This is a genomic window from Flagellimonas aequoris (assembly GCF_003584165.1).
In the GTDB taxonomy this organism is placed as follows: Bacteria; Bacteroidota; Bacteroidia; order Flavobacteriales; family Flavobacteriaceae; genus Flagellimonas; species Flagellimonas aequoris.
In genome coordinates this window covers 1-96,998 of sequence record NZ_QXFJ01000018.1, presented here as the reverse complement: position 1 = coordinate 96,998, position 96,998 = coordinate 1, and the positions used below count along the sequence as shown (strand labels likewise).

Here is a 96,998-nt window from a genome sequence, read left to right as displayed (position 1 = left end):
AGCATCGGCATGATATCATCCAACCATTTGGTCTTGCCGTGCAACAAATAATTGAACAGCAATCCGGCACCGATGGGCAAAATGATCATCTTGGTGATGCTCCACATCATGGTCAACACATCGATCTCCACGAACTGACCGGCCAACAGCTTCATCAACAAGGGGGTGACAAAAGGCGCCAACAGCGTGGCAATGGAGGTGATGGTAATGGAAAGGGCCAGGTTGGCCTTGGCCAGGTAGGCCATCACATTGGAGGCGACCCCGCTTGGCGAGCAACCGATCAAAACGATTCCCGCGGCAATCTCCGGGGTAAAACCACTGATATTGGCCAGAACATAACCGATGATCGGCATGATGGCCAACTGCGCGGTCACGCCCACCAATACCCCTTTTGGGGATTTGATGATCCCAGCGAAATCCTTGATGCTCATGGAGGTCCCCATCCCGAACATGATGATCTGGATCAAAGGGATGATCAACCCCGTCAGCTTAAAGTCCCCAATCTGAACGAAATATTGGGGCCAGTACAAGGACAGGGCCACCCCTGCGAAAATGAGTACAGCAAAAACAAAACCCTTCAACATCTTATAACCATTGAAACCAATGGCCAAAAGCACAAAAAATGCAATGATAAACGGGCCAGCTCCTGAAATGTTTCCTTGAAAAGCCTGATAAACAAAAATCAACAAGGCCACTACTGCCAAGCCCAAGGATATATTATGTAAAGTATTCTTTTTCAAAATCAAAAGTTTTAAATGTTAGTTTCGTTATTGTTCCTTTAGGGCAAAGGCGATATAATCCCCACCTGGTTTTTGCCCCCGACCTCCACCGGCAGCAATCACCACATATTGTTTTCCATCCACTTCATAGGTGATGGGTGTGGCAAATCCCCCTGCTGGAAGTTGATGTTCCCAAACCACTGCTCCGGTCTTTTTGTCAAACGCCCTTATTTTCTCGTCCTTTGTTCCTGCAATGAACACCAATCCACCTGACGTCACTATGGGACCACCATAACTTTCAGTACCAGTTATGGGAACTCCCTTTTCCGTAAGTTCCGGATATTCACCGAGAGGAACACGCCATAAATATTCCCCAGTGCTCAAATCAATCGCATTCAGGGTCCCCCAAGGTGGTTTTATGGCCGGATATCCATTCTGGTCCGTTAGTTTTTTCCATGTTTTGATGACATATTTGGCCTCGTAACCAAAACTTTTTTCTTTTTCCTCATTTTCTTGGATTGCCGTTTTTTCAGGATTGGCTGTTTGGTGCATTCCTGTGGGCAAATCCAAAATATAGGTGGCAATGGCCCTTTTCCCCTCTTCGGGAATATGTTGAAACGAAGGCATCCTACCTGTTCCAGATTTGAGCAGTTCCAAAATCTGTGTTTCCGTAAATCGTTCCCCAATACCCACAAGGCTTGGAAACTCAGTGGTGCCCGTTCTATCAACACCATGACACATGGCGCAGTTCCTTTGGTAACGCTCTTCTCCCGTCAAGACCTTTTCACGCTCCTTTCTTCTGGTTTCGGCGTCTTCCATCACTAAAAGCCAAGGATCATCATTAGAGTTTTGGTAGAGCACGCCGTCCAAATCAGTGGCATTGCCTCCCCACTCGGCTCCACCACTATATCCGAACATGATGGTCCCCTTTTCATTGGGCAGGGCAAATTTTTCATCTGTCCGATATTGGTCGTAGAGCTCCTTGACATAGGCATGCGATTCAGGAGACAAATCTGTAATGATATCCTCTGTAAAAACTTGATGTGACAACGGTTCGGGTTTCAAAGGAAACTTTTGTACCGGATAGGGATGTTCGCCTGGTAATCCTCCTTCTGTAGGAACCTGACGTTCCTCCATCGGAAAAATCGAAGTTCCGGAATCCCTGTCCAGAACATAAATGAGTCCGTCCTTGCTCACCTGCACCACCACATCCAACTTTTTACCATTGTGGGTTATGGTCGCTAAATTGGGTGGACAAGGCAAATCCCTGTCCCAAAGGTCATGTTGTACCGTTTGAAAATACCATTTTAGTTTTCCCGTTGATGCATCCAGCGCTACCACACTGTTCCCAAAAAGATTCTTTCCTTCCCTATTGCCCCCATAAAAATCCGAGGATGCGGAACCTGTACCAAAGTAGACCACTCCGCGATCTACATCCAAGGACATACCTCCCCAGCTATTGGCCCCTCCCTGTTCTTTATAGGCTTCTTTTGGCCAAGTATCATATCCTTCTTCGCCAGGTCGAGGTATGGTATGGAATGTCCACTCCAACCCTCCTGTGATGATGTTGAAGGCACGGACATCACCGGGAGCGGCATTGCCTCCTTCGGAAACACTGGAACCCGTGATGTACAAATCCTTGTAAACAATTCCCGGACTGGTGGCATTGACGGCCGCAGCACTGATGTCCACATCCAAACCTTCAGCCAAGCCCGTATGAAGGTCTACTTTTCCTTTAGTTCCAAATGTTTCAATTGCTTTGCCTGTTCTTGCGTTCACGGCATAGAGGAACGAACCCGAGGTATAAAGAATCCGTTTATCCTCGCCTTTTTCCCAATAGGTGATTCCCCTACTGGCACTGATGTTGTACCTTCGACCATCTGCCATAGGTTCAAACTTCCAAAGTTCTTCCCCTGTGGCCGCGTTCAAAGCAAAAAGGTTAAGTTCTGGCGTTGTGCCATATAGTATACCGTCCTTTACAATGGGTTGGCATTGGATGGCCTTTTGCCTTTTAGGTATTGCTCCATCTACATAGTCACGGGCATCATAAACCCATGCCACTTCCAAATTCTGGACATTTTCTTTATTGATTTGATCTAAAGGGGAATATCTTTTGTTGTTCCGATTGCCTCCATACACAGGCCAATCCTTTCCTGTTTCCAAATCGATGTATTCATCCTTTTCCGTTTCCACGGCACATCCGAATACTATAAAGCCGACCAAAACCGACAACATCATTCTTTGCATTTTAATTCATCCAGTATTTGAAATTCAAACTATACATTCCAAAACTTTCAAATTATCAGCTGGGTAGCCTATAGGCCTGACGTGCCAGAAGCACCATCTTATCATTTTCATCCAACTGGAACACCATGATGATCCCGATATGCACCTTGGCCGGTTGACCTGCATTTGTGGCATCGGCAGAAAGTATGTGCCTAACGATGGCGACATTTTCCGATATGTTCACACTTTGATTATCATTGGTAATGGACACAAACTGGAAGGATCCATTGACCACGTCATCAACAAATTCTGCCTTGTCCTGTATTTTTCCACTGGAGTGGCCATAGCTCAAATTGGTGGCCGTTATGGCTTTGAGTGTGACTTCGTCCCTTGCGATTACGGCATCATCAAACTTTTTAAGAGTCTGCAGTACCATTTCCTTATCCAATTGTTTCTGGTCCGTGGAAGAAGCACAAGATGTGATAGCTATCACCCCAATGAACAATATGATCTGTTTACTTATTCTTATCTTTCCCATAATCAGATCAATAATTGTTCTTTTTAAGATGGTCGTTCAATTCGGCGCGGGTCATCGGTAATTTGGTGTCAGGATACTTCTTAAGCCAATCCGTAAAATCGGCTTTGATCTCATCCGTCCATCGTGTATCGATTTGTCCAGCGGTATAGGTTTTCTCACGGAGTCTTTGGAAGCCGAACTCGTCACGAAGTGCCACCACTTCAGAGGAAATCACCAATTCTGCAACCAAGTGTGAGGGTATAAAAATAGTACCGTGTCTGTTCGCCAAGACCACATCGCCGGGCAGAACCGTGGCGCGACCTATGCGGATAGGTGCATTGATCGTGGTAAGCATTTGCTCTTGAAGGTAGGAAGGATCCTCATCACGGTACCAGCCATTGAACCCTTCAATTTCTAGGAGTCCGCCCAGATCGCGAACACCACCATCGAACACCACCCCGTTCTTGGAATTGGCATAAATGGCATTCCCCAAGTTGGAACCAATAAGGGTTCCGTCAATAATTCTTCCGTAGCCATCGGCCACATATACATCTCCGTTGACCAAAATTTCTATGGGCCAGGAATTGCTACCTCCAATGGTGTCCCTTTTTTCCTTGGCTCCTTGTAGTTTTACATATTCCTTTAGATCTGGGCGCAGGGGCACATATTGTGCGGTCACCACACGTCCGGTCATGACCCCTTCCGGATGGATGATCTTCCAGCCCCCTTCGTATTGGTTGTTGAATCCTTTTCGGCGGAGGTAGCCCCAAGCTTCCTCTATCCGTATTTTTTTCAGTCTACCCAACAGGGCGTCCGATACTTTTGGCCTGCCATCGGAAAAACGCTCTCCTTCCCATTGACTGGTCAAAGCCTTAACATACTCTGGGGACGAACCCACTTTTTGTGCGCTCATACCAAGTGTTACTACAAAACAGGCCAATAGCAACATGTTTTTCATTTGATCTTTTTTCATTTTAGATTTAGTTTGGTTCATCAAAAAATTTAATCAAAGCCCATGATCTTTGAAAAATTGACCATGGGCCTATCTTTAATTAACTAAACAACTTATAAACAACTTAGCTTCACTACTAGCTATAAGTTCTATCATGTGACCTCAACTCGTCCCATTCCTTGGTCGACTTGAAGAAGCTCTTATCGGTTGGGTGCAAGTGTTCCTTGACCACATCTTCGTTCAATTCAATTCCAAGTCCAGGAGCAGTCAACGGTACCGTGGCAAATCCTTTGTCTATCATTTTGAATCCACCCACGGTTGTTACGAGGTCTTCCCACCAGGGCAAATCCACGGAATGGTGTTCCAAGGCAAGAAAATTTTGGGTAGCTGCCGCACAATGTACGTTGGACATGAAAGAAACCGGGGTGCCTGCTTGGTGCATGGCCATAGCAATCCCGTATTCCTCGGCATAGTCGCCAATACGTTTGGTCTCCAGCAAACCTCCAGAAGATGCCAAATCAGGGTGGATAATGTCCACCGACCTGTTCTCGATCAAAGGTTTAAAATCTTTCAACAAATAAATGTCTTCACCTGTGGTGGTAGGGGTCTCAATTGCCTCTGTGATGGTCTTCCATTGCTCATGGTACTGCCATGGCACCATATCCTCAAACCAAGCCAATCGATATTTATCCAATTTCTTGGCCAATCGGATTCCATTGTTAAGGTCGAAGTGGCCATAGTGATCGGTTGAAATAGGAATATCATAGCCTACCATATTTCGGACATTTTCCACAATCTGGGCCAATTCATCCAACCCTTTCTCCGTAATCTGAATTTGGGTAAAAGGGTGCATGGTATTCCCATAGGACATCATGTTCCTACGATCTCCCCACTGTGCCAATACTCCCCTATCGTTTTCCCAAAACTTGCTGTTTACCACAGTTCCTGGTTTTCCCCTTAATTCACCGATGGAAACATCCATTTTTAGCCATGTGTAGCCCTGCTCCTTGGTCCTGTACTCGATCAACTTCTTTTGCTCTTCCGGGGAACTGGCTTCCGGGGTATCGGCATACATGCGCACTTTGTCCCTGTACCTTCCGCCGAGCAATTGCCAAGCGGGAACGTTATAGGCCTTGCCACAAATATCCCAAAGGGCCATTTCCACACCACAGACACCACCAGCTTGACGTGACGGACCTCCAAATTGCTTAATGCTCTTGAAGATTTTTTCCACGTTGCAAGGGTTCTCTCCCAAAATGCGGCTCTTGAGGAACAGGGCATAACGCACATCGGCAGCATCCCTGACCTCACCAAGGCCATAAATGCCTTGGTTGGTCTCTATTTTGATGATGGCCGTACCTCCCATAACACTGGTCAGTGCATAGCGCATATCCGTAATCTTAAGATCTGAGGGGGCAGACATTCTACTCACTTTGGATGTGGTCTGGGCAATGGTATCTTCAATGCCCAAGCCCATCATACTGGTCATGGCAATACCACCCAAAGCTGTCTTTTTCAGGAAATTACGTCTGTCATCCGTGGTCTTTGGGTTGTCGATTTCTACCTGTCTGGCCAGTTTATAATCGTTCTCTTCTTTTTTGTTCTTTGCGATAATGTGTTTCAATACCGATTTCATGCTTTTTTATATTTAATTTGATTTTTACTATTGGTCCCACCATACCCGGGTATCGAGATTATCCGGTCCCATTCGGGACACGGCCTCATTCAGATTGGCCCCATTTACTGCAATCTCCGCATTGGGGTACGTCAACCTATTGATGAAATCTCCTGTAATATCCTGACCTGGATAGGTATTCGGGGACAAATCGGGGAATCCCGATCTTCTGAAATTCGCGTAGGCTTCCGGACCATTGAGAAAGGAGGAAACCCAGTACTGCGTATTGATCAGTTCCAAATTGTTGGTCCCGTCCAAGGTATTGGCGGCCAAGTAGGTATCTATATCCGCAGCATCGATAGCTGTATCGGTACCGTAATCAGCCATTTGCTCCATGTTAGCTCGGATTCCAGCTTCAAAATAATCCTGTGGATCCCCTGTAACCCATCCTCTTTCAGCAGCCTCTGCCAACAGCAGTTGGGTCTGGGAATAGGTCAAAAGAAACTGGGGAGAACTAATGGTAACCATTCTGCTCCTGTCCACTTGGCTAAAGGCATAGAAACTTTCCAAGCCTAGGTCCGCGACCACGGGGTCAATAGACACATTATCGTACCCAACAGGCATCCCTATCTGATCTGCAGGATCCGTAGAGGCATTGTCCTCGGTCTGTTCGGCTCCAGATGCCGCTCCTACATATCGCACTGCGATAGATGCCAAGCGGGGATCCGAATTTGAGGAAAGATAATCCACAAAATACCCTGTCAAATAAAAGTTATTTGCTTCGGAACCATTAAGATAGCTCCCAATTGGGTTATTGAAATTGTTGTCATGCCTCACCACAAAATTATCGTCGTTGGATTCCAATACTCCTCCGTTGAACGCATATTGAACAGTTTCTTGGGCCAGTTGCGCGTCTACCTTCACCAATCGCATTCCTATCCTGAGCAAAAGGGAATATCCCAGTTTTCTCCATTGATCTAGATTTCCGGCATACATGACTTCCCCATCTTCATCTTCGGCGGCGTCTGAAAAACCCTCCACCGCTGCTTTCAGTTGGGCAATCATATCGGTATAGATGAATTCTTGGGAATCGTATTTAGGCAGTACAATTTGATCGGAGAAACCTTTACCTGCTTCCGAATACGGTACATCACCATAGGTGTCGGTCAATACCATAAAAGCATAGGACTGTACAATCGTGGCCATGTGCAAAAGATTGCTCCTTTCCGGTTTATCGGCCAATTGGGCAATCAAATCACCAGTATGTTTGATCACGTTCTCATAGTAATCGGTCCATTGCAGTTCGGTTGCACTACGGTTATCCTGGTTGTAGTTGGCACCTGTCAAAATCCCAGAGTTCGGGGTTACCATCTGTTGTACGATACCCATATCATAGATGACCTGTCCGTTGGAAAAGGACAAACCTATGATGGCATTGTTCAACAAAAAGGTCGGGTCGACGCTTTCACTGGTAGGGTCTACTGAATTGGTGTTTATTTCATCGAAATCCTTCTCACAACCAATAAAGAGGAACACAACCATGAGCATTGTTGCTATGATCTTTTTATTGTCTTTCATAATTCTTCTCTTAAAATTTTAGATTTAGATTAAAGCCCATGCTACGCGTTGTTGGAACACCGGTAGACTCCAATCCCGATACATTGTCCGAGCTGTAACTGAAAGAATCCGGATCAATATTATCCACCCATTTTTTGAGCAATAGCACGTTATTGGCCACAAAACTCAGTGTAGCCCCCCTCACGAAGGAATCCTCAGGAATAAACTTTCTGAAATCGTATCCGAGGGTCACCTGTCTCAATTTCCAATAACCACCGTTATACACAATGGGCTCTATGATCTGTGAAGACCTAACGACTTCCCAATACCTTTGGGATTCCGTGGCCACGGTATTGGTCTCTCCTGCTTGGTTTACCCCATCACCGATTACACCTGTATCCCTTCCTGGAAGGGTCATTTTGTGCAATCCATGGCGAACTGCGTTGAAGTTGGTTCCAGAGATCATCTTGTTGCCCAACTTGAAATCTATCAAGAAGGAAAAGTTGAAATCCTTGTACTTAAACGTGTTGGTAATACCTCCAACCCATTTGGGAAGGGCACTACCAAAGTATTGGATCTCGTCCGTTCTAAGGGCACGTCCATCGTCCCCAAAAATCTGTCTTCCTTGGTCATCGCGTTTATAACCAAAGCCCGCCAATTGTCCGATTTCCTCGCCAACCACTTGGTACAAAAATCCATTGAAAACGTGGTTACCCACTAAAATAGATTCCCCTGGAGTATCGGTCAAAAGACTGATCACCTTGGTCTTGTTGTACGAAGTGTTCACGTTCACATCCCACCGGAAATCATTGGTTCTGATCGGGTTGAGACTGAGCATGGCTTCTATACCATCACTTCTACTCTCCCCACTATTGATCAAGGTGCTCACAAATCCAGAAGCATTGGAGATTTGTGCTGGAATGATCTGATCGATCGTGGTCTTGCGATACACGGCAACATCCAATCCAACCCTATTATCGAACATTCTTAGATCAAGCCCGATTTCTGTTTCCTTGGTACGCATGGGCCTCAAATCAGGATTGGGCAACGTACTGGTATTGGCTCCTGCCACTGGTTGTGCATCCCCATCGATGTTTGGAAAAAAGTTGGAATTGATATCGTAGAACAAGGCGTCGGAATACGGAGGCACATCGGTATCACTACCCACCTCTGCATATGCTACGCGAAGTTTTGCGAACGTGAGCCAATCCGGTTGTTCCGCAAAGGCATTGGATACGATATAACTCGCAGAAACCGAAGGATACAAGATGCTCCTATTCTCTGGTGACAAAGTTGAAAACCAGTCGTTCCTCAACGTGGCACTCAAAAAGTAAGTGTCCTGAAAAGAAACATCGGCAGCACCATATAAAGAATTTACCGCACGCTCCGACAAACTATAGGAAGGGTCTTTTACACGGCCATTCTGTACGGTGTACAATCCCCTAATCACAAAATCGGTAACGTCCACCCTATTCACATCAAGGGTACGTTTCATTCTATTGCCACCAACATTCAGGCCAACGGAAAAGTCTTCGGAAAGATCCTTGTTGGCCGAGATAAGGAAATCCACATTGGTTTCCCTGAACCTCCTAGCTTCTTGGGTGTAAGTACCATTTACAAAACCCTCAGGTGCCGCGGCCCTTGATGCCTGACCTGTTGGGAATCCATTGTAGTCCTGGGCCCTTGACCAATAATCCTGTCCTCCACGAAGTTGGGCGTTCAACCAGGGAAGAATCTCATATTTAATGGCAATATTACCAAAAATACGGTCCCGCTTGATATTGTTGAACTGTTCTGATAGTGTAAAGTAAGGGTTTGTCCTGTTCCTGAATCGGGAATACACATATTCATTTCCGTTTTCATCAAACTTGTTCGCTTCCAACACATCCAAAGGCATGGAATTCGCCAAGTTGAACAAGGAAACCGGAATGGTGTTATCCTGTTGCCCAACGTTTGGAGGGTTGGTGTTTTTCTCGTTCGAGTAATTGATATGTGCTTCAAAACTCAATTTATCCGAAAGGTCATATGTGGTTCCTAAACTGATGGTGCTCCTAGCAAATTCATTGTTCGGGGTAATGCCCTCACTTTTCAAATTTGAAAGGGAAACATTGAACCCTCCTTTTTCATTTCCCCCGGCAAAGGAGATGGAATTGGTCACGTCCAAACCGTTCCTATAGAATTTTTTGATCCTATCGTAAACCGGCTCATAGGGAACTTCAAGTCCATTGAAAAGAATTTGGGTCATGCCCGGTTGAAAACGTTCCCCGAAGGACCATTGTCCAGAGGTAGGGTTCGCAGAAGTGGGTCGGACCCCATTTTCACCTTGTCCGTATTCGTACTGGTAATCCGTAAAATCCAATGGGGTATGGTTGGTCACGTTCAAATTATAGGTGATTCCCAATCCATCACCTGATCCACGGCTTTTGGTGGTGATCATGATGACCCCATCCTTGGCCCTAGACCCGTATAGTGCGGCTCCCGTGGCGCCTTTTAAGATGGTCATGCTTTCAATGTCATCCGGGTTGATACTGGAAAAACCATCACCACCATCCGAAAATACACCTCCACTGTTGGTTCCCACTTCGGTGCTTGTACTACCGGGACTGGTTCCAAAGGTTGTATTGTCTATAGGAACGCCGTTAACCACAATCAGAGGATTGTTGGTCCCCGAAATGGAAGACTGTCCACGAATCCTGACTTTGGAAGATCCACCAGGACCGGTACTCAGAGAAGAAATGTTGACCCCCGCCACTTTACCCTGAAGGGTGTTCATAAAGTTGGAAGACCGGTTCACATTGACCTCATCCGCATCCACTTGGGCCACAGAATAGCCCAGTTTTTTGGTTTCTTGCTTGATACCCAATGCTGTAACCACAACTTCGTTCAGGTTTTGGGTATCCTCCTGCAGTACCACATTCAAGACAGTGGATCCGCCTACGGGCACTTCCTTTTTGGCAAATCCAATGGAACTCACCACCAAAATTGCATTGGGGTTTTGAACCGTAATCTGATAAAGTCCATCAAAATCGGCCGCCACACCATTGGTGGTGCCTTTTTCAACTACGGAAGCTCCGGGAATGGGGGCTCCATTGGCGTCGGTCACTTTACCTGATATTGTGTTTTGAAGAGCCTTTGCATCGGAATATCCCGCTTTTGTCGGGTCATCCATAAGGTTGGGTCTAAGCTTCAACACAATCTGTTGTTTGTTGAAGACATAGAGGACGTTGGTGCCCTTAAATAACTGATCTAAGATTTCCGTGATCAGTTTTTGGTCTGCCGATACCGAAACCTTTCGGTGTGTATCGATTTTTTTGTTGTCGTAAAAGAACTTGAACTCCGACACAGATTCGATTTGCTCGAACACTTGCGCAATCTCCACATTATCCATGGCCAATGAAAGTCTGGTTTTCTGGGAATAGGAATTGGCATGTGTCGAGAAAAATGAAACTATAAAAAGAAAAACGGTCAGTTTCACGGTTAACGACAGGTTGTTAGTTAAACAAGGCAGAGTGCGCTTGATGTAATTTTTCATACCTTTGTAATGTTTTTAGTTAACTTATTTTTTTAAGTTGATAATCTCAATCGGGAACATGTTGCAGCATTTCCCGATTTTTTTATGTGCATTTATTTCATAGGCAAATCAGGGTTTTGGTTATTTAATATGGTTATTTGCTTTCCTTCTATTTTATAATCGAATTTGGTTTCCGATACAAAGGTGTTGAGCACCTCCTCCATAGATTCCACATCAAAGGTTGCCGTGAAGATTCGATTGTTCAATGCTTCGTTCCTGTTTTCTATGGAAACTCCGTAATGTCTTTCCAGTTTTTTGATGATGTCCTTGAACTTCATCCCCCTCAATACAAGTTTACCCTGCATCCAACTGGTATACAGGTCGGTATCCACCGCTTCGGTTTTAGCGGACTTGGCTGCTTTGTCCCATTGGGCCATGTGACCAGGCTCAAGAATTACTGAGGAAATATCTTCACTGACATTGTCCGGAGTAGCGTTGACCCTAACCGAACCTTCCACCAATACTGTGTTGATGTTTTCTTCTTCGGGGTATGCCGAAACGTTGAACTTTGTTCCCAATACCTGGACATCCATGTTATCACTGGTCACCACAAAGGGATGTTCCTTGTCCTTGGTCACTTCAAAAAATGCCTCTCCTTGCAAATAGACCTGTCTCTTTTTGCCCGGTAAAAAGGTTACCGGATATCTTAAAGAGGATCCTGCATTCAAAAATACATGGGTATTATCGGAAAGAATGATGTCGAAACGCTGGCCATTGGGTATGGTCAAGGTATTATAAACCAGTTCATCCATATTTTCATTGTTCGCGTAGTTCAGTTGGTGACCACTCCTTTGCCCAAGTTTGTTTCCTTGTTTGTCCACCAATTCTTGTTGGCCAGAGGATGAAAGCTCAATTTTTTCACCATTGTCGAAAACAATCACAATACCCTCCTGTTGCTGAACGGTATCATCTACAATCGTTTCATTATTGAAGTTTTGGTTCCAATAGAAATACCCGGCAGAAAGGGCAACGACCAATATGGCCGCATACTTGTAGGTAGCCCTCAGCATTTTTCTGGTCTTGGTCCGTTTGGTTGATGAATATTGCATCATCACCTTTTTCCAAGCCTCATTCGGGTTCAATTGAGCCAATCGAGAAATATCACCACCATTTTTATAGTAGTTTTCTATACTTTGATATAGAAATTGGTTCTCATCGGACTCCGATAACCAATTATCCAACTCGGACTTTTCCGATTCACTAAGTGTTGAAGTAAGCTTTTTGTATACCAACAAGGCAATTTCCATAGGAACTCTACTTAACGGTGATGGCACCTTTTACCTATAGAATTATCAAAACAGAAAAACGGGTAGCGGAAATTTGTTAAAAAATCAATTTTTAACACTTAAAAAAGTAACAATGACAATAATCAAGCTAAAAAAATATGACCCACTTAGTGTGTGGCGAAGTATTTTGAAGGCTTTTTTTAAATGGTATTTTACTGTGTTCGTGGATATTCCCATGATATCCGCCGTGCTCTTGTACTGTAGGCCTTCAATGATACAAAGTTCAAAAACCCGTTTACTTTGTTCGGGTAATATGTTGAGCGCCTTTTGAACTTTTGCCCTTTCTTCCCTATCAATGAGTTCTTGTTCATAAGAGGTATCGAACAGAGAAATAGCATCGTCCAGTTTTCGAACCTTTTGTTCCGATTTTATTTTTTGCAGACTTGTGTTTTTTACCGCCACTTTAACGTAGGACGCCAAATTCTCAATCTTGTTCAAATCGTTACGGGTAAGCATTTTGACCATGACATCCTGTACTACATCCTCTGCTGCCTGCATGTCATGAAGAAATGCAAAGGAGAGCATGCACCATTCTTGGTAGTGCTCCAAAAAAATCTTCTTAATGGTATCTTCGGTCGGTCTTTTCATTGATCAAAAAACGCACCCTTAAGATTGAGGTTGCTTTCTATTGAGAAATAGATAAAATAAGCGCTAAAATTTTGAAAAATCCATCTAATATATTCAAATAATTCTGAATATGTAAAAATCGACCTAAAAAGAATTAAGATAAACTTCTGCTAACCTTTTATTTATTCTTTATTATATTATGCCTTTTCTTAAACTTTAAGATGCAAAAACCATGAATCTGAATTGTTGAAAACTACCTGCATGGTTTCAAAAACTGTCAAGCGGATAATTTGGGCTCCAACCACAACCAGCCCATGCACAATAGAAACAATACAAAAAACCAAGTCGGCGGAATAGGTTCCAGCGTTTGGGTTGAAGTTATTTTGCTTTCCTCTACGCTTTTCCCCATTCCAAATTCTCGCAGATTGGCTTCCAAAGTCCGGTTTTGAGAAACCGTTTTTCGTTGAAAATCATCATACACATAATAATGGAAATCAGCAGCGGAGTCCTTTTGCATTTGCAGTTGATTCCAGCCTGGGTTCCTAGGATATGTGGTCCCCTGCCATACTGTTGGAATTTCCAGATTTTGAATAAGGGGAATTACAGCCTCATCGGATTTAACATATGGTGTGGGCAAGCCTGTTCTCAACTTAAAATGAGAAGGTTCGTCCGGTCTAGAGATTTCGGTGACAGACTCCCATTCGGCAAGCTTTTCGCTTTTACGGGCAATTCCGTTCAAAATTTTGGACCATAATTGGGCATACAATCCTTGGTCCCCTTCTAAAATGAGTTGGTAACTATTTTTCAATACCGTTGTGGCTATCCTACCTTTTCCCTTTACCAAATAGGAAGCTATGGGTACTGAATCCATCAAAATGGATTGGGCTGGAAAACTCCCTTGAAATGCATAAGGGTATTTTTCCAAGGTATGGGAAGGCCCATCAAAAGTAACCTTCTCGGAATAATCCGGTACAAACTCCAAAAAAGCGCTTTTTGAACGCTTAAAAAAAGAAGCGTTGGGTTGTACAAAAAGCCCCAACCCATCATCCTTAATACTTTTTTCGAGAGCCGAACGTGAGGAATTATTCAAATTGTAATAGGAATCCGCATCAATGATGAGCAGGTCCAACTCTTCCAAAGCCTTTTGGGTAAACTGGTAAATAGGATTGGCCGCCCCATTAAAATACTCAAATTTATACTTGTTCTTGGTCAACTGGGAACGTACCGAAACTTGATGGCCCATTTCTGCCAAATAGTTTTTCAAGTATTTGGTTTCAAATGTAGGGAAATCGTTAACTATCAATACTTTTAAAGGTTCTCTTTCCTCAATTTCTACTGGCAAAGGTTCTATCGACACCATCGCCCCACTTGAGTCTTTTTCCACTAAGGCATATTCAAATCTGCCGCCGGCCTTGGGCCTTGTATTCAATGTCACTTTCGTATATGTACTATCTTCAAAAAGTACGGAATCCAAAGGATTGCCCCCATTGTCCAACAGCACGGCCCAATGATTTTTTTCAGGTTGAACATATTTGGCCATCACCTGAAAGCCATCACCCAAATTGATAGGGCTATCATGCTGGATCTCCGACCAACCTTTTGTTTCATCTGCTCCTAAAAACGTTATGGACTCACCCTGTAATTGCCAAAAATCGAAGGGTTTCAATCCATTTCCCAAGAGGAACAGCGAATCGGCTTCATCCGTGACCGTCATCATTTTTCCGGGTACATATTGTTCTACTGGAATGCGCTTGTATTTCGATTTTAAGCTATCCAGTTGAGTTGATCGGAATCCTTCTGTCAATACAACACCCCTACCTTTGGCTTGCTCTTTTGGAAGGGCTGGTTTCAAAATGATCAAGGCCAAGCAAGATAGCCCGATAAAGGCCAATATGATTTTAATCCAAAATCTTCTTTCTCTTCTTTGTGACCATTCTTTCCAAATAAAAATGGTCCATAAGACAGCCAAGCCCAAAACTATGGGCCACAGAAATTTTGGGTTCAATAGGGTCAGTCCATCAATCATTCTTACCCAATTCGTTTATGAATAACCTATTGATTTCATCCTCATACTGGTTTCCCTTCCCTGGGTTGTTTTCAACCTGAGGCAACACAGAAAGCAAGCTTTTTTGAACGGTAGCATAATGCTCCTTTGTTCGGTTGGTGGACTTGTCCAAATCTCGCAGCCCTTGAAGCACTTTTAAATATTTCACTGGTTCTTCAACGGCTTTTTTGGCCAATTCGTTACCTGCATTTTGAAAGAGGTCCCTATCCGATTCCGTAAACTCAGTGCCTTTGATCAGCTGCTCCAATCTTGCTATAGCCTTTCGGGAAGAAGCAAAGGACATCTGGTACTCAAACTCTTGTTTTTTGTCATAGTTGGAAATGGCTTCAATATCTCCCGTAAGTCTTTTTTCTTCCTTGATAGGCGGTGGGTCAAAGCCTATTCGGTGCACATAGATACGGGCACTGTTCTTGATTTCTTGAATGATCTTTAAGGCCTTGTACTGATACGGTAACGATTTCTCCGGCTGGTACAATCTGAGGTACAGTTCCGCATCCCACATAATGCTCAGGGCATCCCTGAGCTTTGCTTTCAATGATTTTTCGAACAAGGTGGATTCCTCTGGGTCATCATGGTTATGGAGGTAATCGTGCAAAGGGTCTTCCTCTCCTCCTTCTTCATTATGCCCTTCATGTTCTTCGACCAGATTGTGTTCGTTGTCGCTATCGTGTTTATGGCTATAGGCATCCAAAAGATCTTTTTCTTCGCCTTCCTCTTCCTCGTGTTCGCTTTCAACGGAACTCACCTGACCCGGGGCGGCCTGTAATTCCGTTTCATCACCCATGAACTGACCGTATTTTAAACGAAGAGATTTTTGGTCAAAGCCCAGTTCATTGCTCTTGAACTTAAAATCCTTTTCAGAAAGGCTGGGCCGGTCCTTGATCAATTTTTCGGTATCGATAATCAACTGCCGCTGACTTCTAAAATAATCGGGCATTTGATCTACACCCAAAGTGCTTTCCACAGCAAAATCATCGGTAATGGTGTCGCGAATAACAGCAAAGTATGTCTCACTTCTCGAAATATTGGGAGTCGGAATTTTATTGTCCTTAGCCTCCACATAAAAGTAAAGCTCATCCCCTGGATCCATTTTCAGTTTGTCCAGATCTAAAAGCTTTTTCAGTTGCAATTGTTTTTCTCCTTTGGAAAGTGTACCGTCAAAACGAATGGTCTCCTCACGAAACTTGACCGATTCCCCTGAACCTTTGCTCACCGTGGCCACAATGTAAGCATCATTGATTCCAAAATCGTCCGAAACCTTGGTATTCAAGGGTAATTGCTTGGCATCATCAAATTCAAAATAACTGTATTGGTCCAACCCATCGATTTCAACCAAGGGAGTTTGATCTTCAATCGCTTCCAAGGAATACAGATCGGTCACAAATTTGTTTCCGTTTGCGTCCTCAAAAGAAAAACTATAAAACCCTGATGTTTCCAATGTTTGGGAAAGATTAAAACCTCCATTCTTTTGGCTCAGGGTAAATATTTCTCCCATCCTGTCCATGCGAACGTTGGAAACTTCCCCGTCAAATTCCAATTGCCACGAAATCACAGCACCAGTTACGGCGCTAATATTCGGGTTCTCCGTACTTACATTGGCGATTCCCGTATAATCAGGTTGATGAATGGTAATCTTTGTCGAACTCAGTTTGGGGATTGCTGCATTGGTTTCCACGGAATCCAAAGGAGCAAATTGTATGCTTTGAGGAGTTGAAGGTGTTTGATCTTTTGGTTGAAATTCCTTCAGCATAAACTGGGTGGCCAGTCCGATCATGATCAACCCGAACATCACCATGGCCGCCATGGGTAACTGATGCGGAGGTTTCAATTTGGCAATGACGGCATCCAATTGTGTTGCCACTCGATAGCGTTGCAACTTGGATAGATTGGAAAGTTCGGATGGTGACATCAGCAACAGGGCACTACTATAACCAGCTTCCGGCACATGGGCATCCACATAGGCAACCGTTTGTTCCGAAGACAATTTCCAAGGCTTGAAAAGCAATAAAGCTACTGCCATGCCCACTACAAAACCTAAAATCCCAAGATAGAAACTTTGGCTCGCCAAATAGGAAAGACCGGCAACACCTACAGCATACAACACACATTCCGTGTACTGCACCAGTTGCCATCGCCTTTTAAAGTCGTTCAATCGCTTATCCCCCATCATTGCCTTTTTACATATGCGGTTACACGTTCCACGACCATAAAAATCACCAGTATCCAAAACACCCATTGGGATACATCCAGTAGTGTAGTCCTTTCCTTTTTCTTGGGTTCTCCAACATAGTTGGGCTTTAGTTCGGCAACGTCCATTTGGCGCTGATCATATTGGGTTACCAATGGTGTTACGGCCGCATCCAAATCCAAAAGGCGTAGCAATTGCTCCGTAAAATGTTTTTGGGTGGTGTTCTCCGTATTCAATGTTGAAGTGAGCCAATACACATTGGATTGGCCGCTTTCCTTAATCAATGTATTGGACAATATATCTTCTTTGAATACTAACCATTTTCCCGGTTTGGGCTCCCACTTTTTCTTACGAAGCCAAATGTTCAATCCGACTTCATTTTCAACATCAGCATCAACGCTTTGGACCTGAATTTTTCGATCCAAAAACTTCGAAAGCGCACGAAAGGAAGCTTCCAGATATTGCCGATCCGTCTCGAATTCCGTATCCGCCATGATGTTGACATGAACCGTATCCAAATCTACTAAGGGTACAGTTTGCATATTCCCATCAACCTCTAATTTCAAACTATCACCTGCATGGGAAAATCCATCGGATAGTGTTTGCTTTTTGAAATAGGTGGTTTGTCCGTTTCCTTGCAATGAAACCAATTCCATATCCTTTTCTCTTTGATAGGCCAAGAGTGGCTTTTCAAAAAGGGTATCGGACTCCATTACTACCCAATGGATTTTTTTGCGCGTTTTGGGCCTCATGGATTTTACACCTTCCACATATGCCCTGGTGAAAACCACGATACTGTCCGAAGCCAAAGAATCCATTCTTTGTACCAACTGCCAATATTGCGGAACCATAGGTTCCGATGGTAACTCAAAATCCTGTTCCCATTCCGGAAACCCTTGTTTTAGGAGCAAAACTTGGGATGATTCGCTTAAACTATCCAGTAAACCCATCAACGAGGAATAATTGGCCAAAGAAGGCTCCACCAAATAGGTAATCTGCTTTTTATTGTGTTGGATGCGCCATTGCGGGCCAGCCATCAACAGTAAGACCAATGCCAAAATCAGCATCCGAAGCAACAGCAACAACCATTCGTTCAGTTGAATGCTGCTGGATTGTCTGGAATTGGATTCGTCCAACAATTGAACACTCCCAATTTTAATGGTCTTTGCCTCCTTTTTACTCCACAAATGAATGGCCAGGGGAACCAAAAGTCCCAATAAAGCCCACAAATATGTCGGATGCGTCAAAACCATTAATTGAGTCGTATACGTTCTTTTAAAAACAATTGCAGGGCATCTCCCAAATGGGCATCCATGCGAAATACATAATGGCTAATGCCTTGGGAAAGCAATCTTTCCTTGGTGCGGGCAATTTTATCCTCCAAAGCCTTCAAATAAGCTGCTTTGGCTTTGTTGATATCCACCTTGACCTTGGCCCCGGTTTCCAAATCTTCAAAAGTGACGGACTTTTTAAAATCAAAATCCATTTCGTTTCCCGCCATGATCTGGATGACCACCACCTCGTTGTTAGCCGTTTTCAAGCTCTTGACAAAATCCGATAGTTCCGTAGTTTCCTCATACATATCGGTCAAGAAGAAAACCAATTCCTTGGTGCCCCTGTTGTGTATTCGTTTTGCCGCCACGGAAAGTTCCGGCCATTTTCCTTTGGAAGAAATTTGAAGAAGTTCCAACAACATTCGGTTGTAATGTTTTTGGTCAGCCTTCGGATAGATGCTCACAAAGTCATCTTGGTTCAAGGCAAACAATCCAACGGCATCCCCTTGTTTTTGGGCCAAATGCGACAAACAGGCCACCAAAATCCTAGCAAATTCTAGCTTAGAGACCCCATTTTCAGTATGTTCCATGGAGGCACTGGCATCCACAATGAATTTGACCACAACCTGACTTTCCACTTCGGATTGTTTGATGTAATACCTTCCCGAGCGTGCCAACATTTTCCAGTCCAGCAATCTTAGGTCGTCACCGGGTTCATAACCGCGGTATTGACTAAACTCCATACCAGGACCCACGCTCTTGCTCCGGTGCAGCCCGGACAAATAGCCTTCCACCACAATACGGGATATCAGGGAAAGTCCCGACACCGTATTGATGATCTCTGGTTTTAATAGATCGTGGTAGTCCCTCGTGGCCATTTAATATTGCTTTTTAATCTCTCTAAGTTTTTTAACCGTTTCTTTTAAATCTTGATTTGTCCAGCCTTTGGTTGAATATTGCTTTACTTTGGTTTTCCCACGCTGTTCAATTTTAATACAGTGACCAATAAGTGAAGAAATTCCAATACCATTTCCGTAATAGTCTACGGTTAATTCATTTAGGGGCACTTGAATTGAAATTTCCTTATTGTCAAAGTTTAAATAGGAAATTTCAAAATTGTTGTTGACCAATTTAATATTAGTTAAATATTGACTCATGGCATTGTAATTCATGAGAACAAATGTCAAATAAAGAAGAATTGTAAATAACCATAGATAAGGAAGGTTGATTGACAAAACAATCAAACAACCTATGATAACATATACCCGCGGAGAATTCAACGACTTTAAAAACCTTGATTTAAAGTCAATAGGCTCTCTGATTAATATTACTTCAAGCTTATTCCTCAATTTTTTTTTGTTAAATCAACTTCAATTTGGTTATCACCTTCTATTTGAAAAATCCCTATTTTCCATCCTTTAGTTTGATGGCATCCAAAATGTGCTGGGTCACTGCATCGGATGTGATATTTTCGGCCTCGGCCCTAAAATTGACCAAAACTCGATGTCGTAACACGGGCAATGCCACCGTTTTAAGGTCCTCCAAAAAGACCGCCAAGCGTCCTTCCAAAAGGGCATTGGCCTTGGCCGTCAAGATCATGGCCTGTCCTGCACGGGGACCTGCCCCCCAATCCACCCATTGTTTTACGTAATCCACAGCAGTGGTATCGGGTCTCGTGGCGCGAATCACATCACTCACATATTGAATAAGTCCGTCGCTTATGGAAACCTCTCGTACCAATTGCTGCAATCGCACAATATCGTCACCAGTAATCACTTTGTTCAATTGCGCCTTTTTGGTTCCTGTGGTCGCCTTCAAAATGGCTGTTTCATCTTTGTCTGTGGGGTACCCAATTTTGATGTACAGCAAGAATCGATCCTGTTGCGCTTCGGGCAATACAAAAGTTCCGGATTGTTCAATCGGGTTTTGGGTCGCCAAAATGAAAAAGGGTCTATCCAAAGGATAGGTCTTGTCCCCATAGGTCACTTCAAATTCCTGCATGGCTTCCAAGAGGGCCGCCTGTGTCTTAGGTGGGGTCCTGTTGATCTCATCCGCCAAAATGATATTGGAGAAAATGGGACCCTTGTTAAACTTGAAGAATTTTTTACCCGTGGTATGGTCTTCCTCCAATATTTCGGTTCCGATAATATCAGAAGGCATCAAATCGGGCGTAAACTGTATCCGTTTGAATTTTAAATCGATGGCATTGGCGAGGGTACGTATCATCAAGGTCTTGGCAAGTCCGGGTACGCCTTCCAAAAGGGCATGACCGCCGGCCAAAAAGGTAATAAGCAATTGGGACACGGTTTCTTCCTGCCCGATGATCACCTTGCCTATTTCTTTTTTGAGCGCCTTGAGCTTATCGGAGAGCCCCTCCACCTCGCTCGCAATTTGTTGTAGTTCTTTGTCCAAGTTAGTATCGTTAAGAGGTTAGGGCATAAAGGACAATATTCACCGCAAAACGGGTATTGTCAATTTTATACCATCGTTTGTTCCTAAAATCGTAATCCCATTCGCAACCATAATCCTTGTTGCTGTAGAGCACCCCAATGCGCCCATTGATGATGATGGCCTTGAGGTAATCGTGCACCAGGTCATCCCCCCAACCATTCAGTTCTTGGGAAGTGGTGGGCGGACCGTCCTCGAACTCAAAAAAAATGGAATAGATCTCATGATCGTTCGGGATTTTTTGCAGCTGACCCGGTCCAAAGATCTCTTCCATCTGCCGTTCAAAGGATTTGGCAAAAAGCCCATCGATGTCGTGGTTGCAATCATCAGCAAAAACAAATCCGCCATTGCGGACGTATTTCTCAAAATTCTCCCTTTCCTTTTTGGTGAACTGGACCAACTTATGCCCCGAGATATAGCAAAAGGGACTTTTGAAAATATCGTCGCTCGCCAAAGTGATGATCTTTTCTTGGGTATCCACTTTCAAGGTCGTATACTCGACCAACGAATTCAACAAATTGGAGGGCATGCGCTGGTCCACGTCCCAATCGCCGGATTCGTATTGCAAACGGGTGAAAAAGAATTCGTTGTCCAATGCCATAAAGGTAGTAGGCTAAAATAAAAACTGGCGGTTTCGGAGCACCTCAACCACCAGTTTGTCTTTGTTCGAATTTTTACACGGCGTCCGAGAGACTGGTGAACGTAAAGTCTCGAATCTTCATATAAGGAATCAGGTTACCGTCTACACGGACTTGTTTCCCCAATGACTCGAGGTTGTTGAGCATGATGATCGGACTTTCGTTGAACCTGAAGTTTTTGATCGGATGTTTGATCTTTCCGTTTTCAATATAAAAAGTTCCGTCACGGGTCAATCCTGTGTAGAGCAAGGTTTGGGGATCTACACTACGGATGTACCAAAAACGGGTCACCAAGATTCCTTTTTTGGTTCCTGCAATCATATCTTCCAAACTTTCATCGCCTCCTTCCATGATACCATTGCTGGGGAACGGAACAGGATCAACACCTTTTTGTTCCGCCCAATAGCGATCATAGGCCAGGTTCTTGACCACACCATTTTCAATCCAATTCGTCTTCTTCAAGGGCATTCCCTCACCGTTCCAAGTGGAGGTGGGCACATCAGGATTCAAGGGATCGGACCAAAGGTTCACCCGTTCATCCACAATTTTTTGACCTAATTTATTCCCACCATCGGGAGCCGACATAAAACTTCTACCTTCATCCGCAGACCTTGCATTAAAGGAAAATATCATATTCCTCAACAAATCCGATGCCGCTGCGGGTTCCAGAATCACCGTATATTTTCCGGGCTCAATCGCTTTGGCTTCCCTGGACAATACTGCTTTATCGATTGCTACTTTGGATGCCTCGTCCGCATCAAATTTGGTAATATCGTTATAATCCCTGGTCACCCATCCTGATCCGGTGCCATCGTTGGTACGCATGGTCACTGTAAAATCCACATTGGTGGATTTGTTATAGGCAAACAATCCGTTGGAATTGATCATAGCGGAGAAACGTGCCCCATCATTCAAAAATCCTGCTGCGGTCACATCTTTTGCAGCTGCGGGAACAATGCTCTTGCTGGCCACATCTGCCCTATATTCTGGGGTGATGTTGGCCGTAGCCTCAACGAAAGTAATGGATTCATCGTACTTCTGAGGGCCCAAAGGCGGCATGAACTCAGGGTTTTCGGGTGATAAATTTGCCAATTCCTCGGCTCTACGCACCACTTTTTCCAAAGAGGCATCATCGAACTCGTCTATGGTAGCGGTGCCTACCTTTTTACCAAAACTGGACTGTACCACCAAACTCTGACTGGACTGATGTCCGGCCGTGGATACCGTATTTCTGGCATATCTGATATTACCACTGTTTGTGCCACTAAGGTTTATTTCACAGGCATCGGCCTTGGAAAAGCTCAATGCTTTCTCCAAAATCTTTTTTGCTTCTTCTTCTGTATATATAGCCATTATCTTACTATTTAAATGGAAAACCTTAAATGGTCCTACCTGTATTGATCACATTAACTCCATTGAACCTTGCCGTGGAGCTTCCGTGGGAAACCGCACTGACTTGGGAAGGTTGCCCCTTACCATCGAAGAAGGAACCGAACAACCTGTAATCATCCTTATCGCAAATCTTCACACAAGAATTCCAGAACTCCTGGGTGTTGGATTGGTAGGCCACATCTTCCAGCATACCTATAACTTCCCCATTTTTAATCTCGTAGAACATGGTTCCACCAAACTGGAAATTATATCGCTGTTGGTCAATGGAATAGGATCCCCTTCCAAGAATGTAGATTCCTTTTTCCACATCCTTGATCATGTCCTGCAAAGAATATTTTTCCTTACCAGGCTCCAAGGAAACATTGGGCATACGTTGGAACTGTACATCTTCCCAGCTTTGCGCATAGCAACAACCGTGGGATTCGTTTTGGCCTATCACATGGACTTGGTCCCTGATGGCTTCGTAATTCACCAAAACACCATTTCGGATCAGATCCCATTTCTTGGTTTTCACACCTTCATCATCATAACCCACAGCTCCCAAAGAACCTACTTGGGTCTTATCGGCCACGATGTTGACCACATCACTTCCGTATTTGAAATTTTTGGATTCCCATTTGTCCAATGTGGCAAAACTGGTTCCTGCATAGTTCGCCTCATAGCCCAAAACCCTATCCAACTCCAAGGGGTGACCTACGGATTCGTGAATGGTAAGACCGAGGTGGTTGGGTTCCAACACCAAATCATATTTACCCGCTTCCACAGACTTGGCTGTGAGTTTATCTTTAGCTTGTTTAGCGGCCATAGTGGCGTCTTCCACGATGTCGTAGCTATTGCGATACAGTTTAATGCCCATGGGGCCGTTCAATTTTTCGGACTCCAATCCATCCATATACTCATAACCCATACCCATTGGGGCGCTCATGGCCTGACGGGTCCTGAATTTCCCTGCGGCACGATCAATGGCGGTTACGTTGAACGTGGGCCAAATACGGTGTACATCTTGATCAATGTAGGAACCGTCGGTAGAGGCAAAATATTTTTGTTCGTTTACCATGAAAAGGGCAGAGTTCACAAAGTTGGCACCATTCTCAATGGCGGCCGCGTTGGCACTCAGCAACAGGTCTACCTTATCGGAAATCGGCACTTCCTTGAAATCTTTTTGAACGGGTGTCTTCCAAGAAACCTCTCCGTAAGCTTCAACAGGAGCCAAAACTACTGGTTCCTTTTGAATCTTGGAGTTGGCCTTGGCTATGGCCACAGCTTGTTCGGTAGCCTTTTTAATGCCATCTTCGGTAACCGCGTTGGTGGAGGCAAATCCCCAGGTGCCGTTGGCAATCACACGGATTCCAATCCCGAAGGATTCCGTGTTCACCACATTTTGGACCTTGTCCTCACGGGTGAATACGTACTGGTTCAAGTACCTTCCAATCCTTGCATCGGCATAGGTGGCGCCCAAGGATTTGGCTGTGTTCAAGGCCACATCGGCCATTTTCTTTTTGAGCACGACATCCATACCGGGTTCAAGAAGGGCCTCTGCGGGAATATTGTTCCCCAAAAGCAATGAAGGCATCATCAGTGCCCCCGTTCCCAAACCGGCATACTGTACAAAACTTCTTCTTTTCATATGTTTCGGTTATCTGATTTTACTGTTTTTTGATCAATGAAACGGAAAGTAGTATGGCCACATTCCGAACCTTTTTTCAAGGGTCTCTAAAAATAAGTAGAGCCGTTCTTGTTTTATGTTAATTTTAACCTAAAATCCCCCAACGACAGCCTAATATCCCTGAACGACTACCTTGATTTATTGACCAAACAAAATCAGGCACCTTATTTTTAACATTTCCCATTGTTAAAAAACCACCTATATCATGCAATCCTCATCACGCAATGAGTTTGATCATTTTATTTGTTGTGATTTTATGTAATTTGTTACGGAATCGATGTATTTTTTTGAACATATCCTTAAAACATGAAAACATTGGGAATGATAGGGGGTACTTCCTGGCACTCCACCATTGAATATTATAAATTGATCAACCAAATGGCGGCCAAAATTATTGGCGAGCAGGCCAACCCTCCTTTGATCATCCATAGTATCAATATTGAACTGATGCGGGAACAGAACAAGGAAAAGATCAACGCAAAATATTTGGAAACATCCCTAAAACTTCAAAATGCAGGGGCGCAGGCCATAGTCATCTGCGCCAACACTCCCCATATGGTCTATGACTTTGTACAACCGAAAATCGAAATCCCCATTTTGCACATAGCTAAAGCCACGGGAACGGAAGCACAACGCTTGGGGCTGAAGAAATTGGGTCTATTGGGAAACAAACCCACCATGACCGGGGATTTCATTCCAAAAGTGCTGAAGAAAAATTATGGGATTGAAACGATCATACCTGAAGAAGAAGCCATTCCCCAAGCACACCATTATGTTTCCAAAGAATTGACCCAAGGTGTTTTTTCAGAAGAAGCCAAAGCCTTTTTTTTGGAGCAGATCCATCTCTTACAAAAGAAAGGTGCAGAGGGCATCATATTAGGGTGTACCGAACTGCCCTTATTGATTAAATCCAACGATATTGATATTTCCACTCTAGCCACTACCGACCTTCATGCACAAATGGCGGTGGATTTCATATTCAGTGATGGATGATCACATCATCGTTAAACCCATGTTAAAAGAGAGCTGTGTAACCTTGGTTACTGGTAGGTCTATTTTTATAAGGTAATTTTATCAAAAATTAAAAAACAATAAATTTATCTTATACTATTATGGAAAACGCTTATCTAGAAACCGAAAAAGCTTATCAGATGCCACGAATCGGGGATACCGCCCCAGACTTTGAAGCTGTAACCACAAAAGGAAAGATCAAGTTCTCAGAATTTGCCAAGGATAAATGGGTAGTCATGTTCTCCCACCCTGCCGACTTTACTCCGGTATGTACCACGGAGATGAGTGGTTTTGCCACCCGCAAAGAGGAATTCGATGCATTGAACACCGAACTGTTGGGCCTTAGTATCGACAGTATCCATGCCCACTTGGGATGGGTGCAGAACGTAAGGCAAAACACCGGGGTGTATTTTGATTTCCCCATTATTGCCGATTTGGATATGAAGGTGGCCAAGCTTTATGGAATGCTTCAGCCGAATGAAAGCATGACTGCTGCGGTAAGGGCCGTGTTCTTCATCGACCCAGCAAAAAAGGTACGCTTGGTGATGTACTATCCCTTGAACGTGGGACGTAACATGGACGAAATCCTAAGGTCATTGGAAGCACTTCAAACTTCGGACAAATACAAAGTTGCCATGCCATTGGATTGGAAAAAAGGAGACAAGGTCATCGTTGGGCCTCCCAAAACTTTGGATGAGTTGAATGCCCGTATTGCAGATGATTCCCTTGAAAAAGTGGATTGGTACCTGGCCAAAAAAGAACTTTAAGATTTGTTGAATAGGGGCTCCTTGCATGCAAGGAGCCCTTTAAACCAAAAAGCTTATGGAAATAAAACAATTTGAATACAAACCTCTGGCCCATTATTCCTATGCCATTGTCAGCAACGGTGAAATGGCGGTCATCGACCCTGAAAGAAACCCGATGCAGTACTATGCCTTTGCACAAGAGCATGAGGCGAAAATTGTGGCAGTCATCGAGACACATCCCCATGCGGATTTCGTAAGCTCCCATTTGCAAATCCATCAAGAAACGGGAGCTGTTATCTATCATAGTAAAATGCTGGGTGCCGATTATGAATACCATCCTTTTGATGAAGGGGACAGTATAAAGCTTGGCGACATTACCATTTCTGCTCTGAACACACCAGGTCACTCCCCTGACAGCATCACTGTTGTTGCCGAACAAGCTGGCAAGATGGCATTGTTTACAGGCGATACGCTCTTTATTGGTGATGTGGGACGGCCCGATTTGAGGGAAAAAGCAGGGAACATGACTGCAAAGCGTCAAGAATTGGCCGAAATGATGTACGATACCATCCAAAACAAGTTCAAGGATTTGCCTGATGGCGCCCTGGTTTACCCTGCCCACGGAGCTGGATCTCTCTGCGGAAAAAATCTGAGCTCGGACAACAGCAGCACCCTGGGAAATGAAAGAATGGGAAACTGGGCCTTTAAACCACAATCCAAGGAAGCATTTGTGGGAACCCTTTTGGACAGTCAGCCTTTTATTCCATCCTATTTTGGATTTGATGTGGACACCAATCGCAGAGGTCCGGAAAACCTAAGGACGTCTGTTGCGAAGGTTCCCTTCAAACTTAATACCACTGCGGAAGGATTGATCATTGACGTACGTGATGAAGTAGTATTCAAAAAAGGACACTTGCCCGGAAGTATCAATGTAATGGCTGTTTCTGAAAACTCGAAGTTCGAAACCTGGTTGGGATCCATTGTGGAACCCAGTGAACCCTTCAGTATAGTAATCGATAAGCCCGAGGATTTGGATATGATCTTGGAACGCGTGGCCAAAATTGGATACGAAAAACAGGTGAAACTGGTTTTGACCATGGATGAATCCCAGATGGTTCAAAGCAATAAATTGGATTTAAGCGATTTCAAGAAAAATAAAGATGGCTATACCATTGTGGATATTCGCAACCAAAGCGAGGTGGAAGAAGGGAAGTTTTTTGAACAAGCCATCAACATTCCATTGAATGATCTCCGAAAATCCGTGGACCAAATACCTATGGACAAACCTTTGATAGTTCATTGTGCCGGTGGTTACCGAAGTACTGCAGGAAGTAGTATCTTGGAGAAATTGGTGGACAAAGTACCGGTTTATGACCTTGGTGAGAATGTCAACGATTTCAAATAATAACTAAAGCCCTTCTAAAGAAGGGTTTTTCATTTTAATGATTCTCTAGAATTTAAAAGGAATCCACTACCAAAACGCCCTTGCTCGTAAACTTGTCCATATTAGGCAATTCCACAATAATATTCTCCAAGGAAATGGTGCGTTCCACCAACTTTTCGGGTTGGAGCTTGCCCTCTTTGATCATTTCGAGCATGGCCGAATAACGAAAGGCCTGCATACCATGACTGCCTAGAATTTCCAGTTCATTGGCCAAAACTTTGTCCATGGGTACTTTTGGGTGCTGATGGTCTCCCGTCATCAAACCTACCTGAATATGTTTTCCTCTTTTTCTGAGGTTGGCAACGGAATTGAAACAGGTCGCTTGGCTTCCCAAGGCATCCAAGGACACATGTGCTCCTCCATGGGTCAGCTCCCTCACTTCTTCCACCACATTGCTAGATTTGGATGCATTCACCGTTTTGGTCGCTCCCAATGCGGTAGCCAACTTCAAGGTTTCATCATTGATGTCAACGGCGATGACCTGTGCTCCCAAGGCATTGGCGATCATAATAGCGGAAAGACCTACACCCCCACAACCATGAATGGCCACAAACTGCCCTCCTTGCACTTTCCCTTGATCTACCACAGCCCTGAAAGAAGTGACAAACCTACAACCCAAAATGGCAGCTGTAATATCAGCGATCTCCTCTGGAAGTTTAACCAAATTGATGTCCGCATGATCAAGAGTAACATACTCTGCAAAAGATCCCCAGTGGGTGAATCCTGGTTGGGTTTGATTATCACATACCTGATGGTTCCCTGAATGGCATTCGGGGCAGGTACCACATCCACAGACAAAGGGAACGGTCACCCTATCCCCCACTTTGAAGTTTTTGACATCTTTTCCGACTTCGACAACAATGCCCGCCAACTCATGACCCGGCACATGGGGCAATTCAATATCGGCATCGTGACCCATCCAACCATGCCAATCGCTTCGGCATAGCCCCGTTGCGGTTACTTTTACCACCACACCATGACTTTTTGGAGTGGGATCAACCACATTTTGTAAGGTAATGGGACCTTGAAACTTTTCATAAACAATAGCTCTCATCTGTTTTCAATTGGTATGGCAAACAAATGTAAAATGAAAACCTGGGGTTTGGGCAAATCTCCCTGCTAGAAAATAATCAGTTGGTCTTTTTGTAATTCAACATGGCCCAACCATTGAGTCCGATGGCAAAAAGGGCAATGGTCAGCAAATGGGGAACGATATCAGAAAAAGTACTTCCCTTCAAAACGATCATCCGCAACACCCTGATCAAATAACTCAATGGATTTATTTTGATGGTCTCCTGGGCCCACTCGGGCATACTTTCAATGGGAGTAAAAAGCCCGCCCATCAGAATAAATACCATCATAAAAAAGTACATGACGAACATAGCCTGTTGCTGGGTTTCGCTATAGGTAGAAATCAATAATCCGAAGCCCAAAACGGCCAACAAATACACCGCGATGAAACCATACAGCAACAACAGACTTCCCACGGGAACAATACCGTAAATGACCCAAGAGACAATCAAGCCCAAAGTAAAGACCACATTCCCCAAAACCCAAAAGGGTATCATTTTTCCCAGAATAAAATGGTGTTTCTTGATCGGGGTCACGTTCACCTGTTCTATGGTACCCACTTCTTTTTCCTTCACAATGTTCAATGCGGATAGAAATCCACCTACCATGGTCACCAAAATCGCCAAGATTCCGGGAACCATGAATACCTTATAACTCAAATGGGGATTGTACCAGTTGGAAAAAGTCACCTCGGCCCTGTGGGGTGTCGAGTTCCTTCCAACGGAATGAATTTCCGTTTGTAACTTTCCATTGTATTCTTTGATGACCTCTTGCATATAGGCCGCTCCCAAATTGGCTTTGGTACCATTGATAGCATTAACGGCCAAAAACAGTTTCTGTGTTTTATTCTTCACCAAATCCCTTTTAAAATTGGGCGGAATCAGAAGGACCAAATCCGCGGCATCGGATTCAATGGAACGATAGGCCTCATCGTACGACGCGGCGGTGGATACAATATTGAAATAATTGGAACCGGATATTTTAGAAATCAATTCTTGTGTATAGGTGGAATGGTCTTGGTCCACCAAAGCCACATTGATGTTCTTCACTTCATAATCTGCGGCCCAGGGCAAAATGAGCAATTGCATAACGGGCATGAACAGGATCAGGGCTACGATCGATCGGTTCCTAAAAATCTGTTTGAATTCTTTGTAGAGCAAAAACCTGATAGTTCTCATGCCAGCCTAATTTTAAAGTTCTTGATACTGATTCCGAGGAAAAACACCGTGATACCCATCAAAATCAAACTCTCTTTCCATACCGCGGCAAAGCCCAGACCCTTGATCATGACATCCTTCACAATGATATAAAACCATTTGGCGGGAACAATGTTCGATATCATACGAAGCGGAAAAGGCATATTTTCAATGGGGAACATAAATCCGCTGAATAAAACAGTGGGCAACAGCATCCCCATCAACGAAATCAGCATGGCCACCTGTTGGGTCTGCGTTTTGATGGAAATAAAAATTCCCAAGGAAAGACAGGTCGATATAAACAGGGCACTCTCAGCAAACAGCAACAATACATTTCCCTTGATGGGTACTCCCAGAACATAAACGCTCAACAATAAGATGGAGACGATGTTCAGCATGGAAAGGATAAAATAGGGCACTACTTTGGAAACAATCACCATAATGGGTTTGAAGGGTGATACCAACAACACTTCCATGGTGCCCATCTCCTTTTCTCGGACAATGGAAATGGCCGTCATCATCACACAGACCAGCATCAAGATCAAGGCCATGACCCCGGGCACAAAATTGGGTGCGCCTTTAAGTTGCGGGTTGTACAACATACGAACCTCTGGAGTAATAGTGTAGGGCATGGAGGCATTCAGGGAATTGGTATAATCCCGAATGATGGCCGTGAGGTAATTTTCAATGGTGGTGGCATGGTTGGGATCGGAGGCATCGGCCAAAATCTGCACTTGAGCCACATGTTTGGTCATCAGGTTTTTCTCAAAATCCTTGGGTAGGATCAAAGCGGCCTTGCTCTTTCCCTTTTTAAAGGAAGCTTCCACATCCTGCACATCAAAAGTGACCGATGCAATATCGAAATACTCACTCGCCTGCACTTTGGAGATGATTTCTTTGGATGCACTGTCCTGGGCCTGATCGATCACCAAAAGATCGGTGTTCTTCACCTCATTGGAAAGTACAAATCCAAAAATGAGCACTTGTACAATGGGCATACCGAACAATATCAGGAGTGTTTTTTTATCCCTGAGCACGTGGGTAAATTCCTTTTTTATGAAAACCAACAGTCTTTTCATCTTGTTCTATTCTGCTCTAGTGGCCTGCCGGGCCAATTTGTAAAACACTTCGTCCATGGATTCCGCTTCAAACTGCATCTTTAGATTTTTTGGTGTGTCCAAAGCCTTGATCTTTCCATCCACCATGATGGACAATCGATCGCAATATTCAGCTTCATCCATATAGTGTGTGGTCACAAAAACGGTGATGCCATTGTGGGCCGCCTCATAGATCAATTCCCAAAATTGGCGACGGGTCAAGGGATCCACACCCCCGGTCGGTTCATCCAAAAAAACGATTTTAGGCTGATGGATGATCGCAATGGAAAATGAAAGCTTTTGCTTCCATCCCAAGGGAAGGTCTACTACCAATTCCTTTCGGACGGAAGTAAGTCCCAAACGCTCGATCAGTTCCTCGGTTTTGTTTTTGATCTGCTCATTGCTCAACCCATAAATACCCCCAAAAAATCGAATGTTTTCCACCACGGTCAAATCCTCGTACAGGGAAAATTTCTGGCTCATATAGCCAATATTTTTCTTGATGGATTCCGTCTCTTTGTAAATATCGAACCCTGCCACTTTTGCGTCTCCTGATGTTGGAACCGACAATCCACACAACATTCTCATGGCCGTGGTCTTTCCTGCTCCATTGGCACCCAGGAAACCAAAGATCTCACCTTTCCTTACCTGAAAGGTAATAGCATCCGTGGCAGTGAAATCACCAAACTTTTTGGTGAGCTTATCAGCCTGTATCACTACTTCTTCCATCCTAAAATCAATGTAACAGGTTAATAAAACAATCCTCGATGGTCACCTCGGCCTCTCCGACCTCTACTCCCCTCAAACCATTTTGCTGTAGATGTTGGGCGATTTCCGAAGCATCCATTTGATGGCCTTTCTCTACGGAAATATGGGCATACTCCCCAAAGGCGTAGCTTTTGGTAGAGGGTACAGTTTTCAACACTTCCAAAAGCCTGTAACGGTCATTAGCTTTCACCTTAAAAAGTTGATTGCCATAATTTTTCACCAAATCTTGTGGTGTATCGATGGACAAAATACGTCCCGATTGGATCAAGGCGATGCGATCACACATCGAAGCCTCATCCATATAAGGTGTGGAGACCACAATGCTGATATTCTGTTGCTTCAGTTTTTTGAGCATTTCCCAAAATTCCCTTCGGGAAACGGGGTCGACACCCGTGGTAGGTTCATCCAGGAACAACACTTTCGGCTTGTGGATCAAGGCACAGCACAGTGCCAGTTTCTGCTTCATCCCGCCTGAAAGCTTCCCTGCCCTTCGGTTCTTGAAGGGTTCCAATTGCACATAAATGTCCTCTATTAAATGGTAGTTTTCCTGAATAGTGGTGTTGAACACAGTAGCAAAAAAATGTAGGTTTTCTTCCACAGTAAGATCTTGGTACAAACTGAATTTACCGGGCATGTAACCCACGGCGTTCCGGATGGCCCTCCAATCCTTGACCACATCCCAATGATGCACTTGGGCCGAGCCACCATCAGGCAACAATAAGGTCGTCAATATTCGAAAAATGCTGGTCTTTCCAGCCCCATCAGGACCGATGAGACCAAAGATTTCCCCTTCGTTGACCTCAAAAGAGACCTTTTCCACGGCGGGTTTACCGTCATAATGTTTACTGATATTTTCGGCGATTACGGCTTTCATTTTAGAACTTCACTTCTCCGTACATACCAATTTTTAAGTAACCATCGTTGGGCACCTTAATTTTTACCGCATAAACCAAATTGGCTCGCTCCTCCTTGGTCTGGATGGTCTTGGGCGTAAACTCCGCCTTGTCACTTACCCATTCCACAGTGCCCTCATAGGTTTTATAATTTTCTGAAGCGCTATCGATCAAAACCTTTACCAGCTGACCAATCTTTACTTCCGGAAGCAATTCTCCCGTAATGTAAGCCCGTAGAGTAAGGGTTTCTAAATTGGCAATACTATACAAGGGAGCTCCTTGAACGGTGGTTTCATTTTCCTCGGCAAACTTGGTCAAAACGGTACCCTTGACCTTATTGATGATCTTGCATTTTTCCAGCTTGTCGTTCAACTGGCGTATCTGTGCCTGCAAGGGTTCGGTTTCGTTTACCAGGCTTGAAGTGCTTATGGAAAGCGTTGATTTTTGGGCCTTTATCTGGTTTTCAATAATCTCCACTTGCGAATTGGCATCGTCGAGGGCCTTTTGCGGAGCCGCTTTTCCGTTAACCAGATTCTGGACACGCTGTTGCTCCCGTTTGGCCTGTCTTAATTGTTCTTCCAAGGAAGAGAGTTGTACCGCAATGTCCGGTCTCCTGTTCAACAATACCTTGATCTGGGCCTCCAATTGTTGTTTTTGCAGATACACTTGGGTACTATCCACATAACCTAAATACTCCCCAATTTCCAAGGTTTGACCTTCCTCAAGATCTAGTTGCTTGATCACACCGTTGGCTTCTGAAGCAATGTTCACCTCGGTGGCCTCAAAAGTGCCCGAAGCATCATACAATCCATTCGTATCGGAACAGGAAATGGCCAACAATAGTAGCGCGGCAGTTGATATTTGAATTCGTCTCATCATGGTATCGGTAATTAAATTCCTTGGGTTATTTTCAATTCTTCTAGCTTCATCAGCAACTGAATCTCGTGCAACAGTTTGTTCTGTATGGCCCGGCTTTCCTGATTCACATCTCGGATGTAATCGTTCACATCGATAGTGCCATTATCCAATTTGAACAGGGAGGCATCCTTCACCTTGGCATAGCTCTCAATGATGGAATCGTCCATTTCCAAAAGCTTTCGAAACTTGTCTATTTCGGTATGCTGCTGGGTCAATTCCATTTTGGTGTTGAAGAGAAAGGTCTCCTTTTGGGTCTGGAGTTTTTCCTTTTCAATTTTGTTGATTTCCTTCTCCTTTTTGTTGGTGTACAGATTAAACAATGGCCATTGCAAACGTGCCCCTCCCAAAAAATAGGAATCGAATTCGTTGCTGAGCATATTCAAGCCAGGTTTTCCGTATCCAGCCCTACCGAAAAGGGAAAGGCTTGGGGTAATCTTGGTGTTCAAAAGACTGGATTGCAAATCGAGCAGGGACATTTGTTTGTCAAAAAGGCCCACTTCCAGCCGGTTGATACCACCTATATCCATGGTCTCTTGCGGTCTGGTCAACAAAGTTTCTTCATCCACTTCCTTACCAACAAAGATGGATAGCATTTGATAGTAAGCCTTTTTAAGGGAAATCAGTTCCGTTGTCCTTTGATGGATGGACAATTGACTGGCCATTAGCGTAAAAAGATCGCTCTCAATGGCAGCTCCATTTTGGATTCGGGTCTGTACCCTGTCCATGGCCAACTGAATGTCTTTTTCTTGCAGGTCGTTTTGCAATATTTGTTCCTTGGCCAATAAAATGCCAAAATACAATTGGCTTACCCGTTTATAAATGTCATACAATTGAACTTCCAATTGTCCCTCTTCAATATCTTGGAGTGCTTCTTGAACCTTGACTTTCTTTTCGGTTTTGCCCCCATCGAACAATTTTTGATTGATCTCCGCATACACTTGGTATTGGTCCTTATCCAAAACCGGCACATCCATTCCGGGAACCTCTATGGGCAACCGGGTGACCTCGGTCTGGTAACTGGCTTGTGCATTAAGGTTTACCTGTGGTAGGTTTCCCTTAAGAATGTTTTCCACGTTAAAGTCGGATGCCGATTGTATCAGGCCTTGCTGCCGAATCAAGGGATAATTGGACCGCGCCATGTTGTAGCTCTCTCTCAAGGTGAGGCTTTCCAGGGATTGTGCTTGCACCACAATGCCGAACAAAAGCAGTAAAACGGTCAGTGAGCTTGTACGTTTCATGATTGATATTTTGATTTAATCATTTGACCAATTTTTAGACAAAAAAATTTATTTACTTCCCAATATGGCATTCATCCAAATGGGTATCAGTTTCCTACGTTCATCCATAAGTGCTTTGAAGCTCTTTTCATCAATAACTTGAGAAGCCATAAAAACAGGCTTGGACAAAAAGGGAAATACAGACATCCCCATAAGGTTCATGATGAAATGTACTGGGTTGATTTCTGGATTTTTTGCCCTGATCTGGTTCATCAATGATGAACTCATCAAAATCTTATTTGCCCCAATTTCCTCCACAAAATGTTTGGGATTATTGCGGATTTCGTTCAACACAAAAATGGGCAGGTCGGGGTTTTGGGTCAGGGTTTCGATATATTTCTCCACAAAGAGCTCAATCTTCAATTCAAGATCTAAACTGGCATCCGTGATGACGGGGACCACAATTCCAAAAAACTGACGGATCTTTTCACCCATGATCAGGTTGAACAGTTTTTCCTTGCTTCGGAAGTAATAGTTCAATAAAGAAAGATTGATGCCTGCCTCCTCGGCAATATCCCTAGTTTTGGTCGCGGCATATCCTTTTTGTGTGAACAACTTTGCGGCAGCCGCCTTGATTTTTTCCTCCGTATCCAGTTTGTTCTCTGTCATAATTCCTGTATTCCATCACAAAAGTACAAAACAAAATCAAACATTGAACAAATGATTAAAACAATTGTTCAAATATTTTAAGTATCTGATTTCCATCATGACCCCAAAATAGGAAGTAGTGTATCTTTGTTGATATATGAACCCATCCAAATAGATGCTCATACCCATTCTCATAGGAATATACATCCTGATTGCCTTGATCATGGTGGTCAGCTTATTGTTGAACGGGGTGAGGCCCAGTAAGACACTGGCATGGCTGTTGGCCATTTTTACCATTCCAGTCGGTGGTGTTCTGCTCTATCTTTTGTTCGGTAGAAACAGGAGAAAGAGCAAAATGTTTTCCTTAAAGAATACATTCAACCACAGGGACGAAATACCATACAAAGACTGCATACCAGATATATCCTCCAATAAGCAAAAAATAACCAAACTCATTCAAAAAACAGTCAAATGCCCGGTTACCTGCAGCAATGAACTCAGCCTGTTACAAGATGGAAAAATCACTTTCGAAAGTATTTTTGAAGCCCTGGAAGGTGCCAAGGAACATATTCATCTGCAGTATTACATTTATGAAGATGGATTGCTTGCGGACAAGCTGCTGGATATCTTTAAGAGAAAAATCAAAGAAAATGTCACCATTCGACTTTTATATGATGGCATTGGAAGTTATTCCCTTAGCAAAAAGTACCTGAAAAAACTAAAGGAAATCGGCGTGGAAACGGCACAGTTCCTCCCTTTCCGGTTTGGCCGGTTTCTGACCGCCCTCAACTACCGGAACCACCGTAAGATCATTGTGGTGGACAACAAGGTTGGGTTTACGGGGGGTATCAACATTTCCGACAAGTACCTTAAAGGCGACCCCTCTTTGGGGAAATGGCATGATACCCATTTAAAAATTGAGGGGGAAGCCGTTGATTTCCTGAATAGTATCTTCATCACCGATTGGTATTTGGCCAGTGGTGAAAAAGTGGATAACTCTAGTTTTAAAGTCGCAAAAGTTTCCAATTCCCAAACTCCCCTTCAAATTGTGCCCAGTGGCCCTGACGACGATTTTGACGTTATGGAACAAGTTTATTTTTCCATCATCAACAGTGCCGAAAAATACCTCTATATCGTAAACCCCTACATTATCCCCAACCATGCCATTTTGCAGGGTTTGATGACCGCTGCATTGAGTGGTGTTGATGTGAGGCTTTTGATGTCTTCCACAACGGATATTAAATTGGTGGACTGGTGCGTTCGTGCTTATTACGAATCTTACCTAAAAGCGGGTATAAAAGTCTACTTGCATGCGGACGGTTTTCTTCACAGCAAAGTGATGCTCTGTGATGACGAGATTGCCAGCATAGGAACGGCCAACTTGGACAACCGTAGCCTTCAACAGAATTACGAGGCGCAGGCCTTTGTTTATGACTCGGCACTTTGTCAAAGGATGAAACAGAAATTTTTGGAAGACTGCGACAAATCCAAAGTACTGAATGACTATCGTAAATTCAGTCAACGACCATGGATCAATAAATTGATTGAGGGGTTTGCCAAATTGTTGAGCCCTCTTTTATGAGACATAGGTTTCGTAGCCCAGTTCATTTTTACAGCTCCTGCCCTCTTCCCAACAATCCAGATTATAAATCGTGGTTTCCGCAATCCTCTCCAAGGCTTCTTTGGTGGCAAAAGCCTGGTGTGGCGTTAGGAGCACATTGGGCATGGCGATGAGATCCTTGAGTTTTTGATCATCGATTCCCCTTTTACTGTTGTCCTTAAAGAATATGCCTCGTTCCCCTTCATATACATCGGTAGCATAACCTCCAAGGATTCCCTTTTGAAGTGCCTCGATCAGATCATCGGTCTTGACAATTCCACCTCGGGCCGTGTTCACCAGATAAGTTCCTTTTCTCATCGCATTGAACACAGAAGCATTGATAGCATGATGGGTCTCATAGGTGAGTGGAACATTGATGCTTATAATATCTGCCCTTCTGCACATTTCTTCCAAAGGAAGGTATTCCAGGTCATAATGGTTTTCCAAATAGAGGTTCCTTCTCAGGTCCGTGGCCAAAACCTTGCATCCAAAGGCATGGAAGACCCCTACCAATATGGAACCTATTTTTCCGGTCCCATAAATGCCCACGGTTTTTCCATTTAAATCGAACCCTACCAAATTGTCCAATGAAAAATTATACTGGTTTACCTGCTCGTGGGCCAATACCAATTTACGGTTCAGGGCCAATAAAAGCCCTACAGCATGTTCCGCAATCGCGTGGGGCGAATATTCCGGGGCATAGGCCACCTTGAGCCCAATACGCTTGGCGGATTTTACACTTACATTATTGTAACCGGTAGCCCTCAAGGTAATGTATTTGACCCCAAGTTCCTTCAAGATTTCGAGTACGACCAAAGAGGCATCATCGTTTGAAAAAATGGAAATGGCATCGTAGCCCGCAGCCATGACCGCCGTTGTGGCATCCAAAGCCTCGGGCACGAATTTGATTTTATGCTTTTCTCCATTTGCCTTTTTGAGGTTATCCATCTCAAAATCCTTGGCACTGTAAACCAGTACTTTCATAATTTTCTTGCTAGACAGGCTATTAATTCAATAACCTTTTTTGTTTTTTCCTTTTGATCACTTGCGATACGATATCGAATATTTTGTTCTTGGCCTCACGATATTTGATGAAATAGCGTTCCATTTCCTTTTCAAGGTCGGCATGGGTATCCAGATAAGCATTTTCCATCCTATTCTGGTTCACATCATCTACCATAATCTGAAGTTGGTTCTCATGCAACTGTACTTTTTTGAATAGGTCGACCAACTCTTTTTCGGATTTGTTCATGGCTTCCACTACTGGTTGTACGGTGTTGAACATGTCCGAATCGATAATGTCCAATGTATAGTCCTTGACCATACTGTTCAGGAATTTTTGCTCGTCCTTGGCGAATTTTAATTCAGAAGACCATTTTTTGGATTCTTCGTGCAGTTCTTCTGCCGTAAGCCATTCTCTAAAGGTCCCTTTTTGGATTTTTGTCTTCATAGCTTTTGGTTTATGCGGCAAATGGAAAACCCACTTGCCGCGTGTTCGTCTTTACACCACTTCAATTACTTTTTTGGGTTTTTCCTTGGCTTCTTCCATTTTAAGAAGATTGAGCTTCAAGATTCCATTTTTGTAAGTGGCCTTTACTTCTTTTTTTTGATCTACCGAATGGGGCAACTGCATAGTTCGTGTGAACGAATTGTAATTGAACTCCCTTCGGGTGTAGTCTTCGTCTTTTTCGGTTTCTTCCTTGCTTTTTTGTGCAGAAACTTCCAAAACGTCATCTTTCATGGTGATGTTGAAATCTTTCTTGTCAAACCCAGGGGCGGCAATCTCAATTTCAAAATCATCGTCGTGCTCCTTCACGTTCATTGATGGGAGGGATTTTTCCAGATTGAAAAAATCATCGTCAATAAAAGTGTCTCGATTAAAAAAATCGATCAAGCTCTCATTCCATGGAAATCGCTTTCCGTTTAATTTAACCAGTGACATAATTAAAATTTTAGATTAATGAATCTGTGTTATACATCATGTGCCAATGCTTTTTAACATTGCGCTGCATGTCAATCCTGTGGTTTTTTTCGCTTAAGTACCGATCCCGCATAACTGTACACCTTGTGCTTGAGTTTGAGGTAACTCTCTATATAAGCACTCATCGCGTCCTTAAATTCGAGATGTTTCTCAAAATAATGGGAATCACAATCATCAGAAGTGCATTCTACCAGGCCTCCAAGATGTTTCTCGTGTTCCAGTATGGCCTTTTTCAATTGGTTCTTTTCTATCTTGGAATCGTGGAATTCCTGCTTGAAATCCTCCAACCTCTCGAAAAGATTCGGGGTTCTAGGTTCAAAAATGTAGGAGTTCAACAGCCTTTGGATGAAGACCATTTCATCATCAATGAACTGCAGGTAAGATTTCCAATTTTGCAGTTCTTTGTGCAATTCCCCTATTTTACCCAACTTGACCATAACCATAGTTTTAAATTCTAAGGTTCCCATGAATGTATGGTTTGGTCGGTTCTTATGAAATGATTTTAATCATTTAGGTGGTTCTAAATGGATTTTTCCGGATATCGATCATCCATGCCAAAGGTTTGTTTTACCATGGCCTTGAACTGGTTCTTGGTGATACTGTCCGTTTTTTCGGAGACGGTTACCTTTTGGGCCAGTTCGGGATAGTTATCTTCCAGTTCGGCCATGAACTTTTCCGGAGCCTCAGCAGGTCCGAAAATGGCCAATTGATCGGCATCCTCTACTTTTTCGGCAATGGTATCGAAATAGTTTTTCAATTGGTGTTTTTCCCTTTCCAAATATTTACTGTCCTGGACCACGTCCTGGGGTCCCCATTTTGTTTTGGAGCGCGACCCTCCTTTCGGGTTAAAAAAATCCAATTCGGAATCGATATTGAAAAACTTTTCCTTTCCATCTTCCAATACCACTCCCATGGCTTCCTTCTTGTCCAGCCAAATTCCAACTTTTTTCATCTTCTTAATTTTCAATTATCATTCAGTTCCAATATGGGCACCTTGGGATCATAACCTATTTCCTTGACCAACGGATTGGATAGGATGCTTCCGAAGAACAAATGTTTCCTGTTCATGAAAACAATCATGTCACAGTCCTTGCTTTCCACAAACAGGTTGATACCCTTGCTCACTTTTACCGAGGACAAAAAATGTGTTTCGTAATCGGTTCCTTCCAAAATGTCCAGCAACAGTTTTTTGTTTTCTTCTTCCTCCCTGTTCAGTTTACCGTCCTTGTCCCTATCTATATGCAACACATTGATTTTGGCACCGTGTAGTTTTGCAATTTCGATCATGTAATCGAGCTCACGTTTTTTAAAATGGGTCTTATAATCGGTCGGGAAGACCATTTCCTTTGGTGGTTCCAAGGAATAGTCCGTTGGTACGGCGATTACCGGACATTTTTTTATCCGCTCCATTACAGAGACGGCATTGGTACCAAATACCCTTGCCTTGGCATCCGTTACACCTTTGGTGCCCATCACAATAATGTTGATGTCCTTTTTTTCTATCACATTGCGAATAGCCTCGGACAGACTGTTAAACGTGATGATAGTGTGCAAGGTGTGCTTCTCGTTCTTAGGATGGATTTCCAGTTGTTCCATCAAATGGGCCATGCCATCCTCTGCTTCTTGTTTGGCGGCCTCATATAAAGGCTCCCCAACTTCGGGCACCCGCATGCTATCCAGATTGTACCCAGAAACATGGAATGCATTCAATAGATAAAAATCGCATCGAACGTCTTTATAAAGTTCAAAGGCATACCTGATGGCGTTCAGTGCATTTTTTGAATAATCTGTGGGCAACAACACTCGCTTGTCCATGGCTTTTAGGTTTTTGATTAAAGCTACTCAGAACTCCCAAAATGCACCATGATATAGGTCACTTTGGTCTGTCAGGAAGGATCAGGAAGGGAACGGAAAGCTTGGTATTCAAATCCTTAATGATTCCTTTTCCAATAAATTCCAAGAAAAAATGATGGGGATAATACACCATACAAAGCATATCGATGTTCCACAGTTCCACAAATTCCAAAATGGTCCTGACCTTGTCTTCGAACACCGGTAACACCACCTCTTTTGAAAGATTCTTGGACACCGCCTTTAAAAACTTCGCCTTGTTCTTGGCCATGGCATCGGTACCCTTGCCTTCCTCAATGCTCATGGGCACCAAGGAACTATCCACAAGATTGGAAAAAAACAAAAGGGCCTTCACGTTTTCCTCCGCAATAGGATTGGCATAATTGGATATGAATGCCATCTTATCCACATTTTTAAAATCAATTTCCAAGGGAACAATGAGTACGGGGCATTGTTTGACCTCCCGTACCAATTGCATGGCATTGTTACCGAACATGATGTTTGCCCCCTCTTCTTTGGCCTTGTTCCCAATGACCATCAAATCTATAGGATGCTCTTTGGCATAGTCCGCAACTCCCTTGGTCATATTACGACACAAGGACACTTTTTCAAAATGATGCTTGGTATTGTTCCCAACATCACGAACCAATCTATGGGTCATGGCATCCAACCCTTGGGTCGATTCCACTTGTGCCGTTTCGATGTCAACATTACCCAGTACCCCACACACATTTATCAAATGAAAAATGCATTCCTTGGTTTTGAACAATTTTGCCACATAGTACAGGGCGTTGTATGAATTGTTGGAAAAATCCGTAGGGACCAAAACTTGTAACATGGCTCAGGTTTTTAGGTTATAGGGAAGTACCAAAAAAGGAATTGTACTGTGCAGTCCGACATTTTTGATGACGGGCTCCATAAAAAGACGTTCCAAGAACGTATGCTTATTTTTGACCATGACCAGGATTTCGGCAGTAATTTCTTCTTGAAAAGAATTTATGGCCATGATCAATTCTTGATCAGGCAGATTGTGAAACGCATGATTGTGCTCCAACAACAATCCTTCCAGTTTAGCTCTATTGTTCTCCTGTTCTTCCGTAAGACCTTCCGGCAAGGCAACGTGCATGATATGGATTTTAGAGTGCCATAGTTTGGCAAACTCCAACAGAAACGCTATATCCACCTTGTCAAAATCCACTTCGAGGTCAGTCGGAAACAAAATCTCTTCTGGCGCTTCGAATTCATAATCTGCAGGAATGGCAAGCACAGGGATTTGTGTTCGTTTCAGTACATGGACCGTATTGGATCCAAAAAGAATTTCTGTTGCCCCGGTTGCTCCTTGGGTGCCCATGATGATCAAATCTACATTCTCCTTCATGGAAAAAAGCCGGATCTCATCTTCCAACGTATTGAAAGCGGCATGGGTGATAAAGGTGTGTTTGGGATTATCAAACTGTTCTTTGATTCGCTCCCTGGTCTTGTCCAACTGTGCTTCGGCTGCATATCTAAAATCGTCTGGAAGACCCATTTGACCGGGACTACCCAATGCATAGTCTACCCGGTATACGGGCGGGGTATAGGTATGCATCAAATAAAATACAGTGGTGGTGTTCTCCAACAACCTCGCAGCATAGCTGATGGCATGGAACGCGTTTTCGGAAAAATCGGTGGGCAAAACTATCTTCATCATGGCTCAAATCCTTGTCAAATCTTAATATGTGATAAAACTATAAACCTGAGCTGTTACATACTATGATTTCCATCACTTGTCATAAAAAGTTAGGGGCCAACCTTCCCTACTTATTGATGGATTACATAAAAGGGAACCTTGGTATGGAAACTGATCTGCTCCACAAGAGAATCAAAAAGGATGAGTTGGATGAAATTCAGGTTTTTGGCCACCATGAACATCATATCGATATCACGACTCTCCACAAAACACTGAATGGCCGACTTGACGCTCTTGTTGGTGATGGTATGGGCACTGTAACGTCCAGGGAATGATTCCTCCATAAAATCCAGAAGATATTCCTTGTTAGCTTCTTGCTCATCGTTGAGTTTATCTCCTCCTTTTATTGTGTTCATAATCCTGAATTTTCCATCGCCCAACTGTAACATCTCTGCCATGGAACGTAAAATCTCATGGGAATAGAAAATATTATAATCTGTGGGAAAAGCTATTTCAATAGGCTTGGAAAACTCAACATTGTTTGGCACCACCAAAGTGTTGCACTGTACCTTGGTCACCACATCCCCAGCATTGCTGCCGACCACTTTTTCTTGAATGCCCGAAACCCCTTTGGTCCCCATAACTATGAGGTCTATATGTTGGCCTTCAACATGTTTTTTAATAGTCGGGATAAAGAAACCATACTCATGAAGGGAATAAAAGGAATGATTTGGTCGAGTGCTGGATTTTCTGGTCAGTTCCACCAAGTCGGCCAACTTTTGTTTGGTGTTTTCAGTAGGACCGATTTCAACACCCATGGTGGCCTCACCTTCAATCTTAGTATCTAGGAGAGAGCCTACGTAGAGCAAATAAAAACTACACTCCACGGAACCGAATAGCATCTGGGCATATTTTAGAGCATTGGTGGAGTTTTCAGAAAAATCCGTGGGAATCAATATATTCTTCATCAGGTATCTGAATGTGGGCACAAGTTTATCATTCCATAAAACAAACGGAATGATAAATATCATGACCTTTTACCTGATGGTGACAGATTTAATGCACGCGTTCAAGGGCTTCCCTATCCAGAACCACAATATTCCTATTTTCTATGGCGATCAACCCTTCGTTCTTAAAATCGGACAAGGTTCTGATCAAACTTTCCGTGGCAATCCCCGCCACACCTGCCAAATCGCTACGCGCTATTTTAAGGGGGTTGTCCTTTCCCCTGTTCATGGCCTTGGAATACATCAATAGGGTCTGCGCCGTTTTCTTGCGAACCGAGCTATAGGCCATTTGCAAAAGCTGCTTTTTGATGTGTACCAAATCCTCCGCAATGACATCCATCAGTTCCAAGGAAACACTTTTGTTCTCTTCCAGAATGGATTTCACCTTTTCCTTGTGGATCCCTGCCAGTTGCACATCTTCAATGGCCACGGCATATTCTTGGTAGGGAAGGTTTTCCGTAAGGGAGGTAAACCCAAGAAAATCGTCTTCGGAATAAATGGAGGTAATAAGTTCTTTACCCTCCTCATCCAGACCACAGCTTTTTACCACCCCTTTTAAGATTAGATAAACCATGTTGGAATGGTCACCTATGGTATAAATGGTCTCGTCCTTACGAAAAGTGAACAATTGTCCATGATCATCAAAAAAATTCTTCAATTCATTGAGCGATCTGATGTCACTTCCTTCATTATGGGGTTTTGCCCGTTCCAAAAAGGTATTCTCCAATTGTTCCGCTTTTTCCAAACGCGAATAGATGGCCCCCAAGAGCTCGTCTTCCTCAAAGGGTTTGGTCAGATAATCGTCTGCCCCAAGGTCCATTCCTTTTCGGACCTCTGAGCGTTCGGTCTTGGCAGACACAAAAATGAAGGGAATATGCCTGGTTTGATTACATAAGGACATTTGTTCAAGTACTTCATAGCCATCCATTTCGGGCATCATGATATCGCATAGTACAATATCGGGTCGCTCCTTTTTGGCCAGTTCCAATGCCATTTTACCATTGGAGGCCGTAAAAACACGAAAGCCCGAAAGTTCCAGAAGTTCCTCTACATTCTCCCGCAAAGAGGTATCATCCTCCACCAGTAGCACTTTTTTCATTTTCCTTGTTTTTTATTGGTATGTGCAGTGTAAATGTGGAGCCCTGGCCCAACTCACTTTTAAAGGTGATGTTGGCTCCAAGATTATGCATGTGTTGTCTTACAATGTTCAGGCCTATCCCAGTGCCTTGGACGGTAAGGACATTACTCGCCCTAAAATACCGATCAAAAATAAAGGGTTGGTCCTCCATCGGTATTCCAAGTCCCTGATCGTTTATGTTGATCTGCAGATTGTTCCCATCCTTGATTACCTGAAGGTCGATTTCGGTATCCTCAGGGCTATATTTTATGGCATTGTGTACCAGGTTGGACAAGGCAAGGGTCATGATCTTTTCATCAAATTCTAGGGACATGCCCTCAATGTTCAATGGGTATCGGATATGTTGGCCTTCCTTTAAAAGTGTATTGGAATCGTAAATGACCTCGTTGACCAACTTGCTCAATGGAAAAATTGTGACATTGTAGTTGACCTTTCCTGTATCCAATCGCTCGATGGAAAGAAAATCCGTGAGAATATTGTCTAAATGCCGCACCTTATATTTGATGGTGTTGATATGTTTGTCCCTTTTGTCCTGTTGTTCAGTTTCGGTATACTTGGACAACAGGGAAGTGGAAGTCAAAATACTGGTCAACGGGGTTTTGAACTCATGCGAGACCAAGGATAAGAACTTTGTCTTGAGTTCATTGAGCTTTTTCTCGGCCATAAGAGCCTCCCTGAGCTGTTGGGTACGCTCTTCCACCGTGTTCTCCAATTGCTGGGTGTAGTATTTTCGTTCGGTAATATCCAATACAATGGCCACACAAACCTCTTTTTTACCGATATGGGACAACTGTAGGTGCACCTCAACCGGGTAAAGCGAACCGTCTTTCCTCTTGTGGATCGTCTCAAAATTTACCTTTTCCTTCTTGCCACTGACCAATGGTGCCACAAGGCGTTTCATCACTTCTTTGGAAAGTTTGGGCTTAATGTCAAAGACGGACAATCGGTTCAATTCTTCCAGATTGTAGCCTAAATTGAGCTGGGCCCCTCGGTTTACATTGATAAAAACAAAGGTCTCAGCATCAAAAACATAGATTTCGTTCAGGGATTCATCAAAAATCTGAAACCAATAATCAATGGTCTGTTCCGCCTTTTTACGCTCTGTAATGTCCACCACAAGTGCCATTACGTATTCTTTTTCTGCCAGTGTAAAAGGGTTCAGGCTTATCTCCAGTGGAAAACGCTCCCCATTCTTGCGAACTCCATAGAGCTCCAGTCCAGGTCCCATGGGCCTAGCTTCCCCTTTTTTTATAAATGCGCGGACCTCATGCCGATGCTTTTCCCTTAACCCTTCCAAAATCAAGATTTCCAGAGGCTCTTCCAAAAGTTCCCCTTCGGAATATCCGAACATTTTATTGGCCGAAGCATTACAGGATACAATCTCTTGGCAATCATTAACAATGACCACCCCTTCGGAGATTACTTCCGAAATCACCTTCAATACATCGCTTTTTTCCAATAGTTCTGCAGCCACATCTAAAAGTACTGATTTTGGTCATGGGGAGGAATTTTTTCCATGCCTATATTTATTAAATAAGTACTAAAAATTACTAAAATGTTGGATTCTGGAAAAAAACTTGGAAATGAATTTTATCAAAACCTAGGGAAGCTTTTTTATGCTGTTGCCATGGCCGATCACAGCATCCATGTAAAAGAAATGGAAAAATTGAACGAAGTGGTGCATGACCATTGGTTGGATGTGGATTCCGTTGAGGATGAGTTTGGTACCGATGCCGCTTTTCAAATTGAAACCGTATTTGATTGGCTCTTGGAATATGGGAAGGACAACAATGAGATGTATGAGGAATTTGAACAGTTCTACACTGAAAACAAAATCCTGTTCACCCCCAACATAAAGCAACTGATCATGTCCACCGCTAGGGCCATCACCTCGGCTTTTGCCGGCAGCAACAAGGCGGAATTGATTCAATTGGGGCGATTGGAACTGTTGTTCAGAACTTGATCATAGTTTAATGGTCATGACCGGCATTTTGGCGTGATTGGATACATTTTCCGCCAAACTGCCTACCACAAAATGGGCCAATCCCTTTCTACCGTGGGTTGGGATCACTAAAAGATCGACATCGTTCCTGAAACAATAATTGAAAAGACCTCCTTCCACAGTGTGGTAATTGTAAAAATTGACCTCAACCGGTTCGCCCAATTCCTTTTTAAAGGATTCCACTCTTTTTTCCACATCATCAAAACCCATAAAATTGGCCCCAGCATGGTTGATGTACACAATTTCAATGGAAGCTGATAACAATCTGGCGAATGCGGATGCTTTCTTAAAAGCAGGGATGCTCTCCTTTTCCAGATCGGATGCAAAGACAATCTTATTGACCTTAAGGTCTTGGTGGCGTTGTTTGATGACCAATACAGGTATATCCGAGGTCCGGACCACCTTTTCGGTATTGGATCCCACAAAAAGATCGGAAAGGCCACTGGTACCATGGGAACCCATCACCACCAAATCACAATTTTGTTCTTGGGCCACTTGGTTCACTTCCTTAAAATCCTTGTAGTTCTGGATAATGGCCTCCACAGGAATTTCTTTTAAATAGTCTTTATTAGTGAATTCTTTGAGCTTGCTCTTGGCCATTTTCAAGTAATATTTGGCCTCTTGTTCCTCTGCGATTTCCGAGTTGTCCAAAACAGAATCGGCCACTCCGATCATGTGAAGTATCAAAATTCCCGCCTCATGTTGCTTGGCAATCTGTGCTGCCACTTCAAGGGCATATTCCGAATGCTGTGAAAAATCGATGGGCACTAGTATTTTTTTCATGATATCCGATGTTAACGCAATGGGACTTTGTTCCTGAATGAAGAATCCAAAATCCAAAACCCCTATTCCTGTGATAGTTTTCATTTGTCTGGATTTTATTTCGAATTTAAAAACAGTACATGCCACATCCTATGACCTGGGTCATATCCCTAAATTAATGGGGCTTAGGTCATCCCAATCGGTCCAGTTTTCTGCGAAGTGCCATAACCTCCTGCTGAAGGTTTTCCACCTGCTCCAATAAATGGTATACGGCCTGGATGCCTTCCGGGTTGATATCGAGATCATGGTGCAACCGCACCATCTTTTCCAAAATAGGCAATTCTTCCATGGGGATGAGGGCCTCATCTTGGTCTTGGGCAACATGTAACAGTTCAAATTCATGCATGGAGAAAACAAAGGATTCCTGCACCCCATGATGTTCGCAAAACGTTTTGATCGATATGTAGTTTTCCTGTTTCATGTCTTTAAACTAGGTTGGTTTTTTCCAAGGCTTCAAAAAGAGAACGTTGCTCCGAAGTCAGGTTTTTGGGAATCTTCACGGTATAGGTAAGGATCAAATCCCCAAATTGACCTTCTTTTTTGTATTTGGGAAACCCTTTCCCTTTAAGTTTTACCTTGGTCCCATTATCAGTACCTGGTGCAACCTTCAACTTTACTTTTCCCGTCAGGGTATCCACCACCATTTCACCTCCCAGTACTGCTTTTACCAAAGGAATCTGTACATTTTTATATAGATCGGCACCATCTCTCTTAAAGTCCGTGTTGTTCACAATGGAAAAGGTGATATAAAGGTCACCGGCCGGACCGCCCTCTATCCCTGGACCACCATGCCCCTTGATTTTGATGGTCTGTCCATCCTCGATGCCAGCTGGAATGCTCAATCGGATATTCTTCCCGTTTACGGTGAGGGTCTGTTTTTGCGTCGTGTACACATCCATAAGGGATAATTGCAACTCGGCATGATAATCCTGGCCACGGTAACGAACTTTTTGTCCACGACCCCCAAAGCCAGCGGCACCCCCGAACATGGATTCAAAAAAATCTGAAAAATCCTGTGCTGATTCCCCTGAATGGGAATAGGTATATCCCGAATAATCCCCCTGTGGTCTTTGCGCCCTGGAACGTTTTGCTTTCTCGAACTCCTCCGCATGTTGCCAATCCTTGCCGTACTGGTCGTACTTTTTGCGCTTGTCCGGGTCCGAAAGCACCTCATTGGCCTCGTTCACTTTTTTAAAGTTCATTTCGGCTTCCTTGTCGTTCGGGTTTAAATCAGGGTGATATTTTCTGGCAAGTTTCCGATATGCTTTTTTAATATCATCGGTACTTGCATTTTTATCAATCCCCAATACCTTGTAATAATCAATAAAATCCATAATTCGATATCGTAATCGCTGTTCTAAAACACCTTGAAGTTTCTAAAATCCGTTCAAGGCAAACTTCACATCAAAATAAGAAAAAGATCGCGAAGGTTTGCAATGATCGTTATCAGGAAAAGGAATATCTACCCATCCGAACTTTCTACTTATTTTTACAAAAACCATTCAACCAGATAACCAAAGTATATTCTGATGATAGTACACCAGTTCGATCAGACCAATTCCATTTTGAACACTTTCATTGCGGAGATGCGGGATGTCAACATCCAAAAAGACGTCATGCGTTTCCGAAGGAACATTGAACGTATTGGGGAGGTGCTTGCCTATGAGGTGAGCAAAACCTTGGATTATGAAGAGGCCGACATCACCACTCCCCTGGGAACCAAAAAGACCTATCTCTGTTCGGACCAACTGGTGCTATGTTCCGTATTAAGGGCAGGACTTCCATTGCACCAAGGACTTTTAAGTTTTTTTGATGCTGCCGAAAACGCCTTTATTTCTGCCTATAGACACCATCCAAACGATGGTGATGATTTTGAAGTGATTGTAAAATACTTCGCAGCGCCGTCGTTGGATGATAAAATTCTGATCTTGACCGATCCCATGTTGGCCACTGGAAAGACTCTGGAAAATGTGCTCAATGCCTTGAAGAAACACGGTACACCCAAGCGAATCCACATTATTTCCGTGATCGGTTCCAAAATTGGCGTGGCCAGGGTAGAGAATGTATTTCCTGAGGATACCCAACTATGGATCGCTGCCGTGGATGATGCCCTCTCCAGCAAGGGGTATATCATTCCCGGGCTTGGCGATGCGGGCGACCTGAGCTATGGGGTAAAATTGTAAGTCAGAGCCAAAGCTCCACTACTTCGTGCAGCCTTGGAATATGGCAGTCCCACCCGAACCTTTCGTGAATTTTTGTTTTGTAGGTTTCCATCGCGGTATTTTCCCCATGGATCAAAAAGACCTTTTCAGGTATATTCTGAATGGAGCCCATCCATGTCAATAGTTCTTCTTGGTCCGCATGGGCGGAAAGACTTTCCAAATGCATAATCTTGGCTTTGATGTCCACATACTTGCCGAACATTTTGAGTTCCGTAGCGCCTTCCAGCAACTTTCGACCCCGGGTCTCCTCTGCTTGATAGCCTACCAAAAGAATGGTTGTCGACTCCAAGTCTGCCAATTGTTTGATATAGGTCAGCACCCTGCCCCCAGTGACCATTCCACTGCCCGCAATCACGATTTTTGGCCTTGGGTCGTCTATGGTTTCCCACGTTTCGCGATAGGAACTCACCAAGTTGATATGGTTGCACATGTTGTGATATTCCTCCAAGGAAAGCTTGTGCCATTGTGAAAAATGTTCGAACACGCCCAACACATTGGTTCCCATGGGACTGTCCACAAAAACAGGGATATTGGGAATCAAATTCTTGTTATATAATTTCCATAATTGGTACATCAGGGACTGCAAACGTTCCACCGCAAAGGAAGGGATGATCAACGTGCCCCGTTCTTGAAGGGTCCTATCAATCAAATCCTGCAGAATTCCCGCTACATCTTCCTTGGGATGCAATCGATCCCCATAGGTACTTTCCACAAAAAGATAGTCGGCCCACTTCGGCTGTTTGGGCGGATTGAGCAAATCATCGTGCATTCTTCCCACATCTCCCGAAAAAACAAAGAGTTTGCCAAAAAGGTGCAGCTCAATATAGGTGGAACCAATGATATGTCCATTGTACTTAAAACAGGCTCGGCAGTTTTCCGACAAGATGATTTCCTCTCCTTCCTCGATGCTTTCAAAAAGCTTTAAAGCTTGGTTCACATCTTCTTCCGTATACAAAGGCAGCGCAGGATCGTGCTTGCTATACCCTTCCCTGTTCGCCCTATCCGCCTCCTCTTCATGGATTTTTGCACTATCCTCCAAAATGATCCTTGCAATCTCAAGAGTAGGCGCTGTTCCCAATATCTTTCCAATAAAACCCTGCCGAACCAGCAAAGGCAAATATCCACAATGGTCCAAATGGCCATGCGTCAATAAGACCACATCAATATTGGGTACATCAACGGGCAAGGGTTCCCAGTTTTGCTCCCGAAGTTCTTTTAGTCCCTGGAACATGCCGCAATCCACGAGAATCTTGATTTCATCTGTATCCAAATGGAATTTAGATCCTGTTACCGTTCCTGCCCCGCCCAAAAATTGAATCTTAAGTTTGTTCATCCTGTTTTCCTTACATTACACACAACGATTTCATTTCTCCCAAGATGCGTTCCTTTCTTCCGTTGGAGACCCCTAGATGGTCCAAGTAAAAACTATCTTTCAACAATTGGCGGCAAAGGACAATATCTCGTTCCAACAGAAAATCCTTTTCCCGATTGCTGAGCAAGGTCGATACGGTAATCGGGTAAAGTCCCAACCGATCGATCCTGTCCTTTAGTCCATCACCTTCGGGATAATCCCAACTCAAAAGGTACAAACCCATACATTTTCCGTATTGGAGGGCATCCGCGGTAAAACGGGTATTGGTTACCACCCATCCCAGGGTGTCCTCAAAATCCTTGTCCTTTTTGGCCTCAAGGGGAATTTTAACATCGTGATATCGGGAATTGATATACAACGGAACCTTTACGTTGCAATTGAGGCCATCCTCGCTATGAAATTTGCACTCGATGATATTCAGGGTGCCATTTTTAATGGCCAACACATCTATTTCGTGGGAAACACAGGTTCCCTGTAACACCTCTCCCACTTTGGTGCGATAACCGGAATAGTGCAGGATTCCGCTCAAGAATCGCTCAAAAGGAAAACCGGTGGGGCCAAGCTCATAGATGGCCTTTTTCAATTTATACTTGGAGGCATAAACCGATTTTCTTTTTTTCAATAGGGCAAAGGCCCGATTGTGGATTTCCCTCGTAGAAATACCCGGATATAGTTCATCCTGTACCGATTTGACAATTTCCTGCACTGTGGTTTCATTGGCTCCACTCAACCGAAGGGATTTCTGCAACTTATCTATGGAAAACCTAACCTTCTCCCCGGAAGATTTGGTGATGTCTATCTTCTGATTTGCCATATCACTAAAATACGCATCCTAATGAGACATTCGGCCATCACTATGAACAAGTTGACCTTTATCAATCTATATGGAAAAACCTCTATATACACTAATGGCAAAAGAAATGGGCAATACTCTAGCTGAAATCTCAACTTGGTATTGCCCATTCTCCATTAACAAAATGAAAGCTAGGTCTCTTTCATTCCAAAACATCAATCAAAAAACAATCAAGATACTTTCAGGATTTTACCGTTTTCATCGGTAAATACCTTCATTTTTTTATCGTCCTTACCAAGAACCAATTTGTAACGTTCCTTGGCTTTTTTACCTTCATAGTGTACCATTTTAAAGGCATCCTTTTCAATGGTCCAGCCTGGGTACATTTCAGCCACGGAGTTTCTGACCCGTGCTGGAGGTGTAACGTTTTTGAGATGCTCCACGGTACTCAACAATTCCCCATCAACCTTGTAGGTGGCATCCAAATACCTATCGTTCCCTTGGGTAAGTACAAGTTGGTAGGTATCATATTCCGATCCAGGTTTCTTTGTGGTATCGACAAAAACTTCTTCGTCAACGACTTCCAAAGGAATGGCCGCGTATTCGGTCACGGAAAAACCCGGAAAATCCTTTTCAACAGCTTCCACAATGGCCGCCGGCACCTCTTCTGCATCCAATTTGGCCTTAAAAAATACATCTTGTGCATAGGTTTGGGCTGATGAACCTATCAATAACAGCACTATAATTAAATTTTTCATGATACTCATTTTTTGTAATTACTTTTGATTAAACCAATTCCTTTTTATCGCTATGCGCGGTAACATCTGAAACGGTTGATTCCATAATGTTTTTGGCTTTTTCGATTTCCGCTTCGGTACCGGTGGCCAATACCAGGTATTTGTCCGCTTTCAGTGCAGACTCAAACTTGAGAATGGAATCTTTGGGGATTCCAATGCTGAAGAGGGCTCCACCAAGGGCGGACAATCCGCCGACCACTAATGCCCCTTCCATGGCACCAACCAACGAGGACACAATGGGACCTGCCATGACCACTGGCCCGACCCCAGGAATCAGGAACAATCCTGCCCCAAAAATGAGTCCCCAAATACCTCCCCAAAAGGCTCCGGCCTTGCCCCAATTGGCTACCCTATCACCTGTGTTGTAGAACCCCACTACTCTATCTTCCTCATGGTAGTCCTTACCGATAATGGAAAGCTTTTTCATGTTGAAACCTGCTTCGTTCAAATCTTTGACCACTTTTTCGGCCTCATTGTGCGTATTGCAAATGGCCACTGTTACGTTTTTCATGATATATTATGTTTTATGTTACTATATTATATGGCGAAAATACCTTTGGGAATGATGTCGAAACCCAGTTTCCCCACCTCTTTTTGAATGTTTTCCACAGAGACCATTTTACTGGTCCGGACCACCAATTCCTTTGGGTACTTTTTGTGGTCGATCGAAACTTCATCAATACCCTTCATTTTCAGTAATTGTCTTTTAATCTCGGCCAAATCGTCCATGGTTTCGGCATTGGTGGTAAAAATTCTACCACGCGTATCCGGCACTACATTTTTTGATAGAAAACTCATCGCTTATCGTTTTATAGTTATTTTCCCTTTTGTATGACATGGTTGAAAACTTCCTGTTTCTCCAGTCGTGTCAATCCTTGGTTAAAATCGAGCAGCCATTTCTCCAGTTTTTGGGCCATTGCCTTATCCTGCCCACGAGGGGACAAATAGGTCCCATCGTCCTTTTTAACATTAATGGAAAGATTGACACCTGTTTCTGCTGGATTAGGGGCCATTTTCATGTTTATGGTCACCGTTTCATCATCCAAGGGAGTAAACCGGACATCTTTGGAAACCATTTGAAAATCTCCTTTTTCGTAACCCAAAATTTCAGATCTGCCGCCATGATCCAAGACATATTGCTGCCAATGATCCAGTATAAAATCCTCTCCCAAACCAATTACCTCTGTGGTAAAATAGGTTTCATTGGGATAGTAGGGCAATTTCTCCTCCATCACAGTATTGCTTGCCTGCGCATTCATTATTCCCATGAAGCCCAAGCAAATTGCATATGTAAACCACGTTTTCATGTCATCAGGATTTGATTGATACCTATTATCTCAAGGGTAGATTCCCTTCAAATATTTCACTCTCCAAAAAATCAGAAGTCTTGGCATTGTGCACTTTTACTTTCTCCAACCATTCTTTATACTCCTTACCAAGTTTCTCGCCCTCTGCGTACAGCTTTTTGGCGGTATCCTTGTTATCTGCCTTCAAATCTTTATTAAAGGCATCCAAGGCTTCCATGTTATTGTTGAACACATCCCTGACCTCGTTTTCTTCCTTGTTCTTTGTTGAGGTGAGTACATAATAATCTTCGGTGACCAGATAGTTGTGTTTAATGACGAGTTCCGCTTCCAATATGGCCTCCCTTAGCTTGTTCATTTCCACTGTTCCCCCATTTTTAAGGGTCTCTGCCATTTGATCTAGGTTGAACACGGCAGAATCCAATTGATCCTTACCTTTTAGGGTCAATATTACCCTACCGCTTTCATTAATCAATCCCTCTTTTCCTTTTTGGATTTCTTCAGCGGCTTTTAGCTTGTCTTTGTTTTGCACTGCCTGCAGGGCCAGCTCAAAGTGTGCATCGGAAATATTGGGTAATTCCACTTCGGTGGTTTCGTCTGCCAAGGCAATTTCCTTGGCCTCATTGTTTTTGCATGAAACTGAAAAAAGTATCAGCAAAATCAAGAGTGAACTGTTGGTGATTTTTGCTTTCATTGTAGTAACTTTTAAAAATTCGTACTTCATTTTGTCAATACAAATTTCCATCAGCATATTCTCAAAGCCTAGTATTTTCAAGGGATTGGGGTTCGGAATTCAGAAATTCGAACTTTTTTGGAGAAACGTGAGGACGTAAAACTCCTTCTGAAGCCAAACATCAAATAAAACGGGTTGCTGTATGGGTTATTCTGGCCTAAGTTTGGCCGGGGTGGTACCCTCAATTTTCTTGAAGGCAGCATAAAAGGTACTCTTGGAATGAAAGCCGGCCTCCATACCAATCCCTTCTATGGACAGGTTTTTGTATTGGTCACTGGAAAAAAGCTCTTTGGCGTATTCCACCCTAAAACTGTTGATGTAGTTATTAAAATTGGTCCCCAACAAACTGTTTATGGATTGTGAAATACGGCGGGGATGTTCGTGTATCGCTTCGGAAACATCTACAATGGTAAGGTCTTCCTTAGTAAAACACCTGCTCTTTACCATGTGGTCTTGAATACGATCCAATACTTGTCTGAATATTTCCTGCTCATCAGGAGTTTTAACGACTTTTTTGTCTGCAGGGTTTTCCTTTATAATCTTATCTTCATTTTTAGCAGATTCATTTTTGGCACCCGAAGGAACATTCAAAACAGAATGATAAACCGGTGAAATATTCTGTTGGGCAAATCCTTGGTAGGAAATCCAGTAAATCAACACCACATTTACTGCCGAATAAACGATATAGACCGAACGGTCATCCGTAAGAAAAGTGAGCAGGAACAACATACTGAATACAATACTAGCATAAATGAAATAGGTGGACCACTTTAAATTTCGGTGCAACAGGAGACTGTATTGGTTCTCCAGTTCCGTGCGATGACGTACGATCCATTTCAAAGCCAAGATCTGGATGAACAGAGAATAGCCCATCCCGAGCAAAAAATAAATCAACATGGCATTTGAATCCTTGATCCATGTTTTGATATGCAAAGGCAAAAAGAAAACCACAACCCCAACAATCAACTCCAGGAACCCTGGTACCATGGTCCAATAGCTGGGCCTTTCATCTTCAAGAATTGAAATTTTTTGCAGGTAGATATAGAACAAAGGATACGCCAAAAAATGAAAACTCACGGGAAGCAAGATCAAATGGGGCCATTTTTGCAAAACACCCAATTCATGGAAAATATTCTCCAAGGGTTCCAAAGAAAATAGGATGATGAACAGACCCAAGTACAACACTGCCTTCCGTTTTCTGGAATGGATCAAAATCAACATAATCCCCAGTAGTACACCCTGTACAAGTCCCAGAGTGTCCAAAAGTGATACTAGGTTGAATGTTTCCTTCATATGGAAAGAGTGCTGGAATAACTCCTCGAAGATATGGATTCCAATGCGTTGTGCCATAGACTGTCCCACATCTTAATAAAACTTTATCAAAGCAGAACGTGACCATGGCGAACTAGCGGATTTAGCATAATCTTAGCATGACTTTCCAAGACAATCCCGCGATCCATCAGTATCTTTATAGTACTACGGATACATTATTTTCAAATCCAATAAATGTCAAAAAAATGAAAAAAGTATTGTTCCTTACCGGAGATTTTGCTGAAGACTATGAAACCATGGTTCCCTTTCAAATGCTCTTGATGGTCGGTTATGACGTCCATGCCGTCTGTCCTGATAAAAAGAAAGGTGACACCATCAAAACGGCCATCCACGATTTTGAAGGCGACCAGACCTATTCCGAAAAACCGGGCCATAATTTTGCCCTTAATTACAGTTTTGCCGATGTAAACCCTTCCGATTATGCCGGATTGGTCATTGCCGGAGGGCGTGCCCCCGAATATCTCAGATTGAATCCAAAAGTTCTGGAGATTACCAAGCATTTTTTTGATGCGGATAAACCAGTGGCCGCAGTCTGCCATGGCATACAGATTCTTACTGCAGCCGGAGTGGTAAAAGGACGGAAACTTACCGCCTACCCCGCAGTAGGCCCTGAAGTAATTGTAGCCGGTGGGGAATTTCAAAACACCCCAGTGGATGGTGCCTATGTGGATGGTAATTTGGTCACATCTCCCGCATGGCCCGCACATCCTGCGTTCATCCGTGAATTCTTGAAATTAATGGGAGCTACGATTACCATTTAATCGGAAAGAAATGGGCGACTTCCCATTGAAACTTACAAAAGGACAAAACCTTTTCATCTGATCAGGTATTGTCCTTTTCCTTTGTCAACTAGGTGTATTGTCCCTCAAAATTTATCGCTAACTTGAGAAGTAATATGTGTTGCTCCCATCTTGTGTGCACTGGAGTTTCACTATTGAAGAAAGACTATGGAATTACACAAAGAACTTCGATTGCGATGTTGGATCGATATTGACGGAGAAAGGTTCTTCGGACCGGGACGGGCCCAATTGTTGACCCATATCGACCAAGAAGGTTCCATCAGCAAGGCTGCCAAAGCCATGGGCATGTCCTATAAAAAAGCATGGTCCATGGTAGACGATATGAACCAAAAGGGTCAAAAACCCTATGTAATCCTACACAAAGGGGGTAATAAAGGAGGTGGTGCCGAATTAACGGAAGCCGGAAAGACGGTCCTCCAGACCTTTAATGAATTGATGGGGAAATTGAACGAAACCCTGCGGGAAGGAGAAGAAAAATTCCTTCAATTGGTTTGAGTCAGACAAATTTGGTCTTAAATTTTGATGCCGAAGCCGTGCAGCAAAATCAATCGTAAGCCTACATACAACACCAAAATACTGGTAAGCACTCCCAAAAATTTCAAATTGAATTTTTTATTGGAAAGATAGGACCCGATACTGCCGCCCAACACCACGGCAACAATAAGCTGTAGCATAAGTTCTTGGTTCAACTTAAAGGTCCCGGCTACATTCAAACCGACCAACCCCGATAGGGAATTGACTAAAATAAATACCGATGCCAAAGAGGCCACAATCCTTGGATTGGCCCATTTTAACAAATTAAGAACAGGGGAAAGGAATATGCCACCTCCTATTCCAGAAATACCGGACAACAGTCCAATACTCCCCCCAAGTAGCAACTTTTTGGTGTTGTTGAATTCCTTGGATTCCAATTTTTGCTTGACGAATCGCAATAGCATAAAAACGCCTGCCAAGATCAAGGCGCTTCCCAAAACTAGGAAGAACGCCTTCTGGGAAAGTCGGACCTGCGCACCCACATAGGCAAAGGGGATACTGAGCACCAAAAACGGCCAAAACATCTTAAAACTGAACACCCGGTTTCTTATAAAAACAAATGTCCCGATGGCTACCACACAGATATTGAGGATGAGTGCCGTGGAACGGATTTCGTAGAAATCGGTAAGGAACAAACTTAGGATAGCCAAATAACTAGATCCGCCACCAAATCCCACTGAACTATAGAACAAGGCTATCAAAAAGAAGACTATGGGCAAGTATTCAACGGGCATATCAGGAAATGAGTTTGCATTTGATCAAGTCTCCTTTTTTGAATTGTTGGCCCAGTTCAACAAAGGCCAAGGCATTGCCTAAAGCCATGGATTGAATCATGGACGAACCTTGGCCATCCAAAATTTCAACACCATCAGGAGTCAATCTAGCCTTTAAAAAGGAGGGTCGGTCAAAACGGTTTTCATAGTCATGCTGAAGGGGAAATTCATACCATGGTAGACCCAAATCTTTATGTCCACTCCATTTTTGAAGCAAGGGCAGTACATAAATGTAAAAACAGGTCAACGATGAGGCAGGGTTCCCCGGCAAGGCAAATACAAACTGATTCCCCCTTTTTCCAAAATACAAGGGCTTGCCAGGTTTTTGGAAGACTTTATAGAACAGTTCCTGCACCCCATTTTTTTCCAAAGCCTGCTTTACAAAATCATAATCGCCCACGGAAATACCCCCCGAGAGAATCAGAACATCACAAGTTTCCATGGATTTTTGGATGCTTTTTTTGGTCTCCTCAAAATCATCCTTCACTTGTTGCTGTTGGGAACATAGGAACCCGAATTGCTCCAACGCCCCAGCAATCGCATAGCTATTGGATTCATAAATCTGTCCTTCTTGTTTCGGATGACCGGGTTTCACCAATTCATTTCCCGTGGTGATCATGTGAATCCTCGGCTTGGAAAACACCCTTACGGTTTCCAATCCTAAACTTCCGATCAGTCCCAAGGAAGAAGGGTTTAACACATGGCCTTTTTGAAGCACCAATTGTCCTTTTTGGAGTTCGGCCCCTTTCTTACGGATGCTTTGGCCAGCCTTGGGCATTTCATCCAAAAAAAGAGTATCTCCTTCTACCTTTGTTTTTTCCTGCATCATCACTGAAGAGGCATTTTTTGGAACTTTGGCACCCGTAAAAATCCGGATGGCCTCCCCATCCTGAAGAGGTACCTCTTTTACATCGCCTGCAGCAATTTCTCCCACAATTTTATATTCCAGATGAAGTCCGCAAAGGGCATACCCATCCATCGCCGAATTGTCAAAAGCAGGCATATCAAAAGGGGCCATGATGTCTTCGGAAAGGGCAAAACCCAAAACTTCTTGAAGTGGTTTGGTTTCCCCTTTTGAAGTTATATCCTGACTTTTAATGCTATTGAGGGCTTCTTCTATGCTTACCATTATCCTCCTATTGATATCATAGATCGGTTTTGTTCGTAGTGCTCTTCCTCCATTTTCACTTCCATGCCGTCCCGCGAATGTTTTTTGGATTTGATGGCGTTGATAATGATATCATCCAATTTTTCACCGTTCCGTAAATGCGAGAGCAAATCGGTCTCCGAAGTGGCAAACAGACAGTTTTTCATTTTTCCATCTGCTGTAAGTCTGATCCTATTGCAATCATCGCAAAAAGGATTGGTGATGGTGCTTACGATACCGAAACTGCCTTGGTGGCCCTTCACCCTAAAATTGGTAGATGTACTGTGCTTTGGATTGTGCAGTTCCTCAATTTTTCCAAAACTGGAACCTATGGTATGTAAAATTTCCTCTCTTCCCACGCCTTTGTTCCAATCCCATTTATTACCCTTAAAAGGCATGAACTCAATGAATTTTACCACGAGATTTTTATTCTTGGTCAATGCGATAAAATCATTAATCTCATTATCATTGACTCCCTTGATCAGAACCACATTGAGTTTGAGGTCCATATCCATCCCCAGGGCACGGTTCAAATTGGCCATGATGCGTTCGTAATAATCCCGTTTGGTGATGAAAATGGACTTGGCCTTATCCAACGTATCCAAACTGAGATTGATTTTCCGAAGACCGATCTTTTTAAACAGGTCCAAGTATTTATCCAAAACAATTCCGTTGGTCGTCAACTTGAGTGTCACACCCAGTTTGGACAGTTCTTCCACCAAAAAATCAAAATTCTTCCGAACCAAAGGTTCGCCTCCTGTCAACCGAATGGTATGTACTCCCAAATCCCTGAACGTACGAGCCATCTCAATGATCTCTTCCAAAGTCATGATATTGGGCTTTTCGATCAATTCAATGCCTTCTTCGGGCATACAGTAAAAACAGCGTAGGTTGCACCGATCCGTCAATGAGATCCTGAGATACGTATGCGGTCTGCCGAAATTGTCAATTATTTTGGGTGTTCTGTCAATCATGTCGTTTTCCTTCTATCACCTTAAATGCATGCAACACATGTGGAAAAATGGCTTCCATGGACTCTAAAGCCCCACGGGCCGAACCTGGGAGCGCCAATATCAATTTTCCGTCTTTTATCCCCGCTATGGAACGAGAAAACATGGCATACGGCATACGGTCCTGACCATAACTTCGCATTTGTTCCTCCACTCCTTTCAACCTAATATCTAATAAAGGTTCCAAGGTTTGAGGGGTTACATCTCGGGGACCAACACCCGTTCCACCGGTGTAAATGATGAAATCCGATGAGGTGGTCTCCAAAATTTTTACAATCTCCGATGGTTCATCCGGGATGATGGTTTTAATGGTTTCCAATCCTAATGACTGAAGTTTTTCTACAATGCCTTCTCCTGCGGTATCCTCTCCTTTTCCTTTGGAAATGGTATCCGAACAGACTACCACATGAGCTTTTAAACCTTCAGTGTTGACCTTGTAGGACGATTTTCCGCCTTTCTTGGATTTCAGCCGAATAGTTCCGATTTCCACATTTTTATCAATGGGTTTCAGCATGTCGTACATGGTGAGTGCCACCACACTTGCCCCGTGCATGGCCTCCACTTCCACCCCGGTTTTATAAATCGTTTTCACCGTCATGGTGATATAAATCTCCAGCCCTTTGATTTCGTATTCAATTCCAGTGTATTCAATAGGCAGTGGATGACAATCAGGTAAAAGATCCGGCGTTTTTTTTACGCCCAAAAGTCCGGCAGCTTTGGCCATCTCGAACACATTTCCCTTGGGAACCTGATTGTTCTTCAGGGCATCGATGGTTTCCTGACTGCTCGTTTTCACGATGGCCTCGGCGGTAGCTTCCCGCAAGGTGTTCACTTTGTGTGTTATATCGACCATTTATTTGTTGACTTTCCATTGATGGGTTTCATCCTCGAAAATTTCCTTTCCGAAGATGGGTACTTTCGCCTTGATTTCCTCCACAAAATAATTAGTTGCTTCAATGGCAATTTTTCTATGGGCGGAAGAGGTAAAAACAAACAAACAAAGTTCCCCTGTCTTTATGGTGCCCAAACTATGGTAAATATGGGCACAAGTAATATCGAATTTGGCAAAAGCTGCTTCCCTTATCTCGTGGAATACCTTCTCTGCCATTTCTTCATACGCCGTGTACTGAATTGCAGCAACCGTTTTGCCATCGATCACATCAGCCCTAATCTGGCCCAGAAAAATGCTGTGTGCCCCAATATTGGTCTTGCTCTGATGGTTTGCCACCGATTGCGCAATTTTCTCTGGGGGTATGGCCCCTTCCACAAAAACCTTTTTTACTTTTTTAGTCTCCATTGATGATGGTTTCAATTCCTCCTTCCACATTGATCAGGTTGTTGAACCCGAATTCCCTTTCCAATATTTCTATGGCATTTTGACTCCGTTTTCCGGATTGACAAAACACCAGAACCTCTTGGTCTTTTGGTATTTCATGATGGCGCACCAGAAGGTCCGCCATCGGTATTTTTAGGATATTGTTCCCGTTGGGTTTGGGCTGTTCAAAGGTTTCCCTCACATCCAAATACCATAGAAATTCACTTTTTAAGGTACATTCCACTTTTACTGGAACAATGCCATTCATTTTAATTTTTTCAATTTCTTCTTGACGTTTTTTTATGTTGATGGTTTGTTCCGCTCCTGAAAAAATGTTGAAGACCTTCAACTTGCTCGATAACACTTCGCCATTACCCAAAATCATTTTCAAAACCTCGGTTGCCTGCATAATACCCAGCATTCCTGGTAAAACCCCAAGGACCCCTGTTTCCTCACAACTGATATTTTGTCGTGTTGTTTTGGGGAAAAGACACCTATAACTTGGTCCATTTTGGTGATTGAACACCGAAAGTTGTCCTTCATTTTTATAAATGGAAGCATACACCCATGGTTTTTTGGACAAGATACAAGCATCGTTTATCAGGTATTTGGTTTCGAAATTGTCGGTGCCATCCAGAACAATATCATATCTATCAATTATGCTTTGCGCATTTTCTTGCGTCAAGGCTTCCTGAATGATTTCAAAAACCACTTCACTACTTCTTTTGGACAACTGTTCTGCAGCGGCAACAGCTTTGGGTTTGCCCAAATCCGATTCTTGGAACAACACTTGACGGTGAAGATTGGTTGCATCCACCTTATCATGGTCCATCAGACCAATAGTACCGACACCTGCTGCGGACAAATACAAGGCAGCGGGACACCCCAAACCACCCACACCAACAATCAACACTTTGGCGCGGCTTAGTCTGTCCTGTCCTTCAGTACCAACTTCCTGTAGCTTTATTTGTCTTTCGTATCTGTTCATCCGCCTGCGAAGGGTGGCAATAAGGCCACCTCATCCCCTTCTTTTAAAATGATGTTCTCATCCAAATTTTGGTTCACGGCCACTTGCACGGAATCTTGGTCCACAATTGCAAGTGGGCTCAAACATTTCTGTTTCAATTCAAAGGCCGTAGTGGGTGCTGTCAAATTCAAGACCTCCTCATTTGTGCCTTTTGCTTCGGCAACCAGACCAAAATATTTTACGGTGACTTTCATTATTCCAATCCTTTCAATTTTTCAATATCCGCTTCCGTATCGATATCAAAACCACCTTGTTCAAATTCTATCGTCCTATAAACGAAATCTGCATTCATGGTCAATTTTTTAGCGCCTTGGTCCCCTTTTAAATTTTCCAAAAACGGAAAAGCCGATTTGGAAAAAATGGCTGGAACACCTAGGTCAGAACCATATTTGGAATACGTTGCCATTGGTTTTTGATACACATGCGCCATGCTCAATCTTTGTATGTATTCCGTAGTCAATAAGGGCTGATCGGAAAGCAATAGAAGGATGTGTTCCATTTCTGTATCTCGAGTCAATTCCTGTAACCCTATTTTTATGCTACCTGCCATGCCCTTTTCCCATTCAGGATTTTGTACCACTTCAAAATTCTTGATATCCACTTCGTCTAAAATCAAATCCTCATTAGATCCCAAAACCAAAATTTTCTTTTTGAAATCCAACTTTTCAACCAAATCAATGGTGTGCTGTAAAAGTGGTTTTCCTTTGAACTTTACTAATTGTTTGGGTCTACCCAATCGGCTTGATCCACCAGCCGCCAAAATGACTACTCCTATTTTTGCTGTTTTACTCAAATATGTATTTTTTGAAACTCGGTCCCTTCCTTGTCATGGATGGGAGTCGATCTATGTTTTAAAGGGCGTGCTTGTTTTCCTTTCAAAACGCTTTGTATTTCCGCCAAAATGGAAAGTCCGATCTCTGCGGGAGTTTCCGCTCCAATTTCCAAGCCCACTGGGGCATGGATCTTGGCCAAATCCTGTTGTGAAATCTGCAGCCCCTTCTGCTCCAGATCATCTAACATTCGGTTGTATTTTTTCAATGGTCCCAAAATGCCAATGTAAAAAAGTTGTGGCTGGTCCAATAAAAGTTCCAATACCGCTAGATCATAATTATAATTATGGCTCATCAGCACAAAACAGGTCCGTGCATCAATATTTATATTTTTGAGCGTCTCTTCCGGCTTGGATACCATCACTTGGCAGGAACCCGCAAAACGTTCCTTATTGGCATGTGTTGGGCGTCCATCGGTAACGAAAACCTTCCATCCCAAAAGTTCGGCCTGTTGGGCCAAGAGCTGCGCATCGTTACCAGCACCAACCAAAATCAGTTTAACAGGTGGTTGCAGTACCTGTACAAAAGCTTGTAACTGGCTTCCGTTCGATTCCAAAGCCACAAAACTCGACTCATTTTCCTCCAAGACCCTTTTACTTTCCTTCAACAGAACCTCCAAAATTCTTTCATTCAAACTTTTGGAAGCCATCACTTCGAATGAAGCGACCATCATTTTGGTACCAGGTTGATTATTTCGGTCGTCCAGATTGAAACCAATGGTGAGCGCCACAGGTTCTTCCATTTTGGAAGCTTTTCTTAAAATTTCACAAGCATTTTCACCAGATGTAAAATCCAATGGCTCGAATAACACCTGAATGATTCCGTTACAGCCCAACTGCGCGCCTACGACAGCATCATCTTCATCACTGGTATCATATGTGACCAGCCTGTTTTCCAGAATTTCCAAAGCATACAGAGCCTTTCTGAGGGCATCACCTTCCAAACAACCACCGCTGATGGCACCGGTTATATTTCCGAATTCATCCACCAGCATTCGTGCGCCTGCCCTTCGATAAGATGATCCTTCGACATGAACCACAGTGGCCAAAACACAACCGATGTTTTGGGCTTTCAACTCTTCATATTTTGCTATGATGGCATCCAACTCTCTCATACAGAAACGGTTTTAAATTGGTTGACCACCTTGTCTATTTCTTCAAAAGCCAAATCCATATCCGCTACCGTGGTATGTTTTCCTGTACTAATTCGTAGACTGGCCAAAGCGGTTTGTTCATCATGCCCCATCGCCATCAGCACATGGGACGGACTGACCAGATTCGCAGTGCAAGCTGAACCTCTGGAAACAGCCAGCCTTTTCAAATGCAATAGCAATTTGGAACCCTCTATCCCTGAAAACGAAACATTGGTGGTGTTGCTCAATCGTGGTACATCTTTACCATTGATTTTGACTCCTTCCACCTGAAGAAGCCTTTGTTCCAAATGATTTCTCAACTGCAACAACCGGTTGCTTTCTTCCTCTATTTTGGAGGTGATAATCTCACAGGCTTCCCCAAACCCCACAATCGCCGGTACATTGAGCGTACCAGGGCGAAGACCTTGTTCTTGACTACCTCCAAACAGATGCTTTTCCAATTTCACCTGATTCTTTTTGTTCAGGTACAAAGCACCTATTCCCTTCGGGCCGTAAACTTTATGTGAGGAGAAAATGGTCAAATCAATGTTCAGATCTTTCAGGTCGACCGGTATTTTCCCAACGGCCTGGGTAATGTCAGACATCACCGCAACACCATGTTCTTGGGCAATTTCAGTAATTAATTTAATGGGATGGATGACACCTGTTTCATTGTTTGCCAACATGAGACACACCAAAATAGTCGATGACAACAAAGCTTTTTGAAACTGATCCAAATCAATACTCCCTTGAGCGTCCACATCCAAATAGGTCACTTGAAAACCTTGGTTTTCCAATGCACCTAGAGTTTCCAAAATAGCTTTGTGCTCCGTTTTACAGGTGATAATATGATTTCCCTTATGCTGATTTGCTTTACAGAATCCCATCAAGCCCAAATTGGCAGCTTCCGTGGCCCCTGAAGTGAACAAGATCTCATTGGCCCGGCAACCCAACGAACTCGAAATTTGCCTACGGGCCTTTTCCAAGGCATCATCGGCATACCATCCATAGGAATGGTCGCTTGTGGCATTTCCAAAGTGTTCTGAAAAATAGGGCAACATGGCATCCAACACTTTCTGGTCTACCGGTGTGGTTGCATTGAAATCCAAATATATTCTATTGTTTGCCGCCATTGTTTTTCGATATGTACACGTGTACATATTGCAATTTAATAAGATTTCAGGACCCTTTCATACATTTTTCAAACCATTTTTGATGAAATCCAAACAAAAAAAGCCACTTTTTCCGTGACGATTAACTTTGTAACTTCCAATCACAAACCATTGTCAATCAAAATTCTAAAATCAAAAGAAAAATGACCGCAGGCTATTCAGGTACTCCATTGGCAAAAAAGCTGGGCATTAAACCTGGCTACAAAATTTCTGTGATCCACGCACCGAACGGATATTTTGAATTATTTTCGGACCTGCCGGATGACTTGGAATGGATTGACGATCCTAACATAAAAAAGGACCTCATCCATTACTTTTCGGACAGTAGGAATCAACTTGAAAAAGATATTGAGCAACTGCGGGATGAAATTGAGCAACAGGGATCCATATGGGTCTCATGGCCAAAAAAATCATCCAAAGTAGAAACCGATCTGGATGGCAATGTGGTCCGTGAAATGGGGTTAAACCATGGATTGGTCGACATCAAAGTCTGTGCGGTGAGCGAGGTTTGGTCAGGGCTCAAGTTCGTTATCCCGGTCAAAGACAGAAAATGAATTTTTAAATTGCAAACTAATTCTTCAAAATGAATTCAAACCTAAAAGTTCGACCAATAGCTTTTATCCTATCCATCTCGTTGATATTAACGATGGGCTGTAAATCTTTTCAGAACACCGCAATGGCACAAACTTCCGGCAACCCTATTTTTGAAGGTTGGTATGCCGATCCAGAGGGCGTGGTTTTTGGGAAAGAATATTGGATCTATCCTACTTTTTCGGCCAAGTATACGGACCAAGTATTTTTGGATGCGTTTTCATCCAAAGATCTGGTTAATTGGGAAAAACATTCCCGCGTTTTGGATACGAGCATTGTTAAATGGGCAAAGCAGGCCATTTGGGCCCCAGCAGCCATAGAAAAAGATGGAAAGTATTTTCTTTTCTTTTCTGCCAACGATGTGCAACGGCCTGGCGGACCTATGTGGGATACCGAAAACGACATCAACCATTATGGGGGTATTGGGATAGCGGTTGCAGAATCACCTAGTGGCCCATTCAGGGATTATTTGGAAAAACCTCTAGTCTCCGATTTTTATAATGATGCCCAACCCATTGACCAATTTGTATTTAAGGATGTGGATGGCACCCATTACTTCTTTTACGGAGGATGGAGCCATTGCAATATGGGTATTTTAAATGATGATTTTACAGGGTTTATCCCTTTTGAAGATGGTGAAATTTTTAAAGAAATCACCCCCGAAGGATATGTGGAAGGTCCTTTGATGTTTTTAAGGAACAATACCTATTATTTGATGTGGTCCGAAGGAGGTTGGACCAACGATACCTACAAGGTGGCCTATGCCATGGGAAATAGTCCGAGGGGCCCATTCAAACGGATTGGCACCATTTTGGAGGCCGATCGTTCCATTGCCACCGGAGCCGGGCACAATTCCGTTATCCAAGTTCCAGGAACCGATGATTGGTACATGATCTATCACCGAAGACCCATCCCTAATTTGGACAGGGACCACCGTGTGGTGTGTATCGACAAAATGGAATTCAATGCGGATGGCACCATCAAAAACATCATCATGACTTTTGATGGGGTAGCACCTCAATTAATTTCAACCTCTAAAAAGTAAAAGTGGTTCAATGCTAAACCTAAAGATTTAGTCCTTTAGGAATTTTTTGATGTCTTTATTGGCACCATAAACAACGATAAGATCGTCTTTATTGAGTACACTGTTGGGATTGGCCACACCTTTGACCTCGGTAACAAATTTCACCTTGCCCACTATGGTCCTTTCCTGCGTGTTGGCAATGGTCGTCAACACCAAAAGATTGTACTGCTCGCGAATATTACTGTCCTTGATGGTCTTTCCGTGAAGTTTTACAGGAACACTTACTTCAACGATACTGAAATCGTCATTCAACTCAAAAGAGTCGACCACGCCTTTTAAACACAGTTTCTTTGCCCAACGTTCGGCAGATTCTTCCTCTGGATGTACTATTTCGTCCACACCAATGGCATGGAGCACTTTTTCATGAAGTTGGTCAATGGATCTACTGATCAATCGTTTTACCTGAAGGTTTTTGAACAGAGCCGTGGCCATGACACTGGCACCTTTGTCCTCCCCAATGGCCACCACCACCATGTCCGTGTCCTTCAAAGGCAATCCTGCAACGGTAAATTCGTCCGTGGCATCCATGCAAATGGTATGGGATATATGCTCCTTGTAGTGATCTACCCGATCCATATTGGTGTCTATACCTATCACCTCATTCCCCGCCTCGGTCAATTTAGCCGCCAATGAGGCGCCAAAACTTCCCAATCCCACAACGATATACTTCATAAGACTTCAATTTTTAATTTATGGTGAGTTCTTCCACCGGATACTTATAATTCTTCTCTTTTACTTTTTTGAACACTGCTATCAATAAGGTCAGCATACTCACCCTGCCCAAAAACATGACCACAATGATCACAAATTTGCTGGCCGCACTAAGATCGGCTGTGATACCCAAACTCAACCCGACGGTACTATAGGCTGAAAAGCACTCAAATGCGATGTCCAACAGTTTTTTATCCCCGTCAAAAACAGAGATCAAAATAATGCCCAGCCCAATGACCAAAAGGGATAGGGATATCACCGCAAAAGCACGTCGAACCGATATTTCGGATATTTCCCTTCTAAAGATCTCTATTTTGGCCTTGCCTTTGGCAAGACTCAGAAAATTGAGCGTAGCGATGGCAAAGGTATTGGTCTTGATACCACCTCCTGTGGATGCAGGAGAAGCACCGATCCACATCAAAAGGAATATCATCATGACCGTGGAAAAATCAAGTGCACCCATATCCACCGAATTGAAACCTGCCGTTCTGGGCGTAGCCGCTCCGAATAGGGCAGTCACCCATTTCCCAAAGCCATTGTGCTCAGCCAACGTGTTGTCATATTCATTAAAATAAAAGAACACGGTGCCCACTATGGTCAACGTGGTTGTGGTCAATAAGGTAATACGGCTGTTGAGTGTCAATACCCATGGCTTATGGGTCTGTTGTTTCCCGCGGATATAGAACAGCTTCCTCAAGAAAAAATATTTTAGGTATTTGATGATGTTGACCACAATGGGAAAACCAAGCCCTCCCAAGACAAAAGCAGCTATGATGATGCATTGGAACGGATAGTTGTACCGGATACCCGATTCGAACAAACTGTTGGGCAACGTGGAAAAGCCCGCGTTACAAAATGCGGATACGGCATGAAACACGGAAAAGAAAGTGCGCTCAAAAAACGTACTGAAAAACTCTTTGTCCAAGCTTATGTAAATCAACATAGCGGCCACCAATTCTATGGAAAAGGTGATGACCAAAATCCGTTTCAATGTTGAAAATACCTCCCCCAACTTACTGGAACCTGTCATATCACTAAGCGTCAACTGGTTCTCATAGGATGCCCCTCCCTTAAAAAAATAGCTGAAAAAACTGGCCACGGTAAGGATACCTATCCCCCCGGCCTGAATAAGAAAGAGAATGATCGATTGGCCAAAGGTGGTAAAATAAGTGCCTGTATCCACCACAATGAGCCCTGTAACGCACACCGCACTGGTGGAAGTGAACAGGGCATCCAGAAAAGTAAGCCCGTTATAGGTAGCATTGGGAAGCATCAAAAGGACCGCACCCAACAATATGATGGCAAAGAAACTGGCTATAAACAATTGTGCCGGATTGAGCAAGGTTCTTTTGTAGCTGATGTTCTGTTCCGAAAACTCCCTGATGAAGGTTAGAATAATGGCAAACTTTACCCAATTGTCATTGTACAGAAAAGAAATATGCCTGTGGGCCTCCTCTCCCAAGAAATGGGCATAAAGAATGACCAAGGTCACAAATATACTGGCCACATCAAAAATAAGGACGGAGCGTTTCATCTCTTTATCATGCTCCAAATAGCGCAATCCCGTTACCAGAATACCCAGTCCAATGACCACAAAATAATAAGTGTTGTACCAAAGTTGGATTTCTTGGGACTTATCAAAGCCGAAGTCAACTATGAACAAAAGCAGTCCAAGGATACTGGCATAGAATGCAATCTGAAAAAGATGTTTGGAATACTTCAGATAATCGGGATGGTCCTTTCCCCAATTGATAAGAGCCATAGAATACTAGGATACGTTTAGCAGTGGCAAAGTTAGTTATTGTGTGTTAAAGATTTAGGAGATAGCACCAAATTGTTATTACATCAACCTAGAAGGAAACAGAATAGAATGACCATCTTATAGCTGTTGTTCTATGCTAACCTTCATTTATTACCTAGATGCCATCCATTTTAACTTCAAATGGCATCATTTTACGCTGTAATGTCGGTCAGGCAGGTTTCTTAAAATATCCGCAGCATATTCCGCCGTGATATCCCGTTGCGGATTGCCAAACATTTCATACCCAACCATAAATTTCTTTACGGTTGCAGAACGTAGCAATGGTGGGTAGAACGACATGTGAAAGTGCCACTCGCGGTGTTCCCTGCCATCCGTGGGCCGTTGGTGTATCCCAGATGAATATGGAAAAGTTGTTTCAAACAGGTTATCGTACCGAACCGTCACTTTTTTGATCATCTCGGCGAATCCCTTCTTTTCCGGATTATCCATTTCCAAGATATCTCTCCGGTGCTTTTTGGGAACGATCATTACCTCATAGGGCCATACGGCCCAATATGGTACCAAGGCTACAAAATGTTCATTTTCCAAAATGATACGCTCACCTGATTCCAATTCCTGTTCCAGATAGTCTGCCAAAAGACTCTTTTGATTTTGTTCCCAATACAACTGTTGCTGTCTCGTCTTTTTTTCCACTTCCTGTGGAATGGAACTTTGGGCCCAAATCTGTCCATGTGGATGTGGATTGCTACATCCCATAATGTCCCCTTTATTTTCAAAGATTTGGACATGGCTGATGTTTTCCTCTTTACCAAGTGTATTGTACTCTTGCTGCCAGACCTCTATAATCTTTTCAATATCCTGCACTTCCATTAAAGGAAGGGTCAATGAATGATCGGGCGAAAAGCACACCACCTTGCAAATTCCTTTTTCAGCTTGGGCCTTTAAAAGTCTGCTTTGATATGTGGAAATTGGAGTGTCTTGGAGCAATGCAGAATAATCATTTACAAAACTGAAAACCTGTTCATATTTTGGGTTAGACTTCCCACTTGCCCTTTGATTACCTGGACACAGGTAGCAATTTGCATCGTAAGAAGGCCTATCCAAGACAGGATGCCCTTCCTGCTTACCTTGCCATGGTCTTTTGGTTCGGTGTGGCGAAACCAAAACCCATTCCCCGGTCAGGATGTTGTACCTGCGATGTGGATTGTTATAGAATTCCCTTTTATCCATTCTTTTCCATGATTGAGGTTCCCTTGCTTGGAACGGTATGGAACGCTGAAAGTTCCAATGAAAATTTCTTTTTGTAGGCTTTTCCGGCTTCTTTGATGAAGTCTTCAGCCACATCTCTATGGACAATGTTCAACGTACATCCTCCAAAGCCACCACCCATCATACGGGCTCCCAAGACCTCTTTCCATTCCTTGGAAAAATCGACCAAAAAATCGAGTTCGGGACAACTGACCTCAAACTGTTCACTGAGTCCCCTGTGGGTCTGGTAAAGCAATTCACCGAACCTGTTCATCTTTCGATCACGGAGCGCTTGGACTGCTTCCAGCACCCTTTCGTTCTCTTGGAGCACATACGAACATCTATTGTATACCACATCTCCCATTTCACTTCTACATGCGTTCAGCATATCCATCGTCACATTTCTGAACGATCTGTTTATTTGAAAATGTTCTCGCACAATATCCAATCCTTCATTACATTGGTCCCGACGGACATTATATGCCCCGAAAGCCAGATTGTGTTTCACATTTGTGTTCAACAACAGGATTCTATAGGGTTCAATTTCAATGGGGATATACTCAAAATCCAAGGTCTTGCAGTCCAATAACATCACATGCTGGTCCTTGCCCATCACCGATGCAAATTGGTCCATGATACCGCACTTGGTGCCCACATAATTATGCTCTGCCCGTTGCGACAATTGAATGATATCCCATTTGTGCAATCCAAGATTAAAGAGCTCATTCAACCCGAAAGCGAGCCCGCACTCCAGCGCTGCGGACGAACTTACTCCCGATCCAATGGGAAGATGGCTCTCAATGGTACAATCAAAACCTCTTAGTTTATCCGTCAACAACATGAGTTCATACAACACCCCAAGGATATAATTTTCCCAATCGTTGTTGCTTTTGGTGATGTTGCCCAAATCAATATGCACAACCTCTCCGAAACCTTGACTGTGAATCCTACAATCGCTCTTGGTTCCGTTTTTTCCCAATTTCAGGATGATGGCCTTGTCTATTGCTGCGGGAAGCACAAAGCCGTCATTATAGTCCGTATGTTCTCCGATTAGGTTGATTCTTCCTGGGGAAGAAATCACCAAATCAGTGTTCAGCTGATGCATTGTATTTTCCTTTACCACGTATTCATGATAATCACTCACCTACTTTTTCCATTTATCTTCCAACAATTTGATAAAGTACCCTCCGACCACACTTCTAGCCTGAAAGCCCCTTACCTCCCCACTGCTCGTAAAATGCCAGTCACTCATGGGAACCCGATCTGGGGATTCCTTGGCAAATCCCATTACCGGGTCGACCAAGGCCTTGAAATCGTTTACATTATCGGTTAAAGTGGCCGTCCACAATATCCAATCCGATTTTGTGTAATCCGACCTATTGTCCAAGGGAAGACCATACTTGTTTTGATGTTTCAGGTAATAGGAAATCTCGGTATCGTACACTTTTTGTGGGAACAGGTCAAAGCCAAATATTTTGTCCCATACCAGATTATACTTTTGGCTCCACGTATTGGGGTCGTCAAAAGTAAGGGCGTAGTGATCACCACCATCGGCCAGTTGCATCCATTTTTGGGCCATGGATTTTGCCATAACAAGATATTTTTCACCCAATGCTTCCATACCTAATTGGTTGGCCAAATAGCCATAACTGCCTAGGGCTACGATGGCCTTTATGGAAAGGTTGGCATTACGGGCAAGGTGTCCTGCAAAGTCGTCGGTACACAGTTGGTTTCCGGGGTCAAATCCCTTATCGGCCAAATATTCCGCCCACCGACTCAAGGTTTCCCAATGCTTTTTTGCATAATCTGCATTTCCTTCTGCCATGGCTATTGCGGCTGTCAAAATAATCATGTTTCCCGATTCTTCCACGGGCATGGGCTCACCGTAGGTTTGTCCATTTGCCATGGGATAGGTACCCAGATCATGTGCGGCGTAGGGTTCCTTGTGCCTTCCACTTTCCGAATAATAAAAGATGCCGGTGAGCATGCCTTTCATCAGTTCCGGATTGTACATAAGATACAGGGGGGATGAAGGATATGTAACATCCACCGTGTTTATGCAACCATTGCTGAAGTTTTCTTTGGAAAGAAACAGGGTTTCACCATCGGGGCCTTGCACCAGTTTATGGGCCGCAATGCTCTGTCTATATCCAATTTCGCATAATTCTGCATAGGATTGTCCACCAACGGCTGTTGCTTTCTCCCTTAATTCCTTGTCAAAAGCATCACATTTTGCCACAATAGTGCTGTACTCCGTATTGGCCTTGTCCAACTCGGCAAGAATGGAATTGTCCCCGTTTCGGTTCCACCACGGTCTCAGATTCTCTCCAAAGTATTGGATGCTAAGAATATCATCATAGCCCACCAATACCTTATATTCTTTTGCTGTGGTTATTTTTTCCTTTGGAAATGTGGTTCCCAATACAAGTTCTTTGCCGTTGGTTTGGAACGGATGCTGGGTTCCTTTCTCAAAATCCGTCCGTGCCTCCCCGGTAGAAGTAACATTTAGCACCGCTTGGGCTTCATTGGGAGTTGCCACGTACAGATATCCCCAATCGATCCTCAAGTTGTCCCCTTTCTTTTCCAAAATCGGTTGTGCCTGTGTACCCGCCTTCAAAAAGGATAATTGGGATGTTGCCGATTTTTCGGCGACCAAAGATTGGCTGGGGTCATTGGTGCCCAAAGCGGTGGAAGCCCCAAAAAACAGTTGTACCTCATGGGACTTGCCATCATTGGGGGTCGTTTTAAATGTAACGTACGATACGGGTCTTGATAGTACATCCAAATCGTCCAACAACAAAGGAGAGGTGAAAGTGAGTTGAAGATCGATTCCCCCGCAGGAAAAACCATAAATGGTTTGGGTAGCCGTCATATCCAGATGGGTCTGTTGGACCATTTTCATCTGCGAGGTGGACTTGACCAAATCTACCAGTCCTACATCAACATACTGATCCCCGCCTGTATTCTTCACATGGACGGCCAATACATTACCCTTTTTTTTGAGCAGTTTCACAAAGGTTTCTTCCATTTCCTCATATCGATACTGACTGGCGCAACAATTTGCCGTGAAGATTTCCTGACCATTCAGATACACCTCAATATTGTCGTCATAATAAAGTTTGAGGAAAAGTTTGTTGAAATTCAATGCACCCAAGTTGAAGTTTCTTCGATACCAAATATCATCCGTGGTCCATTCGGTCTTAGCCTTGTAATCATTGCCAAACGGCCCTGATCGTGCATCCCACTGGGCATCATCATAATCCGTTTTATACCACTCGCCCTCAGGGAATGATGTGGTCATTTTCACGGAATACCCCATTTCTCCCCCAGTAGAAAGGACTTCCTTATAATTAGCGGGCTCCTTTCCCAAAAATCTATAATCGATGCCGTCCACTTTTAGGAACCCGATCAAAGGTTGATCGGTTCCCGTCCAGTGTTTGGTAGGTTCACCGTTCAATTCATCCGAAAAAGACCATATGCTAAAATACGGGTCGTGTGTGATCAAGGGATAGGCAGGTGCCTTTCTGTCCTGTGGATATAGGATCCCTGCCCAAAGAAAAAGGGATGCTAAAACAATATTTTTCTTCATTATGATCTTGGTTGATTTTTAGTTTCTTACACTAAATCTGTATACCGATTTGGTTGTATACTTTTCTCCAGGTTCCAAGGTAATCTGAGGAAAATCAGAATGATTGGGTGCATCTGGAAAATGCTGTGTTTCCAAGGCAAATGCGGTACGGTAAGCATCCGTTGCACCAGATTTAAACGTATTTTTTCCCAACATGAAATTCCCGCTATAAAATTGTACCCCAGGTTCTTCTGTCATGACATCCATAACTATCCCAAATCGGTCCCCAACAATGGTTCCCACATGGTTCATTCCCTCTTTTTGGGTTCCGTTCAAAACAAAATTGTGATCATATCCCCCTCCGTTCTTCAATTGAAGGTTCTCCTCTGAAATTCGCTCCCCAATGGTATGCGGAGTAGTAAAATCAAATGGGGTTCCTTTCACCGGAGCCAATTCCCCAGTGGGAATAAGCCCTGAATCAACCGGCGTATAAGCTTCTGCATACAGGGTCACCTCATGGTTCAAAATGGTTCCATTTCCTTCCCCGTTCAAATTAAAAAAGGCATGATTGGTTAGGTTCACCACGGTTGTTTTGTCCGTTGTGGCTTCATACTCCATTACAATCGCCCGGTCGGCCGTAACCGAATAGGTAACCGTTACCGATAGATTCCCAGGAAAGCCCTCTTCCATATCCGGGGAATTGTAGTGAAAGATCAAGGTTTGCGCATTGGGTTGCTGCACATCCCAAACTACATCCTGAAATCCTTTTTTACCGCCATGTAGGGAGTTTTCCCCATTGTTGATGGGAATGTTGTATTCCACACCATTTAAAGAAAACTTTCCTTTGGCAATGCGGTTGCCTACCCTACCAATGGTAGCCCCAAAATATGGCTCGGTGGAAGTTATAAAACCCTTTGCGCTGTTAAAGCCTACCACCACGTCGGTCATGATTCCATTCTTATTAGGCACCCAAAGACCAACAATGCGTCCACCGTAGTTGGTCATGGCCACCTCAATGTCCTTGTTTTTTATCCAGTACAGCCCCACCTTCTTTCCGTCAACAATAGTATCAAAATCCTCGGATTTTAAAATAGATTCCAATCCCATTTCCTTGCTGTTTGCATCATCGGATTGTTGCAAAGTTTGCTTTTCTTTGTTCTTGCAGGAACCCATTTGGGTGATGAGAAGTACAGCAAGAACGATGTATAAAATGTTGTGTTTATTCATTTTTCGCAGCCATTGGTTACCCTTTTAAACGGACCAATTATTTCTTTCCGTTCAATTTCTTTATCAAATCCACCTCATCCTGACGATATGGGGTTCCATCCTTTCGGAAGATGTCATGAAACCATTCCACTGGTTCTTCCCCACTATCAATAGGCGTATCCCACTGGTATATGGTATTGGTCTTTCCCTTTACCAATCCCCAGTTAATGGCCCCTATGTTTTCCTCTTTCAACATCGGCATGATGTTAGAAAACCGGCTATTGCGGGTTCTGGCCATATATTCAGTGCAAATCATGGGCCTGCCATGGGTCCTCAAAAGCTCTATGATCAGTTTGTGATCTTGTGGATTTCCGTAATGATGGTAAGTAATGATATCGGAATGTAGCGCCTGAAAGGCATTAAGGTCCACCAATCCCCAGGACCAAATCCCTGCTGAAATGGGTTGGGAAGGATTTATCTCCCTTGCCCATGAAAAAACTGCCTCCAACAAAGGCATGGAATCGTTGATCTTACCCGAGTTTCCCGGTTCGTTGTACAAGTCCCAGAGCAAAACCCTTTTATCGTCCTTGAAGGTTGTCAGAATATCTTTTACGTACGTTTCCAGAAAAGGAAAATTCGCTTTATCCTTGGAAGCCGGATCGCCCGGATCCTGCATCCAACCTGAGTTGTGTGTACCTGTTATAGGTTCTGGTTGTTTTCCGGTCTTGGGCTCTTTCCCCCATACATCATCAAAGATGACGAACATGGTCTTGATTCCCTTACTATCTGAAATATCCAAATACTGGTCCATTCTTTTCTTAAAACCTTTTGGATCTTGCTTGTATGCCAAACTATGGAGATATACCCTCATCACATTCATGCCAATACCATGGGCATAGCCCAACTCCCTATTTATGGTCTCAGGATCAAAAGTATCCTCTTGCCACATCTCCAATTGATTGATGGCCGTACTTGGGATAAAATCAGCACCATTGAGCCATTTGTATTGAGCATACCATTTCTCAGCCTTTTCTATGGACCATCTTTGAGATGGACCGGATTGGGCAACAAGGAAGCCTGAAGCCATAAAAAGAGCCGCAATCAATAAGCTTTTGATTTTCATTTTGTGTTTGTTTTTAATCTTATGTGTCATTTATCTTGTGCTAAAGATATACAATATGTGTAATTTTTACATTTAAAATTGCCAAACCTTTTTTTAAGGTTTGGCAATTCTTAAAAAAATATCTCAAACTCACCCTTCTTGGTTTAGTTTATCGGCCAATCAGTCAAGTTGACCGGGACCTTAACTAAACTTAGCACACTAAATACCTCTAATCATAGAATGCAGGTTTCTTAAAAACTTTATTTTAAATAATAGTAGGCCACTACGTCATATTCACAAATGTTCTCATTGTGCTCGCCCCATGTTCTTCCTTTATATCGCTCAATGTAAGCCTCAAAAGATTCTGAGAAGGGAACATTATCGGCCATGTGAAAACGGTTCACAACGGTATGTCCCTTACCGGTAAGCGGTGTTGCAGGTTGGGAAAGGAGGCTCGGCGGACCACGCGTAACCAATATAATCCTCGCTGCCCGTACCAAAGGTTGAGGGGAATTTTTCCCCATCCACGAAAAACTTCTCATCTCCTTCACCCCACCACCGATCAATGGTTTTTTCGCCGCCTATGCCGTACCACCATGAAGACGGTTTCTTTTTGGGCTCTTCCCAAAAATTGGTAATATGCAGGGTTACTCCACAGAATCTTCCCGTTCCCTTTACTGCAATCATAGGCCAATCTATATCCCCTCCCTGATCTTGGGTCAACGACACATCAACTGGTTCATCGACCCCATTTGAATCGTCTCCATTCCATTTGGCATTGAAATACAGAAAGTCTTCCTTTTATTGTTCCAAACCATGACGGGCCACTTTAAAAGTAAACTTGTAGGGTTTGTCCCCCTTGTTTTCCATGGTGAGGTTTCCTTTTCTAAAAAGGGCATATACCAATTGAATACAGGGTATTTCCCATTACACCTACAGGCATTCTCCTATAATGTGCAGGTCCTGGCCCATCCCAAAAAACATCCCAATGGGAGAATGAACGGCGGACAAGTGTTTGTCATCCCAAGAGAAATTATACCATAGGTCCCCATCATCACAAAAAACATGGCTTTTGTCAACTAGGTATGGAAAATTTGGTGAATAATCTGAACAATGGAACAAAATCATGGGTCATTTTTCTGGCTTCAAATTGAAGGATTCATCTTCTTCGTTCAGCTTTTCTATAAAATAAGAAGGTAAAATTCCCAAGCGTTTTTTAAAGGCGGAATAAAATGTATTAAGATTGTTGAATCCGCTTGTGGTGGCTATATAGGAGAGCTTACTATTTCGGTATTCTTTATCTTCCAACAATCTATTCAACAAATAATTTATCCTAAGTTCATTTATATAGTTGTTAAAATTGGATTTTTTTTCATGGTTGATTACCTGTGATAGGTATTTCTGGTTGGTTTGGAGTACTTCGGACAGACTGCGAAGACTACACTTGGGATTAAGAAAAAAGGCTTCCTCTTCCAAGCGATTGAGCTTGGTCAAAATTATTTCCTTAATATCCTCATCCATATAACTCCCCCCTGAACTAGCCTTAACAACCTGGCCACTTGGATTCTTTACCTTTTCCATCGTGACCATCTTCTTTTGGTTAAGCTTTTCAACTGCCAATTCCTTGGTCCTGGAGTACAGCAACCTGTTCTTCTTGCTTACCCTGAAGTATGAGTACGCGGCAATACTGCCCAAAGCCAATGTGAGAACAAATATTATGGTCATGAAACGATAGCGATCTTCCTGTGACTCGGACTTAAGCTCCAATATTTCCTTTTGTTTGGAAATTTCAGAAATCCTCCTTCTTGCCTCCAGTATTCTCAATCTTTGTTCGGATTCAATTGAAAAAAGGGAGTCGCTTACAGACATATATAAATTAGAGAAAAATGCTGCTTCGTTTGTATTGCCCATTGCCCCATTTAAAGCGGACAACGACCTACTCACCTCTTTGATCACATCAAAAGCTTTGATTGCCTTTGCTGCGTTATAGGCTTCATAATAATCTTTTTCGGCTGTCAGACTATCCCCTTGCTTTAAATGTAGGTCGGCGATCAAAACATGTACCCGGGGTTTTCTAAACCTGTAATTGTTGGAATCGATTAGGTCAAGTGCCTTATCCAGAAAATCCTCCGCCTTTTCAAATTCAGATTCCTCTATATAAATACTGGCTATATTCATATATACCACACTTTGAATATAGCTTCCTGGACTCTCAACCGATTTTTCCAGTTCGAGATAGAAATCATAAATTTCAAGTGCTTTTTTGCCCCCCTCCAACTTATGGGTCATTCTGGCTATTTCATCTATTTTCGCAAAAATGAACCTAACCTCCTTTAATTCCAGTATATAATCCAGTCCTTTCAGACAGTTCTCAAGGGCCTTGTCATATTCACCCAATCTGAGATAGAAATGGGAAATTGCCGAATAAGCCCTCATCAAACAATAATGATTCTTTAAGCCCTCTCCCTTCTCCAGCAAGTTTATTGCAGTCTCATAGGCTAAATCATATTCGCCTCTTTCCGTAAAAATGTATGATTTAAGTGTTTCACTATCCGCTTCTATGTTACTAAAAAACTCACACTTATCATTTGTTTCCACAAAATCGATAATATCCAAAGCACGCTCAAACTCACCTTGGACAAAAAAGATAAATGCCTTATTCAATGAGCTTCGTAAATACCCTTTATCATAACCAATATCGGAAGCAAGCTGATATGCCTCATCATTGTACTTTTTGGCAATTTCGGTTGATTTGAAAATATAATGGATGTAGAGGTCCAAGCATGCATCTACCCTCTCTTCCCCGTTCGAGCGTTTTCTTTTCTCGAGAAGACTTTCCAAGCTGGGAAAAGTGTGATCCTCTACGAGCCTTTTTATTTCAGCAAAATAGGGTTCCAGCCTAGTGGGTAAAGTTGGCGGTTTTTTTTGACAATATACCGGCATTATAACAAGGCACAGCAATATTATCAATGTGCGGTTTAATGACATTGTGAGAGTTTGTTAGTTATATTGTACTGTAAGCGATCCCTTTAAAAAGCGTATCACTCTATCTTGTCCCAGGTAATATTACCCAGATAATATTGATGTTCCCTGTAAGCTACAACTTACTTTTGTTTCCTTCCGTATCATTTCAAATAATTTTTATTTTCAGGATAATTATCCAGTTGATTAACCTTCACATCGAATGAGGATAACATGGGTCACAGGAAATTGATATTTCAACAAAGCAACCTCTTGCAGATATCCTAAAAAAAAGCAATGCTGCATAATACAACATTGCTTTTGAACTAAACTTGAATTAAACCTCAACTAACTCAAAATTTTCTGGAATTTATTCCAATTACAAATTTTAGAGACCAGTTAATACAGTATAATAAACTAACTTCAATAAATTTAGCTTATCCAAATCGTTCAAAAACAATTAATTGGAGAAAAAAACTTCAAATTCATGAATTTTCACCCCTATTATTTTGATGCGTTGGAATGTCCTTTTTTGAATGGACGTAAGGGTTTTAAAATGCGTCATTTTCATCTTTCATAGGAGTTGCTCCATCCTTGAAGACCAATAACCTACCCTTGTTCTGTGTCACAAAAAACAAACTGCCTCCGGATGCGCTCCTTACCTGAACGATAGACTTGGCATCCCCTGGAACCAGAAATCCGCTCTTTGCTGTTTTTTCCGTTATAAAATTGCCATGGCCATCCCCTTTTAAAAGTATACCATTAAAGGCATCATATCTTCCAATAAAGGTTTCATTGCCAAAATCGTTGCCTATCCCAAGTATATCATCGTTGCCATCTCCGTCTACATCTGCAATTAACATATCGTTCAATGGTGCCAATTGTGCTTCAATCGGCAACGGATGAAGGCTAAACTTACCATTACCTAGGTTTTCGATGTATACACTTTTATCAAAATTGCCCTTCAACATCAAGGCATCCTTTATTTCATCTTCACTGAACAATGTGTTCAAGGAAGCTTCTGCATAATCCCTGAAATAATCGAATTTCTTTCTAAACAAAGGGCTTTGCAAATTCAAATCGCCCCAAAAATTGACAGGATACGGTTTAAATTCCCCTGTTTTGTCCTTAAAATAAGCAAAAAATATAGGATCTTGGGTACCATTAGAGTCAAAATCTTTGGTTACCAGGTATACGGGCCTTTCCGAGGATGGCTGAAAAAAGTTGTTCCTTCCCAAATTCCCGGCAACAAAATCAATGTCTCCATCACCATCCATGTCCTTGGCCTTTATGGATTCCCACCAACCGATTTGATCATCAACCCCTGTTCCTTCAATCTTGCTGAAAGATGTTGTTTCATTTTTGAAAAAGGTAATAGGCATAAATTCGCCCAATACTATTAGGTCGGGTCTTTCATCCCCATCATAGTCGGCCCATATGGCATCGGTGACCATTCCAACTTTTCTCAGTTCAGGCGCATACTCTTGGGTCACATCTTTTAGGGTTCCCTTGTCATTTTTCAGTAAAAAGCTTCTTTCTGCCATGGGATATTCCCCCGCAGGTGTTCGCCCTCCAACAAACAGATCCATATAACCGTCACCATCAAAATCCATGGCCCTCACTACCGATCCACTGGCACTGATCTCAGGCATCCTGTCCTTATCAACCACAAAATTTCCGTAGCCGTCATTGATCAGGATCCGATCTTTATAGAATTCACTTCCCGCCTCAAACTCATTGCTCCCGGAAACCATATAAAGGTCCAGATCTCCATCATTATCAATATCGAACAATTCCAAACCTACTTCTTCATAGCCTTTATCCTGTTTGTCCGTAAACATGTCATGTTGCTCAAACTTTCCATTTGCATCTTGAAGCAGGATCACAGGGGAATAACCAGCGGAACTTCCCACTACAACATCATCATAGGAATCGCCATTGATGTCGCCCACCGCAAGGCAAGGTCCATTTTGTGTTAATTTATGCGGAAGGGTACGTTGTTGGGAGTTGAAATCCACAAAATCATGCTCGGCATGTTTGTAATCGATTCCCAACTGGCCCGAAACCTCTGATATCAAGGATTTCCCCAATTGACCCGATTTGATTTCCAGTTGGTTCGTATCCTTTTCTTTTTTACTAGTTTTATGGTCTACCACAAGCACTTGGTTGGACTTGACATCGACCAACCTATTGAAATTTCCATCTGGCCATTGTACTTCTACTTCAGAAATCAATTCGTTCGAGCCAATCCCGAAATGAACGATCGGTTCCATGGAGGACATGTAGCCCCTACTGAGGTAATGCTGATAATATTGCTTTTGCCCGTCCCCATAACGGATTGAAATCTTTGTCCCGATGGCCAAAGGGTTTTTATCATCTCCCTTTAGGTTGATCCTTAGAAAATTGTTCTTGCCAAAAGCCTCCAATTCTGATTGGTTCTCAAATACAAAAGCATCTTCATTGATATTGTTGACCACATAATCCAGGTCTCCATCTTGGTCCAAGTCGGCATAAGCAGCACCATTGGAAAAGGAAGGAATATTCAATCCCCACGTTTTGCCTACTTCCTCAAAGGTCCAATCCCCCTTATTCCGGTAAGCATAATTTGGAATTTTGACCACAGGAATAGAGTCCAATATTTGGGCCGGGGTCAAAAAAGAAGCGGCTCCCAACCTGAAGTCCCCAAAATCCCTATCAGTAACATCCCTCGGAAAACCATTTGTGATCAATAGGTCCCTAAACCCATCATTATCCACATCAATAAAAAGTGGGGCCCAACTCCAATCTGTTTTGGAAATTCCGGCCATAAGGCCAATCTCGCTAAAATTTCCCCCGGAACTGGATCCTTTATGCAGCATGTTGCGCATATATTGATATTGATAATCGTATCTCTCGTTCAAGATATACTCCAGATAATTAGTGTGACCAATCGTTGTTTTCATCCGTTGGTTGGTCTCTCCCAACATATCCAAGGTGATAATGTCGAGCAAACCGTCATTGTCATAATCCGCAATGTCGGATCCCATTGAAAACTTGCTCTGGTGTTTTATAAAATCTTCTATTTGATTGGTAAATGTTCCGTCTCCGTTGTTGATGTACAAAAGATCGTTGGTCAGGTAATCATTGCTGACATGGATATCCGGCCAACCATCATAGTTTAAGTCCGAAATTGCCAATCCCAATCCAAAACCTTCATAGACAATCCCAGCTTCCATGGTCACATCACTAAAGGTTCCATCACCGTTATTGTGATACAACCTATCATTGCTTACTGCGGAACCATCATTGATTTTTGGACGATAGTTTGTTGGCAACGTATGGGTTTGTTGGTTGTTGAGCACATATAGGTCCAAAAGGCCATCCTTGTCATAGTCAAAAAAAGTGGCGTTCATGCTATTTCTGGAATCATCAATGCCGTACTCAGCGGCCATTTCACGAAACTGGGGCACTCCGTTTTTGTCAAGCCCTTGGTTAACGAAAAGTAGATTTTTCCTTTTTTCGCTTTCATTGTTCATGGCCGTACAGATGTATGCATCCAGCCAGCCGTCCAAATTGATATCCACAACAGCCACTCCGGTACACCATCTATCCTCTGCTCCAATGCCGGATTCCTTGCCGACCTCCTTGAAGTTAAAATCGCCTTTGTTCAAATACAGCTTGTTCGCCACCTGATTCCCGGTGAACAGTATATCACTTTTGCCATCGTTGTTAAAATCACCAACGGCAACACCTCCACCGTTAAAAATATATTCACTTGTTAGGATATTGAAACTATCCGTTTCCACAATTTTATTATTGAAGCTTATGCCCGTCTTATCAGCATGCATTTGCTTGAACAAAACCTTGGGGGATTTCTGACATGAACTAAATAAAACAACAATAATAAAAAGGGGGATTAATTTTTTCATTTTCAACTATTTATCCATTAAAACTGAACTGGATTTTTTTTTGGAAATTATGCTAACTCCCATAATTCCAAAAGGCCATGATAAAACTATCAAGGCCTTTTGAATTTAGGCATTTAAAAATAATTATTTCAATTTTTAGTATGCAGGATCTTGGGTCAAAGTAGGTGCACCGTCTTTTACGGACCTATCGATGGCCTCGATCGGGATTGGGAAAAATTCATTTTTACCCTGTTGAAAGGATCTACCCTGCAAATAGGTTCTATGTTGGGACTCACTCTGTAAATACTGGTTCAACACATCGGAAGCAATCCCCCAGCGCTGAAGATCGAAAAAGCGGTGTCCTTCCATGGAAAACTCCAATCTGGTTTCGAAGCGCACAGCTTCTCTGGCCACATCCTTATCTGTCCATGGAGTAGTATATTCAGCAATGTCATAATTGGCAGCAGGAGTTCCTTCAACGATGGTAAAGTCGTTTCGTTCCTCACCTTGAGTGGCCATAGGGACGAAACCATCTGGATTTGCCGCTCTGGCCCTGATCTGATTAACCAGGCCTCTGGCCACTTCCAAATCTCCAACTTCTACTTCCACTTCTGCAAGCCAAAGGATGATCATATCCAAACGCATAACCCTGTAGTTGTTGGCAGAAAGGTTACCCCATCCACCTTGTCCAAAAGCCTCTGGTTCGGCCACATGTTTCATGCTGAAAAATGGTCCGGCATAGGTAAGGTCACGAACGAAATCGGTTTGGTAAATCTTAAACCCTTTGTAAAGGATACCTGGTCTACCCACAGAATGGTCGATACGTGGATCTAATGGCCCATCATAAGTGGACAATGTGGTAACTGGATCAACGGTGGAAGGTACATCTTCATCATCAAAAGTATCCAACATGGGCAAACCGCCTTCTGTCTTGAAAGCATTCACCAAATTTTGTGACACTTGATAAAATCCACAACAACCCCAAGGATCGATATATGGATGTGCAAGTCCGACCCCAACGTTAGAAGCATCTCCGGTAGCACTGCTGATAGCATATTGCACCTCAAAAATAGATTCTGAGTTATTTCGGGTGGCTACCAAGAAGTTGTCCTCAAACTTGTCCATCAATGTGAAGGGGCCGTTATTCAAGATATCCTCCAAAATAGGTTTGGCCTCTTGTAATTTAGCTGTATTGGCAGAACCATCCGAGTTCCATCCCTGGTACATTTTGGCCTTGGCCAAAAATGCTTTGGCTGCCCAACTGGTCGGTCTTCCCACTTCACTTTGTGTTTCTGGCAAAACGGCTGCCGCTGCGGCAAAATCAGCTTCAATGAACGGCCAGATCTCGCGATCGTTGGGAACTTTGGTACTTTCAAGGTCGTTGAGATCAAAATTCTCCTCGCTGATATAGGTAGGCATTCTCCACATTTTTCTAGCTTCAAAATGGAACAATCCCCTTAAGAATCGAGCCTCTGCAATAATTTGCTGTCTTTGCTCATCAGAAGCATCCTCCACTTTTTCCAAAGTTTTGATGACATTGTTTGCGGCGGCAACTCCTTTATAAAGTCCTCTCCATTTGTCCCTAATGTGAACATTGAACGATTGGAAGTCATATGCCTCAATGAAGGATTGCTCTGGCTGGTCACCAGCATCCGTTCCTTTCAAAGCATCGTCAGAGGCCAAATTGAACACCCAGTTTTGCATGTCGTTATGCCAAGTTTGACCTTCCAAACCATTACCGTTCACCATTTTATAGGCACCGAGCAGAAGACCGTTGACACCATCCAATGTAGCAACATCCGCTTCACTGAACTGACCCTGTGGTTGTCTGTCCAAAAAATCGTTATTACAACTCAGTACCAAAGCAAGCAAGCCAAGTGTTCCAAGTAAAGTCGATATTATCTTTTTCATTTCTATAAACATTTAGTTTTCGTTATTTAAGTGTAACATTCAACCCCAAACTTATGGTTTTGGCCACTGGCTGGGAACCTCCATCGTAACCTAGGGTAAGGTTCCTTCTTGAGTCGTCCGCGTTGCTCAATTGAACTTCGGGGTTAAGACCTGTGTATTTGGTAAAGGTGGCTATGTTCTGTGCCTGCACATATACTTGGGCCCTGTCCAAACCAATGGTGGATATAATTTTCTCTGGAAAATTATAGGTCAACTGAATGTTCTTCAACCTGAAGAAACTTCCATCCTCAATCAAATAGGAAGAAGGCCTACTACTAATTTGGTCATTGGCATCCATAATAGGCGATGTGGCACCAGGATTGGCCGCTACCCAAGTACTCGGATCGGCCGTTGGATTGGTCGGTTGCCATGCATCGTACAATGCCCTTTTGCTCCTATTCCCTTGGAAAGTGTTGAAGTCAGCAAAATATCTCACGTAGTTGAACACATCGTTACCTTGCGATCCGTTACCAAAGATGTTCAAATCCAAATTTTTATAGCTCAAATTAATGTTGATACCATAAGTGAAATCAGGGTGTGGGCTACCTATAATGGTGCGGTCATCATCGTTGATTTCCCCATCGTTGTTGATATCGGCAATCCTGAACTTACCTGGCGCGTTGTAATCGCCATAAGGGGCCCATGCATCGGCCTCAGCCTGTGATTGGAAAATCCCCAAAGTTTTGAACCCGTAGAAAGAAGACAATGGCGAACCTGCTTCTGTTATTGATAGAGCGGGAATCCTTCTACTTTGGCCAAAAATCCTGGTACTTTCACCTTCAAGGGCATCAACATTGTTCTTATAAGTAGAAATGTTGGCACTTACCTCATAGGAGAAATCTCCTTTTTTATCACCATAGCTAATTCCTAAATCAATACCCTTATTGGTCATTTGTCCAACGTTGAAAGCAGGTTCATCTGCTTGTCCTGCCGTATAGGTAACCGGAACGTTGATCAGCATGTCCGTGGTGACCCTTTTCCAAAGATCCAAGTTAACGGACAACTTATTGTTCAACATCACCAAGTCCATACCGATGTTGTTGGAGGTAGTTGCTTCCCATTTGGCATTTGGGTTTCCGAATGCCCTAGGAGCAAATCCAATCTGTGGGGAACCGGTGGAACCGTCAATGGGGTAACCTCCCGTTAGGATATCTGAACGATAAGTGGTATAGGCATTATAATCACCAATTTGCTGGTTACCTGTTTTACCCCAACCATATCGAAGTTTCAAGTTATCGATCCAAGTTACGCTATCCATGAACTTTTCATCCGACATCCTCCAACCCAAACTGAAGGCAGGGAAAAATGCACTTCTGGAGGCTTGTTGGAATCTGGACGAGGAATCGTTCCTCAGAATAACCTGGGCCAAATATTTTCCGTCATAGTCATAGTTCAACTGACCGAATTGTGACCATAAGGTATAATCCTGAAATACATATCCCCTGTTGGTTGCCGTTGTGGCATCACCCAAATCCAGATAGCTCAAAATATTGGTGGTTCCGAAAGCATATCGTTCACGACGGGCCTCAAAACGTTCTTCAAATTGTTGAATGGATTCCACACCCACATACGCCTTAAAATTATGGACCTCGTTAAAGGTTTTGGCATAGGTCAATGTATTGGTCCATGTCCACTGATATTCATATTGCTCCCTGGCTTCCGAGCTTCGGATAAAGTTCCCCTCCACATATTCAGGCTGTGGACGGTCCAAATTCTTTACTCTTTGTACCCTTGCATCCACACCAAAACTGGTACGTAGATCAAGACCCGGAATCAACTCATAGTTTGCATAAGCATTCCCCAATAGTCGTAGACCGTATCTTCTATCGTCTTGATCCCTATATAGTCGTGCATATGGGTTAAAATTGTTCCCTAGGTTGGCCCCCCTACTACCTGCAAAATTACCGGCAATATCATAAATGGGAAGCAATGGATGGTGTTTGTAAGCACCGGAAACCGGACTTTGCTCATCATCATTGGACACATTTCCTTTTAGATTATCAAAGGATGTGGTGAAATTTTCCCCAATGGTCAATTTCTTGTTCAATGTCCTAAACTCGGTATTGGCCCTCAAGGACACCCTGTCATAACTAGCAAACTTTATTATACTCTCTTGAGAGAAATAACCAAGACTAAAGGCATAACGTGCAGATTCTGTTGCTCCTGAAGCTGAAATGTTATGGCTTTGAATGGGCGCCGACCGTGTTACTGCATCCCACCAATTGGTATCGGCAGAACGGGTAATGGCATAAATATTACCTGGTTCCAAGGCATAAAGACTTGGGTCCGTGCCAGGGTCTCCCTCATTGGCACCACTAGGGAAAACATAGTCAGGTATGGTCACCTCACCATTAGGCCCAAATGTGTACTGTCCATGACTGGGGGTCTTACCTGCATATAAATCGGCCAAATACAAGTATCTTCCGAGTTCTTCAGCGTTCAATGACTCTGCATCTTTAGCAGGGGATTGAATACCATAGTACGTATTATAGGTTATGGTGGGTTTCCCCATTTTTCCCTTTTTGGTGGTGATGATAATAACCCCGTTTGCCGCCCTAGAACCGTAGATAGAAGCAGAAGAAGCATCTTTCAATACTTGCAATGATTCAATATCATTTGGGTTCAGGTTAGATTGGCGTTGGGATGGCACACCATCTATAATGTAGAGAGGGTCATTGTTCCCCAGTGTTCCGAAACCACGGATACGCACTGTTGCCTCACCTCCTGGTCGGGCATCGTTAACGATCGTAACCCCTGCTGCCCTACCTTGCAACTGTTGGGAAAAAGTGGTCGCGGGCACTGATTTAAGTTCATCAGTGTTTACCACGGTGACCGCACCTGTCAGGTCCTTTTTGGCCTGCGATCCATAACCCGTTACTACAATCTCATCCAACCGGTTGGCATCCTCCTCTAGGATTACATTGATCGTGCTTTGGTTATTGATTGGGACTTCTACCGTCCTGTATCCAATATAGCTGATCACCAAAGTTGCATCACCAGGTGCATTGATACTGTAGTTTCCATCAAAGTCTGTCTGGGTTCCATTTGTGGTTCCCTTGACCAGAACGTTGGCGCCCGGTAAGGGTCCCGTTTCATCGGATACCGTACCCGTTACGGTCTGGGCCTGTGCAAAACCCATGCAAAGTACAGCAGCCAAAAAAATAATTCTCTTGAAAAAAGGTTTTTTCATAAGTTCAATTTTAGGTTTGTGTTAGTTAATCAATATAGATTCCATCTACTCTGGCAAATGGAACAAAACATAGTTGTGTATGGTAAACTTATATTTTAAAGCTCACACTTAATAAGATATGCGCTATTTTAAACCTTCAAATTCATGAATTTTATAATAAATCATACCTCTTTTTATGTATTTGAAAATAAAATTCTTAAAATCATACCGTTGGAATGTTTTAAGAATTTCCATGTAAAGTAAAAATCCTAGGTCAACAGGTTCCCGTTTTCATCCCATTCCGCTATTTCATTCCGCTTGCTCTGGTCCACACATTTGGCAATCCATTTGGGATCATAGGACACCCCATGCTGATCGAGTACCTCTTGCGGTACACCATCCCAAATGTTCGGTTGATTTCCCTTATATCCTAAATCAGCTATGCCGACTTTGGAAGTATAATATCCGGTAACGGTCAGATTCCGCATCAGTGCAAAAAATTGTATTTCCAATGGTTGCTCATCCAATGGCTTTTCCACATCCTGAAATGCAATGGTGTCCAAAATTTGTTTTTGCTGATCCGTGGATGCCTTTTTAAACTCCTGATCAAAGAGGACATTACTTTGGTGGTCCAACCACATGAGGCCACCCTTTAAAGTGAGTTCCAATTCTGGAATGTCCTTGGCAATGAATTCGATAAATTCAGGTACCTCCGCCTCAATCGGTCCCCCATGAGGTTCCTTTGGAGGTAGGATAATCGTACTCAACAAGATAATGGTCTCCATTTCATGTTCGTTGAACAACTGGATGGCCTTCAATTTTTCAATGCGTTCCAGTTCTTCCGGGGTTCTTCCGAAATAGGCATTATTGTCCGATGCAACTGGAACATCCATATCCGTATCGGTCTTGCAACCGTGGAACATCAGGGCAGAAGCACCAGCCCCCATGATGATGGTTTGTATACTTTTTCTTCTGTCCATGTACTAAAGATTTTGTTGTTTCAATTGTTCTATGATGTAATCCGATGCCCGCCATGATAGGGCCAAGATGGTCCAGGTACAATTTTTGTCCGCTTGGGACGTAAAAGGGCCTGCGTCCACAATGAACACGTTATCAACATCATGCAATTGATTGAATTTATTGGTCACTGAAGTCTTTGGGTCGTCACCCATTCTAGTGGTCCCTACTTCATGGATGATCCGTCCGGGAGCAAGCAGTCCGTAGTCAATATCAGCAGAAGGTTTATCTCCCAATGGTTCGCCACCCATGTTGTGGATGATTTCCTCAAAAGTGTCCTGCATGTGCTTGGCCTGCTTCACTTCCAAATCAGACCACCGATAATTGAACTTTAGAACAGGAATTCCAAATTTGTCTACTGTAGTGGGGTCTATCTCACAATAGTTTTCCTTTCTAGCGATGCTTTCCCCACGACCCGCCATGTGAACCACGGAGCCGTAATATTTCTTTACATCGTCCCGAAGAACATCACCATAACCCCCAACATTGAGGCCAAAAAACTTGTTGAATTCGTTCGCATTAAAACCGAAGCCGTAGTTGGGTTGACGCATGCCTCCCCCCACTTCGATGTGATAACCACGGGGAAAATCCAATTTGCTGTTATCTCCCCACCAGGGCGAATATACATGCATACCTCCAGTACCATCCTCATTGTACGAAACCTTACGGTTCATGAGAGCTGGAACAAATGCAGCGCGACTAGCACCAGTGGAATCATGCAAATATCTGCCTACATGGTCGCTACTGTTTCCCAACCCATTTGGGTGTTGTTTACTCTTCGAATTCAATAGAATTCTGGCAGAACTACAGGCGGAAGCCGCAAGTATCACTACCCTACCCTTCAATTTGTACTCTTTTAGGTCATCTTTGCTGACATAGGATACCCCGGTAGCTTTTCCTTCGGCATTGGTTGTTACCTCTCGAACTACCGAATTGACATATATTTTGACTTTACCCCCACTTTTTTGCGCTGGGAATATCAAACAACTTCCTGAAGAGAAATCAGCATATACCGAGCAAGATCTTGAACATTGTCCACAGTAAAAGCAAACCCCTCTGTCCTTGTTAATCCGCTTGGTCAACATGGAAAGACGACCTGGGATAACGGGTACTCCCGATTTCTGGGCCCCATTTATATAAAAGAGTTCGTGCAGCCGTGGTTTTGGTGGGGGCAGAAAAAATCCATCAGGATCATTTTCCAATCCTTCATTGGTACCATAGACCCCGATAAGTTTATCCACCTTATCATAGTAGGGTTTTACATCCTCATACCCTATGGGCCAATCATCCCCATGTCCATCACGGGTTTTTCCCTTAAAATCCTTTGGGCCAAAACGAAGTGAAATTCTTCCCCAGTGATTGGTCCTACCTCCCAACATGTGTGAACGAAACCAATCAAACTTTGTCCCAGGTTCATGGGTATAGGGTTCGCCCTCTATTTCCCATCCGCCATAGGCCATATCCCAACCCCCGAAGGCCCTAGTGGTACCAGCGCCTCTATTTGGGGATTCGTAGGGCCACTTTAATTGGGTCATGGTTTTGGGATCAGCGGGATCAAAAAATGGACCCGCTTCCACCACCGCAACATTCAATCCGGCATCTGCCAGCTGCTTCGTTGCCATACCACCTCCCGCTCCAGAACCTACAATGATTACATCATATAATTCCGGCGCTTCCTTTATCTGCATAATAGATTTTCTTTGAATTATTCGTTAGGGAAAATACTATTATGACCTATGGGATTTAGGGAGTTGGGAACAAAATGGGCCCAAATTCAAGAATTTTATAAAATATGAGGTTTTTCTTGGTGGACAGCCTGTGGTGCTTTAACCGGTGTTCAAGTTCTTAAACGTTCAGTTTTTCCGTTTTTGAAGTATCCCATCCACATAGATACCGATCAAATGTGTCCGGATATTGACCGATGTTTCTTGAGTATCATTTCCGAGTTGCACTTTCATGGTTTGGGAAGGAAAGAGGGGCATATGACAACTGATGCAATTGTTAAGATCGGAAGAATTCAAGTTTGAGTTTTGGTGCAGGTCTTTTGGGGAGGCATGGCATTCGATACACTTGGAATTAAAATACTCCGTTTCTCCACGTTGCTTCCTATGTGGATCATGACAGGTGGTACAACTCATAGTACTCGAGTTTCGAAAGCATTCACTGCTTTTGAGAAGACCATACTGGTTGCCATGCACATCAAGCTGTGCATCTGGCCGCCCAAAGTTGTAGTTTTTGGCATACTCGTCCAAGCTCTCCCCTGCGACAAATGAAAAGGGGTTGCCCTTTATTTGAATGGCACGCAATCCTGAATGGCATTGGACACAAATGTCCATTTTTAATTGTCTTGACAATGTGTCTATTTTGATCACCACATCATGATCCATTTGCTGCAGCTTCCCGGTTCTATAATCAACATGCTTCTGAAGCGGACCATGGCACCTTTCACAATCTATCCCATAGATAAAGGACTCTCGTTCATAAATATTGGTGTTTCCCTTAAAATCCCCGTTCTTGGCAAACGTTACATGGCATTTGATGCAATTATCCGTGACTGATCTGGTAAACTTATAGTTAGGATAACCGGGACTGTTGATAAAATCATCGGTAAGTGTAAAATATGAAGCCTGTAACTGTATCAGAAAATCTTCTTTGAACGATAGATAAGATTGCCCCTTAACCCCTGAACCGACAACGATGTCCAAACGGGACTTATCCATCAATTCCCCTGAAGTTTTGGAAGATATGGTCTGATAATATGAATCTCCTTCATGTACCATCCGTATCACACCGTCAATGAGTTCCACCTCATGTGACGAATCATCAAAAGGTCCTTTCAACGTCTCTTCGGCCGCAATTGCGGAGGTGTTGAAATGGGGTGTGTTGATGTGGGTTTTATAAATGTCTTGATGACAGGGGATACAAGATTGTGACCCTGCAAATTGCTCACCATTGTAGTGGACCGGCATCGTTTTGGGAAGAGTTTGATATTCCGCTTTATCCTGAAAAACAAAAACCATGGCCACAATGATGGCTACCGTTACCAAAACTACTATTGAAACCTTTTTTTTAGATTTAAAAGACACGGACGAAAATTCATTAACCTATTAGAGAGGCATCTAAGGAACATAATTTTAATGGGATACCGAAATTGTAATAAAACTCAAGGCCAAAATACTTAAGAGACGTGGAGATATATCCATTCCCTTCCGCATCCCTGATTTATACACCACTATATGCACTAAATCCTCCATCGATTGGTATGATGGCCCCTGTCACAAAGCTGGCGGCATCACTGATGAGCCAATGTACGGCACCATGTAATTCGTCTGCATTTCCAAAACGCTTCATAGGGGTGTTATCAATTATTTTTTTTCCACGGTCGGTATAACTGCCATCTTCATTTAGGAGCAGTTTTCTGTTCTGATTGCTGATAAAAAATCCAGGGGCAATAGCATTTACCCGAAGGCCTTCTCCAAACTTCAAGGCAAGTTCGGTGGCCATCCATTTGGTAAAATTATCAATGGCCGCCTTGGAGGCCGAATACCCCACAACCCGCGTCAATGCCCTTGTGGCCGCCATGGAAGAAACATTGAGGATACATCCATGGCCTTGGTCCGCCATTAGCTTTCCAAAAACCAAGGAAGGGATTACGGAGCCATCCAGATTCAATTCGGAAACCTTCCTAAAATCTTCCATGTTTAAATCGAAGATGGTCTGCCCCTCACCAATTACCGCACCAGGCATATTTCCACCCGCCGCATTGATAAGTGCATCTATCCGGCCCCATTCCTCTACCACCTTGTTCTTTACCGCTTCCAGAAAATCCTTGTCCAATACACTCCCGGAAAATCCAAGAACATGGGTATATTTTTGCTTGAACCCAGCAACCTTGGATTTCACTTTTCCCTCAGTCTGTCCCAATAAAACAATCTTTGCACCTTCCGATAATAGATACTCCGCCATACTACTGCCGAGCACACCCGTTCCTCCTGTAATCAGGATTACCTTGTTTGAAATATCGAATAATGTATTGCCCATACCCGTTTTATCGATTTAATTGCTTGGTGATTCTTTTCAAAAATTGTTATTTCTGTGTACTTTGGACATGGATGCTAAATTATAAGTTTTAAAGCAATAAAAAAATCAAAAGAGGAACAAAAAGGCATTTGAATAATAAAATCTTCAAAGTTTAATGGCAAAGTTGACGTTTTCTACAGTTCCATCGATACCAGTGATGGATGGGATTCCCAAAAACACCAGAACAGTTAAAGCTGGCATCGCAGATGGGCCAATACTCTATGGGTATAGCATGGGCAACAAAGCATAATCCCTTATTTCAAAAAAAAAGAAAATGAGATATATCGATCCAATGCAAAAAAAATTATCTTGATACCAACAAACAACCGTACCATGAAAACCAACCGAACACTTTCCTTTTTTCTACTCCTATTCACCACGCTATCATTTGGTCAAGGTCAAAAAGATTATGAACCCACCAAAGAAAATCTAGAAGCTCGAAAGTGGTTCCAACAGGCCAAGTTCGGGATGTTCATCCACTGGGGTGTCTACAGCATTTTGGGAGATGGTGAGTGGGTGATGAACAACCAAAATATTCCGATACAGGCTTATGAAAAACTACCCACTTTTTTTAATCCGACCGGCTTTGATGCCGAGGCATGGGTGAAAATGGCCAAGGATGCCGGCATGAAATATATCACCATCACCAGTAGGCACCATGACGGGTTTTCCATGTTCGACACGAAAGCCAATAATTATGACATTGTCGACAGTACTCCCTACGGAAAGGATGTCTTGAAACAATTGGCGGATGCGTGCCATAAAGAAGGTATCAAGCTCTTTTTCTATTATTCCCTATTGGATTGGCACAATGATGATTACTATCCGCGTGGGAGAACCGGCAACGACATCGCTGGACGTGGTGCCGGGGAATGGGACAAGTACATCGCCTTTATGAAGGCCCAGTTGACCGAACTCTTGACCAATTATGGTGAAATTGCAGGTATTTGGTTTGATGGGCATTGGGATCAAAAACTCTGGGATGGCAAACGGTTCGGGGCACTACAGGTAGACTGGCATTATGACGAAATCTATACCTTGATCCATGAGCTACAGCCCCAATGTTTGATCGGTAACAACCATCACTTGGCACCCATTGAAGGCGAGGATTTCCAGATGTTCGAAAAAGATCTTCCTGGAAAGAATACCACGGGATTTGGTACCTCGGCATCGGATGTTGGCCAACTGCCCATGGAAGTGTGCGAGACCATCAATGGATCGTGGGGATTCAACCTTCAGGACAGACAGCACAAATCCAAGGAAGAACTCATCCACTATATTGTAAAAGCTGCTGGTTATGGAAGTAACCTACTGCTCAACGTAGGGCCCATGCCCAACGGAAAAATCCAAGAAGAACATCAGCGATCCCTTGAAGAAATGGGCGCATGGATGCGAACAAATGGTCCCACCATCTATGGCACCATGGCCGGGCCTTTTCTTCCCAACGACAAATTTGCCACGACCAGAAAAGGCAATACCATTTTTCTACACATTTTGGATGGAAGCCAGAAAGTTTTCTTGGAAGATTTTGGGAAAAAGATCAAAGATGTGAAACTGTTTCCAGACCAATCCAAATTGGTTTTTCAACAAAACAAGTTTGGTTTGTTCGTAGAAGTACCTAATGACAAAATCGATAGTGTGGATACCATTGTAGAAATTACCTTAAAGTAACTTTTGCCATATCTGATATTCGTTTTTACCTATTAGGATACAGAAATTGAAAATCATATACCAATAAAAAGGGTTGCATTTGTAAATGCAACCCTTTTGCTCTTTTCCCATGCTTCTTCCCGTTACATCCTCAATCTCATGAAAAGCTCGTGGGTGTTGTTGTCCAACCCATTGATCGGGCTCTGCAGGGCGGTCTCATAGGCATACCCTATGTTCAGCCCGTTGCTGATATTGAACAGCACCAGGCCACTGACACTCTCATCGAAACGGTAGGAGGCACCGAATTCAAAACGCTCCCCGAAATCCAAGATCCCCGTAAGTTCCAGGGACATGGGCGAGGCATCCGCGTAACGGAACATCCCCATGGTCTTCAGATCCAGGGTCTTGCCGAGGAGAAAGGTGTACCCCCCGCTCAGATAGGCGTGCATACGGTCCACACCCAGGTAGGCATTGCCATCACGCTCCTGGAGACGGTCAGGGGTCAACAGCTTCGGTGCCGACACCGAAACAAAATACCTGTCGTGCTTCAAGAACACCCCGGCGCCCACATTGGGCGTGAAACGGCTCTCGTAGCCCACAAGTGCCCCGTCCTGCCCCACTCCGTAGGTGATCAATCCATCGGTATTGGCATCGTAGGAATTCGCGCTCCCCTTGATACCAAAGTACAATGTATGGTCCCCATCCAACTGTATGTGATAGGACACATCGATGGCCACCCAGGTCTGGTGCTCTATAAAGGTCTTGTCGTTCAGGATGGAGACCCCGAGGCCAAGGTTCCTGCCCATCGGCATCCCGAAGATCGCACTTTGGCTCTCCGGTGCCCCTTGGATGCCCGCCCATTGGCTCCTGATGCCCAACGAGAGTTCTGCCGACTCCGAACTTCCCGCAAAAGCGGGGTTATAGATGTTCATATTGTACCGGTAAAAGGTATAGTTCGG

Annotated in this window: 87 protein-coding genes; 11 read left to right on the top strand and 76 right to left on the bottom strand. The window is 43.3% G+C overall.

The genetic code is table 11. From position 1 onward, the window contains the following. The 18 genes from D2U88_RS08330 to D2U88_RS08245 all read right to left on the bottom strand — a co-directional run. Nucleotides 1-740 (bottom strand): bile acid:sodium symporter family protein (locus D2U88_RS08330; protein ID WP_147378562.1); only part of this gene is annotated, 740 nt, incomplete at its 3' end. Nucleotides 741-767: 27 nt separating this feature from the next. Further along, a complete protein-coding gene (locus D2U88_RS08325; protein ID WP_220473495.1) occupies nt 768-2,957 on the bottom strand; it encodes a pyrroloquinoline quinone-dependent dehydrogenase in 2,190 nt (729 codons plus the stop codon). A 64-nt stretch (nt 2,958-3,021) separates the two neighbouring features. After that, on the bottom strand, nt 3,022-3,483 hold the full coding sequence (locus D2U88_RS08320) for a nuclear transport factor 2 family protein (protein ID WP_119639895.1): 462 nt from the start codon (nt 3,481-3,483) through the stop codon (nt 3,022-3,024). 7 nt (nt 3,484-3,490) lie between these two features. Beyond that, nucleotides 3,491-4,435, bottom strand: a complete 945-nt coding sequence (locus D2U88_RS08315; protein WP_182859134.1) for an RraA family protein — start codon at nt 4,433-4,435, stop codon at nt 3,491-3,493. Between the two features lie 115 nt (nt 4,436-4,550). Continuing rightward, the gene (locus D2U88_RS08310; protein WP_119639894.1) at nt 4,551-6,050 is read right to left on the bottom strand and encodes a mandelate racemase/muconate lactonizing enzyme family protein; all 1,500 of its coding nucleotides are present in this window, start codon (nt 6,048-6,050) and stop codon (nt 4,551-4,553) included. A 27-nt stretch (nt 6,051-6,077) separates the two neighbouring features. Further along, nucleotides 6,078-7,607 (bottom strand): SusD/RagB family nutrient-binding outer membrane lipoprotein, encoded by a 1,530-nt coding sequence (locus tag D2U88_RS08305; RefSeq protein ID WP_119639893.1) that lies wholly within the window; start codon nt 7,605-7,607, stop codon nt 6,078-6,080. A 10-nt stretch (nt 7,608-7,617) separates the two neighbouring features. Beyond that, on the bottom strand, nt 7,618-11,118 hold the full coding sequence (locus D2U88_RS08300; RefSeq protein WP_119639892.1) for a SusC/RagA family TonB-linked outer membrane protein: 3,501 nt from the start codon (nt 11,116-11,118) through the stop codon (nt 7,618-7,620). A gap of 92 nt (nt 11,119-11,210) precedes the next feature. After that, on the bottom strand, nt 11,211-12,404 hold the full coding sequence (locus D2U88_RS08295; protein ID WP_119639891.1) for a FecR family protein: 1,194 nt from the start codon (nt 12,402-12,404) through the stop codon (nt 11,211-11,213). Between the two features lie 84 nt (nt 12,405-12,488). After that, nucleotides 12,489-13,031: a sigma-70 family RNA polymerase sigma factor gene (locus D2U88_RS08290; protein WP_119639890.1), complete on the bottom strand. Its 543-nt coding sequence runs from the start codon at nt 13,029-13,031 to the stop codon at nt 12,489-12,491. A gap of 256 nt (nt 13,032-13,287) precedes the next feature. After that, nucleotides 13,288-15,036 (bottom strand): hypothetical protein, encoded by a 1,749-nt coding sequence (locus tag D2U88_RS08285; protein WP_119639889.1) that lies wholly within the window; start codon nt 15,034-15,036, stop codon nt 13,288-13,290. After that, the gene (locus tag D2U88_RS08280; protein ID WP_235855755.1) at nt 15,029-17,242 is read right to left on the bottom strand and encodes a tryptophan-rich sensory protein; all 2,214 of its coding nucleotides are present in this window, start codon (nt 17,240-17,242) and stop codon (nt 15,029-15,031) included. Before D2U88_RS08280 ends, D2U88_RS08285 begins: the two co-directional genes overlap by 8 nt. Continuing rightward, nucleotides 17,242-18,510, bottom strand: coding sequence for a BatA domain-containing protein (locus D2U88_RS08275; protein WP_182859133.1), 1,269 nt, complete (start codon nt 18,508-18,510; stop codon nt 17,242-17,244). The genes D2U88_RS08280 and D2U88_RS08275 overlap by 1 nt, the downstream gene beginning before the upstream one ends. 5 nt (nt 18,511-18,515) lie before the next feature. Next, the gene (locus D2U88_RS08270; protein ID WP_119639886.1) at nt 18,516-19,415 is read right to left on the bottom strand and encodes a DUF58 domain-containing protein; all 900 of its coding nucleotides are present in this window, start codon (nt 19,413-19,415) and stop codon (nt 18,516-18,518) included. Next, complete coding sequence (locus D2U88_RS08265; protein ID WP_147378561.1) at nt 19,416-19,694, bottom strand: hypothetical protein; 279 nt, start codon at nt 19,692-19,694, stop codon at nt 19,416-19,418. A 247-nt stretch (nt 19,695-19,941) separates the two neighbouring features. Beyond that, nucleotides 19,942-20,949, bottom strand: coding sequence for an AAA family ATPase (locus tag D2U88_RS08260; protein ID WP_119639884.1), 1,008 nt, complete (start codon nt 20,947-20,949; stop codon nt 19,942-19,944). A gap of 10 nt (nt 20,950-20,959) precedes the next feature. Next, nucleotides 20,960-21,580 (bottom strand): DUF4159 domain-containing protein, encoded by a 621-nt coding sequence (locus tag D2U88_RS08255; protein WP_119639902.1) that lies wholly within the window; start codon nt 21,578-21,580, stop codon nt 20,960-20,962. A 79-nt stretch (nt 21,581-21,659) separates the two neighbouring features. Then, entirely contained in the window at nt 21,660-22,976 is a 1,317-nt protein-coding gene (locus tag D2U88_RS08250) for a TldD/PmbA family protein (RefSeq protein ID WP_119639883.1), read from the bottom strand. Between the two features lie 25 nt (nt 22,977-23,001). Then, complete coding sequence (locus tag D2U88_RS08245) at nt 23,002-24,642, bottom strand: TldD/PmbA family protein (RefSeq protein ID WP_119639882.1); 1,641 nt, start codon at nt 24,640-24,642, stop codon at nt 23,002-23,004. 345 nt (nt 24,643-24,987) lie between these two features. On the opposite strand from D2U88_RS08245, the gene D2U88_RS08240 reads away from it, so the two are divergent. The 3 genes from D2U88_RS08240 to D2U88_RS08230 all read left to right on the top strand — a co-directional run bounded on the left by D2U88_RS08240 (nt 24,988) and on the right by D2U88_RS08230 (nt 27,843). Further along, nucleotides 24,988-25,674 (top strand): aspartate/glutamate racemase family protein, encoded by a 687-nt coding sequence (locus D2U88_RS08240; protein WP_119639881.1) that lies wholly within the window; start codon nt 24,988-24,990, stop codon nt 25,672-25,674. A 119-nt stretch (nt 25,675-25,793) separates the two neighbouring features. Next, nucleotides 25,794-26,459: a peroxiredoxin gene (locus D2U88_RS08235; RefSeq protein WP_119639880.1), complete on the top strand. Its 666-nt coding sequence runs from the start codon at nt 25,794-25,796 to the stop codon at nt 26,457-26,459. Nucleotides 26,460-26,514: 55 nt separating this feature from the next. Beyond that, on the top strand, nt 26,515-27,843 hold the full coding sequence (locus tag D2U88_RS08230; protein WP_119639879.1) for an MBL fold metallo-hydrolase: 1,329 nt from the start codon (nt 26,515-26,517) through the stop codon (nt 27,841-27,843). 52 nt (nt 27,844-27,895) lie between these two features. On the opposite strand, the gene D2U88_RS08225 is transcribed toward D2U88_RS08230, so the two are convergent. The 8 genes from D2U88_RS08225 to D2U88_RS08190 all read right to left on the bottom strand — a co-directional run bounded on the left by D2U88_RS08225 (nt 27,896) and on the right by D2U88_RS08190 (nt 35,711). Then, nucleotides 27,896-28,936, bottom strand: a complete 1,041-nt coding sequence (locus tag D2U88_RS08225; protein WP_119639878.1) for a zinc-dependent alcohol dehydrogenase family protein — start codon at nt 28,934-28,936, stop codon at nt 27,896-27,898. Nucleotides 28,937-29,012: 76 nt separating this feature from the next. Further along, on the bottom strand, nt 29,013-30,131 hold the full coding sequence (locus D2U88_RS08220; RefSeq protein ID WP_119639877.1) for an ABC transporter permease: 1,119 nt from the start codon (nt 30,129-30,131) through the stop codon (nt 29,013-29,015). Then, nucleotides 30,128-31,228: an ABC transporter permease gene (locus D2U88_RS08215; RefSeq protein ID WP_119639876.1), complete on the bottom strand. Its 1,101-nt coding sequence runs from the start codon at nt 31,226-31,228 to the stop codon at nt 30,128-30,130. The genes D2U88_RS08220 and D2U88_RS08215 overlap by 4 nt, the downstream gene beginning before the upstream one ends. Nucleotides 31,229-31,234: 6 nt before the next feature. Beyond that, the gene (locus D2U88_RS08210) at nt 31,235-31,975 is read right to left on the bottom strand and encodes an ABC transporter ATP-binding protein (protein WP_119639875.1); all 741 of its coding nucleotides are present in this window, start codon (nt 31,973-31,975) and stop codon (nt 31,235-31,237) included. 7 nt (nt 31,976-31,982) lie between these two features. Further along, the gene (locus D2U88_RS08205; protein ID WP_119639874.1) at nt 31,983-32,888 is read right to left on the bottom strand and encodes an ABC transporter ATP-binding protein; all 906 of its coding nucleotides are present in this window, start codon (nt 32,886-32,888) and stop codon (nt 31,983-31,985) included. A 1-nt stretch (nt 32,889) separates the two neighbouring features. Then, the gene (locus tag D2U88_RS08200; protein ID WP_220473494.1) at nt 32,890-33,786 is read right to left on the bottom strand and encodes an HlyD family secretion protein; all 897 of its coding nucleotides are present in this window, start codon (nt 33,784-33,786) and stop codon (nt 32,890-32,892) included. A gap of 11 nt (nt 33,787-33,797) precedes the next feature. Continuing rightward, nucleotides 33,798-35,063 (bottom strand): TolC family protein, encoded by a 1,266-nt coding sequence (locus D2U88_RS08195; RefSeq protein ID WP_119639872.1) that lies wholly within the window; start codon nt 35,061-35,063, stop codon nt 33,798-33,800. Between the two features lie 48 nt (nt 35,064-35,111). After that, on the bottom strand, nt 35,112-35,711 hold the full coding sequence (locus D2U88_RS08190) for a TetR/AcrR family transcriptional regulator (protein WP_119639871.1): 600 nt from the start codon (nt 35,709-35,711) through the stop codon (nt 35,112-35,114). 154 nt (nt 35,712-35,865) lie between these two features. Between D2U88_RS08190 and cls the strand changes: the two genes are divergently transcribed. Next, entirely contained in the window at nt 35,866-37,272 is a 1,407-nt protein-coding gene (cls, locus tag D2U88_RS08185; RefSeq protein ID WP_119639870.1) for a cardiolipin synthase, read from the top strand. On the opposite strand, the gene D2U88_RS08180 is transcribed toward cls, so the two are convergent. The 11 genes from D2U88_RS08180 to D2U88_RS08130 form a co-directional block, all read right to left on the bottom strand. Next, entirely contained in the window at nt 37,267-38,274 is a 1,008-nt protein-coding gene (locus D2U88_RS08180; RefSeq protein ID WP_119639869.1) for a 2-hydroxyacid dehydrogenase, read from the bottom strand. The two genes, cls and D2U88_RS08180, sit on opposite strands and share 6 nt — an antisense overlap. A gap of 22 nt (nt 38,275-38,296) precedes the next feature. Beyond that, nucleotides 38,297-38,740, bottom strand: a complete 444-nt coding sequence (locus tag D2U88_RS08175; protein ID WP_119639868.1) for a hypothetical protein — start codon at nt 38,738-38,740, stop codon at nt 38,297-38,299. Between the two features lie 51 nt (nt 38,741-38,791). Then, entirely contained in the window at nt 38,792-39,232 is a 441-nt protein-coding gene (locus D2U88_RS08170) for an Hsp20/alpha crystallin family protein (protein WP_119639867.1), read from the bottom strand. A gap of 71 nt (nt 39,233-39,303) precedes the next feature. Further along, entirely contained in the window at nt 39,304-39,738 is a 435-nt protein-coding gene (locus D2U88_RS08165; RefSeq protein WP_119639866.1) for a hypothetical protein, read from the bottom strand. A 53-nt stretch (nt 39,739-39,791) separates the two neighbouring features. Beyond that, nucleotides 39,792-40,223: a hypothetical protein gene (locus D2U88_RS08160; protein ID WP_119639865.1), complete on the bottom strand. Its 432-nt coding sequence runs from the start codon at nt 40,221-40,223 to the stop codon at nt 39,792-39,794. Between the two features lie 11 nt (nt 40,224-40,234). Continuing rightward, complete coding sequence (locus tag D2U88_RS08155; RefSeq protein WP_119639864.1) at nt 40,235-41,086, bottom strand: universal stress protein; 852 nt, start codon at nt 41,084-41,086, stop codon at nt 40,235-40,237. Nucleotides 41,087-41,144: 58 nt separating this feature from the next. Then, nucleotides 41,145-41,960 (bottom strand): universal stress protein, encoded by an 816-nt coding sequence (locus D2U88_RS08150; protein ID WP_119639863.1) that lies wholly within the window; start codon nt 41,958-41,960, stop codon nt 41,145-41,147. A 3-nt stretch (nt 41,961-41,963) separates the two neighbouring features. Further along, entirely contained in the window at nt 41,964-42,812 is an 849-nt protein-coding gene (locus D2U88_RS08145) for a universal stress protein (RefSeq protein ID WP_119639862.1), read from the bottom strand. A gap of 110 nt (nt 42,813-42,922) precedes the next feature. Continuing rightward, a complete protein-coding gene (locus D2U88_RS08140) occupies nt 42,923-43,759 on the bottom strand; it encodes a universal stress protein (RefSeq protein WP_182859131.1) in 837 nt (278 codons plus the stop codon). Nucleotides 43,760-43,847: 88 nt separating this feature from the next. Then, nucleotides 43,848-44,897: a response regulator gene (locus D2U88_RS08135; protein ID WP_119639860.1), complete on the bottom strand. Its 1,050-nt coding sequence runs from the start codon at nt 44,895-44,897 to the stop codon at nt 43,848-43,850. Further along, nucleotides 44,869-46,410: a sensor histidine kinase gene (locus D2U88_RS08130; protein WP_220473493.1), complete on the bottom strand. Its 1,542-nt coding sequence runs from the start codon at nt 46,408-46,410 to the stop codon at nt 44,869-44,871. The genes D2U88_RS08135 and D2U88_RS08130 overlap by 29 nt, the downstream gene beginning before the upstream one ends. Nucleotides 46,411-46,491: 81 nt before the next feature. Between D2U88_RS08130 and D2U88_RS08125 the strand changes: the two genes are divergently transcribed. Then, on the top strand, nt 46,492-46,899 hold the full coding sequence (locus tag D2U88_RS08125; RefSeq protein WP_119639859.1) for a hypothetical protein: 408 nt from the start codon (nt 46,492-46,494) through the stop codon (nt 46,897-46,899). Here D2U88_RS08125 and D2U88_RS08120 read toward each other — a convergent pair whose 3' ends face one another. The 3 genes from D2U88_RS08120 to D2U88_RS08110 form a co-directional block, all read right to left on the bottom strand. Then, nucleotides 46,900-47,805: a universal stress protein gene (locus D2U88_RS08120; RefSeq protein ID WP_235855754.1), complete on the bottom strand. Its 906-nt coding sequence runs from the start codon at nt 47,803-47,805 to the stop codon at nt 46,900-46,902. Nucleotides 47,806-47,890: 85 nt separating this feature from the next. Then, a complete protein-coding gene (locus tag D2U88_RS08115; RefSeq protein WP_119639858.1) occupies nt 47,891-48,181 on the bottom strand; it encodes a chaperone modulator CbpM in 291 nt (96 codons plus the stop codon). A 4-nt stretch (nt 48,182-48,185) separates the two neighbouring features. After that, the gene (locus tag D2U88_RS08110; protein ID WP_119639857.1) at nt 48,186-49,094 is read right to left on the bottom strand and encodes a DnaJ C-terminal domain-containing protein; all 909 of its coding nucleotides are present in this window, start codon (nt 49,092-49,094) and stop codon (nt 48,186-48,188) included. A 195-nt stretch (nt 49,095-49,289) separates the two neighbouring features. On the opposite strand from D2U88_RS08110, the gene upp reads away from it, so the two are divergent. After that, nucleotides 49,290-49,943: a uracil phosphoribosyltransferase gene (gene upp, locus D2U88_RS08105; RefSeq protein WP_119639856.1), complete on the top strand. Its 654-nt coding sequence runs from the start codon at nt 49,290-49,292 to the stop codon at nt 49,941-49,943. Between the two features lies 1 nt (nt 49,944). On the opposite strand, the gene D2U88_RS08100 is transcribed toward upp, so the two are convergent. The 8 genes from D2U88_RS08100 to D2U88_RS08065 form a co-directional block, all read right to left on the bottom strand. Beyond that, the gene (locus D2U88_RS08100) at nt 49,945-51,315 is read right to left on the bottom strand and encodes an MBL fold metallo-hydrolase RNA specificity domain-containing protein (protein ID WP_119639855.1); all 1,371 of its coding nucleotides are present in this window, start codon (nt 51,313-51,315) and stop codon (nt 49,945-49,947) included. Between the two features lie 10 nt (nt 51,316-51,325). Further along, nucleotides 51,326-52,168: an ATP cone domain-containing protein gene (locus D2U88_RS08095; protein ID WP_119639854.1), complete on the bottom strand. Its 843-nt coding sequence runs from the start codon at nt 52,166-52,168 to the stop codon at nt 51,326-51,328. A 209-nt stretch (nt 52,169-52,377) separates the two neighbouring features. Continuing rightward, nucleotides 52,378-52,905 carry a hypothetical protein gene (locus tag D2U88_RS08090; RefSeq protein ID WP_147378560.1) on the bottom strand — a complete coding sequence of 176 codons (528 nt, stop codon included), beginning with the start codon at nt 52,903-52,905 and terminating at the stop codon, nt 52,378-52,380. A 28-nt stretch (nt 52,906-52,933) separates the two neighbouring features. Continuing rightward, nucleotides 52,934-53,455 carry a general stress protein gene (locus tag D2U88_RS08085; RefSeq protein WP_119639852.1) on the bottom strand — a complete coding sequence of 174 codons (522 nt, stop codon included), beginning with the start codon at nt 53,453-53,455 and terminating at the stop codon, nt 52,934-52,936. A 26-nt stretch (nt 53,456-53,481) separates the two neighbouring features. Then, the gene (locus tag D2U88_RS08080; protein WP_119648132.1) at nt 53,482-53,742 is read right to left on the bottom strand and encodes a heavy-metal-associated domain-containing protein; all 261 of its coding nucleotides are present in this window, start codon (nt 53,740-53,742) and stop codon (nt 53,482-53,484) included. A 17-nt stretch (nt 53,743-53,759) separates the two neighbouring features. Beyond that, the gene (locus D2U88_RS08075) at nt 53,760-54,212 is read right to left on the bottom strand and encodes a hypothetical protein (protein WP_147378559.1); all 453 of its coding nucleotides are present in this window, start codon (nt 54,210-54,212) and stop codon (nt 53,760-53,762) included. Nucleotides 54,213-54,276: 64 nt separating this feature from the next. Continuing rightward, on the bottom strand, nt 54,277-54,942 hold the full coding sequence (locus tag D2U88_RS08070; RefSeq protein ID WP_147378558.1) for a hypothetical protein: 666 nt from the start codon (nt 54,940-54,942) through the stop codon (nt 54,277-54,279). Between the two features lie 186 nt (nt 54,943-55,128). Beyond that, on the bottom strand, nt 55,129-56,331 hold the full coding sequence (locus D2U88_RS08065) for a helix-turn-helix transcriptional regulator (protein ID WP_119639848.1): 1,203 nt from the start codon (nt 56,329-56,331) through the stop codon (nt 55,129-55,131). Nucleotides 56,332-56,498: 167 nt separating this feature from the next. On the opposite strand from D2U88_RS08065, the gene D2U88_RS08060 reads away from it, so the two are divergent. Both D2U88_RS08060 and D2U88_RS08055 read left to right on the top strand, forming a co-directional pair. Beyond that, nucleotides 56,499-57,074, top strand: a complete 576-nt coding sequence (locus tag D2U88_RS08060; protein ID WP_119639847.1) for a DJ-1/PfpI family protein — start codon at nt 56,499-56,501, stop codon at nt 57,072-57,074. A 186-nt stretch (nt 57,075-57,260) separates the two neighbouring features. Beyond that, entirely contained in the window at nt 57,261-57,608 is a 348-nt protein-coding gene (locus D2U88_RS08055; RefSeq protein WP_119639846.1) for a winged helix-turn-helix domain-containing protein, read from the top strand. A 17-nt stretch (nt 57,609-57,625) separates the two neighbouring features. Here the strand turns inward: D2U88_RS08055 and D2U88_RS08050 are convergent, their stop codons facing one another. Genes D2U88_RS08050 through D2U88_RS08005 form a run of 10 tightly spaced genes read right to left on the bottom strand, consistent with a single transcriptional unit; the run spans nt 57,626 to nt 66,014 of the window. Then, nucleotides 57,626-58,381, bottom strand: a complete 756-nt coding sequence (locus D2U88_RS08050; RefSeq protein WP_119639845.1) for a sulfite exporter TauE/SafE family protein — start codon at nt 58,379-58,381, stop codon at nt 57,626-57,628. A 1-nt stretch (nt 58,382) separates the two neighbouring features. Continuing rightward, nucleotides 58,383-59,549, bottom strand: coding sequence for a molybdopterin molybdotransferase MoeA (locus D2U88_RS08045; protein WP_119639844.1), 1,167 nt, complete (start codon nt 59,547-59,549; stop codon nt 58,383-58,385). Next, nucleotides 59,549-60,541 carry a GTP 3',8-cyclase MoaA gene (moaA, locus tag D2U88_RS08040; RefSeq protein WP_119639843.1) on the bottom strand — a complete coding sequence of 331 codons (993 nt, stop codon included), beginning with the start codon at nt 60,539-60,541 and terminating at the stop codon, nt 59,549-59,551. Before moaA ends, D2U88_RS08045 begins: the two co-directional genes overlap by 1 nt. Continuing rightward, nucleotides 60,534-61,430: a bifunctional molybdenum cofactor biosynthesis protein MoaC/MoaB gene (gene moaCB, locus D2U88_RS08035; protein WP_119639842.1), complete on the bottom strand. Its 897-nt coding sequence runs from the start codon at nt 61,428-61,430 to the stop codon at nt 60,534-60,536. Before moaCB ends, moaA begins: the two co-directional genes overlap by 8 nt. Further along, entirely contained in the window at nt 61,431-61,874 is a 444-nt protein-coding gene (locus tag D2U88_RS08030; protein WP_119639841.1) for a molybdenum cofactor biosynthesis protein MoaE, read from the bottom strand. After that, on the bottom strand, nt 61,864-62,880 hold the full coding sequence (locus D2U88_RS08025) for a HesA/MoeB/ThiF family protein (protein ID WP_119639840.1): 1,017 nt from the start codon (nt 62,878-62,880) through the stop codon (nt 61,864-61,866). Before D2U88_RS08025 ends, D2U88_RS08030 begins: the two co-directional genes overlap by 11 nt. Beyond that, complete coding sequence (locus D2U88_RS08020) at nt 62,877-63,113, bottom strand: MoaD/ThiS family protein (protein ID WP_119639839.1); 237 nt, start codon at nt 63,111-63,113, stop codon at nt 62,877-62,879. Before D2U88_RS08020 ends, D2U88_RS08025 begins: the two co-directional genes overlap by 4 nt. Beyond that, nucleotides 63,113-63,712 carry a nucleotidyltransferase family protein gene (locus D2U88_RS08015; RefSeq protein WP_119639838.1) on the bottom strand — a complete coding sequence of 200 codons (600 nt, stop codon included), beginning with the start codon at nt 63,710-63,712 and terminating at the stop codon, nt 63,113-63,115. Before D2U88_RS08015 ends, D2U88_RS08020 begins: the two co-directional genes overlap by 1 nt. Then, nucleotides 63,709-64,863, bottom strand: coding sequence for an XdhC family protein (locus tag D2U88_RS08010; protein WP_119639837.1), 1,155 nt, complete (start codon nt 64,861-64,863; stop codon nt 63,709-63,711). The genes D2U88_RS08015 and D2U88_RS08010 overlap by 4 nt, the downstream gene beginning before the upstream one ends. Then, on the bottom strand, nt 64,860-66,014 hold the full coding sequence (locus D2U88_RS08005) for a cysteine desulfurase family protein (protein ID WP_119639836.1): 1,155 nt from the start codon (nt 66,012-66,014) through the stop codon (nt 64,860-64,862). The genes D2U88_RS08010 and D2U88_RS08005 overlap by 4 nt, the downstream gene beginning before the upstream one ends. Before the next feature lie 182 nt (nt 66,015-66,196). Between D2U88_RS08005 and D2U88_RS08000 the strand changes: the two genes are divergently transcribed. Further along, the gene (locus tag D2U88_RS08000; protein ID WP_119639835.1) at nt 66,197-66,607 is read left to right on the top strand and encodes a DUF3052 family protein; all 411 of its coding nucleotides are present in this window, start codon (nt 66,197-66,199) and stop codon (nt 66,605-66,607) included. Between the two features lie 122 nt (nt 66,608-66,729). Further along, entirely contained in the window at nt 66,730-67,689 is a 960-nt protein-coding gene (locus tag D2U88_RS07995) for a glycoside hydrolase family 43 protein (RefSeq protein ID WP_235855753.1), read from the top strand. A 27-nt stretch (nt 67,690-67,716) separates the two neighbouring features. Here the strand turns inward: D2U88_RS07995 and D2U88_RS07990 are convergent, their stop codons facing one another. The 17 genes from D2U88_RS07990 to D2U88_RS07905 form a co-directional block, all read right to left on the bottom strand. Further along, nucleotides 67,717-68,400: a potassium channel family protein gene (locus D2U88_RS07990; RefSeq protein ID WP_119639833.1), complete on the bottom strand. Its 684-nt coding sequence runs from the start codon at nt 68,398-68,400 to the stop codon at nt 67,717-67,719. Nucleotides 68,401-68,413: 13 nt separating this feature from the next. After that, nucleotides 68,414-70,201, bottom strand: coding sequence for a TrkH family potassium uptake protein (locus D2U88_RS07985; protein ID WP_119639832.1), 1,788 nt, complete (start codon nt 70,199-70,201; stop codon nt 68,414-68,416). 186 nt (nt 70,202-70,387) lie between these two features. Then, entirely contained in the window at nt 70,388-71,431 is a 1,044-nt protein-coding gene (locus tag D2U88_RS07980) for a UDP-glucose--hexose-1-phosphate uridylyltransferase (RefSeq protein WP_119639831.1), read from the bottom strand. Beyond that, on the bottom strand, nt 71,424-72,554 hold the full coding sequence (gene galK, locus D2U88_RS07975; RefSeq protein WP_119639899.1) for a galactokinase: 1,131 nt from the start codon (nt 72,552-72,554) through the stop codon (nt 71,424-71,426). The genes D2U88_RS07980 and galK overlap by 8 nt, the downstream gene beginning before the upstream one ends. 39 nt (nt 72,555-72,593) lie before the next feature. Next, entirely contained in the window at nt 72,594-75,038 is a 2,445-nt protein-coding gene (locus D2U88_RS07970; RefSeq protein ID WP_119639830.1) for a glutaminase family protein, read from the bottom strand. Nucleotides 75,039-75,056: 18 nt separating this feature from the next. After that, nucleotides 75,057-76,244, bottom strand: coding sequence for an aldose epimerase family protein (locus D2U88_RS07965; RefSeq protein ID WP_119639829.1), 1,188 nt, complete (start codon nt 76,242-76,244; stop codon nt 75,057-75,059). 37 nt (nt 76,245-76,281) lie between these two features. Further along, entirely contained in the window at nt 76,282-77,346 is a 1,065-nt protein-coding gene (locus D2U88_RS07960; RefSeq protein ID WP_119639898.1) for a cellulase family glycosylhydrolase, read from the bottom strand. 239 nt (nt 77,347-77,585) lie between these two features. Continuing rightward, nucleotides 77,586-77,714, bottom strand: coding sequence for a hypothetical protein (locus tag D2U88_RS19760; protein WP_262696589.1), 129 nt, complete (start codon nt 77,712-77,714; stop codon nt 77,586-77,588). A gap of 28 nt (nt 77,715-77,742) precedes the next feature. Continuing rightward, complete coding sequence (locus tag D2U88_RS07950; protein WP_119639827.1) at nt 77,743-78,114, bottom strand: DUF2961 domain-containing protein; 372 nt, start codon at nt 78,112-78,114, stop codon at nt 77,743-77,745. Between the two features lie 342 nt (nt 78,115-78,456). Further along, nucleotides 78,457-80,166: an AraC family transcriptional regulator gene (locus tag D2U88_RS07940; protein WP_182859129.1), complete on the bottom strand. Its 1,710-nt coding sequence runs from the start codon at nt 80,164-80,166 to the stop codon at nt 78,457-78,459. 671 nt (nt 80,167-80,837) lie between these two features. Beyond that, on the bottom strand, nt 80,838-84,194 hold the full coding sequence (locus D2U88_RS07935) for a VCBS repeat-containing protein (RefSeq protein WP_119639824.1): 3,357 nt from the start codon (nt 84,192-84,194) through the stop codon (nt 80,838-80,840). Between the two features lie 135 nt (nt 84,195-84,329). Next, the gene (locus tag D2U88_RS07930; RefSeq protein WP_119639897.1) at nt 84,330-86,084 is read right to left on the bottom strand and encodes a RagB/SusD family nutrient uptake outer membrane protein; all 1,755 of its coding nucleotides are present in this window, start codon (nt 86,082-86,084) and stop codon (nt 84,330-84,332) included. Nucleotides 86,085-86,106: 22 nt separating this feature from the next. Continuing rightward, entirely contained in the window at nt 86,107-89,313 is a 3,207-nt protein-coding gene (locus D2U88_RS07925; RefSeq protein WP_119639823.1) for a SusC/RagA family TonB-linked outer membrane protein, read from the bottom strand. A gap of 248 nt (nt 89,314-89,561) precedes the next feature. Beyond that, on the bottom strand, nt 89,562-90,272 hold the full coding sequence (locus D2U88_RS07920; protein WP_119639822.1) for a gluconate 2-dehydrogenase subunit 3 family protein: 711 nt from the start codon (nt 90,270-90,272) through the stop codon (nt 89,562-89,564). A 3-nt stretch (nt 90,273-90,275) separates the two neighbouring features. Next, nucleotides 90,276-91,997 carry a GMC family oxidoreductase gene (locus tag D2U88_RS07915; RefSeq protein ID WP_119639821.1) on the bottom strand — a complete coding sequence of 574 codons (1,722 nt, stop codon included), beginning with the start codon at nt 91,995-91,997 and terminating at the stop codon, nt 90,276-90,278. 165 nt (nt 91,998-92,162) lie between these two features. After that, nucleotides 92,163-93,356 carry a multiheme c-type cytochrome gene (locus D2U88_RS07910; protein WP_119639820.1) on the bottom strand — a complete coding sequence of 398 codons (1,194 nt, stop codon included), beginning with the start codon at nt 93,354-93,356 and terminating at the stop codon, nt 92,163-92,165. Between the two features lie 175 nt (nt 93,357-93,531). Further along, nucleotides 93,532-94,350, bottom strand: coding sequence for an SDR family oxidoreductase (locus D2U88_RS07905; RefSeq protein ID WP_119639819.1), 819 nt, complete (start codon nt 94,348-94,350; stop codon nt 93,532-93,534). A gap of 372 nt (nt 94,351-94,722) precedes the next feature. Between D2U88_RS07905 and D2U88_RS07900 the strand changes: the two genes are divergently transcribed. After that, on the top strand, nt 94,723-96,060 hold the full coding sequence (locus D2U88_RS07900) for an alpha-L-fucosidase (protein WP_119639818.1): 1,338 nt from the start codon (nt 94,723-94,725) through the stop codon (nt 96,058-96,060). A gap of 122 nt (nt 96,061-96,182) precedes the next feature. Here D2U88_RS07900 and D2U88_RS07895 read toward each other — a convergent pair. Next, a partial coding sequence (locus tag D2U88_RS07895; protein ID WP_147378556.1) for a PorP/SprF family type IX secretion system membrane protein occupies nt 96,183-96,998 on the bottom strand: 816 nt, incomplete at its 5' end.

Excerpts from the sequence above, each read along its gene's own strand:
- D2U88_RS08120 (WP_235855754.1), bottom strand. The coding sequence starts at position 47,805 with ATGAAAACTATCACAGGAATAGGGGTTTTGGATTTTGGATTCTTCATT.
- D2U88_RS08175 (WP_119639868.1), bottom strand. The coding sequence starts at position 38,740 with ATGAAGACAAAAATCCAAAAAGGGACCTTTAGAGAATGGCTTACGGCA.
- D2U88_RS08160 (WP_119639865.1), bottom strand. The coding sequence starts at position 40,223 with ATGAAAAAAGTTGGAATTTGGCTGGACAAGAAGGAAGCCATGGGAGTG.
- D2U88_RS08285 (WP_119639889.1), bottom strand. The coding sequence starts at position 15,036 with ATGATTGATGGACTGACCCTATTGAACCCAAAATTTCTGTGGCCCATA.
- D2U88_RS08250 (WP_119639883.1), bottom strand. The coding sequence starts at position 22,976 with ATGGCTATATATACAGAAGAAGAAGCAAAAAAGATTTTGGAGAAAGCA.
- D2U88_RS08295 (WP_119639891.1), bottom strand. The coding sequence starts at position 12,404 with ATGGAAATTGCCTTGTTGGTATACAAAAAGCTTACTTCAACACTTAGT.
- D2U88_RS08085 (WP_119639852.1), bottom strand. The coding sequence starts at position 53,455 with ATGAAAAACGTAACAGTGGCCATTTGCAATACGCACAATGAGGCCGAA.
- D2U88_RS07905 (WP_119639819.1), bottom strand. The coding sequence starts at position 94,350 with ATGGGCAATACATTATTCGATATTTCAAACAAGGTAATCCTGATTACA.
- D2U88_RS08240 (WP_119639881.1), top strand. The coding sequence starts at position 24,988 with ATGAAAACATTGGGAATGATAGGGGGTACTTCCTGGCACTCCACCATT.
- D2U88_RS08140 (WP_182859131.1), bottom strand. The coding sequence starts at position 43,759 with ATGAAGAATATATTGATTCCCACGGATTTTTCTGAAAACTCCACCAAT.
- D2U88_RS08020 (WP_119639839.1), bottom strand. The coding sequence starts at position 63,113 with ATGAAAGTCACCGTAAAATATTTTGGTCTGGTTGCCGAAGCAAAAGGC.
- D2U88_RS08060 (WP_119639847.1), top strand. The coding sequence starts at position 56,499 with ATGAAAAAAGTATTGTTCCTTACCGGAGATTTTGCTGAAGACTATGAA.
- D2U88_RS08325 (WP_220473495.1), bottom strand. The coding sequence starts at position 2,957 with ATGATGTTGTCGGTTTTGGTCGGCTTTATAGTATTCGGATGTGCCGTG.
- D2U88_RS08210 (WP_119639875.1), bottom strand. The coding sequence starts at position 31,975 with ATGGAAGAAGTAGTGATACAGGCTGATAAGCTCACCAAAAAGTTTGGT.
- D2U88_RS08030 (WP_119639841.1), bottom strand. The coding sequence starts at position 61,874 with ATGGAGACTAAAAAAGTAAAAAAGGTTTTTGTGGAAGGGGCCATACCC.
- D2U88_RS08270 (WP_119639886.1), bottom strand. The coding sequence starts at position 19,415 with ATGGCCACGAGGGACTACCACGATCTATTAAAACCAGAGATCATCAAT.
- D2U88_RS08110 (WP_119639857.1), bottom strand. The coding sequence starts at position 49,094 with ATGGATTTTATTGATTATTACAAGGTATTGGGGATTGATAAAAATGCA.
- D2U88_RS08165 (WP_119639866.1), bottom strand. The coding sequence starts at position 39,738 with ATGGGAACCTTAGAATTTAAAACTATGGTTATGGTCAAGTTGGGTAAA.
- galK (WP_119639899.1), bottom strand. The coding sequence starts at position 72,554 with ATGCATCAGCTGAACACTGATTTGGTGATTTCTTCCCCAGGAAGAATC.
- D2U88_RS19760 (WP_262696589.1), bottom strand. The coding sequence starts at position 77,714 with ATGGCCGATAATGTTCCCTTCTCAGAATCTTTTGAGGCTTACATTGAG.
- D2U88_RS08230 (WP_119639879.1), top strand. The coding sequence starts at position 26,515 with ATGGAAATAAAACAATTTGAATACAAACCTCTGGCCCATTATTCCTAT.
- D2U88_RS08300 (WP_119639892.1), bottom strand. The coding sequence starts at position 11,118 with ATGAAAAATTACATCAAGCGCACTCTGCCTTGTTTAACTAACAACCTG.
- D2U88_RS08000 (WP_119639835.1), top strand. The coding sequence starts at position 66,197 with ATGACCGCAGGCTATTCAGGTACTCCATTGGCAAAAAAGCTGGGCATT.
- D2U88_RS08010 (WP_119639837.1), bottom strand. The coding sequence starts at position 64,863 with ATGAGAGAGTTGGATGCCATCATAGCAAAATATGAAGAGTTGAAAGCC.
- D2U88_RS07915 (WP_119639821.1), bottom strand. The coding sequence starts at position 91,997 with ATGCAGATAAAGGAAGCGCCGGAATTATATGATGTAATCATTGTAGGT.
- D2U88_RS08290 (WP_119639890.1), bottom strand. The coding sequence starts at position 13,031 with ATGAAAAGACCGACCGAAGATACCATTAAGAAGATTTTTTTGGAGCAC.
- D2U88_RS07985 (WP_119639832.1), bottom strand. The coding sequence starts at position 70,201 with ATGGCTCTTATCAATTGGGGAAAGGACCATCCCGATTATCTGAAGTAT.
- D2U88_RS08195 (WP_119639872.1), bottom strand. The coding sequence starts at position 35,063 with ATGAAACGTACAAGCTCACTGACCGTTTTACTGCTTTTGTTCGGCATT.
- D2U88_RS08155 (WP_119639864.1), bottom strand. The coding sequence starts at position 41,086 with ATGGACAAGCGAGTGTTGTTGCCCACAGATTATTCAAAAAATGCACTG.
- D2U88_RS08170 (WP_119639867.1), bottom strand. The coding sequence starts at position 39,232 with ATGTCACTGGTTAAATTAAACGGAAAGCGATTTCCATGGAATGAGAGC.
- D2U88_RS08025 (WP_119639840.1), bottom strand. The coding sequence starts at position 62,880 with ATGAACAGATACGAAAGACAAATAAAGCTACAGGAAGTTGGTACTGAA.
- D2U88_RS07965 (WP_119639829.1), bottom strand. The coding sequence starts at position 76,244 with ATGAATAAACACAACATTTTATACATCGTTCTTGCTGTACTTCTCATC.
- D2U88_RS08125 (WP_119639859.1), top strand. The coding sequence starts at position 46,492 with ATGTTGGATTCTGGAAAAAAACTTGGAAATGAATTTTATCAAAACCTA.
- D2U88_RS08320 (WP_119639895.1), bottom strand. The coding sequence starts at position 3,483 with ATGGGAAAGATAAGAATAAGTAAACAGATCATATTGTTCATTGGGGTG.
- D2U88_RS08200 (WP_220473494.1), bottom strand. The coding sequence starts at position 33,786 with ATGATGAGACGAATTCAAATATCAACTGCCGCGCTACTATTGTTGGCC.
- D2U88_RS08090 (WP_147378560.1), bottom strand. The coding sequence starts at position 52,905 with ATGAAAAATTTAATTATAGTGCTGTTATTGATAGGTTCATCAGCCCAA.
- D2U88_RS08315 (WP_182859134.1), bottom strand. The coding sequence starts at position 4,435 with ATGAAAAAAGATCAAATGAAAAACATGTTGCTATTGGCCTGTTTTGTA.
- D2U88_RS07960 (WP_119639898.1), bottom strand. The coding sequence starts at position 77,346 with ATGAAAATCAAAAGCTTATTGATTGCGGCTCTTTTTATGGCTTCAGGC.
- D2U88_RS08310 (WP_119639894.1), bottom strand. The coding sequence starts at position 6,050 with ATGAAATCGGTATTGAAACACATTATCGCAAAGAACAAAAAAGAAGAG.
- moaCB (WP_119639842.1), bottom strand. The coding sequence starts at position 61,430 with ATGGTCGATATAACACACAAAGTGAACACCTTGCGGGAAGCTACCGCC.
- D2U88_RS07980 (WP_119639831.1), bottom strand. The coding sequence starts at position 71,431 with ATGGATAAAAGGGAATTCTATAACAATCCACATCGCAGGTACAACATC.
- D2U88_RS08305 (WP_119639893.1), bottom strand. The coding sequence starts at position 7,607 with ATGAAAGACAATAAAAAGATCATAGCAACAATGCTCATGGTTGTGTTC.
- D2U88_RS08075 (WP_147378559.1), bottom strand. The coding sequence starts at position 54,212 with ATGGGAATAATGAATGCGCAGGCAAGCAATACTGTGATGGAGGAGAAA.
- D2U88_RS08150 (WP_119639863.1), bottom strand. The coding sequence starts at position 41,960 with ATGTTACAAGTTTTGGTCCCTACGGATTTTTCCAACAATTCATACAAC.
- D2U88_RS08280 (WP_235855755.1), bottom strand. The coding sequence starts at position 17,242 with ATGGGGGATAAGCGATTGAACGACTTTAAAAGGCGATGGCAACTGGTG.
- D2U88_RS08190 (WP_119639871.1), bottom strand. The coding sequence starts at position 35,711 with ATGACAGAGAACAAACTGGATACGGAGGAAAAAATCAAGGCGGCTGCC.
- D2U88_RS07920 (WP_119639822.1), bottom strand. The coding sequence starts at position 90,272 with ATGGACAGAAGAAAAAGTATACAAACCATCATCATGGGGGCTGGTGCT.
- D2U88_RS08070 (WP_147378558.1), bottom strand. The coding sequence starts at position 54,942 with ATGAAAGCAAAAATCACCAACAGTTCACTCTTGATTTTGCTGATACTT.
- D2U88_RS08115 (WP_119639858.1), bottom strand. The coding sequence starts at position 48,181 with ATGAAACAGGAAAACTACATATCGATCAAAACGTTTTGCGAACATCAT.
- D2U88_RS07990 (WP_119639833.1), bottom strand. The coding sequence starts at position 68,400 with ATGAAGTATATCGTTGTGGGATTGGGAAGTTTTGGCGCCTCATTGGCG.
- upp (WP_119639856.1), top strand. The coding sequence starts at position 49,290 with ATGATAGTACACCAGTTCGATCAGACCAATTCCATTTTGAACACTTTC.
- D2U88_RS08100 (WP_119639855.1), bottom strand. The coding sequence starts at position 51,315 with ATGAACAAACTTAAGATTCAATTTTTGGGCGGGGCAGGAACGGTAACA.
- D2U88_RS08095 (WP_119639854.1), bottom strand. The coding sequence starts at position 52,168 with ATGGCAAATCAGAAGATAGACATCACCAAATCTTCCGGGGAGAAGGTT.
- D2U88_RS08080 (WP_119648132.1), bottom strand. The coding sequence starts at position 53,742 with ATGAGTTTTCTATCAAAAAATGTAGTGCCGGATACGCGTGGTAGAATT.
- D2U88_RS08045 (WP_119639844.1), bottom strand. The coding sequence starts at position 59,549 with ATGGTAAGCATAGAAGAAGCCCTCAATAGCATTAAAAGTCAGGATATA.
- D2U88_RS08135 (WP_119639860.1), bottom strand. The coding sequence starts at position 44,897 with ATGAAAAAAGTGCTACTGGTGGAGGATGATACCTCTTTGCGGGAGAAT.
- D2U88_RS08005 (WP_119639836.1), bottom strand. The coding sequence starts at position 66,014 with ATGGCGGCAAACAATAGAATATATTTGGATTTCAATGCAACCACACCG.
- D2U88_RS08245 (WP_119639882.1), bottom strand. The coding sequence starts at position 24,642 with ATGAAAAGAAGAAGTTTTGTACAGTATGCCGGTTTGGGAACGGGGGCA.
- D2U88_RS08265 (WP_147378561.1), bottom strand. The coding sequence starts at position 19,694 with ATGAGTCAATATTTAACTAATATTAAATTGGTCAACAACAATTTTGAA.
- D2U88_RS08065 (WP_119639848.1), bottom strand. The coding sequence starts at position 56,331 with ATGGCACAACGCATTGGAATCCATATCTTCGAGGAGTTATTCCAGCAC.
- D2U88_RS08235 (WP_119639880.1), top strand. The coding sequence starts at position 25,794 with ATGGAAAACGCTTATCTAGAAACCGAAAAAGCTTATCAGATGCCACGA.
- D2U88_RS07995 (WP_235855753.1), top strand. The coding sequence starts at position 66,730 with ATGGCACAAACTTCCGGCAACCCTATTTTTGAAGGTTGGTATGCCGAT.
- D2U88_RS07970 (WP_119639830.1), bottom strand. The coding sequence starts at position 75,038 with ATGAAGAAAAATATTGTTTTAGCATCCCTTTTTCTTTGGGCAGGGATC.
- D2U88_RS08205 (WP_119639874.1), bottom strand. The coding sequence starts at position 32,888 with ATGAAAGCCGTAATCGCCGAAAATATCAGTAAACATTATGACGGTAAA.
- cls (WP_119639870.1), top strand. The coding sequence starts at position 35,866 with ATGCTCATACCCATTCTCATAGGAATATACATCCTGATTGCCTTGATC.
- D2U88_RS08145 (WP_119639862.1), bottom strand. The coding sequence starts at position 42,812 with ATGATGAAGATAGTTTTGCCCACCGATTTTTCCGAAAACGCGTTCCAT.
- D2U88_RS08050 (WP_119639845.1), bottom strand. The coding sequence starts at position 58,381 with ATGCCCGTTGAATACTTGCCCATAGTCTTCTTTTTGATAGCCTTGTTC.
- moaA (WP_119639843.1), bottom strand. The coding sequence starts at position 60,541 with ATGATTGACAGAACACCCAAAATAATTGACAATTTCGGCAGACCGCAT.
- D2U88_RS08180 (WP_119639869.1), bottom strand. The coding sequence starts at position 38,274 with ATGAAAGTACTGGTTTACAGTGCCAAGGATTTTGAGATGGATAACCTC.
- D2U88_RS08220 (WP_119639877.1), bottom strand. The coding sequence starts at position 30,131 with ATGAGAACTATCAGGTTTTTGCTCTACAAAGAATTCAAACAGATTTTT.
- D2U88_RS07925 (WP_119639823.1), bottom strand. The coding sequence starts at position 89,313 with ATGAAAAAACCTTTTTTCAAGAGAATTATTTTTTTGGCTGCTGTACTT.
- D2U88_RS08055 (WP_119639846.1), top strand. The coding sequence starts at position 57,261 with ATGGAATTACACAAAGAACTTCGATTGCGATGTTGGATCGATATTGAC.
- D2U88_RS07930 (WP_119639897.1), bottom strand. The coding sequence starts at position 86,084 with ATGAAAAAGATAATATCGACTTTACTTGGAACACTTGGCTTGCTTGCT.
- D2U88_RS08215 (WP_119639876.1), bottom strand. The coding sequence starts at position 31,228 with ATGAAAAGACTGTTGGTTTTCATAAAAAAGGAATTTACCCACGTGCTC.
- D2U88_RS08225 (WP_119639878.1), bottom strand. The coding sequence starts at position 28,936 with ATGAGAGCTATTGTTTATGAAAAGTTTCAAGGTCCCATTACCTTACAA.
- D2U88_RS07935 (WP_119639824.1), bottom strand. The coding sequence starts at position 84,194 with ATGAAAAAATTAATCCCCCTTTTTATTATTGTTGTTTTATTTAGTTCA.
- D2U88_RS07900 (WP_119639818.1), top strand. The coding sequence starts at position 94,723 with ATGAAAACCAACCGAACACTTTCCTTTTTTCTACTCCTATTCACCACG.